83 protein-coding genes and 3 pseudogenes are annotated in these 81,736 nt (G+C 62.9%); 38 read left to right on the top strand and 48 right to left on the bottom strand.

Annotation, left to right across the window (positions count from 1 at the left end; translation table 11 throughout):
* Both NKJ08_RS15695 and NKJ08_RS15690 read right to left on the bottom strand, forming a co-directional pair.
* Positions 1-528 (bottom strand): hypothetical protein (locus NKJ08_RS15695; protein ID WP_352782273.1); only part of this gene is annotated, 528 nt, incomplete at its 3' end.
* A 4-nt stretch (positions 529-532) separates the two neighbouring features.
* A complete protein-coding gene (locus tag NKJ08_RS15690; protein ID WP_352527804.1) occupies positions 533-1,204 on the bottom strand; it encodes a TetR/AcrR family transcriptional regulator in 672 nt (223 codons plus the stop codon).
* A gap of 85 nt (positions 1,205-1,289) precedes the next feature.
* Here NKJ08_RS15690 and NKJ08_RS15685 point away from each other — a divergent pair, with 85 nt between their 5' ends.
* Complete coding sequence (locus tag NKJ08_RS15685; RefSeq protein ID WP_352527806.1) at positions 1,290-1,763, top strand: carboxymuconolactone decarboxylase family protein; 474 nt, start codon at positions 1,290-1,292, stop codon at positions 1,761-1,763.
* A 123-nt stretch (positions 1,764-1,886) separates the two neighbouring features.
* Here the strand turns inward: NKJ08_RS15685 and NKJ08_RS15680 are convergent, their stop codons facing one another.
* The 5 genes from NKJ08_RS15680 to NKJ08_RS15660 form a co-directional block, all read right to left on the bottom strand.
* A complete protein-coding gene (locus NKJ08_RS15680; protein WP_352527808.1) occupies positions 1,887-2,798 on the bottom strand; it encodes an aminoglycoside phosphotransferase family protein in 912 nt (303 codons plus the stop codon).
* Positions 2,799-2,889: 91 nt separating this feature from the next.
* Positions 2,890-3,339 (bottom strand): DNA polymerase III subunit chi, encoded by a 450-nt coding sequence (locus tag NKJ08_RS15675; protein WP_352527810.1) that lies wholly within the window; start codon positions 3,337-3,339, stop codon positions 2,890-2,892.
* Positions 3,340-3,369: 30 nt separating this feature from the next.
* Complete coding sequence (locus tag NKJ08_RS15670) at positions 3,370-4,866, bottom strand: leucyl aminopeptidase (RefSeq protein WP_352527941.1); 1,497 nt, start codon at positions 4,864-4,866, stop codon at positions 3,370-3,372.
* 86 nt (positions 4,867-4,952) lie between these two features.
* A complete protein-coding gene (locus tag NKJ08_RS15665) occupies positions 4,953-5,336 on the bottom strand; it encodes a VOC family protein (protein ID WP_352778215.1) in 384 nt (127 codons plus the stop codon).
* Positions 5,337-5,409: 73 nt separating this feature from the next.
* Positions 5,410-6,576 (bottom strand): flavin-containing monooxygenase, encoded by a 1,167-nt coding sequence (locus tag NKJ08_RS15660; protein WP_352527943.1) that lies wholly within the window; start codon positions 6,574-6,576, stop codon positions 5,410-5,412.
* Between the two features lie 354 nt (positions 6,577-6,930).
* Here NKJ08_RS15660 and lptF point away from each other — a divergent pair, with 354 nt between their 5' ends.
* The 7 genes from lptF (at position 6,931) to NKJ08_RS15625 (ending at position 14,987) form a co-directional block, all read left to right on the top strand.
* Positions 6,931-8,133: an LPS export ABC transporter permease LptF gene (gene lptF / locus NKJ08_RS15655; RefSeq protein WP_352527814.1), complete on the top strand. Its 1,203-nt coding sequence runs from the start codon at positions 6,931-6,933 to the stop codon at positions 8,131-8,133.
* Entirely contained in the window at positions 8,130-9,215 is a 1,086-nt protein-coding gene (gene lptG, locus NKJ08_RS15650; protein ID WP_352527945.1) for an LPS export ABC transporter permease LptG, read from the top strand. The genes lptF and lptG overlap by 4 nt, the downstream gene beginning before the upstream one ends.
* Positions 9,215-11,632: an LPS-assembly protein LptD gene (locus tag NKJ08_RS15645; RefSeq protein ID WP_352527816.1), complete on the top strand. Its 2,418-nt coding sequence runs from the start codon at positions 9,215-9,217 to the stop codon at positions 11,630-11,632. Before lptG ends, NKJ08_RS15645 begins: the two co-directional genes overlap by 1 nt.
* 118 nt (positions 11,633-11,750) lie before the next feature.
* Positions 11,751-12,677, top strand: coding sequence for a SurA N-terminal domain-containing protein (locus tag NKJ08_RS15640; protein WP_352527818.1), 927 nt, complete (start codon positions 11,751-11,753; stop codon positions 12,675-12,677).
* A gap of 13 nt (positions 12,678-12,690) precedes the next feature.
* Entirely contained in the window at positions 12,691-13,719 is a 1,029-nt protein-coding gene (pdxA, locus tag NKJ08_RS15635) for a 4-hydroxythreonine-4-phosphate dehydrogenase PdxA (RefSeq protein ID WP_352527820.1), read from the top strand.
* Positions 13,720-13,785: 66 nt separating this feature from the next.
* Positions 13,786-14,619 carry a 16S rRNA (adenine(1518)-N(6)/adenine(1519)-N(6))-dimethyltransferase RsmA gene (gene rsmA, locus NKJ08_RS15630; protein WP_352527822.1) on the top strand — a complete coding sequence of 278 codons (834 nt, stop codon included), beginning with the start codon at positions 13,786-13,788 and terminating at the stop codon, positions 14,617-14,619.
* 74 nt (positions 14,620-14,693) lie between these two features.
* Positions 14,694-14,987 (top strand): DUF1330 domain-containing protein, encoded by a 294-nt coding sequence (locus tag NKJ08_RS15625; protein ID WP_352782268.1) that lies wholly within the window; start codon positions 14,694-14,696, stop codon positions 14,985-14,987.
* On the opposite strand, the gene gmk is transcribed toward NKJ08_RS15625, so the two are convergent.
* From gmk to fabD, 7 genes are all read right to left on the bottom strand, one after another.
* Positions 14,988-15,644: a guanylate kinase gene (gmk, locus tag NKJ08_RS15620; RefSeq protein WP_254820312.1), complete on the bottom strand. Its 657-nt coding sequence runs from the start codon at positions 15,642-15,644 to the stop codon at positions 14,988-14,990. It abuts the gene before it with no gap.
* Positions 15,645-15,693: 49 nt separating this feature from the next.
* Positions 15,694-16,584: a YicC/YloC family endoribonuclease gene (locus NKJ08_RS15615; protein WP_352778209.1), complete on the bottom strand. Its 891-nt coding sequence runs from the start codon at positions 16,582-16,584 to the stop codon at positions 15,694-15,696.
* A 137-nt stretch (positions 16,585-16,721) separates the two neighbouring features.
* The gene (gene mltG / locus NKJ08_RS15610) at positions 16,722-17,942 is read right to left on the bottom strand and encodes an endolytic transglycosylase MltG (protein ID WP_352527827.1); all 1,221 of its coding nucleotides are present in this window, start codon (positions 17,940-17,942) and stop codon (positions 16,722-16,724) included.
* Between the two features lie 93 nt (positions 17,943-18,035).
* Positions 18,036-19,298 (bottom strand): beta-ketoacyl-ACP synthase II, encoded by a 1,263-nt coding sequence (fabF, locus tag NKJ08_RS15605; protein ID WP_352494871.1) that lies wholly within the window; start codon positions 19,296-19,298, stop codon positions 18,036-18,038.
* Positions 19,299-19,332: 34 nt separating this feature from the next.
* Positions 19,333-19,569, bottom strand: coding sequence for an acyl carrier protein (locus NKJ08_RS15600; RefSeq protein WP_352527829.1), 237 nt, complete (start codon positions 19,567-19,569; stop codon positions 19,333-19,335).
* Between the two features lie 187 nt (positions 19,570-19,756).
* A complete protein-coding gene (gene fabG, locus NKJ08_RS15595) occupies positions 19,757-20,494 on the bottom strand; it encodes a 3-oxoacyl-[acyl-carrier-protein] reductase (protein WP_352527832.1) in 738 nt (245 codons plus the stop codon).
* Positions 20,495-20,554: 60 nt separating this feature from the next.
* The gene (gene fabD / locus NKJ08_RS15590; RefSeq protein ID WP_352782265.1) at positions 20,555-21,520 is read right to left on the bottom strand and encodes an ACP S-malonyltransferase; all 966 of its coding nucleotides are present in this window, start codon (positions 21,518-21,520) and stop codon (positions 20,555-20,557) included.
* A gap of 246 nt (positions 21,521-21,766) precedes the next feature.
* Between fabD and NKJ08_RS15585 the strand changes: the two genes are divergently transcribed.
* Positions 21,767-23,692, top strand: a complete 1,926-nt coding sequence (locus NKJ08_RS15585; protein WP_352527836.1) for an LTA synthase family protein — start codon at positions 21,767-21,769, stop codon at positions 23,690-23,692.
* 39 nt (positions 23,693-23,731) lie between these two features.
* Here the strand turns inward: NKJ08_RS15585 and NKJ08_RS15580 are convergent, their stop codons facing one another.
* Positions 23,732-25,276, bottom strand: coding sequence for a pilus assembly protein TadG-related protein (locus NKJ08_RS15580; protein WP_352527838.1), 1,545 nt, complete (start codon positions 25,274-25,276; stop codon positions 23,732-23,734).
* Between the two features lie 454 nt (positions 25,277-25,730).
* On the opposite strand from NKJ08_RS15580, the gene rpsF reads away from it, so the two are divergent.
* The 14 genes from rpsF (at position 25,731) to NKJ08_RS15510 (ending at position 37,546) form a co-directional block, all read left to right on the top strand.
* The gene (gene rpsF / locus NKJ08_RS15575; RefSeq protein WP_352527840.1) at positions 25,731-26,225 is read left to right on the top strand and encodes a 30S ribosomal protein S6; all 495 of its coding nucleotides are present in this window, start codon (positions 25,731-25,733) and stop codon (positions 26,223-26,225) included.
* A complete protein-coding gene (rpsR, locus tag NKJ08_RS15570) occupies positions 26,225-26,473 on the top strand; it encodes a 30S ribosomal protein S18 (protein ID WP_006203718.1) in 249 nt (82 codons plus the stop codon). Before rpsF ends, rpsR begins: the two co-directional genes overlap by 1 nt.
* A gap of 217 nt (positions 26,474-26,690) precedes the next feature.
* Positions 26,691-27,275, top strand: a complete 585-nt coding sequence (gene rplI / locus NKJ08_RS15565; protein ID WP_352527842.1) for a 50S ribosomal protein L9 — start codon at positions 26,691-26,693, stop codon at positions 27,273-27,275.
* Positions 27,276-27,427: 152 nt separating this feature from the next.
* Positions 27,428-28,717, top strand: coding sequence for a cyclopropane fatty acid synthase (locus NKJ08_RS15560; protein ID WP_352527844.1), 1,290 nt, complete (start codon positions 27,428-27,430; stop codon positions 28,715-28,717).
* A gap of 81 nt (positions 28,718-28,798) precedes the next feature.
* A complete protein-coding gene (locus NKJ08_RS15555) occupies positions 28,799-29,122 on the top strand; it encodes a YnfA family protein (RefSeq protein ID WP_352527846.1) in 324 nt (107 codons plus the stop codon).
* 3 nt (positions 29,123-29,125) lie between these two features.
* Complete coding sequence (locus NKJ08_RS15550; RefSeq protein WP_352527848.1) at positions 29,126-30,094, top strand: small ribosomal subunit Rsm22 family protein; 969 nt, start codon at positions 29,126-29,128, stop codon at positions 30,092-30,094.
* 206 nt (positions 30,095-30,300) lie between these two features.
* The gene (locus NKJ08_RS15545) at positions 30,301-31,791 is read left to right on the top strand and encodes a replicative DNA helicase (RefSeq protein ID WP_352527850.1); all 1,491 of its coding nucleotides are present in this window, start codon (positions 30,301-30,303) and stop codon (positions 31,789-31,791) included.
* Between the two features lie 21 nt (positions 31,792-31,812).
* Positions 31,813-32,418 carry a hypothetical protein gene (locus NKJ08_RS15540; protein ID WP_352527852.1) on the top strand — a complete coding sequence of 202 codons (606 nt, stop codon included), beginning with the start codon at positions 31,813-31,815 and terminating at the stop codon, positions 32,416-32,418.
* The gene (gene radA / locus NKJ08_RS15535; protein ID WP_352782261.1) at positions 32,418-33,836 is read left to right on the top strand and encodes a DNA repair protein RadA; all 1,419 of its coding nucleotides are present in this window, start codon (positions 32,418-32,420) and stop codon (positions 33,834-33,836) included. The genes NKJ08_RS15540 and radA overlap by 1 nt, the downstream gene beginning before the upstream one ends.
* 47 nt (positions 33,837-33,883) lie before the next feature.
* On the top strand, positions 33,884-34,552 hold the full coding sequence (locus NKJ08_RS15530) for a CvpA family protein (RefSeq protein WP_352527856.1): 669 nt from the start codon (positions 33,884-33,886) through the stop codon (positions 34,550-34,552).
* 125 nt (positions 34,553-34,677) lie between these two features.
* The gene (gene purF, locus NKJ08_RS15525) at positions 34,678-36,147 is read left to right on the top strand and encodes an amidophosphoribosyltransferase (protein ID WP_352527858.1); all 1,470 of its coding nucleotides are present in this window, start codon (positions 34,678-34,680) and stop codon (positions 36,145-36,147) included.
* A gap of 14 nt (positions 36,148-36,161) precedes the next feature.
* Positions 36,162-36,431, top strand: a complete 270-nt coding sequence (locus NKJ08_RS15520) for a hypothetical protein (RefSeq protein ID WP_352527860.1) — start codon at positions 36,162-36,164, stop codon at positions 36,429-36,431.
* Between the two features lie 23 nt (positions 36,432-36,454).
* On the top strand, positions 36,455-37,201 hold the full coding sequence (locus NKJ08_RS15515; RefSeq protein ID WP_352527862.1) for an SDR family NAD(P)-dependent oxidoreductase: 747 nt from the start codon (positions 36,455-36,457) through the stop codon (positions 37,199-37,201).
* A 123-nt stretch (positions 37,202-37,324) separates the two neighbouring features.
* Entirely contained in the window at positions 37,325-37,546 is a 222-nt protein-coding gene (locus NKJ08_RS15510; RefSeq protein WP_352527864.1) for a hypothetical protein, read from the top strand.
* A gap of 164 nt (positions 37,547-37,710) precedes the next feature.
* Here NKJ08_RS15510 and NKJ08_RS15505 read toward each other — a convergent pair whose 3' ends face one another.
* The gene (locus tag NKJ08_RS15505; RefSeq protein WP_352527866.1) at positions 37,711-38,217 is read right to left on the bottom strand and encodes an OsmC family protein; all 507 of its coding nucleotides are present in this window, start codon (positions 38,215-38,217) and stop codon (positions 37,711-37,713) included.
* A 184-nt stretch (positions 38,218-38,401) separates the two neighbouring features.
* Here NKJ08_RS15505 and NKJ08_RS15500 point away from each other — a divergent pair, with 184 nt between their 5' ends.
* Positions 38,402-39,289, top strand: coding sequence for a DMT family transporter (locus tag NKJ08_RS15500; RefSeq protein ID WP_352782258.1), 888 nt, complete (start codon positions 38,402-38,404; stop codon positions 39,287-39,289).
* Between the two features lie 58 nt (positions 39,290-39,347).
* Positions 39,348-40,256, top strand: a complete 909-nt coding sequence (locus NKJ08_RS15495; protein ID WP_502896118.1) for a DMT family transporter — start codon at positions 39,348-39,350, stop codon at positions 40,254-40,256.
* Between the two features lie 197 nt (positions 40,257-40,453).
* On the opposite strand, the gene NKJ08_RS15490 is transcribed toward NKJ08_RS15495, so the two are convergent.
* Entirely contained in the window at positions 40,454-41,308 is an 855-nt protein-coding gene (locus tag NKJ08_RS15490) for a LysR substrate-binding domain-containing protein (protein WP_352527870.1), read from the bottom strand.
* Between the two features lie 113 nt (positions 41,309-41,421).
* On the opposite strand from NKJ08_RS15490, the gene NKJ08_RS15485 reads away from it, so the two are divergent.
* Together NKJ08_RS15485 and NKJ08_RS15480 are read left to right on the top strand one after the other, a co-directional pair.
* On the top strand, positions 41,422-41,829 hold the full coding sequence (locus NKJ08_RS15485; protein ID WP_352527872.1) for a tautomerase family protein: 408 nt from the start codon (positions 41,422-41,424) through the stop codon (positions 41,827-41,829).
* Positions 41,830-41,987: 158 nt separating this feature from the next.
* Entirely contained in the window at positions 41,988-44,210 is a 2,223-nt protein-coding gene (locus NKJ08_RS15480) for an AMP-binding protein (protein ID WP_352782256.1), read from the top strand.
* A gap of 25 nt (positions 44,211-44,235) precedes the next feature.
* Here NKJ08_RS15480 and NKJ08_RS15475 read toward each other — a convergent pair whose 3' ends face one another.
* The 3 genes from NKJ08_RS15475 to NKJ08_RS15465 form a co-directional block, all read right to left on the bottom strand.
* Positions 44,236-44,499 (bottom strand): hypothetical protein, encoded by a 264-nt coding sequence (locus NKJ08_RS15475; protein WP_352527876.1) that lies wholly within the window; start codon positions 44,497-44,499, stop codon positions 44,236-44,238.
* Positions 44,500-44,728: 229 nt separating this feature from the next.
* A complete protein-coding gene (locus tag NKJ08_RS15470) occupies positions 44,729-45,478 on the bottom strand; it encodes a CDP-alcohol phosphatidyltransferase family protein (protein WP_352782254.1) in 750 nt (249 codons plus the stop codon).
* 69 nt (positions 45,479-45,547) lie between these two features.
* Positions 45,548-46,246, bottom strand: a complete 699-nt coding sequence (locus NKJ08_RS15465) for a phosphatidylserine decarboxylase (protein WP_352782252.1) — start codon at positions 46,244-46,246, stop codon at positions 45,548-45,550.
* Between the two features lie 260 nt (positions 46,247-46,506).
* On the opposite strand from NKJ08_RS15465, the gene NKJ08_RS15460 reads away from it, so the two are divergent.
* Positions 46,507-47,373, top strand: a complete 867-nt coding sequence (locus tag NKJ08_RS15460) for an SMP-30/gluconolactonase/LRE family protein (protein WP_352782250.1) — start codon at positions 46,507-46,509, stop codon at positions 47,371-47,373.
* A 5-nt stretch (positions 47,374-47,378) separates the two neighbouring features.
* On the opposite strand, the gene NKJ08_RS15455 is transcribed toward NKJ08_RS15460, so the two are convergent.
* The 4 genes from NKJ08_RS15455 to NKJ08_RS15440 all read right to left on the bottom strand — a co-directional run bounded on the left by NKJ08_RS15455 (position 47,379) and on the right by NKJ08_RS15440 (position 51,644).
* Positions 47,379-47,726: an antibiotic biosynthesis monooxygenase gene (locus NKJ08_RS15455; RefSeq protein ID WP_352778181.1), complete on the bottom strand. Its 348-nt coding sequence runs from the start codon at positions 47,724-47,726 to the stop codon at positions 47,379-47,381.
* Positions 47,727-47,815: 89 nt separating this feature from the next.
* Positions 47,816-49,702, bottom strand: a complete 1,887-nt coding sequence (locus tag NKJ08_RS15450; protein ID WP_352778178.1) for an ABCB family ABC transporter ATP-binding protein/permease — start codon at positions 49,700-49,702, stop codon at positions 47,816-47,818.
* Between the two features lie 22 nt (positions 49,703-49,724).
* Positions 49,725-50,084, bottom strand: coding sequence for an ArsR/SmtB family transcription factor (locus tag NKJ08_RS15445; protein ID WP_352527887.1), 360 nt, complete (start codon positions 50,082-50,084; stop codon positions 49,725-49,727).
* 60 nt (positions 50,085-50,144) lie between these two features.
* Positions 50,145-51,644, bottom strand: coding sequence for a LysM peptidoglycan-binding domain-containing protein (locus tag NKJ08_RS15440; protein ID WP_352782247.1), 1,500 nt, complete (start codon positions 51,642-51,644; stop codon positions 50,145-50,147).
* A gap of 114 nt (positions 51,645-51,758) precedes the next feature.
* On the opposite strand from NKJ08_RS15440, the gene NKJ08_RS15435 reads away from it, so the two are divergent.
* On the top strand, positions 51,759-52,370 hold the full coding sequence (locus NKJ08_RS15435) for an LOG family protein (protein WP_352527890.1): 612 nt from the start codon (positions 51,759-51,761) through the stop codon (positions 52,368-52,370).
* A 144-nt stretch (positions 52,371-52,514) separates the two neighbouring features.
* On the opposite strand, the gene NKJ08_RS15430 is transcribed toward NKJ08_RS15435, so the two are convergent.
* Entirely contained in the window at positions 52,515-53,402 is an 888-nt protein-coding gene (locus NKJ08_RS15430; protein ID WP_352527892.1) for a LysR family transcriptional regulator, read from the bottom strand.
* A gap of 119 nt (positions 53,403-53,521) precedes the next feature.
* On the opposite strand from NKJ08_RS15430, the gene NKJ08_RS15425 reads away from it, so the two are divergent.
* Positions 53,522-53,812 carry a muconolactone Delta-isomerase family protein gene (locus NKJ08_RS15425; protein WP_352527894.1) on the top strand — a complete coding sequence of 97 codons (291 nt, stop codon included), beginning with the start codon at positions 53,522-53,524 and terminating at the stop codon, positions 53,810-53,812.
* 47 nt (positions 53,813-53,859) lie between these two features.
* Here NKJ08_RS15425 and NKJ08_RS15420 read toward each other — a convergent pair whose 3' ends face one another.
* From NKJ08_RS15420 to cysS, 9 genes are all read right to left on the bottom strand, one after another.
* Complete coding sequence (locus NKJ08_RS15420; protein WP_352782244.1) at positions 53,860-55,191, bottom strand: PQQ-dependent sugar dehydrogenase; 1,332 nt, start codon at positions 55,189-55,191, stop codon at positions 53,860-53,862.
* A 310-nt stretch (positions 55,192-55,501) separates the two neighbouring features.
* Positions 55,502-56,434: an EamA family transporter RarD gene (gene rarD, locus NKJ08_RS15415; RefSeq protein WP_352527898.1), complete on the bottom strand. Its 933-nt coding sequence runs from the start codon at positions 56,432-56,434 to the stop codon at positions 55,502-55,504.
* A gap of 157 nt (positions 56,435-56,591) precedes the next feature.
* Positions 56,592-57,131, bottom strand: coding sequence for a hypothetical protein (locus tag NKJ08_RS15410; RefSeq protein WP_352782242.1), 540 nt, complete (start codon positions 57,129-57,131; stop codon positions 56,592-56,594).
* Positions 57,132-57,135: 4 nt separating this feature from the next.
* Positions 57,136-58,758 carry a citramalate synthase gene (cimA, locus tag NKJ08_RS15405; RefSeq protein ID WP_352527902.1) on the bottom strand — a complete coding sequence of 541 codons (1,623 nt, stop codon included), beginning with the start codon at positions 58,756-58,758 and terminating at the stop codon, positions 57,136-57,138.
* Entirely contained in the window at positions 58,755-59,711 is a 957-nt protein-coding gene (gene pip, locus NKJ08_RS15400) for a prolyl aminopeptidase (protein ID WP_352778166.1), read from the bottom strand. The genes cimA and pip overlap by 4 nt, the downstream gene beginning before the upstream one ends.
* A complete protein-coding gene (locus NKJ08_RS15395; protein WP_352527906.1) occupies positions 59,708-60,184 on the bottom strand; it encodes a GFA family protein in 477 nt (158 codons plus the stop codon). Before NKJ08_RS15395 ends, pip begins: the two co-directional genes overlap by 4 nt.
* Complete coding sequence (locus NKJ08_RS15390) at positions 60,181-60,672, bottom strand: GFA family protein (RefSeq protein ID WP_352527908.1); 492 nt, start codon at positions 60,670-60,672, stop codon at positions 60,181-60,183. The genes NKJ08_RS15395 and NKJ08_RS15390 overlap by 4 nt, the downstream gene beginning before the upstream one ends.
* Before the next feature lie 6 nt (positions 60,673-60,678).
* Positions 60,679-61,065, bottom strand: a complete 387-nt coding sequence (locus tag NKJ08_RS15385) for a VOC family protein (RefSeq protein WP_352527910.1) — start codon at positions 61,063-61,065, stop codon at positions 60,679-60,681.
* Complete coding sequence (gene cysS, locus NKJ08_RS15380; RefSeq protein ID WP_352782239.1) at positions 61,062-62,531, bottom strand: cysteine--tRNA ligase; 1,470 nt, start codon at positions 62,529-62,531, stop codon at positions 61,062-61,064. The genes NKJ08_RS15385 and cysS overlap by 4 nt, the downstream gene beginning before the upstream one ends.
* A 418-nt stretch (positions 62,532-62,949) precedes the next feature.
* On the opposite strand from cysS, the gene NKJ08_RS15375 reads away from it, so the two are divergent.
* Positions 62,950-63,099 (top strand): hypothetical protein, encoded by a 150-nt coding sequence (locus NKJ08_RS15375; protein WP_254820210.1) that lies wholly within the window; start codon positions 62,950-62,952, stop codon positions 63,097-63,099.
* Positions 63,100-63,155: 56 nt separating this feature from the next.
* On the opposite strand, the pseudogene NKJ08_RS15370 reads toward NKJ08_RS15375, so the two are convergent.
* A pseudogene (locus NKJ08_RS15370) lies at positions 63,156-63,915 on the bottom strand (SOS response-associated peptidase).
* Between the two features lie 123 nt (positions 63,916-64,038).
* Here NKJ08_RS15370 and NKJ08_RS15365 point away from each other — a divergent pair.
* From NKJ08_RS15365 to NKJ08_RS15350, 4 genes are all read left to right on the top strand, one after another.
* Complete coding sequence (locus NKJ08_RS15365; protein WP_352527914.1) at positions 64,039-64,464, top strand: NUDIX hydrolase; 426 nt, start codon at positions 64,039-64,041, stop codon at positions 64,462-64,464.
* Between the two features lie 48 nt (positions 64,465-64,512).
* Positions 64,513-64,890 (top strand): TIGR02301 family protein, encoded by a 378-nt coding sequence (locus tag NKJ08_RS15360; RefSeq protein ID WP_352527916.1) that lies wholly within the window; start codon positions 64,513-64,515, stop codon positions 64,888-64,890.
* Between the two features lie 374 nt (positions 64,891-65,264).
* Entirely contained in the window at positions 65,265-65,522 is a 258-nt protein-coding gene (locus NKJ08_RS15355) for a hypothetical protein (protein ID WP_023677749.1), read from the top strand.
* Between the two features lie 80 nt (positions 65,523-65,602).
* Complete coding sequence (locus tag NKJ08_RS15350; RefSeq protein WP_352782237.1) at positions 65,603-66,406, top strand: hypothetical protein; 804 nt, start codon at positions 65,603-65,605, stop codon at positions 66,404-66,406.
* 33 nt (positions 66,407-66,439) lie between these two features.
* Here NKJ08_RS15350 and NKJ08_RS15345 read toward each other — a convergent pair whose 3' ends face one another.
* Entirely contained in the window at positions 66,440-67,771 is a 1,332-nt protein-coding gene (locus NKJ08_RS15345; RefSeq protein WP_352782235.1) for a dihydroorotase, read from the bottom strand.
* 83 nt (positions 67,772-67,854) lie between these two features.
* On the opposite strand from NKJ08_RS15345, the gene ygfZ reads away from it, so the two are divergent.
* The 3 genes from ygfZ (at position 67,855) to NKJ08_RS15330 (ending at position 71,550) form a co-directional block, all read left to right on the top strand.
* On the top strand, positions 67,855-68,715 hold the full coding sequence (ygfZ, locus tag NKJ08_RS15340) for a CAF17-like 4Fe-4S cluster assembly/insertion protein YgfZ (protein WP_352778157.1): 861 nt from the start codon (positions 67,855-67,857) through the stop codon (positions 68,713-68,715).
* Entirely contained in the window at positions 68,715-69,347 is a 633-nt protein-coding gene (locus NKJ08_RS15335) for an HD domain-containing protein (protein WP_352782233.1), read from the top strand. Before ygfZ ends, NKJ08_RS15335 begins: the two co-directional genes overlap by 1 nt.
* A gap of 64 nt (positions 69,348-69,411) precedes the next feature.
* A complete protein-coding gene (locus NKJ08_RS15330) occupies positions 69,412-71,550 on the top strand; it encodes a putative bifunctional diguanylate cyclase/phosphodiesterase (RefSeq protein ID WP_352782231.1) in 2,139 nt (712 codons plus the stop codon).
* Positions 71,551-71,612: 62 nt separating this feature from the next.
* Here NKJ08_RS15330 and NKJ08_RS15325 read toward each other — a convergent pair whose 3' ends face one another.
* The 12 genes and pseudogenes from NKJ08_RS15325 to NKJ08_RS15270 all read right to left on the bottom strand — a co-directional run.
* Entirely contained in the window at positions 71,613-71,885 is a 273-nt protein-coding gene (locus NKJ08_RS15325; RefSeq protein WP_352527928.1) for a DUF3303 domain-containing protein, read from the bottom strand.
* A 21-nt stretch (positions 71,886-71,906) separates the two neighbouring features.
* Complete coding sequence (locus tag NKJ08_RS15320) at positions 71,907-73,370, bottom strand: RimK family ATP-grasp domain-containing protein (protein ID WP_352527930.1); 1,464 nt, start codon at positions 73,368-73,370, stop codon at positions 71,907-71,909.
* Complete coding sequence (locus tag NKJ08_RS15315) at positions 73,367-74,473, bottom strand: peptidase C39 family protein (protein ID WP_352782229.1); 1,107 nt, start codon at positions 74,471-74,473, stop codon at positions 73,367-73,369. Before NKJ08_RS15315 ends, NKJ08_RS15320 begins: the two co-directional genes overlap by 4 nt.
* Positions 74,474-74,681: 208 nt before the next feature.
* Positions 74,682-75,476: an anti-sigma factor family protein gene (locus NKJ08_RS15310; RefSeq protein WP_352527932.1), complete on the bottom strand. Its 795-nt coding sequence runs from the start codon at positions 75,474-75,476 to the stop codon at positions 74,682-74,684.
* The gene (locus NKJ08_RS15305; RefSeq protein ID WP_352527934.1) at positions 75,473-75,991 is read right to left on the bottom strand and encodes a sigma-70 family RNA polymerase sigma factor; all 519 of its coding nucleotides are present in this window, start codon (positions 75,989-75,991) and stop codon (positions 75,473-75,475) included. The genes NKJ08_RS15310 and NKJ08_RS15305 overlap by 4 nt, the downstream gene beginning before the upstream one ends.
* A 128-nt stretch (positions 75,992-76,119) precedes the next feature.
* Positions 76,120-76,578 (bottom strand): type II toxin-antitoxin system VapC family toxin, encoded by a 459-nt coding sequence (locus NKJ08_RS15300; RefSeq protein WP_352782275.1) that lies wholly within the window; start codon positions 76,576-76,578, stop codon positions 76,120-76,122.
* Positions 76,575-76,817: a type II toxin-antitoxin system VapB family antitoxin gene (locus tag NKJ08_RS15295; RefSeq protein WP_352527951.1), complete on the bottom strand. Its 243-nt coding sequence runs from the start codon at positions 76,815-76,817 to the stop codon at positions 76,575-76,577. Before NKJ08_RS15295 ends, NKJ08_RS15300 begins: the two co-directional genes overlap by 4 nt.
* Positions 76,818-76,874: 57 nt before the next feature.
* Entirely contained in the window at positions 76,875-79,604 is a 2,730-nt protein-coding gene (locus NKJ08_RS15290) for a DUF2339 domain-containing protein (protein WP_352782226.1), read from the bottom strand.
* 84 nt (positions 79,605-79,688) lie between these two features.
* The gene (locus tag NKJ08_RS15285; protein WP_352527937.1) at positions 79,689-80,207 is read right to left on the bottom strand and encodes a PaaI family thioesterase; all 519 of its coding nucleotides are present in this window, start codon (positions 80,205-80,207) and stop codon (positions 79,689-79,691) included.
* Positions 80,204-80,977, bottom strand: a complete 774-nt coding sequence (recO, locus tag NKJ08_RS15280) for a DNA repair protein RecO (RefSeq protein WP_352527939.1) — start codon at positions 80,975-80,977, stop codon at positions 80,204-80,206. Before recO ends, NKJ08_RS15285 begins: the two co-directional genes overlap by 4 nt.
* A gap of 112 nt (positions 80,978-81,089) precedes the next feature.
* A pseudogene (locus NKJ08_RS15275) lies at positions 81,090-81,533 on the bottom strand (porin); the annotation flags it as partial.
* 20 nt (positions 81,534-81,553) lie between these two features.
* Positions 81,554-81,736: pseudogene (locus NKJ08_RS15270) on the bottom strand (IS630 family transposase); the annotation flags it as partial.

The following is an 81,736-nucleotide window of genomic DNA, read 5'->3' as shown; positions in this document are numbered from 1 at the left end:
CCCCCCCCCGCCGGGCCGGGCCGATTGTCGATAAACCCGGTGGGGCCGGTCCGGGGCGCGGCCGCGGCGCCGCCCGCCGCGGTTGTCTGGGTCGACGGCCCGCATCGGGATGCCCTCGGCATCGCCCGGACCGACGATGAAGGTGTAGGGGCCGGGGGCAACGGTCGGGATCAGGCCGGCCTCGTCGCGAAAGATTTTGTCCGGCAGCTGCGGGCTGACCTGGCGCGGATTGTCGGAATGGTTGAACTGCAGCGTCGAGGCGAGCACCGTCCTGCCGCCGGTGGCGGCAGTCAGGGTCAACACGGTGCGCTGCTGCGAGACGATGCGCTCGGCTCTTGCCGTAAGATCGACCAGCACCCGCACCGGCGCATCGCGTGCGCTCAGGGGCACCGTCACCGGCTTGAATCGGCCCTGGTCGTAAACCCGCCAGGTACCGATCTCATGGCCGGAGAAATTGGTCATCGCCCAGGGGTAGACGACGCCGATGCCGGTACCGATGAGCAGGATCAGGGCGAACAGAGAGCGCATGAGGTCAAGACCCGGTATTCGGCGCGTTGGCGCAGTCGCGGGCGCGCTCCATTTCGTCCAGGAGCATGTCAAGGCCGAGATCAAACGTCCGGTCAAATTCGGCGCTGCCGAAATAACGCCCGGCCGCAGCTACTTTTGGAAAATCCTGTGCCAGTTGCTCGTCACTGACGGTGGTCACAGCCGAAGGCCCCTTCGCATAGCCGGCAGTCTCGTCGAGGATGGCACCCATCAGATAATAGCCGGTGGTGCGGAACAGCCGTGCACCAAGTTCCGGTCCGAAGCCGCCGGCCTCGAACAGGCCAAGGATGCCGTTCAGCCAGGCAAGGCAGGTCGGCGAATTCATCCGGTAGGTGACGAAGAAGCTGGCGAAAGCCGGGTGCTCACGCGCGACGCGGCGGAAATCCTGCACAACGATGCGCAACCTTTGTCGCCAAGCTAGATCCTCGTCAGGCATTTCGAGCGAGCCGATCAGCCGGTCCACCAAGGCTTCGAAGAGATGCGCCGCCGAAGGAAAGTGGTGGTAGATACTCATAGCCTCGCAGCCGAGTGCAGCCGCCAGCTTGCGCATCGAAAAGCCGGCGAGGCCCTCGCTCTCGATCACCTTCAATGCGGCATCCTCGATTATTTCGCGCGACAGCCGGCCGCGTGTTCGCTTTTTCTTGATCGACGAGTCCATGGTTCCGCTCGACAACTTACACTGTAAGGTTCATTTTCTGAATTACCTTACATCGTAAGGTTTAAAAAAACCAGAGGAGAACGCCATGAACAGCTTCCGTATCGTTTCATCCACGACCCCTTCGCTTCATCGTGCATCCCTGCTCGCCTCCATGGTCTGCGCCCTGACCTTGACGCTGGCCTCCGCACCGGCCCATGCTGACGATGACGCCACCATCAAGGACATCCAGTCGACCATGGGCGGGGTGCCCGGTTTCGTGAAGCAATTCCCGAAAGCCGGTCTGCCCGGTGCATGGGCCGAGGTCAAGGCCATCCAGCTCAGCGACAAGACGGCGCTGCCGCCGAAGGTCAAGTCGCTGATCTCGCTGGCGGTGGCGGCGCAGATCCCGTGCAGCTACTGCGTCTGGTCGGACACGCAGGACGCCAAGCGTGCCGGCGCCACCGACGAGGAGATCCAGGAGGCGGTCGCCGTTTCGGCGCTGACCCGCCATTGGAGCACCATCTTCAACGGCATGCAGGTCGATTTCGATACGTTCAGGAAAGAGATGGGCGGGCAGTGACATTGAAGCCCACGAAATGACTACGGCCCGTAGCCGTGGGCCGTTGTCTTGTGTCCCCACCGACGGCGTCCGTAACCTTGCTGTGGGTCCGGGCGAAATGACGGCATCCCAAGCAAAGCCGGCCTATAGGCGACGGGCCCAGCGGTGGTCCGCCAGCACATCCTCGATAACCCGCCACGATTTTTCCGCCTCGCGCTGGTTGCCGTCATGTCCAGAGGCGACGATCAGCGCCTTCCACAGCGCCCAGCCCCGAGCGCGCGCCCAGCTGTGCTTGTCAAGGGCAATGGCGTCGCGGAACGCCCGGCGGCTCTCGCCGTAAAATTCCGTCCATGCGATCACCAGGTCACAGGCAGGATCGCCGATAGCCGAACTGCCGAAATCGACGACCGCGCAGAGTTTGCCATCTTCGACGAGCAGATTTCCCGAGGCGACGTCGCCGTGGACCCACACCGGTGGCCCTTGCCATCGCGAGCCAAGCGCGGTCGCCCACGCCGCCTCGGCGGCGGCCTTGTCGATGCGGCCGCCGAGCGCCGAAAGCGCGGCTCGGGTCTCGGCGTCGTAGACTGAAAGCCGGCCGCCGCGATGGAAATTATGCTGCCCTGCCGGTGGCCCGCCAGCGGCGTCGATGCGCTGGAGCGCAACCAGAAAGCCGGCCAGCGAACGGGCGAACTCCGTGAGATCGGCAATCAGTTCGGCAGCCGCCGGCCTGCCGCCTAGCCAGCGATAGACGGACCAAGGCCATGGATAGCCGTCCGCGGGCGCGCCTTTGGCCAGCGGCACGGGTATCGGCAGAGGCAGGTGAGGCGCGAGGCGAGGCAGCCAGCGATGCTCCTTCTCGACCTGGGCAACATAGGCGGCAGCACTGGGCAGCCGCACCGACATGCTATCGCCCAGCCGGAAGGTGCGGTTGTCCCAGCCGCCAGGCTCGACCGGCTCGACCGGCAGGTCCGCCCATTCGGGAAACTGCGCGGCGATCAGCCGGCGAACCAGTCCGGCATCTATCGAAATGCCTGGCGTTTGTTCATTGGGCTGCATCGGGCTTGCTCAGATCTTCTGGACAGCCGGTGGTCCATCTTTTTGTTTGTCGCTTTTTGCGGCGCCAGTGATTCCCTTGGCTGCAAATGCTCTAAGCCTTGCGTTCCCAGCGCCGGTCGGGTGTTTGCTGCCAGTAGGTCACGGTGTGGCCGGCCTCCTTCATTGTCTTCCAGTGCGTGCGTGCCGCCTCTACCTGGGCCGCATCATGGCCGTCGAACAGGAACACGGCGCGCTCGTAGCCGCCAAGCACCGGCGGCACCGCGCCGTCGACCAGGAACCGTATCTGCGCCTGGTTCGGATTGTCAGGGCCGACGGTCAAAAGCACCGGCTGCTCGGCGGGATGGGCTTCGCGGTCCGTTGCATGGGCCAGGAACGAATCATCCCGGAAAGTCCACAGATGCTGGTCCAGCGCGTCGCGCCTCTCCTCGGTGCCGGTCTGCACCACGGCGCGCCAGCCGCGATCGATGCTGCGTTCCAGGAGGCCGGGCAACGCGTCCTCCAGCGTCGATTCGGTCAGGTGATAGAACAGGATTTCGGCCATGGCTTCAGTCTAAATCATTTGGTGCGCCGCTCATTGCTCGTAATGATCGCGCACCAGTCGGTCGAGCAGCCTGACGCCGAAGCCGGAAGCCCATGACTGGTTGATCTCGTTGGAGGGCGCGCCCATCGCGGTGCCGGCAATGTCGAGATGCGCCCAGGGCGTGTCCTTGACGAAGCGCTTCAGGAACTGCGCGGCGATGATGGCGCCGCCATAGCGACCGCCGATATTCTTCATGTCAGCATTCTTGGACTCGATCAGCTTGTCGTATTCGGCGCCGAGCGGCATGCGCCACAACCGCTCCTGCGTCGCCTGCCCGGCCGCCGTCAGCCGGTCCGCCAGCTCGTCATTGTTGGAGAACAAGCCGGCATAATGCTGGCCGAGCGCGACCATGATGGCGCCGGTCAGCGTCGCCAGATTGACCATGAATTTCGGCTGGAAGCGGTCGTTGCAGTACCACAGCGCATCGGCTAGCACGAGGCGGCCCTCGGCGTCGGTGTTGAGCACTTCGATGGTCTGGCCCGACATCGAGGTGACGATGTCGCCCGGTCTCTGGGCGTGGCCGTCGACGGCGTTTTCGACCAGCCCGACAATGCCGACGACATTGGCCTTCGCCTTGCGCGCGGCGAGCGCGTGCATCAGCCCGGTGACGGCAGCAGCGCCCCCCATGTCGCCCTTCATGTCCTCCATGCCGGAGGCCGGCTTGATCGAATTGCCGCCGGTATCGAAGGTGACGCCCTTGCCGACGAAGGCGACCGGCCTTTCCTTGGCCTTGCCGCCGTCCCACCGCATGACCGCCATGCGGGCGCCACGCGGCGAGCCCTGGGCGACGCCGAGCAGCGAACCCATGCCGAGCTTCTTCATCTCCTTCTCGGCCAGGATCTCGACCGTGACGCCGAGCGCCTCCAGTTCGCTGATGCGGGCGGCGAATTCCACCGGTCCCAACACATTGGCCGGTTCATTGACCAGATCGCGCGCCAGCAAGACGCCGTCGATCACCGCCGCTTCATCGGCGAAGGCCTTCTTTGCAGCCGCCGGATCAGCGGTGTGAATGGTCACCTTGACGGGCTTTTTTGGCTCGCGCTTGTCGTCACCATTGTCCTTTTTGGTCTTGTACTTATCGAAGGCATAACTGCGCAGCAGGATGCCCGCGGCAAGCTGAACCGCTTGCCTGCCGCCGATGGCGGCACCGGGAAGATCGAGCACGACGGCCACTTCGGTTGCCTTGCGAAAGGATGCTGCAATCGTGCCGCCGAGCTTCAGCCAGGCGTAGTCATCAAGATTGGAGATCTTGCCGGCGCCGAGCGCCACCAGCCGCTCAAGCGATGTCCCTTCCGGCGCCAGCACTTCGACCAGGCTGGCGAATTTGCCGGTGAAGTCGGCGACGGGAAAAGCCCGCTCGAGGGTCTTTGCCGGATCGCAGGCCCTGGCGGCGTCGCCGAGGCCGCCCTCGTCGGCTGCCAGAATGAAGACGCTGCCCTTTTTGGGGGCGGCGAACTTGGCGAAGGCGATCAAGGGTCTCGAATTCATCATGTCCTGCTTTCGGGGAAGTGCTTTGGATTATCGGGAGAAGCGTTCGATTGGGCAGATCGGACCTAAGGTGCCGCGTTGTTGCGTCAGTGAGCGGCGGGTTGAAACAGCTCGATGACGTTGCCCGATGGGTCTTCGAGCAGGGTTTGGGAACCGCCAACGCCCGTTATGATATCGTTGCGAAAGACAAGTCCAGCACTCTTGAGGCGCGCAACCTCTTCTTTCAGGTCCGGCACCACCAGGAGGACGCGGTTCCAGCCTCCCGGCAGCGGCTGCCGGCCATCCGGCATCGCCCGTGCACCCGAACTGCCGGGTCCGCTTAGAAGGAGCCGTAACGCGCCGCGCGTGACGGAGGCAAAAGCCGGCCGCGCATCCTGTTCGACGGCGAAGCCCAGATGTCCACAATAGAAGTCGATCGAGGTGGCGACATCATCGACCATGTAGCGAATGCTGACTGGCGTCATGATCATTGACCTTTCGGTTCGAGCACGTTCCAACAAGGCGTGTCCATTGCAGGCGGAACACTCGGCATAGTCCTGCTCATTATCGCTGCTTGACAATCCGCGCCGCTATCGCCTTAGCCTGAATGCGGGCATTGGCGAAACAACCGCGAATGCTCGGCCGCATGCCGGTAAACCACAGGCCGGGCAATTTCGGGTCAGTCTCCCCGCCGTTGAAAAGCGGAACGCCCTTGCCGTCGAGAACGCCGAGCTTGCCGACCATCTGCTCCAGCCCGGTGCGGTAGCCGGTCGCCGCGATGACGATATCGGGCGTGATCAACCTGCCGTCATTCAATATGATGCCGTCACGGGTAAATTCCCGCAATGGCGGCACCACCACGATCGTGCCTGCCTTGATGGCGCGAACCGCGCCGTCATCGGCTGCGATCGCCGTGTAGTCGGCGCTCAGACGGCTCGCACCTCCCATGGAGGCCGGCGGAAGCCCGAATTTCGTCAGGTCGCCGAAAACCAGGCGCTGCGTCGCCGCCATCACCGCATCGGCAATCCGCACCGGCAAGCGCGCCATGAAAGGCGAAAGCCTGTGGACGGCGATCTTGCCGATGCGTTTCGGCAGCAGCGACGGGCCATTGCGAGCCGACAGCCAGATGCTTTCAGCGTCTGCATCCGCAAGATGATTGAGTATGTCGAAACCCGAATTGCCGGCACCGACCACCAACACCTTTTTGCCGGCATAGTCCCTCGCCTCGCCGAAATCGGCCGAATGGATGATCCGGCCGGCAAAATCGTTCATGCCTTTCCATACCGGAATGAACGGCTGCCGATCACGGCCGGTGGCGACGACGACATGGCGTGCCGGACGGGGTCCGGCATTGGTCTGTACGGTCCAGTGATCGCCATCGAATGCCATCTCTTCGACGGCAACGCCGAATGTGACAGGCAGCCTGTGCACTTGGCTGAAATCGTTCAGATGGCGAATGACGGCGGTTCTGTGCGGGAAGGCCGGGGTGCCTGCAGGATAGTCGACGCCGGGCAGTGACGAGAGGTCGCGATGCGTGTTGAGACGCAACCGCTGGTGACGCCGGTGCCAGGGTTCGGCAAGCCGGCTCTCCTTTTCCAGGACGAGCGTCGGTACGCCGGCCTTCATCAAGGCGTGGGCGGCGGCAAGGCCGGCCGCGCCGGCGCCGATCACGATTGCGCCGTCAAAGACCGCTTCCCGACCGATTTGACCGCGCAATTTTTCCGCTTCCATACTGGTACTCAACAGAGCCTGACCCGTCTTATCACGCGGCGGCGGTCGCGACCGGCGCGACATTTGGTCGTTTTGCCGCATTTGACAAGACTTTGGCCGAAATCGCTCCCATATGCGATATCGAACCATCTACGATTCGTCGCGGCACGGCCCCGCTTCCCGCCGCAACCTGTTGTTAACCAACAATGTTCGCCCTTTCTTATCCATTGCCGCCGACACTCCGGCCCAGCGGAATTTGCGATACGGAACGGAACCCAGATCGAACCGCCAAACTGAGCCAGTTGTGCAGCCGGCGCCGGACGACTACCTTATTCCAAGGCATGATGCCGTTCGAAACCGCCGAGAAAAGCCTTCATGAAGGTCGTTGAACGTTACATCATGCGCCGTGCTTTCGCGGTATTCGCGCTGGCGCTCGTTTGGACGCTGGCGATCGTCTGGACGACGCAGGTGCTCGCCCGCATCGATCTCGTCACCGACAGCGGTCAGTCGGCCCTCACCTTCTTCGAAGTCGCAGCGCTGATCATCCCGTCGATCGTTCCGATCGTCGTGCCGTTCGCACTGGTGGTCGCGGTCGCCCAGATACTCAGCGTGATGAATTCGGATTCGGAGCTGGCCGTCATCAATGCCGCCGGCGCTTCACGCTGGACCATCGTCAGGCCGATCATGCTTCTGGCACTCGCAGCCAGCGTTTTTTCGTTCGCCGTCGACAATGGCGTCGACCCTTACGCACGCCAGAAGAACCGCGAGTTGATAGCGTCGTCGCGTGCCGATCTGTTGTCGTTGATCATCCAGGAAGGCACCTTCCGCAAGATCGATGATGGCCTGTTCCTGCAGGTTGGCGAACGGCTTCCCGACAATCGCCTCGGCGGCATCTTCGTCGCCGATTCGCGCGAAGAAGGCGTCAATCTCATCTATTACGCCAAGACCGGCAGCATCATCGAACGCGGCGACGAGAAGGTGCTGATGATGAATGACGGCGTCATCCATCGCAAAACCATGACCGGCGACCTCTCGGTGATCCGGTTCACCTCCTATGCCTTCGACTTGTCCGCTTTCATGTCGGCCTCATCTGACATCCTGCTTTTGCCGAAGGACCGGACGACGCAGTATCTGCTCAATCCGAGTCCGAACGACAAGATGTACCAGCAAAAGCCGAACAGGTACCTAGCCGAGCTCAACCAGCGTTTTTCCGAGTGGTCCTATTCGCTCGTCTTCGCGCTGATCGCGCTTGCCGTCGCCGGAGATGCGCGCTCGCATCGCGAGGCGCGCGTGCATCCGCTGATCACGGCAATCGCGATCGCGCTGTTCGTGCGCTGGCTCGGGTTCTTTGCCGCCGGCAAGGCCGACAAGGTGCCGCAATATGCCTATATGGTCTACGGCGTCCCGATCCTGGCGTCGGCGATCGCCATCTGGTTCATCGTTTCCAACCGGACCATGGAACTGCCGGTTGCCTGGGCCGATTGGATAACCAATCTTGCCGGCCGCTTCAATGACGGCTGGAGCGCCATCAAGCTCCGCTTTGCCGGGCGCGGCGCATCCGGACAGGGAGCCGGCTGATGGGCTGGACTCTGGGTCGGTACTTCTTCTTTCGCTATGTGACGATCACCATCTGGTTCTTCATCGGCCTTTTGGCGCTGGTGTTCCTGATCGATTTCACCGAGCTTTCCGGCCGCACGACCGGCGTGCCGGGCTTCACCTACACAACTGCGTTCGCCATTTCGGGGCTCAGGATGCCGATGATCATGCTGCAGACGGTGCCGTTCGTCGGCCTGTTCTCGGCGATGGCGACCCTGGTGTCGCTCAACCGCAAATATGAATTGGTCATCGCCCGTTCCGCCGGGGTTTCCGCATGGCAGTTCCTGCTGCCGTGCTGCATCGGGGCGCTGCTGTTTGGGGCCTTGTCGGTTGGCGTCATCAATCCGATAGCCGCGCACGCCTATTCCTGGTCCGAGCAGATCGAGACCCAGCTCCGTTCGGGCAAGTCGAACACCGTCTCGGCCGACGCCGCGCCCTGGATCAGGCAGAAAACCAGCTCCGGCGATACCATCATCGGCGCGCGCGCCATTCTCAATCAAGGCCTGGAGATGGCCGACGCGGTCTTCTTCAGTTTCAGCCCGCAAGGCGACATCATCGAGCGCAAGGATGCCGCCCACGCCTTTTTGCGGGACGGCTACTGGGAATTGCAGGACGTCAAGGTGTTCCGGGACGGCACCATCCAGTCGTTACCCAGCGATCGGCTGCCGACCGATCTCAAGCCGGAATTCGTGCAAGAGCGGTTGGCGCGCCCTGAGACCATCCCGTTCTACGATCTGCCCGGCAAGATCGAGGTGGCCCGCTCCTTCGGCCTCAAGGCAAATGCCTTCGCCATGCAGTTCGATTCCCTGATTGCGCTGCCCTTCCTGCTCGTCGCGATGACGCTGATTGCGGCAACGGTATCAATGCGATTTGCGAGGATGGGGCAGTCGGCGACGATGATTCTGGGTGGCATCGTGGCCGGCTTTCTGCTTTATGTCGTTTCGGTGCTGGTCAAGGCATTCGGCGTAGCGGGATTCGTACCCACTGCCGTAGCGGCTTGGGTCCCGGTTGTCGTGGCTATGTTCTTCGGGGTGACATTCCTGCTATACAAGGAAGACGGCTAGTGAGGGAGGCGGTTTTGCGCAGCCATAGGCACGCCGGTTTGGCACGCCTCTCTGCGGCGAGCGCCTTGGCATGCCTGCTTGCCGGCGCCGCCCCGGTTGCTCCGGCTTTCGCCCAGGACGTCAGTGAACTGGCAACGAAGGTTCCGAGTGGCACGCAGATGCTGCTTGCAGCCGATACGCTGGTCTACGACAACGACAAGCAGACCGTGACGGCCGTCGGCGGCGTCCAGATCGACTATGGCGGCAACCGTCTCGTCGCCCAGCGGGTCGAATACAACCGCAACACCAAACGCCTCGTCGCCAGCGGCAATGTCGAAGTCGTCAATAGCGACGGTACCAAGATCTATTCGCAGCATGCCGACATCACCGACGATTTCGCGGACGGCTTCGTCAACGCGCTGCGTGTTGAGACCATCGACAAGGCGTATTTCGCCGCCGAAAGCGCGGAGCGCATGGGCGGCGTGCTGACGACGTTCCACAATGGCGTCTACACTGCCTGCGAGCCGTGCGAGGACAAGCCCGACAAAGCGCCGACCTGGCGCATCAAGGCCAGGAAGATCATCTGGAACGGCGAGAAGAAGACGGTTCGCTTCGAGAATTCGAATTTCGAGTTCTTCGGCTTTCCACTGGCCTATCTGCCGGCTTTCGAGATCGCCGACCCGACGGTCAAGCGCAAGAGCGGCTTCCTGATCCCCGGCGTCGCCTACAAGAGCGATCTCGGCGTCGGTGTTAAAGTCCCCTATTATTTCGCGCTCTCGCCGACCTACGATCTAACTGTCACCGGCAGCGGCTATACCAAGCAGGGTTTCCTCGGTGAGGCCGAGTGGAGGCAGCGCTTCAACAACGGTCAGTACAGCCTGAAGATTGCGGGCATCCGGCAAGAGAATCCCGACGCCTTCGTCGACGACAATGGCCACAACGTCAGTTCGGGTACCGGGGGCGACCCGAACAGGTTCCGCGGCATGATGGGCACTCAAGGCCAGTTCGCCATCAACCCGCGCTGGGACTTCGGCTGGGACATCCTGCTGCAGAGCGACAAGAATTTCTCGCGCACCTACGACATCGACGGCTTCAACGATAGCGTACACCGCTCCGAGGTGTACCTGACGGGGCTTAACGATCGCAATTATTTCGATGTGCGCGCCATGCACTTCGACGTTCAAGAAGACACGCTCGCCAGCGATCCGACCGCCCGCGCCGCCAAGCAGCCCTGGGTGCTGCCCTCGCTCGACTACGCCTATATCCCCGACACGCCGGTGGCCGGCGGGCAGCTGTCGTTCGACGTCAACGCGCGGGTCATAGACCGCGACAGGCTCGATACTGCTCTTGCAAATTCGAGCATCCCTTCGTCCGTCAACAACGTCCGCGGCATCGACGGTCAATCCGGCCGCCTTACCGCGGAGGCCGAATGGAAGCGCACCTTCACCACCGATGGCGGGCTGCTGCTGACGCCGCTCCTGGCGCTGCGCGGCGACGCCGGCTATGTCAACGCCTCCTCGGCCTCGCTCGACGCCATCAACCAGATGGCGACCAATCTCGGCGTTGAGGACGATATGCGTTCATCGCTTGCCCGCTACATGGCGACCGCCGGCCTTGAGATGCGCTGGCCGGTGCTGTTCTCGATGACCAGTTCCAGCCATATCTTCGAACCGATGGCGCAAGTGTTCATGCGTCCGAACGAGCAATATGTCGGCGGGCTGGCGGTCCCCAACGAGGACGCCCAGAGCTTCGTCTTCGACGCCACGACGCTGTTCGAGCGCGACAAATTCTCGGGCTATGACCGCATGGAAGGCGGCACACGCGCCAATGTCGGGCTGCGCTATTCCGGCGCATACGACAATGGCTGGAGCACCAATGCGGTGTTCGGCCAATCCTACCAACTCGGCGGCCAGAACTCGTTCGGCACGCCGGACCTGGTCAATGTCGGCGCCTATTCGGGTCTTGAGACTGCAACCTCCGACTATGTCGGCCTTGTCGGCTTCAACAGCCCCAGCGGGTTTTCCGGCTCGGTCAGCGGCCGTTTCGACGAGCAAAGTTTCGAGATCCGCCGCGCTGAGGTAAAGGCCGCCTTTTCAGGCCTGCCGGTATCGCTGAGCGCCAAGTACGCCTTCATCCAGGCGCAGCCGCTCTATGGCTTCTCGACAGATCGCCATGAGGTTACGCTCGGCGCCTCGACACATCTTGCTGAGAATTGGCGCGTCTTTGGCACCGGCACATATGATCTGGAGCAGAGCATTCTGGTCAAGGACGGGGTCGGCTTTGCCTATAGTGATTCGTGCTTTACCTATTTGATGACGTTTTCGGAAAGACGTGACCTGAACACCAAGGAAGTATCGCAGAACGTCGGCTTCAACCTGTCGTTCCGCACGCTCGGCGATTTCGGCTCGTCGCAACGCTCCATCGACACCATCCAATAACGGGGCAGCAGTCGGCAACGGGGCGGCTGGCGGACGACATTGTTTCGCCGCATAGAGCAGGCACGAATTTCGGCGGCCTGAACTGGGATAGGTTGGGCCGAATCGGGATGGAATTGGGATGCTTTCGATGAGGAAATACCTCTTTTCGGCAGGGTTCGCGCTGCTGGTGGCGGTCTCGATCACCGCAGTGACGCGGCCGGTTTTCGCCACCGAGATCAAATACGTCGTCAACAATATACCGATCACCACCGGCGACATCCAGCATCGGGCCGCTTTCCTGCGCCTGCAGCACAGAAAGGGCGATGCCGGCCAGGAAATGATCGACCAGACGCTGCGCATAGCCGAAGCCCGGCGGCTCGGCATCCGCATCAGCGACGCGCAGGTCGATGCCGCTTATCAGCGTTTCGCCACGAGCAACAAGATGCAGCTCAAGCAGCTTGACGGCGCCATGGCGCAATCCGGCGTCTCCAAGGAGCATTTCAAGGAGTTTATCCGGGCGCAGATGGCCTGGAACCAGGCGCTGACCGCGCGTTACCGTTCCGGCGACGGCGGCGGCGCCATGAGCGAGCAGGACCTCGTCAAGCGCATGCTCGAGCATGGCGGTAGCAAACCGAGCGCCACCGAGTACATGCTGCAGCAGGTCATCTTTGTGGTGCCGGCCGCCGAGCGAAGCGCGACGCTGTCCAAGCGCAAACGCGAAGCCGATGCCATGCGAGCCCGCTTCAACGGCTGCAACACCACGCGCGAATTCGCCAAGGGCCTGATGGATGTCACCGTTCGCGATCTCGGCCGGGTGCTGGCGCCGCAATTGCCGGCGGACTGGGCCGAGCAGATAAAGGCTACAAAGGTCGGCGGCGCCACCACCACGCGCGAAACCGACCGCGGCGTCGAATTCATCGGCATCTGCTCGTCGCGCGAAGTGTCAGACGACAAAGCCGCGCAGATGGTGTTCCAGAGTGAAGGTTCGAGCGACAAGAACGCCGACGAGATCTCGAAGAAATATGTCGAGGAGTTGCGGAAGAAAGCCCGCATCATCGAGCGCTGAAGTCGCGATAGCCGTGCCTGACGCAGAGCTTCCGCTGGCGTTGAGCGTCGGCGATCCGTCCGGTGTGGGGCCGGACATCGCCATCGCCGCTTGGCAGGCGCGCGATAGCGCTGGCGTTCCGTCTTTTTATCTTCTTGCCGACCCGGCACTGATCGCCGCGCGGGCGCACAGGCTCGGCGCCGATATTGCGATGGCCGAGACAACGCCGGCGCAAGCGCCGGGGATGTTTTCGCGCGCGCTGCCGGTGGTGGCGCTTGCTGCCCGTTTCATCGACAGTCCCGGCCGCCCGGATCCCGCCAACGCCGCCGGCATCGTCGAGGCGATCGACCGCGCCGTTGCCGACTGCCTGGCCGGCCGCGCTGCCGCGGTTGTCACCTGCCCTATTGCCAAGAAGCCGCTCTACGATGCCGGCTTTCGCTTTCCCGGCCACACCGAATATCTGGCGCATCTGGCATCGCTTCATACCGGCACCGAGGTGATGCCGGTGATGCTGCTTGCCGGACCGGACCTGCGCACCGTGCCGGTCACCATCCACATCGCGCTGGCCGCAGTGCCGAAGGCGCTGACGACGGACCTTATCGTCGCCACCGGCCGCATCACCGCCGCCGACCTTGCCAGCCGCTTCGGAATTACCAAGCCGCGGCTTGCCGTTGCCGGCCTCAACCCGCATGCCGGCGAAGGCGGCGCCATGGGCACCGAAGACGAGCGCATCGTACGCCCGGCGATCGACAGGCTGAGGCAGGAAGGGATCGACGCCTTCGGGCCATTGCCGGCCGACACGCTGTTTCATGCTCGCGCCCGCGCCGGCTACGACGTGGCGCTCTGCATGTATCACGACCAGGCGCTGATCCCGGCCAAGGCGCTGGCGTTTGACGAGGCGGTCAACGTCACGCTCGGCCTGCCCTTCATCCGCACCTCGCCCGACCACGGCACCGCCTTCGACATCGCTGGCAAGGGCATCGCCCGCGCCGACAGCCTGATTGCGGCGCTGAAGCTCGCTCGCCTGCTTGCCGATACCGGGACAAGGGCCGTAGGCCCCTGAGCCCAATCCAATGAGCCCAATCCGATGGCCCTAACCCGATGAGCCCAGCCCAATGAGCCCAGCCCAATGAGCATAGACGGGCTGCCGCCGCTACGCGAGGTGATCGAGCGCCATGGGCTGCAGGCGAAAAAAGCGCTCGGCCAGAATTTTCTGCTCGACCTTAACCTCACAAGCAAGATTGCGCGAACCGCCGGCGACCTGAGCAATGTTACGGTCATCGAGGTCGGTCCCGGCCCTGGCGGGCTGACCCGGGCACTGCTCCTCAACGGCGCCCGGCGGGTCGTCGCCATCGAACGCGACGAGCGCTGCCTGGCGGCCCTGGCCGAGATCTCGAACCACTATCCGGGCCGGCTCGAGATCGTGGCCGGCGATGCGCTGAAAACCGATTTTGCAGCGCTTGCTAAAGGGGAAAGCGGCGGGCCGGCGAAAATCGTCGCCAACCTGCCTTACAATATCGGCACCGAATTGCTGATCCGCTGGCTGACTGTTGCCGAGTGGCCGCCCTTCTACACATCGATGACGCTGATGCTCCAGCGCGAGGTCGCCGAACGCATTGCAGCCAGCCCCGGCAGCGATGCCTATGGCCGACTCGGCGTGCTGGCAGGCTGGCGGACGGAGGCGAGGATTGCCTTCGACGTGCCGCCGCAGGCGTTCACGCCGCCACCCAAGGTGACGTCCTCGGTGGTGCATCTGGTGCCGCGTGCCAGCCCCTTGCCGGCAGAGGTGAAACGGCTCAGCCGCGTCACCGAAGCGGCGTTTGGCCAGCGCCGGAAAATGCTGCGGCAGAGCGTGAAAAGCCTCGGCGGTGAGGCGCTGCTTGCCCGTGCCGGCATCGATCCGACCAGGCGCGCCGAGACGCTGAGCGTCGAAGAGTTCGTGCGGCTGACCAACGCGGTGTGATGCCGGGACGCGTCTGCGTGGAATTTCCGCTCTCACGGCATAGATAGCCGGACAAACCTGCCCGGAGACAAACAATGGCCGCCTATGTCATTTCCGACGTCACGATCCGCGACGCAGAGGCGATCGAAGCCTATCGCACCCGCGCGGCTGCCTCCATCGCCCTGCATGGCGGGCGCTATCTGGTACGCGGTGGCAAGGTGGAAATGTTGGAAGGCGACTGGTCTCCCGGGCCGCTGATCATCGTCGAATTCCCCGACATGGACACGGCGCGGCGCTGGTATCGCTCGGCCGAATACGTCGCTGCATTGGAACTGCGCGATGCCGCGCTCAGCCGCAATCTGATCCTGGTCGAGGGGATAGCGCCTTGATCAATCCGTCTTCTCGTCGAGCAGCCCGGAGACGAAATCGAACAGGCCGGGCCGGCGATCTCGTCTGAGCCGTTCGGCGGTGACGATGCCGCGCACCTCGGCGAAAGCCCGGTCGAGATCGTCGTTGACGATGACGAAATCATATTCCTTCCAGTGCTCGATCTCGTTGCGGGCGTTCTTGAGCCGCGTCTCGATCACCGCTTCCTGGTCCTCGGCGCGACGCTTCAGCCGCGCCTTCAATTCCTTCATCGACGGCGGCAGGATAAAGATCGAGACGATGTCGGCGCGCATCTTCTCCTTGAGCTGCTGAGCGCCCTGCCAGTCGATGTCGAACAGCATGTCGCGGCCTTCGGCCAGCGCCTGTTCGGCCGGCTCGCGCGGCGTCGCGTAGCAATTGCCGTGCACCTCCGCCCATTCGAGCAGCGCATCGGAATCGCGCAGCCGCTCGAACTCGCGCATGGTGCGGAAGTGGTAATGGACGCCCTCGATCTCGCTGCCGCGGCGTGGCCGCGTGGTGACCGAGACCGAGAGTTCCAGGCTGGAATCGCTCTCCAGCAGGTTGCGCGCGATCGTCGACTTGCCGGCGCCTGACGGCGACGACAAGACCAGCATCAGCCCGCGGCGCCGAATGCGGGAACCCAAATCCCTAGCAGTCATGGGGCTTGGCAGTCATGGGGCTTGGCAGTCATGTGGCTTGGCATCGGGATCATTCCAGATTCTGGACCTGTTCGCGAAACTGGTCGACGACCGCCTTCAGTTCCAACCCGATGGCGGTGACCGCGGCAGCATTCGACTTGGAACACAGCGTATTCGATTCGCGGTTGAATTCCTGCGCCAGGAAATCGAGCTTGCGGCCGATGGCGCCGCCGCCGGCGAGCAGCGCCCGGCCTGACGCCACATGTGTCTTCAGCCGGTCGATCTCCTCGCGTATGTCGGCCTTGGTGGCCAGGAACGCCGCTTCCATATGCAGCCGGCCGGCGTCCAGATTGGCGGACGCGTCCATCAACAGCCGGATCTGCTCGGCGAGCCTTTCGCGAATCGTGGCTGGCTCGCGTGATGGATCGGCCTCGGCCCGCAGCGTCAGCGCCTCGATAGCATCGATATGGCCGGACAGCAGGGAACGAAGTGCGGCACCTTCGCCCTGGCGCGCCTGCTGCAGCCCGTCCAATGCTGCTTCCAGCGCCGACAGTATCGCGGTGTCGAGCGCACTGCGCGCCTCTTCGGTTTCGATGGTTTCGGGAATGTCGAGCACGCCGCGCAGCGCAAGCAGCCCGTCGGCCGCCGCAGGTGCTACTCCGAACTGCTCCTGCAGCCGTTTGGCCAACCCCGCCAGATCCTTCAGGAAAGCCTCGTTGACCACGGGTTGCGCTTGCGCGCCGGCGGCGCGACCAATGGTCAGCGTCATCTGGAAATTGCCGCGCGCAAAACGCTTTTGCACCGTCTGCCTGACGGGCGGCTCCAGCCGGTCGAAACCTTGCGGCAGCCGCAGCCTGACCTCGACGCTCTTGCCGTTGACGGACTTGGCTTCCCAGGCAATCGAAGTGCCGTCGTGTTCGGCGACACTACGCGCAAAACCGGTCATGCTCTGCAAGTTCATGCTGCCGTGCTTCCCCTTGGCGAATGCCCCTCAAGCCGGAACGATTTCTCCGGAAAGGATCATGTGAATTTCAATGCCATAGCAGCCCTTGCACATCCACTCGGACATGCACAGGGCCGACCTGATGCCGTCCGCCCCTACTGGGCGGCGGTGGCGCCCGCATCGTCAACGATGGCTCCCGCCGGCGCGTCGGCTCCGGTCTTGCTTGCCCCGGCCTTGGCGGCGTCCTGCGCCTGCTTTTTCAGCAGAGCCCGGTAGCGAGCGACATTCTCGTTATGCTCATCGAGCGTCGCGGCAAAGACATGGCCGCCGCTGCCGTCGGCAACGAAGTAAAGATCGCTGGTCTTCGACGGATTGGCGACTGCCTCCAGCGCCGCACGACCTGGATTAGCGATCGGCGTCGGCGGCAAGCCGTTGATCAGATAGGTGTTGTAGGGCGTCGGCTTCTGGATGTCCGACTGATAGATCGGGCGGTCGATGGGTTTGCCCTTGCCGCCGAACAGGCCGTAGATGATGGTCGGGTCCGACTGCAGCCGCATGCCCTTGGCCAGCCGGTTGAGGAAGACGGCGGCCACCCGCGAGCGTTCATCGCCCTTGCCTGTCTCCTTCTCGACGATCGAGGCCAGGGTGACGAAATCCTCAATGTTGGCGATCGGCAGATCCGGCGCTCGGCGCTGCCAGACGTCGTCGACCAGCTTCTTCTGGTCGGCCAGAAGCTTGTCGACCATCTGCTGGCGTGTTGCGCCGCGGGTGAAGCGCAGCGTGTCGGTGGCGAGGCTGCCCTCAGGTGGAGTGGTCGACGGCATATCCCCGGTCAGCGCGTCCTGCTCGGCGATCCGTTGCAGTGCCTGCTCGACCGTCAGCCCCTCGGGGATAGTCAGCGAATACATCACCGACTTGCCGCTCTTCAGGAGTTCCATGATATCGTGCATCGAGGCCTGCGGCTTGATCTCGTATTCGCCGGCCTTCAGGGCGGAATCATTACCGAAGGCGCGTACGCCAAGGCGGAAAATGCGGGCGTCGCTGATCAGCCCTCGCCGCTCAAGCTGGTCGGCGATCTCCTGGACGCCGCTATTCGGCTTGACCAGGAAAGTGTCGCCATTGGCCGACGGGCCGGGCTCGTTGAATTCCTGCTTGCCGAAATACAGCGCCACGCCTGCCGCCAGAACCATCAGAATCACCGAAGAGATGACGAAGTTCATGAACACGACGAACTGGCTGCGCGAGGCACGCGAGCGTTTCGGCGGCGGCGTGCCGGCCTCGGGCCGCAACGCCTCGCTGGCCGTCTTCGGCACGATCGGGCCGGGCGTTGCTGCCCGTTGCCCGAATTCCCCGTTATCGGCCGGATTTGTATTCATAGCGCCCTACCATTTGATCTTGCGACGAATCCCCTCGGGCAGAGTAGGGGCGAATATGGCAAAATTGACGGCAGACGGAAACCGGCGGAGCGGTCAGCCATTGTAGCGCTGGAAGACGAGCGAGGCGTTGGTGCCACCGAAGCCGAAGGAGTTGGACAGCGCCACGTCGATCTGCCGGGCTCGCGGCTTGTGCGGCACCAGGTCAATCGCCGTTTCGCGCTCCGGATTGTCGAGATTGATGGTCGGCGGCGCGATGTTGTCGCGAATGGCGAGGATCGAAAAGATCGCCTCGGCAGCACCCGCCGCGCCCAGCAGGTGGCCAATCGACGATTTGGTCGACGACATCGATATCTTCGAGGCGGCGTTGCCGACCAGCCGCTCGACGGCGCCGAGTTCGATCGTATCGGCCATGGTCGAGGTGCCGTGCGCATTGATGTAGTCGACATCGGCAGGCGTCAGCTTCGCCCGGTTCAGCGCCGCCGTCATGCAACGGAAAGCGCCGTCGCCGTCCTCGGCAGGCGCGGTGATGTGATAGGCGTCACCGGTCAGGCCGTAGCCGGTGACCTCGGCATAGATCTTGGCGCCGCGGGCCTTGGCGTGTTCGAGCTCCTCGAGCACGACCACGCCGGCGCCCTCGCCCATGACGAAGCCGTCGCGATCGCGATCATAGGGGCGCGAGGCGGTTTGCGGCGCATCGTTGCGGTCGGTGGAGAGCGCGCGGCAAGCGGCGAAACCGGCGATCGAGAGTCTCGTCACCGGCGCTTCGGCGCCGCCCGCGACCATCACGTCGGCATCGCCCCAGATGATCAGCCGGGCGGCATCGCCGATGGCGTGCGCACCGGTCGAGCAAGCGGTGACGACGGCATGGTTGGGGCCTTTCAGCCCATGCCGGATCGAGACCTGACCGGAGACGAGATTGATGATCTGGCCGGGGATGAAGAACGGGCTGATGCGGCGCGGACCGCGTTCCTTGAGGATCATCGCATTCTCGGCGATGCCTTCGATGCCGCCGATGCCCGAACCGATCAGCACGCCGGTGGCGCACTGTTCCTCATGCGTCTTTGGCTGCCAGCCGGAATCCTTGAGTGCCTCGTCGGCGGCCGCGATCCCATACAGGATGAAGTCGCCGATCTTGCGCAGTTCCTTCGGCTCGAGAACGGCTTCAGGATTGAAAGTGGCATTGGAGCCGTCACCGCGCGGAATGACGTGGGCGACCTTGCAGGCAAGGTCTTCCACCTCGAATTCGGTGATGCGCTTGGCTGCGCTGCGGCCGGTCAGAAGCTCCTTCCAGCTGTGCTCGAAGCCCATGCCGAACGGTGAAAGCAGCCCAAGGCCCGTGACGACGACACGCCTCATCGCAGGTCCTCCCCGGTGATGACTGCAAATAGCGTCAGGCCGAGGCCTTGTCGATGTATTTCACCGCATCGCCAACAGTTAGGATGGTCTCGGCAGCGTCGTCCGGGATTTCGACGCCGAACTCTTCTTCGAACGCCATGACAAGTTCGACCGTGTCGAGGCTGTCCGCGCCCAGATCATCGATGAAGCTCGCCTGCTCCGTCACCTTGTCGGCATCGACGCCAAGGTGCTCGATGACGATCTTCTTGACGCGCTCTCCGGTGTCACTCATTTGGGCATCCTCGTCTTTTGGTTGTCTGTCTTCGTTAGCGGGCAGAATGCCGCTAATCAAGCTGAAAGATGGTCCTGCCGGAAACGCAGCGGAACAGGACCGGTTTTTGCCCGAACCGCCGGGTTGCGGGCGGCATTACACGAAAAATGCCGTGCATCCAAGACGGAATGAAGCGTTTTCCCAAGTGTTAGATCATCGCCATGCCGCCATTGACATGAATGGTCTGGCCGGTGACGTAGGCTGCCTCATTGGAAGCGAGGTAGGCGACGGCAGAGGCGACTTCAGCGCCCGTGCCCATGCGCCGGGTCGGGATCACCGCCATGATCGCCTCTTTCTGCTTGTCGTTGAGCTTGTCGGTCATCGCCGATTCGATGAAGCCCGGGGCGACGCAGTTGACGGTGATATTGCGGGTGGCGATCTCCTGCGCCAGCGATTTGGAAAAGCCGATCATACCGGCTTTGGAGGCGCAGTAATTGGTCTGGCCGGGATTGCCGGTGACGCCGACCACTGAAGTGATGTTGATGATGCGGCCATGTCGGCGCCGCATCATCGGATGGGTAAGCTCGCGGGTCAGCCGGAACACGGCGGTCAGGTTGACCTCGAGCACGCTATCCCAGTCGGCATCAGCCATGCGTACGAACAACCCGTCCTTGGTGATGCCGGCATTGTTGACGAGGATGTCGACGCCTTCGAGGTCGGCCTCCGCCTTCTGGCCGAGCGCCTTGACCTCGTCGCGATTGGAAAGATTGGCCGGGAACAGCTTGACCCGGTCGCCCAGTTCGGCGGCCAGCGCCTCCAGTTTCTCGATGCGTGTGCCGTGCAGGCCGACGATGGCGCCCTGGCCATGCAGCACGCGGGCGATCGCCTCGCCGATGCCTCCCGATGCGCCGGTGACGAGCGCCTTGCGGCCGGTCAATTCGAACATTCTTGTCTCCTGATCTGAGCGAACACCCTTCGCATGGAGCGGGGTCAAATCGCCAGTTGATTATGCAAGTGCCGCCAGCGCCGCCTCGACATCCGCCGCGGATCCGATGGCACTGGTGGCAATATCGCGGTTGATGCGCCGCGCCAGCCCCGACAGAACCTTGCCGGCGCCCACTTCATATAGTGTCGCAACGCCATTCGCGCCGAACCACTCCACCGTTTCGCGCCAGCGCACGCGCCCGACCACCTGTTCGACGAGGCGGCGGGCGATCTCGTCCGGATCGCTCGTCGGGATCACCGTAACATTGGAGACCAGCGGCACGACCGGCGCATTCTTCTGCACTCCCGCCAGCGCCTCCCGCATGATCTCGGCCGCCGGCTTCATCAGTGCCGAATGGAAGGGCGCCGAGACCTGCAGCATCAGCGCCCGCTTTGCGCCCTTCTCCGTGCATAGCTTCGCCGCCAGTTCGACCGCCGGCCTGGCGCCTGAGATCACCAGCTGGCCGCCGCCATTGTCATTGGCGATCTGGCAAACCAAGGCGTGCGCCGGATCTTTGGCCGCGCCGTGGGCGGCCTCGGCGCAAGCCGCCTCGACGTCAGCCTGTTCCAGCCCGATAATCGCCGCCATGGCGCCCTCTCCGGCCGGTACCGCCGCCTGCATGGCATTGCCGCGGATGCGCAACAGCCGGGCGGCGTCGGCGACCGAAACGAAACCGGCGGCTGCAAGTGCCGAATATTCGCCAAGCGAATGGCCGGCGACATAGGTGACCTTATCTTCCAGTGAGAAGCCGCGCGCCTCCAGCGCCCGAACTGCGGCAAGCGACACCGCCATCAGCGCCGGCTGGGCGTTGGCGGTCAGCGTCAGCGTCTCTTCCGGACCTTCCCAGATCAGCTTCGATAGATTTTCGCCGAGCGCATCGTCGACTTCCTCGAAGATCCGCAGCGATTCCACAAAGGCGTCGGCGAGGTCCTTGCCCATGCCGACAGCCTGGCTGCCCTGCCCCGGAAAGGTGAATGCGATGGCCATCGGCGGCTCCCAGCTGCTGGTTCTGGTTGCCTGTGACGCAAGGCGTGCGGCCAAGTCAAGTCCAACCTCGACCGCGCAACGTCGGCCGAGTGCCTGTTTCGGCAGGCTTTTTGGCGATCACTCATGATGAAAACCGCTCACGATTTGTTTGCTGGCTCTTCTTATTTCCGCCACAGGCGCTAGCTTTGCGTGACAGTTCGATGACAGTCGAGTGACGCTTTTGTTGCGGGCCGGGGAACTATTGAAGTGGCAAAGACCAAGAACAGCGCAGCCGAGGCCGCGCCACAGTTTCTCGAAGGCGATCCATCCACCGGCTATCTGCCGGCGCGCAAATGGCCTGTCATCCGCTATGGCCTTATCAGCTTGCTGGCCGCGGCCATCCTGGTGTTCGCCATCGAACTGATCGTGCGCGGCAACTTTGCCGGCACCATCGACTTCTTTCTGCAGCCCTTCAAACCCGGCTGGACCACAATCATTATTTTTGCGCTGATCCTCATCGGCCTCGACGCCGTGCTTGGCCGCAGCCATCAGAGCCTGATGATCGTCGCGCCGCTGACGTTGTCGCTGGCGTTCGTCGGCCACCAGAAGTCGCTCTATCTCGGCGATCCGCTCTATCCGACCGATTTCCTCTATTCCCGGCAGATCGTGGCACTGATGCCGCTCCTGGTGCGCGATCGCCCGGGAACCGCCATTGCCCTGGCGATCGGCATCGTCGGCGGGCTGTCGCTGCTCGTCTATTGCTGGCGGCTATGGCGCCGCCGCGTTCCGTCGCTCAGCCACAAGGGCCGCCTTGCCCGGCTGACGCTGACGGTGCCGCTGATCGCCTTCTTCGTCTCCATCATGGACTATGCCACTTTCTCGTGGACGCGCGACCGGCTGCAGATCATCCCGATCATGTGGGACCAGAAGGAAAACTATGCCTCGAACGGTTTTGCGCTCGCCTTCGCGCTGAACGTCCCGATGGCCCATGTCTCGGCGCCGCCCGGCTATTCCGGCAAGGCGATCGCGGCGATCGGCAAACCGCAGGTGACGGCCTCGATACCTGCCGAGAAGCCCGACATCATCGTCGTCATGAGCGAATCGTTCTGGGATCCGACCAAGCTGCCCGGCGTCACCATCACGCCCGATCCGATCCCCAATGTGCGGGCACTGCGCTCGGGCTATATGTTCTCGCCCGAATTCGGCGGCATGACGGCCAACATCGAGTTCGAGGCCCTGACCGGCTTTTCCAACGCCTTCCTGCCGGCGGGCAGCATTCCCTACCAGCAATATGTGCGGACACCGACCCCCTCGCTCGCCACCTTCCTGAAAAGCCAGGGCTACCGGACACGCGCCATCCATCCCGGCACCAACTGGTTCTGGAACCGGGGAGCCGTCTATGCCGATTTCGGCTTCAACGACTTCAAGTCCGAGGAGACGCTGCCGCCCATGCAAAAACGCGGACCGCTCGCGTCGGACGCCGCGATGACCGACGAGATCATCCACGAGGCCGATACCAGTGCCGAGCCGGTCTTCTTTTTCGCCGTCAGCCTGCAGAACCACGGACCGTATGAGCCGTATCGCTATAACAATCCGACCCACAAGGTGCAGGCGCCGATCAGCCAATGGGCGCGTGAATCGCTGTTGAGCTACGCCGAAGGCTCTTCCGATGCGGACCGCGGCCTTGAGCGGCTGATCGAATGGGCGAAGACACGCGAGCGGCCGACGGTCATCGCCTTCTTCGGCGACCATCTGCCGCCGCTTGGGCCGGTCTACGTCGAGACCGGTTTCCTGAAGGACAATGTCGCGCCGCGCAAGGAGGCGGCCGACCAGATGCTGCTGCACCACCAGACGCCGCTGATCGTCTGGTCGAACCGCAGCGGGCCGGCCGAGGATCTGGGCGCCGTCAGCCCGGCCTTCCTGCCCTACCATATCCTGAAGACGGCCGGCATCAGCCATCCCTATTACACTGGCTTCCTCGGCCAGTTGCGGGAGCGCTACCGCGTCATCGACCGCAATTTGCTGTTGGCACCGGGGGGCGACGCCACCCCCGATTGGTCGCGTCAGAAAGAGATCGACCCGGCAATCCGCGACTTCCGTCTGCTGCAATACGACATGATGTTCGGCAAGCGCCATGCGGCGCCCGATTTCTTCCCCGAGACCACGGGCAAAGTGGCTGCGCATACGAGTTGAGCAGCGGCGGCGGAACGGCCGTAGAGCGGCTGACGTCGTTCAGTTCGTCAAGTGCAGTTGCGAAATCGAGCTTCCGATCTTCAGGAAGACGCTTTCAAGCTGACTGACGTCGTTGGTCGGGTAATAATTCGACGGCGACGATGCGCAGGCCTCGTAGAGCTTGCGGTTGGCTGCGGTGTCGGCCTGCAGCAGCACTGTGAAGATCTGCACGTCCTGCTTCTCTAACGTGTTGCACACATTAGTTGTCCAGTCGTCGACATTGCGCGCGGCCGCGGTCTGGTCGCTGGATCCGAACCGACCCGAGGCCAGGAACCCGTAGGAACCATAGTCCGACTTCTGTGGCGTATCCTTCGCGCCATAGACAACATTTTCGCCGTCGGTCAGCAGCAGCACAGTTTTGGTCGTGCCCGACGTCCTGAAAGGCGCGCCGTCACTGTAAGGCGGTTCCGGCGAGAGTACCCGCATCCCCCAGGACAGCCCTTCGGAAACATTGGTGCCCGAACCGTTCCATTCGATCATCTCGCCGACGGCGCTGCGCAATTTGTCGAAATCGTCGGTCAACGGCACTATCGGCGTCGGACAGGCTCGGTTTGGGCCGATCGTCAGTGGGCCTTTCTTGTCGTTGATCAGCTTCATCGTTGAAACACTGTACTTCGCCATGTCGCTTGTGAGACCGGGAAGCAGGGTGGCGACGGTGTCGTCGAGATAGGAATTGTTGTAGCCGGTCGCCGAATTGCCGTAGGAACTGTTCGGGCTTTTGGCGTTCCCTGGATCGTCCGGCGCGAAATACGGTACGAACAGGGTGTCCGGTTTGTTTTGGTCGGGCGAAATGTCGGAACCATTATTGGCTCCGGGCCGCGCTTCGACGCAACCCCGCCATTCGACAGCCAATTGCTTGAACAAGTCCATGTGGTTGACGCGCTTGCCGCCGACCAATGGGAAATTGGCGCCGTTGTTCGGCGATTTGCCGGCCATGTCGATCCAGGCCGGATCGTAGTCCTCGCCCTTGACGTTGACCGCGGTGACGAACGGCACCACCGCGACACGCACACTGCGCGTCGGCGACTTCGCCGCTTCGAGCATATCGATCAAGGCCGTCGCCGCCGTTCGCAATGCGCCGATGCGATCGTTGCTGGCCATCGACCCGGTATTGTCGAGCACCAGCACCACTTCGAGCTGATTGGTCGATTCGACCGCGCCGGCATCGACGGTGATGCGCTTGTCGTTGCCGAACAGGAACGCGAAGTTCAAATTGGCATCCGCGGTGGCGACAGCCCTTGTCTGGATGAAGTTAAGGCCCCTTTCGACAGTGAGGGTTGCTTCGGCGTTCCTCAACTCGCTGTGGCCGGCGACATTGGTCTGGAAATAGCGATCGAAGACGTCCTTGCGCGTGGCGTCGATGTCGCCGAGATGCGAAGATGCAAGGTTCGCGGCGTCGAGCGCGTTCTGCAAGCTGACCTTGGCCCTCATCAAGGTGGACACATCCACGGCAAAGGCGACGGCCGTCAGAACCGCAGGCAGCCCGAACGCAAGCATCAGGGCAAAGTTGCCGCTCTTCGAACGGCAGAAATTGTCGAAAAGCATTTTACCCCCAAAAACCGCCTTGCTGCCGGCCTCGCGCGAACCGGCTCGTTTTGCATTCGCATGATGAACGACGGGTTGACACCACGCCCGCCGGCACGGGAACTTCGCACGGTGGTTAAGGTCCGGTTTCAGAAAATCCGCAAAACCTTGCCATCGAGGCCCATTGCGCGCGGGGAAGTAGGGCGCTAGTCGAGCCGTTTGTCCTTGCCTTGCGGCCAAATTCCTGTATAGACGCCCGCAATCTGCCGGTCCTTGCTGGGGGCTGAACGGAGGGCCGGAGGTTTTTCGAAACCTTCGCGTGAAGCCGGAAGCGCTTCCGCCTCCCGTGTCTCCGCTCTCGACCGTCTCGTCATGCTCCTTTCTTCCCCGCCTTCGCAAGAATTGCGGGTCAGAGAAGTTGCAGAGGCTTTTGCCGCCGGGAACCGGGAGAGAAACGAAGAAAGGCACGAACACTATGGCTCTATACGAACATGTGTTTCTTGCCCGGCAGGACCTCTCGCAGCAGCAGGTCGATGCGCTTGTCGAACAGTACAAGGGCGTCATCACCGCGAATGGCGGGTCCGTCGGCCGGGTCGAGAACTGGGGACTGAAGTCCCTCACCTACCGGGTCAACAAGAACCGGAAGGCATACTACACACTCATGGACATTACCTGCCCGCCGGCCGCGCTCAACGAGATGGAGCGCCAGATGGGCTTGTCCGAGGACGTGCTGCGTTTCCTGACCATCAAGGTCGAAGCGCATGAGGAAGGTCCGTCGGCAATGATGCAGAAGCGCGAAGAGCGCTCGGAACGCGGCGGCTTCGGCGACCGTGGCGATCGCGGTCCGCGCTCATTCGGCGACCGCGATCGCGGTGACCGTGGTGATCGTCCGCCGCGCAGCTTCGGCGATGGCGGTGCCGATCGTGGCCCGCGCCGTCCGCGCGAAGGCTTTGAAGGAGCCGCAGAATAATGGTCGACATCAATCAGATCCCCACCCGGCGCCCCTTCCACCGCCGCCGCAAGACCTGCCCGTTCTCCGGCGCCAATGCGCCGAAGATCGACTACAAGGACGTACGGCTTCTGCAGCGCTACATTTCCGAGCGCGGCAAGATCGTGCCTTCGCGCATCACCGCCGTCAGCCAGAAGAAGCAGCGCGAACTCGCCAAGGCGATCAAGCGCGCCCGCTTCCTCGGCCTGCTGCCCTACGTGGTCCGCTAAAATCCACGCGGGCGGTTCGCCGCCCGCTCTTTTTTCACCGGCCACGACGGGCGTAGCCGGATCGAACACCAAATCCCGGGTTGGATTTCGTCAAGAGATCCTAACTGCCGCGACAGGCAGGACAGCGACACAGGCGGCGACGCCCCAGCTTCCTGACCTGTTCCAGACAATTCGGCGCCGATCCTGAGGATAGGCGCCCAAGCGAAGGAACAAAACCATGGAAGTCATTCTTCTCGAACGCGTTTCCCGGCTCGGCCAGATGGGCGACACCGTCAAGGTCAAGGACGGGTTCGCCCGCAATTTCCTGCTGCCGCAGGGCAAGGCGCTACGCGCCAACGAAGGTAACAAGAAGAAGTTCGAGGGACAGCGGGCTCAGCTCGAAGCCCGCAACCTGGAGCGCAAGTCCGAGGCCGCGCAGATTGCTGAAAAGCTCGACGGCAAGAGCTTCATCGCCGTGCGCTCGGCCGGCGAAACCGGTCAGCTCTATGGTTCGGTGTCGACGCGCGACATCGCCGAGCTGTTGACGGCGGAAGGTTTTTCGGTGAACCGCAACCAGATCCTTCTCAACCAGCCGATCAAGACCATCGGCGTCACCAATGTGGCGATCGCGCTGCACCCGGAAGTCGAGGTCACCATCACCCTCAACATTGCCCGCACGGCCGACGAAGCCGAGCGCCAAGCCAAGGGCGAAACACTGACCACCGCCGAAGCCATCTACGGCGAGGACATCAACGACAATGCGCGGCCGGAAAATTTCTTCGACCCGAATGCGGAGTTCGAAGGCGGCGAAGACAACAGCTGATCGTCGTTCGCCGGCATTTGCCGGCTAATACCTATCTGGACCAATGCCCGGGCCTCGCACCCGGGCATTTTTATGCCAAATGGAACTTTTCGAACCCCTATATCTTGATGCAGAATAAGACAGCGTGTCTGGCCGAGAGGGGACAATTGGTCATGAATATTCTGCTGAAGCGCGTTCTCGACCGCCTGGTCCGCACAGGCAATCTCAAGGTGACAGGGCCGCAAGGCTCGATGGTAACTTTCGGTGACGGCAGCGGCGAGCCGGTGCACATGCATATCAAGACAAGGCATGCCGAGCGCGCCATCACTTTCGACCCGATGCTGGCGGTGCCGGAAGCCTACATGGACGGTGAACTCGACATTATCGAGGGCGGCGTGCTGGGGGTGATGCGCATTGCGTTCCAGAATATGGGCAGCGGCGGTATCGATGCCACCTGGTCGAAGGCGATCGAGGGTCTGCGCCACGCCTTCCGGCGCTTGCAGCAGATCAATACGGCGTCGCGGGCGCGCCGCAACGTGCAGCGCCACTACGATCTGTCGGGCGACCTCTACCGCCTCTTCCTCGATGAGGACATGCAATATTCCTGCGCCTATTTCGAGCAGCCGGATATGACGCTGGACGAGGCACAAGCAGCCAAGAAGCGCCATATCGCCGCTAAGCTCAGGCTGAAGGCGGGCCAGACGGTGCTCGACATCGGCTCTGGCTGGGGCGGGCTTGGCCTCTATCTCGCCAAGGCGTTCGACGTCGACGTGCAGGGCGTAACGCTGTCGACCGAGCAGCATGGCGTCGCCACCGACCGCGCCCATGCGCAAGGCCTGCAAAACCGGGTGCATTTCGACCTCAAGGACTATCGCGAGCTCAATGAGCGTTTCGACCGCATCGTCTCGGTCGGCATGTTCGAGCATGTCGGCGTCAATCATTTCCGCACCTTCTTCGACAAGTCGGCGACGCTGCTGAAGCCGGACGGCGTCATGCTGCTGCACACGATCGGCCGCTCCGGCGTGCCGTGGGCAACCAGCGCCTTCATCCGCAAGTACATCTTCCCCGGCGGCTACATCCCGTCGCTCTCCGAAGTGATGCCGGCCATCGAGAAATCGGGGCTCGTCGTCACCGATATCGAGGTCCTGCGGCTGCATTATGCGGAGACGCTAAAGCATTGGGGCGAGCGCTTCGCCGCCAACCGCGACAAGGCCAAGGCGATTTATGACGAGCGCTTCTGCCGCATGTGGGAGTTCTATCTTGCCGCCTCGGAAGCCGCTTTCCGCTGGCAGGATCTGGTGATCTTCCAGATTCAGATCGCCAAGAAGAACGACACGCTGCCGATGACGCGCGACTACATGGCCAGTTGCGAGAAGGCGCTGGAGATGCGCGATCTTGGACGTCGTGAAAAGGCTCCTACGCCCAAGCCCACGCGCCGCCGCAAGGTGGCGGATCCGGAGTAGACTGCCGGCGATTGCACCATTGCCGCTTGCCATTGCCGGCTGGCACGCTGAAAAGGTCTCGTCAACGCGGGACCTTTTTTCATGACCTGCCTCCTCTACGGCGCCGCCGCACTTGCCGAGATCGCCGGCTGCTTTTCGTTCTGGGCGTGGTGGCGGCTGGACAAGTCGCCGCTGTGGTTGGCGCCCGGTCTCGTCTCGCTGGTGCTATTTGCGTGGCTGCTGGCGCTGGTCGACGCCAGTGCGGCCGGCCGTGCCTATGCCGCCTATGGCGGCATCTACATTGCCGCCTCGCTGGTCTGGCTGTGGCTGGCGGAGGGCGTGCGCCCAGACCGCTGGGACCTTGCCGGTGCCGCGATCTGCATCATTGGCGCCTCGGTCATCGTGCTCGCACCTCGGGCTGCGTAAGCGATGGAACTGCCCGTCCCACTTAGACAAGGCGTCGACCGCCTTCTCGAAAGAGTGCCGTTGCCGATACTTAAGCAAGCGGCCAGGACGCTGTCGGACCGCTACCGCGCCGAGTTGCGCGACGGCCGCCTGCACATGGCCGAGGAGATAGCCGTGAAGGCCTATCTGGCAACGCGGCTGCCGGCGACCTATGCCGCCATCCGCGCCAGCCTCGATGCGGTCAGCGAGGCACGTCCGGATTTTTTCCCCAAAACCCTGCTCGATGTCGGCGCCGGCCCTGGTACGGTGCTTTGGGCCACAATCGATCTCTGGCCCGATCTCGAACAGGCGGTGCTGCTCGAGGCCGGTGCCGCGGTGCGACGCGTCGGCGAGGCGCTTGCCGCCGAGGCGGTCACTGCCAGGACCGCCTGGCGGACCGGCGACGTCACCATCGACCTGGCCGACCTGGAGCCGGCCGATCTGGTGACCTCAGCCTATGTGCTGGACGAGATCGCGCCGGCATCGCTGGCAAAACTTGTCGACAAGCTCTGGCAGCTGACCGCCGACACGCTGCTGGTCGTAGAGCCAGGCACGCCGGCCGGCTGGCAGCGCATCCTTGCCGTACGCCGGCAGCTGATCGAGGCGGGTGCGCACGTGCTGGCGCCCTGCCCGCATGAGGCGCCCTGCCCACTTGTCGCTCCCGACTGGTGCCATTTCGCCCGTCGCGTCGCCCGCTCGCGCCTGCACCGGCTGGCCAAGGATGCCGAGGTGCCGTGGGAGGACGAGAAATTCATCTTTGTCGCCGCCTCCCGCCATCCGGCCGCTCCGTCCCGGGCGCGGGTGATCGCACTGCCGAAATCGGGCTCCGGCAAGGTCTTGCTGAAGCTTTGCCAACAGGATGGTCATGCTGCCGAAAGACTGTTCACCAAGCGCGACGGCGACACGTTCAAGGTCGCGCGACGACTGAACTGGGGTGATGCATTGCCGGAATGACTGGCATCTATTTTCCTGTTTTGTTCTCACTCAAGAACGGCTAGGCTCGCTATCTTGATTCGAGTCAATCGAGATTCTTTCCACCGAAAGATCTTGGCTGTGAATCGCGGGCATCAAAGCTGGTTGGTTGGAGACTGATGCAGATAAGTCATCACCGACTTGTCTCGTTCTGATATCGAGAGACCGGGATCAGGACCGGGGACATCATGGCAGAGGCAGCACGAAAATTCGGCGTCGCGGAAACACCGCTCTATCGCGAGGCGCCAAACAACATCGAGGCCGAGCAGGCGCTGCTCGGCGCCATACTGGTCAACAACGATGCCTTCTACCGCGTCTCCGACTTCCTGAAGTCCGGCCATTTCTACGAGCCGCTGCACAGAAAAATCTTCGAGGTCGCGGCCGAGCTCATCCGCATGGGCAAGATCGCGACGCCGATCACGTTGAAGACCTTCCTGCCGGCAGACGAGAAGGTCGGCGACATGACCGTGGCGCAATATGTGGTGCGGCTGGCGGTCGAAGCCGTCACCGTCGTCAACGCCACCGATTATGGCCGCGCCATCTACGATCTCGCCACGCGGCGCGCCCTGATCACCGTCGGCGAGGATATGGTCAACATCGCCTATGACGCGCCGGTCGACATGTCGCCCTCCGACCAGATCGAGGATGCCGAGCGGCGCCTGTTCGAGCTTGCCGAGACCGGCCGCTACGACGGCGGCTTCGAGAGCTTCACCGACGCTGTCAAGACCGCCGTCGACATGGCCAACGCCGCCTATATGCGCGACGGGCATTTGTCGGGCGTCGCCACCGGCTTGCGCGACCTCGATCGCCGCATGGGCGGCCTGCAGTCGTCCGACCTGATCATCATCGCGGGGCGCCCCGGCATGGGCAAAACCTCGCTCGCCACCAACATCGCCTTCAATATCGCGGAGGCCTATGTCCCGGCGCAGCAGGCCGACGGCTCATTCAAGGCGGCCAATGGCGGCGTCGTCGGCTTCTTTTCGCTCGAAATGTCATCCGAACAGCTTGCCACCCGCATCATTTCCGAACAGACCGAAATCCCGTCGTCGAAAATCCGGCGCGGCGAGATCAGCGAGATGGATTTCGAAAAGCTCGTCGCCTGCTCGCAGACCATGCAGAAAATCCCGCTGTTCATCGACCAGACCGGCGGCATTTCCATCGCTCAGCTGTCCGCCCGCGCGCGTCGCCTGAAGCGCCAGCGTGGCCTCGACGTCATCGTCATCGACTATATCCAGCTGATGCAGGGATCGAGCGCGAAATCATCGCAAAATCGCGTTCAGGAAATCACCGAGATCACCACCGGGCTCAAGGCCTTGGCCAAGGAGCTGGCGGTGCCGATCATCGCGCTGTCGCAGCTGTCGCGCCAGGTCGAAAGCCGCGACGACAAGCGCCCGCAGCTTTCGGATCTGCGCGAATCGGGCTCCATCGAGCAGGACGCCGACGTGGTGCTGTTCGTCTACCGCGAGGAATACTATCTGAAGAACCGCGAGCCGAAGCCAGGCACTGACGAATACATCAAGTGGGAACACGAGATGAACGAGATGCGCGGCAAGGCCGAAGTCATCGTCGCCAAGCAGCGCCATGGACCGACCGGTTCGGTCAGCCTCGCCTTCCAGGGCGAGTTCACCCGCTTCTCCGACCTCGCCGAGGAGCATCATATACCGGACAGGTTTGAGTAGGTTTGGTCGCGGAGCATCCGATTGGATTTTAGCGATATCTATCAGAGGATAAAATTTGAAGCGTACGAAATCTCCGAGGAAGAACGCTCTCAACTCACCGACTATTTGAAGTCCGCAGGGTCGGCTTATCGCCTGGAAACCAACGCAGCGATATTGGTGTTTTGCTACTCGAGCGAACCGACGTCTGAGAATGTTGCATTGGTGAGGAAATTCCTTGCCAAGGATGTTGTCGACTATTCTCGAAGCGCGGCAGTGACTGGTCTTTATCGAGTTTGGAAATTGGGAGCGACCGCTGACATCAACGATCTGCTGGGCTTTTTGGCTCTTTCGTTGGACAAATCTCGGCACGACACCTCTCTGGCAGCGATCGGGTGCGCATTCCTTTTGATGCATCGTCTCAATGATCGTCGCCTCTCGACTGCCCTTATGAGATTGCTGGCGACGTTGCACGATGAAGTCAGGCGAGAGAACGACTTCGTGGTCAATTTATTCATCTATGCGTGTTGGTCGGCATATGACAATTGGGCTCAGAGAAACGGACAGCGCCGCATTCATTTCGATACAATCGAAGAGGCCCTGCCGGTCTACTGGGATCGTCCCAAATATCTCTTGGAATCGATAAACTGATGGCCAAATCCCGCGTCCAGTTCATCTGCCAGAATTGCGGCTCCGTGCATCAGCGCTGGGCCGGCAAATGCGATGCCTGCGGCGAGTGGAACACGCTGGTCGAAGAAGGCACGGCAGGCGGCATCGGCTCGGGCCCGGCCAACATGCGCAACGCCCGCAAGGGCCGCGCGGTGGTGCTGACCAGCCTGTCCGGCGATATCGAGGACGCGCCGCGCATCGTCTCCGGCATCGGCGAGTTCGACCGCGCCACCGGCGGCGGCTTCGTGCGCGGCTCGGCGCTGCTGGTCGGTGGCGATCCCGGCATCGGCAAGTCAACGCTGCTCACCCAGGCCGCAGCCGCACTAGCAGCAAAGGGCCACCGCATCGTCTATGTCTCGGGTGAAGAAGCCGTCGCTCAGATCAGGCTGCGCGCCCAGCGGCTCGGCGTCGCCGACACCCCGGTCGAGCTCGCCGCCGAGACCAATGTCGAGGACATCCTCGCCACCATCGCCGATGGCAAGCGGCCGGATTTGGTCATTCTCGATTCGATCCAGACGCTGTGGACCGACATGGCCGATTCGGCGCCCGGCACGGTGACCCAGGTGCGCGCCGCCGCACAAGCGATGATCCGCTACGCAAAGTCCACAGGGGCGGCGATCGTTCTGGTCGGCCACGTCACCAAGGAGGGCCAGATCGCCGGCCCACGCGTTGTCGAGCACATGGTCGACGCGGTGCTCTATTTCGAAGGCGAAGGCGGCCACCACTACCGCATCCTGCGCACGGTCAAGAATCGATTCGGGCCAACCGACGAGATCGGCGTCTTCGAAATGTCGGACAAGGGCTTGAGAGAAGTCGCCAACCCCTCCGAGCTTTTCCTCGGTGAACGCCACGCGAAGTCGCCGGGTGCGGCGGTTTTCGCCGGCATGGAAGGCACACGGCCGGTGCTGGTCGAGATCCAGGCGCTCGTAGCGCCATCGTCGCTCGGCACACCGCGCCGCGCCGTCGTCGGCTGGGACGGTGCCCGGCTGTCGATGATCCTGGCGGTTCTGGAAGCCCATTGCGGCGTCCGCTTCGGCACGCACGACGTCTATCTCAACGTTGCCGGCGGCTACCGCATTTCGGAGCCGGCGGCCGACCTGGCGGTGGCGGCGGCACTGGTTTCCTCGCTCACCGGTCTTGCCCTTCCCGCCGATTGCGTCTATTTCGGCGAAATCAGCCTTTCGGGTGCGGTGAGGCCGGTTGCGCATGCGCAGCAGCGCCTCAAGGAAGCCGAAAAGCTGGGTTTCGGAAGCGCGGTTCTGCCCTTGGGCAGCGAGGACGTTGTTGGTGGTATCGGGGTCGGGGGAATAGGAGCCGGTGCTTTCCAGCCCACCGAGCTTGCCGATCTCGTGGCGCGCATAGCCGGCTCACAGCGCAGCCGCGCCGACGAGCAAGAGTGATGCGGCTCGTCGAGTCGTGAAAAAGAGATCGGAGTGGGGCGAAAAACATGCCGATTACGCTGCTTGACGGAATTCTCGTCGGCTTCACCCTGGTCTCGGCGATGCTGGCCATGGTTCGCGGCTTTTCACGCGAAATCCTGTCGATCATCTCCTGGGCAGCTGCGGCGGCGGCGGCCTTCTTCTTCTACAAGCCGGTGCTGCCTTACATTCAGCCCTATGTCGACAACGAAAAGGCCGCCATGGCGGCGGCCGCCGGTATCGTCTTCATTGTCGCGCTGATCGTCGTTTCCGTCATCACCATGAAGCTCGCCGACTGGATCATCGATTCCAGAATCGGTGCGCTCGATCGCACACTTGGCTTCCTCTATGGCGCGGCGCGCGGCATCCTGGTCGTCGCTGTCGCGCTGCTGTTTTTCAATTGGTTGGCCGGCGCCAAGGCTCCAGGCTGGATTGCCAACGCCAAATCGCGGCCGCTGCTCGAATCGATCGGCGCCAAGGTGGAAAGCCTGCTGCCCGAGGATCCGGAAAACGCCATCCTCAACAAGCTCAACCCGAATCAGCCGGCTGTCGAGACGCCTCTGGCCCCCGACGCGCCTGCAGCGGAAGCACCTGCCGCCGGCGACGACGCCACCGCTCCGGCACCCGATGACAGCGACGCGCCACCTGCCGACAATGCGCCCGCAACCCCGCCGGCCAATCCGGCGCCGGCAAACTGATTTCGGCAAACCGACGGGCATCAAGACTGTCGATTATGTGAACGCCGCACGACGTGCGTTGCTTTCGATGCGCTATGACCTTATATGGCGACTTTAGCGGAGCTTGAGCCCCAATGGCAGCCTCAGTGGCAGACGCAGACGACGTGCTTTCCGCCGAAGCCGACGACCATTTCCATGATGAATGCGGAGTGTTCGGCATTTTCGGCCGGCAGGACGCCGCAGCCATCGTGACACTCGGCCTGCACGCACTGCAGCATCGCGGCCAGGAAGCGGCCGGCATCGTTTCCTATGACGGCACTCAATTCCATGTCGAACGCCATGTCGGCCTGATCGGCGACACCTTTACCAAGCAGCGTGTCATCGACAGCTTGCAAGGCAACCGTGCCATCGGCCACACACGCTATGCCACCACCGGCGGCTCAGGCATGCGCAACATCCAGCCGTTCTTCGCCGAACTTGCCGACGGCGGCTTCGCCGTCGCCCATAACGGCAATCTCACCAACGCCATGACCGTGCAGCGCGCGCTGCAGAAGCAGGGCGCCATCTTCTCTTCCACCTCCGACACCGAGACGCTCCTGCATCTGGTTGCCACCAGCAAGGAGCGCGACCTCAACTCACGCTTCATCGATGCGGTGCGCCAGGTCGAAGGCGCCTTCTCGCTGGTGGCGATGACGGCCAAGAAGATGATCGGCTGCCGCGATCCGCTCGGCATCCGCCCGTTGGTGCTCGGCGATCTCGACGGAGCCTGGATCCTCGCCTCGGAGACCTGCGCACTCGACATTATCGGGGCGCGTTTCGTGCGCGACCTGAAGCCAGGCGAAATGGTCGTCGTCACCAGCAAGGGCATCGAGAGCCTGTTTCCATTCGAGCCGCAAAAGACCCGCTTCTGCATTTTCGAATATGTTTATTTCGCGCGGCCGGATTCGTCGGTCGAAGGCCGCAATGTCTATGAAGTGCGCAAGCGCATCGGCGCCGAGCTGGCGCTGGAAAGCCCCGTCGAGGCCGACATCGTCGTGCCGGTGCCGGATTCGGGCACCCCGGCGGCAATCGGCTTTTCGCAGGCCGCGGGCATTCCGTTCGAGCTCGGCATCATCCGCAACCATTATGTCGGCCGTACCTTTATTCAGCCCGGCGATTCGATCCGCCACATGGGCGTCAAGCTCAAGCACAACGCCAATCACCGCATGATCGAAGGCAAGCGTGTGGTGCTGGTCGACGATTCCATCGTGCGCGGCACCACCAGCCAGAAGATCGTGCAGATGGTGCGCGATGCCGGCGCCAAGGAAGTGCATATGCGCATTGCCTCGCCGCCGACGCGCGCCTCCTGCTTTTACGGCGTCGACACGCCGGAGAAATCGAAGCTGCTGGCATCGCGCATGTCGGTGGAGGAGATGGCCGAGTTCATCCGCGTCGATTCGCTTGGCTTCCTCTCGATCGACGGGCTCTACCGCGCCGTCGGCGAAGCCAGCCGCGACAACGAGCAGCCGCAATTCTGCGATGCCTGCTTCACCGGCCAGTATCCGACCCGGCTTGCCGATTTCGAAGGCTCCGACAATGTGCGCACGCTGTCGCTGTTGGCGGCGGGCGGGTCTTAGCAGACGCTGCTTCAATGCTGAAGCTGTTCTGGCTGGATTTTGAAGAAGGACGCCGCCACGGTTTTCCGATGGGCGTCGGCATCACCGCAGAAGACGAAACGGATGCGGTAGATCTCGCCAAAACACGGTTGTTTGCCAGCGGAAAATTTCCAACCGCCTACAGGATCGAGATCATCCCCGATCTGGACACCCTGGACCAGAACCATGTCAGGCCGAATATCGGCCATTACCTGCGTCGGGGAATCTGGTTTCCGACCGGTTATGATAGTAGCTGGTCTCCGTAACCTTTGATCTTCAGAGTGACCTCATGATTTCTGCCCTTGACCTCTCCGGCCGCGTCGCGGTCGTCACCGGTGCCTCGCGCGGCATCGGCTACTTCATCGCCCTGGAACTTGCCGCCGCTGGTGCGCATGTGATTGCGGTTGCCCGCACCGTCGGCGGATTGGAGGAGCTCGACGACCAGATCAAGGCGGGTGGCGGACAGGCGACGCTGGTCCCGCTCGATCTTGCCGACATGACGGGGATAGACCGGCTGGGCGGCGCCATCCACGAGCGCTGGGGCAAGCTCGACATACTGGTCGCCAACGCCGCGGTGCTCGGCGTCATTTCGCCGATCGGCCATGTCGAGGCCAAGACCTTCGAAAAGGTGATGACCATCAACGTCACTTCGACATGGCGGCTGATCCGCTCGGTCGACCCGCTGCTCAGGCTCTCCGACGCCGGCCGCGCCATCGTGCTGTCCTCCAACGCCGCCCATACGGCACGCGCCTTCTGGGCCCCCTACGCAGCGTCGAAAGCGGCGGTCGAGACCATGATGCGTTCGTGGGCGCATGAGACGGAAAACCTGCCGCTCAGGGTCAACGCCGCCGACCCAGGTGCGACGCGCACTGCGATGCGGGCGCAGGCCGTACCCGGCGAGGATCCGGAAACGCTGCCGCATCCCTCGGAGATCGCGAAGCGCATCGTGCCGCTGGCTGATCCTGAGCTCAAGGAGACGGGACTAATCTTCCAAGCCAAGCATAACCGCTTTGTCACCTACCGGCAGCCGGAGTAGATGGGCGATATCACGCGGCTGTGATGCCGTGGCTTTACGCCGCGCTCCGGCCCAGCTTTCGCCGCTTGTCCGGAGTTGATAGGATCGCGTCGACTCCCACAACAAACAAATTGAGGAAATCCTATGGCGGCTCCGAGCGTAGCGTTGGTTTGGTATCTGGTCATTGCTGGTCCGCAAGGCGGCATGGTCGTGCTGCCCAGCACCTTCGACACCCGCGAACAATGCACCTCCGCCGTCACCGAATACCAGAAGCAGCCGACGCCGGCCGGCTGGTCGGTGCAGTGCGTGCCGAGCGCCTCGCCATTCACCGACGAGGGCGATGCCGAGGAGCCGTCGGCGCAGTAGAGCTTAATCTCCCCCCTCGAGGGGGAGATGTCGCCGAAGGCGGCAGAGGGGTCGGCACGTCCTGACGCGGCTCTCCATCGCGGACAAAGGAACGCTGGCGCTCCACGCGTGGCGACCCCTCTGGCCGCCGGCCATCTCCCCCTCAAGGGGGGACATCAGCAACCTCAGCGCCGTGCGTTCACGGTCAGTTCTGGCTTCTGGTTGATGGTCTGGAACACCACGCAGTAGCGCTCGGTCAGCTTGATCAGCGCATCGATGCGCTCCTGCGGCTCGTCGGTGTCGAGACCGAATGTCAGCCGAATGGCGCGGAAGCCAACCGGCGCATCCCTTGCCACGCCAAGCGTGCCGCGAAAGTCGAGATCGCCTTCGGCTTCCACCGTAGCGGCCCCAAGCTTGAATTCCAGCGCCGTGGCCACCGCCTTCAGCGTGACGCCGGCGCAAGCCACCAGCGCCTCCAACAACATGTCGCCGGAGCAGAGTTCGAGGCCGGAACCGCCGGTTGCCGGATGCAGCCCGGCAACGGCGAGCGCCCGGCCCGTCTCGACCTTGCAGGCGATCGATTGGTCGTCGATCGAGCCCTTGGCCCGTAGAGTAATCAGCGCGCGCGAGGCGTCGTCGCGATAGGCCTCCTTCAGCGGCGCCTGCATGGCCTTCAATGCGATCGCGTCCATTTTCGTTTCTCTCCCATAGTTGCCCGGCATCGCTGCGCAACGGCGATGCCGCCTGCCCCAAACGCAAGTCCCCGCTGGCGTAGCGCTTGGCAAGATTTCGCCCGTATAGCCTGACGATACGGGCGCCCGACATCCAACGCCTTCACACCGTCTCTCGCAACACATTCGTAAGGCCGCCGGACATATGGCCGATATCGCCATTCTGGACACCCGCGAAAGGGTTCTTGCCGGCATCCTGTTCACCGGGGCTGCCTACCTGCTGTTTTCGATGCAGGACGCCTCGATCAAGCTGCTGGTCGTCGGCATAAGTGTCTGGCAGATCATGTTCATCCGGAGCGCCATCGTTCTCATCGCATGTGCGGCATTTGGCGGGCGCCAGCTGTTCGACGACACTGCACGCTCGCGGATCGTCAGGCCGATGTTCGTGCGCAGCGCCTTCACACTCGCCGCCTGGCTCTGCTACTACAACGCCGCCAGATATCTCCAGTTGGCAGAACTAACGACCATCTATTATGCCGCGCCGATCATCGTCACCGTGCTTTCGGTGCTGATGCTCGGTGAAAAAGTGCCGATGTTGCGCTGGCTGGCGGTTCTGATCGGTTTTGCCGGAGTCTTCGTGGCCTGTGACCCCGCCCATCTCGGTCTGTCGATGCCGATGCTGCTGGTGCTCGCCGCCGCCCTGCTCTGGGGCATCGCCATCGTGCTTTTGCGCAAGACGGCGATGGCAGAGCGCACGACAATCCAGCTCATCCTCAATAATTTTTACTTCCTGGTGTTTTCGGCGGTGCCGGCCCTGCTTTTGTGGCAGAGACCCGATTGGAACCAGATGCTGCTGCTGCTCAGCGTCGGCGCGTTGGGCGGCGTCGCGCAATACCTCTTGTTCGAAGGTATGAAGCGGGCGCCGGTGTCGATCGTGGCGCCGTTCGAATACACGTCCCTGGTCTGGGCCTTCGCGCTCGGCTTTGCGATCTGGGGCGACGTGCCGCGCCGCGAGGTACTTCTCGGAGCCGCGCTGATCTTTACGGCCGGCCTGCTGATCATCGGCAACGAACACTTCCGCAAGCGGCTTTAGAATGAGGCAACCGTTGCTGACACTATGGTGTCAGGACTGGGCAGCGTAGGCTGGTGAGATGACGGAATCGCTGGACATGCCAGGCACGGTGGAAAGCGCCCGCGAACGTACCCTTGGCATCATCCTGGTCTCGGCGTCGGCGGCCGTCTTCGGCCTCACCGGCGTGCTGACCAAATCGATCCATGCCGACCCGCTGACCATTACCTGCTGGCGCGGCTTCGTTGGCTCGATCCTGATCAGCCTTTATGTGCTATGGCGCCGCCACCGCTCCGGCGGTCGCGACAGCCTGCGGCTCGGCTGGCGCGGCTGGCTGCTGGCGATCGAGGGCGCGCTCGCCAGCATCGCCTTCATCTCGGCGTTCAAGTTCACCTTTGTCGCCAATGTCGCGATCATCTATGCCACCGCCCCTTTCGTCACCGCGCTGCTGGCCTTGCTGCTGGTGCGCGAACCGTTCCGGCTGCAGACGCTTGCCGCCGCCGCCGTGTCACTGTGCGGGGTGGCAATCATGGTCTGGTCGGGCTTCGGCACCGGCCATCTGTTCGGCGACGGGTTGGCGCTGCTGATGACGATCGGCAGCGCTCTCTACATGATCATGGTGCGCGCCTTTCGCGATACGCCTGTGGTGTGGGCGGGTGCGGTGTCGGCATTCCTTCTGTTCGTGCTCGGCTGGTTCGTCACCGATCCGCTGGCCGTCTCGGCCACGGACGCAGTGCTTCTAGCCACCTTCGGCTCCTCGTTCGCGCTGGCCTCGATCCTGTGGACGGAGGGCGCCCGGCTCATTCCGGCAGCCGAGTCCGGATTGCTGGGTTCGGCCGAAGTGCCATTCGCGATCCTGTTCGCCTTCCTGTTCCTCGCAGAGATCCCGCCGCCCGCCAGCATGGTCGGCGGCGCCATCGTACTTTGCGCGGTGTTCGCTCACGCCGGCCGCGACTGGCTGATGGCCAGGCAGCGCGCTGCGGATGCCTGACCAAATCCTCGCCGCGCCCGAGGGCGAGTTGGTGGTCCGATCACGGGAAATCCGTTCCTGAAAATAAATTTGAAAAGTCATGGAACCATCATCGGGCTCAGGCATTATGGCTGCGACGGGCCACCCCAAGTCCCCCCAAACCCCTCGGCCCGTCCTACTCAGAAGCCGACCGCAAGGTCGGCTTTTTCTTTGCTGGCTCAATTGGCCAAGGCCAGGTTGCCGCTGAACAACGCGGCCAGATCCTGCGCCGGCCGGTCGGCGTCCTCACGCAAGCGGATGGCGAATTCCGCGATCGGCACCGGCGGCAGATCAAGATCGCGCGGCGCCTCGACGATGCCGGAATGAGCGAAGCGCGCCGTCCTCAACGTTAAGGCGATGCCGGCGTGCACCGCCGTACGCAGGCCGGCCAGGCTGGCACTCCCGGCAGCAATGCGGTAGCGACGGCCGGCCGCATCCAGTGCACTGGTCGCCGCTTCGCGAAACCCGCAATGGGGATCGAGCAGCGCCAAGGGCAATTCCTTCTGGCGGGTGGCCAGCCCGTTCTGAGAGCAAAGCCAGATCATTGGCTCCCTGAGCACGCCGACTTCGTCCCGCGTCGGCACCTGTCGCATGGCAATGGCCAGATCAAGGGTGCCGGCTTGCAGAGCCTGCGCCAGTTCGGCGGAGCGGCCGACGCGCAATTCGATCCTGACGCGCGGATGGCTGACAGCGAAGGCCCTGAGAAGTTGTGGCAAGCCGCTGTCGGCGAAATCCTGCGTCGTGCCGATGGCGACGCGCCCATTGGCACGCGCCCCCTTCAGCGCCAGCCATGCATCGCGGTGCGCAGCAAGAATGCGCCGCGCATGGCCGACCAGATCCTCGCCCGCCGGCGTCAGGCTACGGCCTCGCCCCTGCGGCACCAGCAGCGGTTCGCCGACAACATCCTCCAGCCGCTGCATCTGCGCGGTCACTGCGGACGGCGAGCGGCCGACGATCGACGCAGCCTGCGCCAACGAGCCGCCATCGACGAACGCGAGGAAAGTCTTGAGGAGGTCGGGATCGAGCGCCTGCATAATTCGATAATATCAAAGTATTTATCAAAAACAATTCGATTTTCATGACGCAAGAATGATGGCATGATTTGTCGACGGCGAAGAGACGCCACTTGAAACCGAGGAGAAGAAACATGCCGATCATCAATGTCAGCGTTACCGGCAAGCCCGATGCCGCTTTGTCCGCCGCTATTGCCAAGGAGTTGACCGAACTGACGGCCACGCATCTGCGCAAGGACCCGACGATCACAGCTGTTGCCATTTCCTATCACGACCCCGAGCACTGGTTCGCCGGCGGCAAGTCGCTGGCCCAGCACGGCGCCAACACGGCTTGGCTCGACATCAAGGTTGTCGACGGCACCAACACCAAGCTCGAACTGGAAGCATATCTGCAGGCAATCTTCGCCGCATTCGGCCGGTTGCTGGGCAAGGTGCATGAGGAAAGCTACGCCCTCGTGCACGAAGTGCCGGCGGCCGCCTATGGCTTTGGCGGCAAGACGCAGGAATTCCGCTTCATCAGCGGAAGGATGAAGGCGGCGTAGCTGCCTTTTATGGAGAAGGCGGCCGAGCCCACTGGTGACAAGGGTGACAAGAGAGAAGGAAGAATGAAGCCGCATTGACGTTGATCCAACTTCGGCTAGGTTCTCACCCGAAGCGGCCACCGAAGAGCCGCGACGTGAGATTGTTGGGAGATGCGGCGATGATCCTGACACTGGCGCTGCTTGCGGGTCTTGTCGCGGCCTGGCTGCTGATCGGCGTGGTGGAGAAGTTCCGCCTCGGCCTGCGCTTGAGCCAGGCGCTGCTCTACGTGCCGTTCAAGCTCGCCTACCGGCTCAGTGACGAGCGCGTCAAGATTGCCCGCAAGTCGGCGGCCCCGGTCATCTACGTCATTTGGCATCAGTCGCGCATCGAGCCGGCGCTGATGTTGTCGCTGCTGCCGGAGGACACGCTGCACATCCTCGACCAGGCTTCGGCCAGATCGCCGTGGCTGGAGCCGTGGCGCGAGCTTGGCCGCACCATCGGCTTCAACGCCGAGCATGTCTTCGTCAGCCGCAGATTGGTGCGGGTGCTGAAGGGCAAGGGCCGGCTCGCCGTTTACCTGCCGGATGCGGTCGAGCCCGACGTCAAGTCGTTTCGGTTGTTTCGTGCCATCACCCGTATCGCCATGCAGGCCGACGCCCGCATCGTGCCGATCTTCGTTGCCGGGGCGCGCAGCCTGCCGGCGTCGCTGACGCCGGCGGACAAGGCGCCGCGCCATTGGTTTCCGCGGCTGTCGATCAGCGTGCTGGAGCCGATGACCATCGCCGAGCTGGTGGCGCGGAACCCCGATCAGGCCTCCAATACCAATGCGCTGTTCGATCGCTTCGCCGAGGCCAGGCTTTTCGGCAATGATCTCGACCGAGGGCTGTTCCTTGCCATGCGTGATGCCGCCGACCGCGTCGGCGCCTCGCATGCGATTATCGAGGACGTCGTCGGTGGTGCGCTGAGCTACCGGAAAATGTTTATCGGCGCCAGGGTTTTGGGCTGCCGCTTCGAGGCAATTACCGCGCCGGGCGAAGCGGTAGGGCTGCTCTTGCCCAACGCCAACGGCGTCGTGCTGTCGTTCGTCGGTGTTTTGTCGGCCGCGCGGGTGGCAGCGATGATCAACTATACCGCCGGCCCGGCGAGCGTCACCGCCGCCATCCGCACGGCGGTAATCCGCACCGTGGTCTCCTCACGCGCCTTTGTCGAAAAGGCCAACCTCGCCGACATCGTCGAGGCGGTGGAAAAAGGCGGGGCGAAACTGCTGTGGCTGGAGGATGTTCGCGCAAGCGTGACCGCGCTAGACAAGCTCGCAGCCGCCTTGCTGTGGCGCTGGCCGTTGCAACGCCAGGATGCGGCCAAGCCGGCGGTGATCCTGTTCACCTCCGGCTCGGAAGGCACACCCAAGGCAGTGGTGCTGTCGCACCGGAACCTTCTTGCCAATGCGATGCAGGCCGAAGCCCGCATCACCATCTCGCCGGCCGACATCCTACTCAACGTGCTGCCGGTGTTCCACTCGTTCGGCCTGACGGGCGGCACCATCCTGCCGCTGGTCACCGGAGTAAAGCTGTTCCTCTACCCCTCACCTCTCCACTACAAGCTTATTCCGGAGGTGGCGCGCAAGGTCCGCCCAACCGTGATGTTCGGCACCGACACGTTCCTCGCCAACTATGCCCGCACCGCCAAGGACGGCGATTTTTCCAGCCTGCGCTTCGTCGTCGCCGGTGCCGAGGCGGTGAAGCCGGAGACGCGCCGGGTTTATCGCGAACGCTTCCAGGCCGAGATCATCGAAGGTTTCGGATTGACCGAGGCCGCACCGGTGGTTGCCGTCAACACCGCCCTCCACGGTCGCGACGGCACCGTCGGGCGGCTGCTGCCGGCCATGCGCATGAAGCTGGAACCGGTCGAAGGCATCAGCGACGCCGGCCGGCTGTGGCTCGACGGGCCGAACCTGATGATGGGCTACATGACCGGCGATCGGCCGGGCGAACTGCAGCCGCTCGAAGGCTGGCACGACACCGGCGATATCGTGTCGGTCGATCGCGAAGGCTTTATCACCATTCGCGGCCGCGCCAAGCGCTTCGCCAAGATCGCCGGCGAGATGGTGTCGCTTGGTGCGGTCGAGCTGCTGGTGCAGTCGCTGTGGCCGGAAGAGCATCACGCCGTGGTGGCGGTGCCGGACAAGCGGCGCGGCGAGCGCATCGTTCTGGTCACCACCGCCGGCAATGCCGATCCCGACGAATTGCGCGAATTCGGCAAAAAAGCCGGGGCGGCCGAACTGATGGTGCCGAACGACATCGTCAAGGTCGAGGAGATCCCGGTGCTGGGCTCTGGCAAAACCGACTATGTCTCGACTAGAAAACTGGCACTCGAGAGGCTGGGACTGAGCGCTGCCGCCTGAAGTTTTCCAGACCTCGTCGAAAACTCTAGAGGACCGCTACCGATAACAGCAGAATGACGCCGACCGCCATCATCAGCAGGCCCGGCCAATTCTGTGAAAGGCCGAGAAAACGGAGCCCGCGCCGTCGCGGCTCCAGGGTTGGGCCTGGTGTTGCGAGATTTGGCGTCGGGCTGTGCCGAGCGGTGGAAAAGGGGGTCGGATCGCTGAGCCGCCCGCGCATGACGGCTGCGACCGCCATATATACAAGGCCGGCGACAGTCAGCAGCGCGCCGATGAGGATGACAGCCATTTCTCCTCGCTTTTTCCTCAGGTTCTACGCCTGTTAGGCGACCTTGGCGACGCAATCCCGAGCTGCCGCTTGGACGCATTTATCCACAAACGGTCAAGGCGCCCAGCAAGTTCCCAAAACGCACGTTCCACTGCGCCGCGTGCTCTGCGAGCGGCTCCCTAATCCAAACTGATGACCTTTTTCGGAATCTTGCACTGCCAGGCGCAGGGCGAATTTGGCAACAAATCTGTCAGCCGATGTCGGAAGACGGCACCTTCTCGCCTTCGCGCTTGGCGCGTCTGGAGTAGGCGCGCACGCTGAACGGCAAGAAGAGCAGATAGCCGGCGACCGACGCCGTCAGCGTATACCAGGGATAGGTCATCAAAAGCAGCACGTAGAGGACGACGGCGAGGATGATCGGCAGCACCCTGTCGCCCGGTATCCTGACGCTCTTGCCGGAATAGACGGGCAGTCGGCTGACCAGCAGGAACGCCACTAATATTGTAAAGCCGGTGGCAATGAAGGCCGCCAAGCGGCTGGGTTCAAGGCCAAGCCTGAGGAAGAACAGATAGAGCGGCAGCATCACCAGCACCGCACCCGCCGGCGCCGGCACGCCGACGAAATATTCGGTCTGCCACTGCGGACGGTTGATCTCTTCGTCAAGTACGTTGAAGCGAGCTAACCTCATCCCACAGGCGATCGTGAACAGGAGCGCCGCGATCCAGCCCGGCGAGCCAGCCCTGTCGAGCAGAAAGGCATAAAGCACCAGCGCCGGTGCCACGCCGAAATTGACGATATCGGCCAGCGAATCCATCTGGGCGCCGAATTTGGAGGTCGCCTTCAGCATTCGCGCCAGGCGGCCGTCGATACCGTCGAGGAAGGCGGCGAGCAGCACCATCACCACCGCCGGCTCGAAGCGGCCTTCGAAGCCGAAGCGGATGCCGGACAGGCCGGCGCAGATGGCGAGCACGGTGACCAGATTGGGCAGCACCATGCGCATCGGGATTTCGCGGATGCGCGGGCCGCCGCCGCCATGCGCCTCGAATTTCTTGAACGGCGGGGCCCCCGGTCAGGAGCTCCGCACGAGCGGCGTTGCGGCAACGCCGCCGAATTCCGCCAGCACCGTCTCACCGCCAACCGCCGTTTGGCCGACGGCGACGCGCGGCGTCGCGGTCGAGGGCAGGAATACGTCGACGCGCGAGCCAAAGCGGATGAGCCCGAAACGCTCGCCGGTGCCGATGGCGCCGCCGGTCTCGGCCCAGCAGACGATGCGCCGCGCCACCAGGCCGGCGATCTGCACCGCGGCCACCGTGCCGTTGGGGCTTTCGATGACCAGCCCGTTGCGTTCATTCTCGGTGCTTGCCTTGTCGAGTTCGGCGTTGAGGAATTTTCCTGGCCGATGCTCGATCCTGGAAATGCGGCCACGCACCGGGGAGCGGTTAACGTGGCAGGAAAAGACGTTCATGAATACCGAGATGCGGGTCATTTCACCACCGCCGAGGCCAAGCTCGCGCGGCGGCACGGCCGGGCCGACCGCCGAGACGATGCCGTCGGCCGGGCTCACCACCAGGCGGTCGTCGATCGGCGTGACACGCTCGGGATCGCGGAAGAAATAGGCGCACCAGGCGGTCAGGATGAGACCGATCCAGAACAGGGTCGAGGAGAAATAGCCAAGAAACAGCGTCGCTGCGCCGAACGCAGCGATAAAGGGATAACCCTCGCGATGGATCGGAACGAACGCATTCTTGATCGTGTCGACAAGGCTCATAGGATGAGGACAACCTTGGTTTCAGGTCCGGCCTCAATAGCGGAAACACCCCGCAGTCGCAACGCGGCAATCCGGCGGTCGGGTGACGGCGGCGTGCCGCCTCAGGAGTGCCAGCGGCATCCGGACTGCTGAAGTGGTCAACCGGAAATATGTTCATCGCGATTGTCGGCACGAGGCGCCCCCGCCCGTCCTTGGAAAGACAGCACCTCTCGTCAGCCTTTCGGCCACGACGATTTGCGCAACCCGGAGGTTCACGGCCCATGCAGAAATCAGCAGCCAGGCAAGCGCGACTAGTGATGAACGGCCTGGCGTTCGGCGAGTCGCCGCGCTGGCATGATGGCAGGCTTTGGTTCTGCAACTGGGGCACGGGCCAGATCATCGCCGTCGATAGCCAAGGCAACAGCGAGATCGTGCTTACCGTACCGGCCACCCTGCCTTATTCCATCGACTGGCTGCCGGACGGGCGGCTGCTTGTCGTGTCCGGCCGCGAAGGGCTGATCCTCAGACAGGAGACGGACGGGACGCTAGTCATCCATGCCGATCTGAGACCCCTGTCAAAGAGCCCGTGGAACGAGATCGTCGTCGACGGACGCGGCAACATCTATGTCAATGGCGGAGGGCCGGCGCCTGCTCCCGGCCAGCATTTCGGCCCCGGCACCATCGTGCTGGTCGCGCCTGATGGCTCGGTTCGGCAGGTGGCTGAGAACCTCGCCTTTGCCAATGGCATGGCGATGACGCCTGACAACAAGACGCTTGTCGTTGCCGAATCCCACGCCAACAGGCTGACTGCGTTCGACGTCGCTGCCGATGGCAGCCTCTCCAACCGGAGGGTCTGGGCCAATCTCGGCAACGGTTTTCCCGACGGCATCTGCCTCGATGCCGAAGGTGCGGCCTGGTATGCCGACGTTCCCAACAGGCATTGCGTGCGGGTACGCGAGGGCGGCGCAATGCTCGAAAGCGTCGATGTCGATCGCGGCTGCTTTGCCTGCATGCTCGGCGGCAGCGAGGGAAAAACGCTGTTCATCGTCGCCGCCGAATGGCGCGGCTTCGAACATATGATCAGCGATTCCCGTACCGGCCAAGTGCTCAGCATCGAGGCTCCCGCACCGGGCGCCGGCTGGCCGTAGAGAACTTACACGCCGGGAATCCGCTGATAGTTGGCGATATCGGCCTTGACCCCAAGTCGTGCCAGGGTCTCCTGAGGATTGAAGCCCATGCGCTCATGCGCAGTCTTGATGATCGGCACGACCTTGTCGACGGCGGCCTGCCCTTCCCATTCGACAATGGTCACGAGGTTGACCTCGCCTGGCCCCGAGAATTGCTCAAGCAGGAAATCCTGGACGAATCCTTGCTGCCGGCGCAGTAGTTCATGTGTTATCCGGACCTTGGCAAGGATCTCCTCGCGGGCGTTGGCCGGAACGACAAACTTGTCGACCCTGAACACGCTGCCGCCATTAGCTGCCTGGTTTATCCCACTCATATCGATTGTCTCCGTTTTGAACCACGCATTCTTGCTGCGATCCAAAACGACCTACGATCTCAACTTAAGTTGAGGTCAAGCACGAATTTTCAGCTCACCTCCGAGGTGCGGCGGCGGACGACGACGCCGAACTCGTCGCTTTCGCGGGCAATGCGCAGCCGCTCCTCGGCCTCCGTCGCCTCGCGCTGCCGGTCCCACATCGACGCATAGAGGCCGCGCTTGGTCATCAAGGCGGCATGGGTGCCGCGCTCGGCGATCTGGCCGTCCTGCAGGACGATGATCTCGTCGGCCGAAATCACCGTCGACAGCCGGTGGGCAATGACGATGGTGGTGCGACCCTGGCTGACCAGATCGAGTGCCGCCTGGATCTCCTGCTCGGTGTGGCTGTCCAGCGCCGAGGTCGCCTCGTCGAGCATCAGGATCGGCGGCGCCTTCAAGATGGTGCGGGCGATCGCCACCCGCTGCTTCTCGCCGCCAGACAGTTTCAGCCCGCGCTCGCCAACCATTGAACGGTAGCCGTCGGGTAACCGCTCGATGAACGGTCCGATCTGGGCCAGTTCTGCCGCCTTGCGCACATCGTCCTCGCTGGCGCCCATGCGGCCGTAGCGGATATTGTAGGCGATGGTGTCGTTGAACAGCACCGTGTCCTGCGGCACCATGCCGATCGCGGCACGCAAGCTCTCCTGCTTCACGTCGCGAATGTCCTGGCCGTCGATCAGAATCTTGCCGCGCTGGATGTCATAGAAGCGAAACAAAAGCCGCGAAATGGTCGACTTGCCGGCTCCGGAGGGGCCGACAATGGCCACCGTCTTGCCGGCCGGCACCTCGAAGCTGATGCCCTTCAGGATCTTGCGGTTGGGGTCGTAGGAAAAATGCACGTCACGGAACTCGACCTTGCCGGCATCGACGACCAGTGGCTTGGCGCCTGGCCGATCGACGATCTCCCGCTTGACGTCGAGCAGATCGAACATGTTCTCGATGTCGGTCAGGCCCTGGCGGATTTCGCGGTAGATCATGCCGATGAAATTGAGCGGCACCGAAAGCTGCATGAGCATGGCGTTGACGAAGACGAAATCGCCGACGCTCTGTGTGCCTGCCTTCACCTCGAGCGCCGACATCACCATGACGACGGTCATGCCGATGCCGAAGATCACGCCTTGGCCGAAGTTCAGCCAGCCGAGCGAGGTCCAGGTCTTGGTCGCAGCCAGCTCGTAACGCGCCGTGGAACGGTCGAAGCGCTCGGCCTCCATGGCTTCGTTGTTGAAATATTTGACTGTTTCGTAGTTGAGCAGTGAGTCGATCGCCTTCGTGCTGGCTTCGTTGTCGCTATCGTTCATCTCGCGGCGGATCGAAATACGCCAGTCGCTCGCCCTGACGGTGAACCAGACATAGAGCGAGACCGTGACCGCGATCACCAGCACGTAGAGCCAGCCATAGGTAACGGCGAAAATGCCGGCGGTGAGCGCGAATTCGACGATCGTTGGCGCCGTCGCCAGCATGGTGAAGCGGACGATCGTCTCGATGCCTTTGGTGCCGCGCTCGATGACCCGCGACAGGCCGCCGGTGCGCCGTTCGAGGTGGAAGCGCAGCGACAGTTCGTGCATATGCACGAAGGTGCGGAAGGCGAGCCGGCGCACGGCATGCTGGCCGACCCGTGCAAACAAGGCGTCGCGCAACTGGTTGAAGCCGAGCTGCACCAGCCGCACGGCATTGTAGGCGACGACCAGCATGACCGGCGCCAGCAGAAAGACCGGCAGCGGCGGCGCAGATTTGGAGTCGCCGGCCAGCGCATCGGTCGCCCATTTAAAGAAATAGGGTCCGGCCACCAGGGTCAGCTTGGCGACGACCAGCAGCACGGTTGCCCACACCACCCGCGCCCTTAGGTCGGCGCGGTCGGCCGGCCACATATAGGGCCAAAGATTGCGCAACGTTCCGAAGGTCGAGCCGGAATCGGCGGAGACGGTCTTTTCGGCCATTCTTATTGCCTTTTCGTATTTCTTAGCTGGCGCTGCAGCAGGAATTGACGAGTGCGGCTAGCGATGCGGAAACGTCGGCGAGCGCGGCACGGTCGAGTTCATAGCGCGAGCGCTGGCGGTCAGGCTCGAAGCGGATTAGCCCGGCTTCGACCAGGATCTTCAGGTGCTGGGAAACGGTGGACTGCGCCAGATCGAAATGCTCGACGACCTCGCGGCAGCAGCAGGAACGATTGGCGGAAAGGTGTTTGAGAATTTCGATCCGCGCCGGATGCGAAAGCGCCGCAAGCCGAACGGCGACGGCCCGGCTGTCCGGCGTGCAGCTAATGGGCGCGCATTTGTCTGCCGCGCGGCTTCCGTCCGTTTCGAGGGGGGATTTGGTCATCGTTTATCGGCGATAAACGATGATGGGTCCTGCCGCAAGCTGCCCTGATGGGCAGAATGGCTACTCGGTCTTGACTGGGGCCGTCGTCATCTGGTCGCCCATTGCCTTGAGATCGGCGGGCTCGCCTTCCTTCGATTTCTCCGGCACCTTGAACACCTGCCCCGGCCAGATGCGATCGGGATTACTGATCTGGTCCTGGTTGGCGAGATAGATGGTCGAGTAGCGCATGCCCTGGCCGTAGACCCGCCGCGAAATCCGCCACAGCGTGTCATGGCGGCGGATAATGACTGCGCCATCGGCATGTTCGAGCTGAGGCGCCACGGTCTCGGGAGTTTCGCCCGCAGGCGTTGCGACGGCCATTTCGGCCGGAGCCTCGGTGGCAGGAGGCGTTTCGGCGGCCGTTGCCGGTGTAGCCGGCGCGTCTTCGGTCGCCGGAGCATTCGGCTCGGCTGGTTTTATCTCGGCAGGCTTCGGCTCGGCCGGCGCGACGGCGGCAATCGCCTCGCCCGGCTCGCGCTCGAACGGCACGGCGGCACGGGCCACCACCTTCACGCCGTCGGCGTCGAGCGCATCGACATGGATGGTGTAGGTGCCGACCGGGATGTCGCGTGTCGCTTCAACCAGGAAGTGGCGGTCGGGCGAGGTCTTGCCATCTCCGAGCAGGATATCGTTGGCATAGGCGCGCACTTTGCGGCCGGGATCGGCGAGGCCGGCAACGAAAATCTTGTTGCCGTCGATTTCGACGGCTTCGACGACGATCTTGGGCTCCGCCGCGGGAGCAGCAGGCGCTGCCGGTATGGCGGGCGCTGCCGGAGCCGGCGCTGCTCCAACAGCGGCCGGCGCAGCAGGCGCAGGCGCTGCTGGAACATCAGCCGCCGGGGCGGCTGGCGCCGGCGCTGCCGCAGCCGGCAGTTCGGTGCCGGTGGCGGGTGGCTGAACGGCCGCCTGTTCGCCGGCAGGCGGCGATGCGTCAGATTTTGCCTCAGGGGCCGGAACGGTGAGCAGTTCGGACGGCTTGCCCGGCTCTTCGACCATCGCCAGCACCTGGCCGGTGGAATTCTGGGGGAGCGAAACGACGGCGGTCTGCGGCGACACGGTCAGGACATTGCCGGTCGTCGAGCGCAGCGTGATCGTATAGTCGCCGGGTTTCAGCGGATCGTCGAGAATAATCGCAAAGGCGCCATCGGGACCGGCGACCGTCGAGCCGAGCACAGTCGAACCGTTGAGGATCTCGACCTTGGCATTGGGCGCTGCATTGCCGGCGACGACGATCGAGCCGTTGCTTTCGACGCGCACGATGTCGAAGGTCGGCACGATCGCACCTGCGGCGGCCGGCGCGGCGGGCGTCGCCGCATCGGTGGACGCGGCGGGCGCTGCTGGCAGCCGGCTCTCGGTCGCCGGAGCGGCCGGTTTCGAAGCCGGCGGCGTCAGTGCCGCGACTTCCGCCGGCGGGATGGAATTGAGATACGGGTCGAGTGCGCCCGATACGTAGGCGGTTCCCGCCGCGGCGACAGAGCCTCCGGCCGCGAACAAAAACGCCTTCAATGGATTGATTTTCATGTTTCCCTGCCCCTTAGCCACCTAATTTCGGTCTAGCCTGTTTTGCCAAAGCCGACAAGAAAAAGCCCGCCCCAGGGCTTGACCACGCCAATAGTCCCTATCACCAATCATCACATGAACACGATTCGATCTGTCTGCGTCTATTGCGGCTCGTCTCCGGGCCGTGATGAAACCTATATCAAGGCCGGACACCTGCTTGGCCGCTCGATCGCCAAGTCCGGCCTGCGTCTGATCTATGGCGGCGGCACCAAAGGTATCATGGGTGCCGTCGCTGAGGGGGCATTAAAGGCCGGCGGCAAGGTAACGGGCATCATTCCGCGTTTTCTGATCAACAAGGAGGCGACCGAAACCGCGCTTCACCGGCTCGACGAGCTCGTGATCACCGACAATATGCACGAGCGCAAACACAGGATGTTCGAGAAATCCGACGCCTTTGTGGCGTTGCCCGGCGGCATCGGCACGGTCGAGGAGATCGTCGAAATCATGACCTGGGCGCAGCTTGGCCATCACCGCAAGCCGATCGTCTTCGGTAACGTCGGAGGGTTCTGGGATCCGATGCTGACGCTGCTCGACCACATGGCAACGGAAGGCTTCATCCACACCGCGCAGCGGGTCAAGCCCCTGGTAGTCGAGGACCCGGAAGCAATCGTCGCCGCAATCATGGTGGCGGGATCGTCCGTCGATGCGCCGACGGAGGGCGTGCAGTCGGTGATTGATAAGATGTAGAGTGAATAGTGAATAGTGAATAGTGAATAGTGAATAGTGAATAGTGAATAGTGAAGTACGAGACCTTCCGAACCGGCGCCTGTCTATCCCCCTACTGACTACTGACTACTGACTACTGACTACTGACTATTCACTATTCACCATTCACTCCTGCCCTACTGCCTTCCTTAAGTCTGCGATGACCGCGCGCTTGTCCTGACGCCGCCAGGCAAGATGGATTGAGACAGTGCGTTCGAACCACGGCAGATCGCGAAACACGATCTGAGGCGGCGCGGCACTGCGCAGACTGGCCTGCACCGTCGCCAGCCCAAGCCCGGCGCTGACCAGCCCCAGCGACGTCAACGGATCGGTCGTCTCATAGGCAATGTCGGGCAGGAAGCCGGCCTTCGCACAGGCGGCGACAAACTGGCTGCGATTGGTGTCGTCGGGCTGGCGCACCACCGTGATCCAGGCGCGTCCATCGAGTTGCTGCGGCCGTATGTTGGCGATATCGGCCAATGGATCACCTTCCGGCAATGCCAGCACTAGCGGCTCGCGCATGATGAGCATGGTGGCGATGTCGGGATCGTCGGCAGAAGGAGGCGTGTAAACGAGCCCCAGATCGAGCGATCGTTCACGCAGCGCTTCGATCTGCGCGGCGGAACGCTGGCCCTTCAGTTGAAGATGAAATTCGGGCCGATCGCGGCGAAACTGACGCAGCATCCGGGCGACAAGCCCGGCATGGACCGCGCCCTCGACATAGCCGATAGCGAGACGGCCGACGGTGCCGCTGGCGAGATTGCGGCCGAGCTCCTCCAGCCGCCTTGCATGGGCCAGCAACGCCCGCGCCTCGGCGAGAAAGGCGCGGCCCTCGGCATTAAGATGAACGCGCTGCCTCGCCCTTTCGAATAATGCGACGCCCAGTTGCTCCTCCAGCTGCATGATCTGACGACTGAGCGGCGACTGCGAGATATGCAGCAATTCGGCGGCACGCCCGACATTGCCGGTTTCAGCGACGGCAATGAAATAGCGGAGCTGGCGCAGGTCGAACATTGTTTGCTCCGATGCTCAAGTCTCGTGAGGTCTCAACTTTAGCCTAATCAGTCTTGGACTGTCTGGCCAGTCGAGGCGAATAGTTTCGCCATTCCAACTGCCAACGTCAGGAGATTCCGATGCAGTTCTTTGCCCTTCTTGCGCGCAACACCGAAAAGTTCGCCGACGCCGATTTTGCGCCGCTGCTGCCCGGCGAATCCGAGCAGCGCCGAACGCTCTACGCCGAGGGTGTCATGCGTCAGGTCTGGAACCGAGGCGACATTCCCGGCAGCGGCATGATGTTCGAAGCCGGCAGCGATGCCGACGTGCGCCGCCATCTCGCAACCTTGCCGCTGGTCAAGGCCGGCATGATGGACATTGCCGCCGTTGTGCCGCTGCAGCCCTATCCCGGCTTCGGGCCGAAGCGGTGAGCATCGGCGACATCGAACGGACGCGGATGGCGGCGACCAGCCTGCGCTCAACGGCGATTGGCTCGGCTGACCCGCCAGATGACATTGCCGACATCGTCGACGACGAGCAGTGCGCCGGCCTGATCGATAACAACGCCGACCGGACGGCCCATCGCCGTGCCATTCCGCCCGATGAAGCCAGTGAGCACGTCCTTCGGGAGACCGCTCGGTTTGCCAGCACGGAACGGCACAAAGATCACCTTGTAACCGCTGCGCACGCTTCTGTTCCACGAGCCGTGCTGGCCGATGAAGGCGCCGTTGCCGTAGGCCGGACCGAGCTGCGCGCCCTTGGAGAAGGTAAGTCCCAGCGAGTCCGTATGGGAACCCAGCGCATAATCGGGCTTGATCGCCCTCGCCACGAGATCGGGGCGCTGCGGCTTGACGCGTTTGTCGACGTTCTGTCCGTAGTAGCTGTAGGGCCAGCCGTAGAAAGCGCCGTCGCGAACCGAGGTCATGTAATCCGGCACGAGATCGTCGCCGATCTCGTCACGCTCGTTCACGGCGACCCAAAGCTCGCCAGTTTCAGGGTTCCAGGAGAGCCCGTTCGGGTTGCGCAGCCCCGACGCGAAGACCCGGGTGCGGCGGTTGGACAAATCCACTTCAAGGACGGCGGCGCGGTTCTTCTCCGCGGCCATGCCGTTTTCTCCAACGTTACTGTTCGAGCCGACGGTGACATAGAGCGTGCGTCCATCCGGACTTGCGATCACGTCCTTGGTCCAATGATGGTTGAGGTCTCCGGCCGGCAAGTCGATGATCTTTTCCGGCGGCGTGGTGACCTGGGTCTGGCCATTGGAGTAGGGGAAAGCGACGAGCGCGTCGGTATTGGCGACATAGAGCTTGCCTTTGGACAGCGTCATACCGAAGGGTGAATTGAGGCCTTCGGCGAATGTCCTGCGCACATCCGCAATGCCGTCGCCATTGGTGTCACGCAGGAGCGTGATGCGGTTGGCGCTTGGGGTCGCGGCGCCGGCCCGCTTCATAGCCAGTCCCATGAAGACCTTTTTCAGGCTGAAGCCTTCGTCATGCTTAGCAGGGGCATTGGTTTCGGCAACCAGCACGTCGCCGTTCGGAAGCACATGTAGCCAGCGCGGATGGTCGAGGCCGGTGGCGAAGGCGTTCACTCTCAGTCCCTTCGCCGGGGTCGGCATACCGCCGTTCTGCCAGCCTTTCGCCTCGGCGATGTTAACGGTCGGGATCAGCGTAGGCCTTGGTTTCGGTAAAGTGGGGTTGGGGCCATAGCCGGTTATTGTCCCCGTTTTCTGCGCCGGAACGCCAGCGCAGCTCACCATGAGCGCTGCCAATACGGCTATGACCAAGTTTCGCGGGAAGCCGGCATTCATCGGACGTCCTCCGCACGGATTTGCGTCGTGCTCTTTGCGTAAACGCAAGTCAACGGCTTATTATTCCAATTGCTTCGAAACAGCGGCGCTCGTGATCCGTTGCCTGCAATCTTAGCATAAGGACCAGGAATCGCGACCGATCTGCCCTCCGGCATGAATAATACGGCGCGAACGGCGTCTTATATCCGCACTTTCAATCCAAGGCGGAACTTGCGCGTGAAAGCGTGGCGGCTGCTCTGGAGGCTCGGTCGCATCAAGGAAGCGTTGTCTGCGGTGTCGCCGCTTATCGCGGCAGTCACCTAGCTCTTCGTCAGGCGGCTCGGACGGTTGTAGCGCCTGCCCTTCGCGCCGAAGAAAACATCGACCAGGAATACATCGCCAGCGCTGTCCAGATCAGGCCAAAGGCGATGGCCTGGGTGCCGCCGAACGGCTCGCCGAAGATCAGCACCGCGATCAGGAAGACGATCGTCGGTGCGATATATTGCATGATGCCGATGGTGGAGAGGCGCAGCAGCCTGGCGCCGAACGCGAACAACAGCAGCGGCACGGCGGTGACCGGTCCGCAACCGATCAGCAAGGCAGTGTCGTTCAACGAGCTGGAGACGAAATGATCCTGTCCTGTGGCGATCAGGAAGATGATGTAGCCGAGCGCCGGCACCGACAGCAGCAGCACTTCAAGCAGGAAGCCCTGGCTCGGGCCGATTGGCAGCGTTTTGCGGAAGAAGGCATAGGCGGCAAAGGAAAACGCCAGCACCAGCGACACCCAAGGCAGTTTGCCGGCGTCGATCGTCAGCACCGCGACCGCGATTGCCGCCAGCACCACCGCCGCGATCTGCAGGCGGTCGAGCCGCTCGCCGAGCAGGAGCGCGCCGACAACGACGCTAACAAGCGGGTTGATGTAGTAGCCAAGCGCGGTCTCGATGGTGCGGTCGACCGCGATCGCCCAGACATAGATGCCCCAGTTGATGGAAATCAGCGCCGCCGTCAGCACCGCCATCGAAATGATGCGCGGCGAACGGACTGCCGCTTTGAAATCGGCAGTGCGGCCTGCCCAGACCAGGACGGCGGCGGCGATCGGCACCGACCAGACGATGCGGTGGGCGATGACTTCGGCCAGCGGCAGATGCGCGACAGCCTTCATGTAGAAGGGCAGCAGCCCCCAAAGGAGGTAGGCGCCAAGCGCCAGCAGGAAGCCGCGACGAGCTTTGGTGTCGGCTTCGATTTGCAGTGCTTGGGCGGTCATGGCCCAACGCTATGCGCCAGCCGCCCTGTCAAAACCATCGCAAACTTCTGATGGATCAATGGAGTCTCGCTGATGGTTCAACACGACCACCAATGTCGAACAATTGCCGCTGCCTGCGAGAGTGAGTACCGCAGGTCTACCCCAGCACGAAACGATCTCAACGCTGAGCAGGCTTTTCCCTGAGTTCGAAAAAAACGCTATCGGGCGTGCCTTCATCGTGCCTGAAGCCCGTCAGCTCCGCCGCAAGATCGAGAGGGATTTCGAAAACGAAATCGACCTCGGGATTTTCGACATCTTCTTCGTCCTGTTTAGAAAAACACTGCTGCTTCAGCGCTTCGAATAACGCGGGGAGATCACCCGTGACATGCAAATCCCTAACGGTCTTGTCGCCGCCATGCCAGACTTTCCAGATGTTCCTTCCGTCGCGCCAGAGTTCGGCGCGTGCAAACATGACATGTTCTTCTATATGCGCGATAACGACTTCCCGATCTTGCGAGATCGCGGCCAGATATTGCTGAGGCGGGTTCGGAAAGCTGCAGGGATCAAGAATAATGATCGCCCAGTTCTTTTCGCTGGCATGGGCATTCACCGGTGCTTCGAAAATCTCCGATCGATCGCCAATCTCGCGCCCGAACAAGGCCGCAGTTTCCTTTATCCCGCAACCAAGAAAACCCAGCCAGCTTATCGAGAAGCCCATTTCCTCACTCCGCCGCGACCAGCCCGGCCATGTCTCGGTTCTTCATCAGCTTGTAGACGATCGAATCCATCAGCGCCTGGAACGAAGCGTCGATGATGTTTTCGGAGACGCCGACCGTCCACCAACGCGCGCCGGTGCCGTCATGCGATTCGATCAGCACGCGGGTGATCGCCTCGGTGCCGCCATTGAGGATACGCACCTTGAAGTCGGCCAGCTCGAGGTCGGCGATCTCGCTCTGGAATTTGCCGAGATCCTTGCGCAGCGCAATGTCGAGCGCATTGACCGGGCCATGGCCTTCGGCCACCGACATCTTCTCCTCCCCCTCGACCAGCACTTTCACGATCGCCTCTGAGACCGTCTTCAGCTGGCCATTGGCGTCGAAGCGGCGCTCGACCATGCAGCGGAACGAGGTGACCCGGAAGAATTCCGGCAGGCCGTGCAGCATCTTGCGCGCCAGAAGCTCGAAGCTGGCGTCGGCACCTTCGTAGGCGTAGCCCTCGGCCTCGCGCTCCTTGACGACGGCGATCAGCGCGTCCAGCCGGTGATAGTCCTTCGGCATGTCGATGCCGCGCCGTTTCAGCTCGGCTAGGAAATTGGCCTTGCCGCCCTGGTCCGAAACCATGACGCGGCGGCGGTTGCCGACTGTCTCGGGCGGCACATGCTCGTAGGTCGCCGGCTCCTTGGCCAGCGCCGAGGCATGGATGCCGGCCTTGGTGGCGAAAGCGGAGGCGCCAACATAGGGAGCCTGCGCTTCCGGCGCGCGGTTCAGCAACTCGTCGAAGGCGCGGGACAGGCGCGATATGCCGGTCAACGTCTCTGCCGAAATGCCTGTTGCAAAGCGGCCGGAAAAGGCCGGCTTCAATGCCAGTGTCGGCACGATCGAGATCAGGTTGGCGTTGCCGCAGCGCTCGCCTATGCCATTCAGCGTGCCCTGAATCTGGCGCACGCCGGCCTCGACGGCGACAAGCGAATTCGCCACCGCCTGGCCGGTGTCGTCATGGGCGTGGATGCCGAGATAGTCGCCCGGTATGCCGGCGGCGATCACCTTTTCGACGATGGCGCGCACCTCAGAGGGCTGCGTGCCGCCATTGGTATCGCACAGCACCACCCAGCGGGCGCCGGCATCGTAGGCCGTCCTGGCGCAGGCCAGGGCATAATCGGGGTTGGCCTTGAAGCCATCGAAGAAATGCTCGCAGTCGACCATCGCCTCCTTACCCGAACTGACGGCCGCCTCGACCGATGCCTTGATCGCCTCGAGGTTCTCCTCATTGGTGCAGCCGAGCGCGACGCGGACGTGGTAGTCCCAGCTCTTGGCGACGAAGCAGATGGCATCCGACTTCGACTGAACCAGCGCGGCGAGGCCGGGGTCATTCGAGGCCGACACTCCTGCCCGCTTGGTCATGCCGAAGGCGACGAACTTGGCATTGGCCGTGCGACGCTCGGCAAAGAACGCGGTGTCGGTTGGATTGGCGCCGGGGTAACCGCCCTCGACGTAGTCGATGCCGAACTCATCGAGCAGCTTGGCGATGGCGATCTTGTCCTCGACGGAAAAGTCGATGCCCGGCGTCTGCTGACCATCGCGCAGCGTGGTGTCGAAGAGGTAGAGGCGCTCGCGAGCCATGGTCATTTCCCGGCAAATATGTCCGTCGCGCGGATCAGCCTGTCGAGGATGCCCGGCTCCGAATAGGCATGGCCGGCGCCTTCGATCAGATGGAAATCCGCTTTCGGCCACGCCTTGTGCAGCGCCCAGGCACAGCGCGCCGGGCACGGCATGTCGTAGCGGCCGTGAATTATGGTACCTGGGATATCCTTAAGCTTCCATGCATCGCGCAGCAGCTGTCCCTCTTCCAGCCAGCCGGCATGGACGAAGTAGTGGTTCTCGATGCGGGCGAAAGCGACGGCATAGTCATCCTGGCCGAAGGGACCACTGGTTTCCGGTTCCGGCAGCAGCGTGATCGTCTCGCCCTCCCATAGGCTCCAGGCGCGAGCGGCCTCGACCCGCGCCTTAGGATCGCTGCCGACCAGCCGCTTGCGGTAGGCGGCCATCATGTCGCCGCGCTCGACCTCAGGAATCGGCGCCAGAAACCGCTCCCATTTGTCGGGGAACATCTCCGAGACGCCGAACTGGTAGTACCATTCGAGTTCGGCGCGGGTCAGTGTGTAGATGCCGCGCACGACCAGTTCGCTGACCCGCTCGGGGTGCGTCTCGGCATAGGCCAGCGCCAGCGTCGAACCCCACGAGCCGCCGAATACCAGCCATTTATCGAAGCCGCACATTTTTCGCAGGCGCTCGATGTCGGCGACCAGGTGCCAGGTGGTGTTGGCTTCGAGCGAGGCATTGGGCGTCGATTTTCCGCAGCCGCGCTGGTCGAACAGGATGACTTCATAGAGTTTCGGGTCGAACAGCCGCCGGTGGTTTGGCGAAATGGTGCCGCCCGGCCCGCCATGCAGGAATACCGCCGGCTTGGCACCCTTCGTGCCGGAGCGCTCCCAATAGACCTGATGGCCATCGCCAACGTCGAGCATGCCGGACTCGAAAGCCTCGATCTCGGGATAGAGGGTGCGGAATTCGCTGCTCATAGTTTCAGGCCTTGCTGCGGCCAGTTGGCCGTCTCGTGATCGGGATGCTGGAAGGAGATGATGGATTCCTGCCGGGCGTAGTAATCCGGATCGTCATGGATCGGTGCGTCGAAGATCGTCTCCACCCAAGGCAGCCTGGCGGCGTAGTTGACTTGGATCTGTGGCGCAAGGTCGGAGCGGTCGTCGAAGGCGCCGATGGCAATCTCAAGGGCGCCGGGCTGCCGGTAAGTCAGCGGCGTGCCGCAGCGGGCGCAAAAGCCGCGATCGATGTTGACCGACGACTGAAAGTAGCTCGGCTCCTCGCGCAGCCATTCGACGCCGTCGCTCGGCACCGTCACCAGCGCCCCGAAAAACGAGCCGAACTGCTTCTGGCACATGCGGCAATGGCAGATAGAGGGGCGGCCGAGCGCCCCGTGGATGCGGAAGCGCACGGCGCCGCATTGGCAGCCGCCGGTACGAACGGTTTCGGTCATGATCTTTCCTCCGGCGGCCATTGTTCGGTGTCGTGGTCGGGATGCTGATAGGAGATGAGATCGGCGAGATAAGGTGTCGACGAGATATCGGCCATCGTCTCCTCACCGGGCAATTCGTGGACATGATCCACATAGGGGAGCTTGGCTTCGACACCCCATTGGATCGTCGGCGCGATCTCCTCGGGATGGTCGAATGCGGCAATGGCGAGCGCCACGCCGTCGGCCGCTTCGAAGGTCAGCGGCGTGCCGCATTCGGCGCAGAAACCGCGCGAAGCCGCGTTCGACGAGCGGAAGCGTTTGGGCTCGCCCCGCGTCCAATCGAGTGTTGCGCCGCGCACCGAGACCAGCGGCAGGTAGAAATTGCCGCTCGCCTTCTGGCACATACGGCAATGGCAGACGGACGCATCGCCCAGCGCGCCTTCGACGCGGAAGCGCACCGCGCCGCACTGACAGCCGCCTGTGTAGACCGGCCTGTTGTCGAGGCTCATCGCGCACTACTCCGGAGCATGGCAGACCGCCTCGACATTGTTGCCGTCGGGATCGAAGGCGAAGGCGCCATAATAGTTCGGATGATAGTGCGGACGCAGGCCCGGCCCGCCATTGTCCTTGCCGCCGGCGGCGATCGCCGCGGCATGAAAAGCATCGACCTCGGCGCGGCTGCGCGCGGTGAAGGCGACATGCTGATGGTCCTTCGGCTTGTCCTTGCCGGCATGCAGCCAAAACACCGGCCGGTCGCGGCCGTAGCCGCCGACCTTGGCGCCGCCGGTATATTCCTGCGGCACCATGTAAAGCAGCGAGGCGCCGAGCGGCGCCATCGCCCTGTCGTAAAAAGCCTTCGACGCGTCGAAATCCGAAACGGTAATGCCGAGATGGTCGATCATCTTTTCACCTCCCAGGTGGTGATGCGTTCGCCGGTGACGGGGTCCTTGCCGTCCTTCAATTGTATGGCTTGCGCCAGCAACTCGTCGCGGATGCGGTCGGCCTCGGCCCAGTTCTTGGCGGCGATCAGCGCGAGGCGTTTGGCGATCGCCTTGGCAATGGCGTCTTCATCCACCTTGGCCGCCGCGACGTCGAAGCCGAGGAACAGCAGCGACGCCTTCAGTGAAGCGGCAGCATCATTGTCTTCGGCGGCAGCGTTGCCGCTACCAGCGTTGAAATCAACAGCATCGCCAGCCAACTGCGTCAGCAACTGGAATGCGGGATAGGTGGCGAGGTCGTCCGACAGCGCTTCGATCACATCCGCCGGCACCGGTTTTGCCGTCGGCGGCGCCAGATCGGCGGCCCGCTTCCATTTGCGCAGCGTATTCTCCGCCTCTTCCAGCTTGCGCACTGAAAAGTCAATCGGTTCGCGATAATGCGTCATCAGCATCGCCAGCCTCAGCACCTCGCCCGGCCATTTGCGGCCGCCAAAGGTCTCCGTCTCCAGCAATTCGCTGATCGAATAGAAATTGCCCAGGCTCTTGGACATCTTCTGCCCTTCGACCTGCAGGAAACCATTGTGCATCCAAACCTTGGCCATCGTTTCGGTGCCGTGGGCGCAACGCGACTGCGCGATCTCGTTCTCGTGGTGCGGAAAGATCAGGTCGAGACCACCGCCATGGATGTCGAACACCTCGCCGAGATAGGCGGCCGACATCGCCGAGCACTCGATGTGCCAGCCCGGCCGGCCCCTGCCCCACGGGCTGTCCCAGCCCGGCTCCTGGGGCGAAGACAATTTCCACAGCACGAAATCCTGCGGGTTCTTCTTGTGCGCATCGACGGCGACGCGGGCGCCGGCCTGCTGCTCGTCGAGATTGCGCTTCGACAATTGCCCGTAGTCCGGCATGGAAGCGGTGTCGAATAGGACTTCTCCAGCCGCGACATAGGCATGGCGGCGTTCGATCAAGCGTTGAATCAAGAAGATCATATCGACCTTGCCGTCGGGCCTAGGCTCGACGAACTCGGTGGCGCGCGGCTCGACCGTCGGCTCCAGGCAACCGAGTGCCGCCACGTCCTTGTGGAACTGGTCGGCGGTCTCTTCGGTGACCCGCCTGATCGCCTCGTTCAGCGATAGCTCCCCCGAGGAAATCTCGCTGCCGAAATCGCGCAGTGCGCGGGCGTTGATCTTGTCGTCGACGTCCGTGATGTTGCGCACATAGGTGACGTGCGCTTGCCCGTAGAGACGCCGCAGCAAACGGAACAGCACGTCGAAGACGATCCCCGGCCGCGCATTGCCGATATGGGCGAAGTCGTAGACCGTCGGGCCGCAGACATACATGCGCACATTGCGCGGATCGATCGGGAAGAAATCTTCCTTGCTCCGCGTTAGCGTGTTGTAGAGGCGCAGGCTCTTCGATGCGTCAGACATACGTGCCTTCCCGGTGCGTTACTTTGTTTGAGCATGACCTGTTGGGATCGTGCTCTGGATGGAGCCAGTTGCGCCGAGGCGCAAATCGGGCTCCAGCCTGCTGGCCGGGCGTTTGTCCAATCTGGGAGGAGATGAGGCGAAAACGTCCAGGACCAGCGCGAGGCTAGCCGATAATGCAAATGCCACAAATGGCGAAAGACGTTTTCATGGCCGGCTTTATCGCCTTGCCCGGTGTTGCCGTCAAGTCGCTACCCTCGCCAAAAATACCGTTGGATCACAGGAAATGCGGCACTGAAACATTTTATTAAACATGTCGGCACTGTCATGAAACATTCGCCGGCTAGATCAGCAAGCGTCACGATTTGGTCGGATTCGGCCAGCAAACGCAGACACCAAGACGTTACCAGGGAAGAGAAGAATGCCTAAGCAGGAACCCAGCCGCGCCAAGCAACCGGCGCTCGCCAGCTATTACCGGGCGATCGGCCCGGCAGCAATCGTCGCAGCTCTTCTGCACACCGCGAAGAAGAAGAAGCCGGCACAGAAGATCGTCTCGCCGCGCGCTGCCTGAGAATGCCGCCGGTGAAGATTGAGGCGCTCACGGCGTCTCAGAAATAGTAGCTTTTGCTAAAGTAAAGTCATCTGACTGTCGTTCGCGCCGAACTTCTGGCGTTTGACCTTCTCGGGCTCAGGCTCGATGACGCCCTTCTCCTGAATCTCCGGCCCGATGTTGGCGACCTTGTTGACGAGGTCGGAAACCGGGATCGCTTCGAAGAAATCGGGGTGGGCGGGTATCAGCAGATCGGCCACATCGCGCGGCTCGAGGGTGCGGCAATCCAGCCAGCGAGCGAAATCCTCGGGATGGATCACCACCGGCATGCGGCCGTGGATATGAGCAATGTCGGCATTGGCATGGACGGTCAGGATGGCGCCGGTCCATTTCCGATCCGCCCGGCTCGGCATAGGTCTCGATCAGCCCGGCGAAGGCGACGAGCCCGCCATGCCTTGGGCGCACCCAATAGGGCTGCCCTCTTCTGCCGCCGGTCTGGTGCCATTCGTAGAATCCCGAAGCCGGCACCAAGGCGCGGCGATGGCGCATGGCGGCGCGAAACGAGGCCTTTTCCGCCGCCCCTTCGGCACGCGCGTTGAACAGCAGCGCGAAGTCACGCGTATCCTCGACCCAGGCCGGGATCAGGCCCCAGCGCACCAACATCGAGCGCCGGTCGGGCAGGTTCGAGCCAGGCGCCCGCGGTAATCCGGCGAGCGCCATCAACACCGGCTGCGTCGGCGCGATGTTGTAGCGGGCCGGAAACTCCTCCAATTCCGCCAGGCCGAGAAAGGCGGCGGTCTGGTCCGGAGTGGCGGTCAAGGCAAAGCGTCCGCACATGAATTCAATTCTCGAATTGGTGACATGTGAAAGTGGCGATGGAACCTGCCTTGCGCAACCGTTAAAGCTGTTCGCCGACGGCCGGTCCACAACGGACTATGCCAATCGAGCGATCGGGAGCCCATGGAAGCACGCAAGATCATTCCGGCAGTCTCGGTCTGCGTCGTGCGCGAGAACACGGTGCTGCTGGTCAAGCGGGCCAGACCGCCATCGCAGGGCTTCTATGCCTTTCCCGGCGGGAAGGTCGAAGCCGGCGAGACGCTGGAACAGGCAGCACGGCGCGAATTGCTGGAAGAGACCGGATTGCAGGCGCGCAGCTACCGGCCGCTGCGGGAAATCCACATCGACGGCAGCGGCGACGGGCATCCGGTCGACTATCAGCTGACGGTGTTTGGGGCCAACTATGCCGGCGGCGAGGCGGTGGCCAGCGACGACGCCGAAACCGCGGCCTTCTATACGCTGGCCGAAATGACAGCGATGCCGCTCGCGGATGCAGTTTTTGAAATTGCCGACGATCTGCTCGGCCCCAACAAGGACGCCGAGAACTGAGCCCGAAAATCGCCTTGCAGGCGACAAATTGTTTCAGCACAAAGCCTGATGAGCCGCACATCTCCGTTTCTCGCCGCATGCCTCGCCGTCAGTGTGGTTGTCGGCGCGCGCCCGGCAATTGCCGCCGAAGCCCCGTTCGAGCCCGGGCTGATGCGGCTGGCGGAAGTGCTCGGTTCGCTGCATTTCCTGCGCAATCTGTGCGGCGAGAAGGGCGACCAGTGGCGGGCCGAGATGGAAAAACTGATCGCATCTGAAAATCCGAACCCTGAGCGGCGCGCCCGCTTCATCGCCAGCTTCAACCGCGGCTACCGATCCTTCGGCGGCACTTATACGCAATGCACCGCGTCGGCCACGGAAGCCATCAGCCGCTACATGAAGGAAGGCGAGACGCTGTCTCGCGACATTGCATCGCGCTACGGAAACTGAGGGCGGCAGCTGCTTTCCGGCAAAGCCGCATCAAGCGGCGGCGCTGTTCGCGGCGGACGCGTTCGACACTTCTCCGCTTGCCTCGGGTGACGTCTTGGTGCAATCGTTATGTTGCACTTTTGCAACTATATTAACGAAACGTTAGCGCGCGGATGTGGAATTAACTCAAACTGAAGGTTTTCATCCCGCTCGCTGGCCTAATCGGCTAAGTTTTGAATCAGATCGAACGCAGGTTTGCAAAACGCTACGGTCTTTGTCGAAAGCGACCAAAAAAATGTCGCATTTACAAGCACTTATTTAACCTGCGTGTAAACGGACAGCCCAAGCCTGATCCGCATCTATCGGATCGCCGCTTGAAAAGGGTGGACATCGCAATGGAACATGGCGTCAACGACATCGACGCGCTGGTCAGGGAAGAAAAGCGCCTGACTGCCGTGGAAAGCCACAGCGAAGCCTGGGCAGAAGGGCTGTCGGCTGGAATCGAGCCGGAAATCATCGCCGAGGCCGCCCTCGAGACGGCATTCGGCGAGATGCTGCGCACCAATGGCGAGACCTCGGCGCTTGCCCTCCTCGATCGCATGCGTGAAAAGGTGATTGCCGGGGCCTTCGAGCCCGAAAGGCTGCGGCACTGACCTCGGTTCTTTGACGACGGCGCGCCGCTGGACATCACGTCCGGGCACATGGATGGCCCGGAACCAGGGAGTAGCAGGCGGTGAATTTTTCGATGTCAGGCAAGCCGCGCGGCCTGGTCCTCAGCATCTGGCTCACCGCTTCCTGCGCGGCGATTCCCCTTGCACTGTTTCTTGCGAGCAGTCCCGCTCACGCTCTCAGCGAGATCAAGCGCGAAGACCTGCCCTCGCCGGTCACGCCGCCACCCGACGGCGACATGTCGCCGCCCGGAAGTGCCGTGCCGATGCCCGGCCCGCTCGGCACGACGCCACCTGCAGCCAGCCAGCCGACGCCGTCCGACGCACCGGAACAACCCGAGCCGAAAGGGCCGGCGGACGATGGCGGCATGGCCAATCCGCATGTCGATCCTGACGTACCTTTGCCCGAAGTCGTCTACGACCTTACCAAGTTGCCGGAACCGGTCAGGCGCATGCACGACCTGATCGTCGAGGCCTGCAAGAGCGGCGACATCGAAAAGCTCCGGCCGCTGATCGGCAAGGGCGACACGATGACCCAATTGTCGCTGGGCGACATGGAGGGCGACCCGATCGCCTTCCTGAAGGGCCTTTCGGGCGACACGGAAGGCCAGGAAATCCTCGCCATCATGGAAGAGGTGCTCAATGCCGGCTATGTCCATGTCGATGCCGGCACGCCGCAGGATCTTTACGTCTGGCCATATTTTTTCGCCCTGCCGCTGGATAAGCTCGACGCCAGGCAACGGGTCGAACTGTTCAAGATCGTCACCGCCAGCGATTATGATAACATGAAGCAGTTCGGTGCCTACATCTTCTACCGCGTCGGCATCACGCCGACCGGGCAATGGACGTTCTTCGTCGCAGGCGATTGAGTAGGTTAGGCTGGTCTTATGTGGCAGGAGCCTCTAAGCCACCAGCGCCTCGGAAAACTCCACCGCCCTACCCTGACCTGGCGTGACGATGTCGCCTTCCCACATCACGCGCCGGCCGCGAACGATAGTGCCGATCGGCCAGCCGGTCACCTGCCTGCCGTCATAAGGCGTCCAGCCGGCCTTGGAGCCTTGCTGGGCGTTGGCGATGGTCTCGCGACGCTTCAGATCGACGATGGTCAGATCGGCATCGTAGCCGGCGGCGATGCGGCCTTTCCTGGCGATCCCGAAAATGCGCTGCGGGCCGTGGCTGGTAAGGTCGACAAAGCGCTGCAAGGTCAGTCGGCCGGCGTTGACATGGTCCAGCATGATGGGCACCAAAGTCTGCACCCCGGTCATGCCGGACGGTGACGCCGGATAAGGCTTTGCCTTCTCGGCCAGCGTGTGCGGCGCATGGTCGGAGCCGAGCACGTCGACAATGCCTTGCGCAATGCCGTGCCAGATGCCGTCGCGATGGCGCGCGGCGCGCACCGGCGGGTTCATCTGGATCAGCGTGCCCAACTGCGCATAATCATCGGCGCTCAGCGTCAGATGATGCGGCGTTGCCTCGCAAGTCACGACGTCCTTGTGCTGTTCGAGGAAAATTATCTCCTCGGCGGTCGAGATGTGCAGCACATGGATCCGGGCGCGGACCTGGCGCGCGATGCGCACCAGGCGCTCGGTGCAGCGCAATGCAGCGATCTCGTCGCGCCACACCGGATGTGAGGACGGATCGCCCTCGATGCGCTCGCCGAGCCGCTCGCGCAGCCGGAACTCGTCCTCGGAGTGAAAGGCGGCGCGGCGACGTGTGTTCTTCAGGATCGAGGCGACGCCTTCGTCGTCCTCGACCAACAGGTCGCCGGTGGACGAGCCCATGAACACTTTTATGCCGGCCGCACCCGGCAGCCGCTCGAGATCGCCGGTGTCTTTCGCATTGTCGCGGGTGCCGCCGACCCAGAAAGCAAAGTCGCAATGCATGCGACCGGTGGCACGCTGTACCTTATCGGCAAGAGCCGCCTCGCTGGTGGTCAGCGGATTGGTGTTCGGCATCTCAAAGACGGCGGTGACGCCGCCAAGCACCGCTGCCCGCGAGCCCGTCTCCAGATCTTCCTTGTGCTCCAGTCCCGGCTCGCGGAAATGCACCTGGCTATCGACGACGCCCGGCAGGATATGCAGCCCGCGGCAGTCGATCGTCTCGCCGGCCGATGCCTGGCGGAGGTCGCCGATGGCAGCGATGCGCCCACCATTGATACCGACGTCGCGAAAACCCTCGCCGTCATGGTTGACCACGGCGCCGCCTGTCAGGATGAGATCGTAGATGGGGGCCATGCGGATCCGGTCTCTTGCGGGGGGAGTGCCAGCGGCTTACGTAATGGCCGACAGTTTTGCAAGATCAGGCTCGTTTTCCCACCATGCCCTTTGCCTCGCTCAGAGATCGCGCACTCGTTTCCGTGTCTGGGCCGGATGCCGAGCACTTTTTGCAGAACATCCTGACTACCGACCTCGACGTGCTTGGCAGCAGCGAAGCAAAGCCCGGCGCCCTGCTGACGCCGCAAGGCAAGATCCTTTTCGACTTCCTGATCTCGCGCGCCGGCGACAATGCTTTCCGTCTCGAATGCCGTACCGAGACGGCCGACGATTTCATGCGCCGGCTGGCGCTCTACAAATTGCGCGCCAAAGTCGAAATTGCCAAGACAGATCAGCCGGTTGTGACCGTCCTATGGGAAAGCGATTCAACTGCCTCGCAATTTGAATCAGCACCGTTTGCCGATGCGCGGTTTGTCGATGCTGCCGTCAAGCGCTTCTATGATGGCGCCGCAGATGGCGGCGACCTTGCCGCATGGCAAGCCTTTCGCATCGCCCATGGCATTGCCGAAAGCGGCAGCGACTATCAGCTCGGCGATGCGTTTCCGCATGACGTGCTGCTCGACGAGATCGGCGGCGTCGGCTTCAAGAAGGGCTGCTATGTCGGCCAGGAGGTCGTCTCGCGCATGCAGCATCGCGGCACTGCCAGGCGCCGGGTGTTGATCGTCTCGGCCGAACAGCCCCTGCCCGCTTCGCGCGCAGAGTTGACCGTTGAGGGGCGACCAGTCGGCACGCTCGGCTCGACCACAGGCTCGACAGGTCTTGCCATTGCCCGCATCGACCGGATCAAGGCGGCGCTCGACGCCGGCCTACCGATCCTGGCTGACGACGTACCCGTGTCGCTCGCCATCCCGTCCTGGGCGAAATTCAGCTTTCCGCAGGAAGCCGTCGGCGCGGAGGAGGCCTGATGGCGGCCGATCGCGTCGGGCCGCCGCCGCGCGCCTGGCAGCGCATGCTATCCGGCCGGCGGCTCGACCTGCTCGACCCCTCGCCGCTCGACATCGAGATCTCCGATATCGCTCACGGCCTTGCCCGCGTCGCTCGCTGGAACGGCCAGACCAGAGGCGACCATGCCTTTTCGGTCGCCCAGCACTCCCTGCTGGTCGAGGCGCTTGTCGGCGAGCTGATGCCGGACGCCGAGGCCGACGCGCGGTTAGCGGCGCTGCTGCACGACGCGCCGGAATATGTCATCGGCGACATGATCTCGCCGTTCAAATCCGTGATGGGCGGCAGCTACAAGGATTGCGAGCTCAGGCTGCAGCGCGCCATCCATCTGCGCTTTTCACTGCCGGCGGAACTCGACGCCGGACTGCGCAAAGAGATCAAGCGAGCGGATCAGATCGCCGCTTATTTCGAAGCGACGCTGCTTGCGGGTTTTTCGACGGCAGAGGCGACGGAGTTCTTCGGCCGGCCGCGCGGTTTCAACGCCGAGCGCTTCGATTTCACGCCGCGCTCGGTGACCTGGGTGCAAAATGCCTTTCTCAAACGGTTTGCGGCGATCGAAAAGTCGCGACGCCAGACTGCCGTTCCAGCCGGCTGAAAACGGTAAATTAACCGGCAGGGACAACAGTGCCGTGGTTAACCATGGTCCATAGGCGCGCCTCATGCCCGTTGCCGGTTTCAAGGCTGGTTCGTCCGTCCGCCGACGGGGGGCCAAAGGCGTCGGCCTGCCGCAACGGATTGAAGACGAGCTGCGCGAACAAAACGAACGTTTTTCGGCAGCGGTCGAGAACATGTCGCATGGCCTGTGCATGTTCGATGCCGATGAGCGGATGATCATCTGCAACAGGAACTACATCAGCATCTTTCGCCTCGACGCCGAAGTGGTGCGGCCCGGCATCCGGTTTTTCGATATCCTGCAACACAGCGTGGACATCGGCATCGCCTCGCAAAGCGCTGAGGAACTCTATGCCATTCGCAAGCCCTATATCGACCGGGCTAAACCTTCCACCTATGAGGAAACGCTTGCAGACGGGCGTATCGTCAACATTTCGCACCGGCCGCTGGCGTCAGGCGGTTGGGTATCGATCTACGAGGACATCACCGAGCAACGGCGCGGCGAGCAGGAGTTGAAGGAGCAGCACCGCCGTTTCGACGCGGCACTTGCCAACATGTCGCAAGGGCTTTTGATGTACGATGCTGACGGCAAGCTGATCGTGCGCAACGAACGTTTCCTGGAACTTTACCATGTCAGGCCGGTCGACTTCCCGCTTGGCATGAGCCACCGTGACGCCTTCAAGCGGCTGCTGGAACTGGGCATTTATACAAAGCTCGACCTCGACAGCGAAATCTTGCAAATCGAAGCCTGCCTGCGGGTGGGCAAAACACACGTAACGCATCGCCATCTCGCCGACGGCAGAACGCTGCTGGTTGCGCGCCGGCCGATGAGCGGCGGCGGCTGGGTCGCGACGTTCGACGACGTCACCGAGCGCAGGCGCGTGGAAGAGCGCATGACCCACCTTGCGCATCACGACACACTGACCAACCTGCCCAATCGCTCGATGCTTCGCGAACGGCTCGACCAAGCCCTGAGTGAGACGAGAGACGGATCGCTGGCGATATTCTCGCTCGACCTCGATCACTTCAAGGCGGTCAACGATACTTGGGGCCACCCCTCCGGCGACTGGCTGCTGAAATGCGTAGCCGAACGGCTGCAACGGTGCCTGCGCAATGAAACGGACGTTGTCGCCCGCTTCGGCGGCGACGAATTCGTCATCATCCAGTTCAACCTCAAAAGCCCGGGCGACGCGGAAAAACTGGCCAAACGCATCGTCGAGATCATCGGAAAGCCGTTTCGCGACAAGAGACACGACATGCGCGTCGGCATCAGTGTCGGAATCGCGCTTTTTCCGAATGACGGCAAGGATGCCGACACGCTGCTGAAAAATGCCGATATGGCGCTCTATCGGGCAAAGAGCGAAGGGCGCAACCTCTACCGCTTCTTCGAACCAGCCATGGATGCGATGGTGCGGGCACGCCGGGCACTCGAAATCGATCTCAGGGCAGCGCTGTCGCGTCGGGAATTCGAGCTGGATTTCCAGCCGATCATGAACATCGCCTCCGGCGAAATCGTCGGCGCCGAAGCCTTGATGCGGTGGCGTTCGCCGGTGCGCGGCCTGGTGCGGCCGGACGATTTCATTCCGGCCGCCGAGGAGACCGGGCTGATCGTGCCACTTGGAGAATGGGCGCTGCGAAAAGCCTGCACGAGCGCAGCGGGCTGGGCGCCTTTGCGTATTGCGGTCAATGTCTCGGCCGTGCAGATCAAAAGCGGCACCTTTGCCCGCAGCGTCATCTCGGCACTGGCGTTCTCGGGCGTGCCGGCCAACCGGCTTGAACTGGAAATCACCGAAACGGTGCTGATGGACGAGAGCGATCTGGTGCTTAAGACACTCAGGCAGCTGCGCGATCTGGGCGTCCGCATCGCGCTGGACGATTTCGGCACCGGCTATTCCTCGCTCGGCTATCTCAGGCGCTTTCCCGTCGACAAGATCAAGATCGATCGTTCCTTCATCCGCGATATCGACAGTCGCGATACCGCGGCAATCGTGCGCACCATCATCGGGCTTGGCGCACAGCTGGACATCACTGTCACCGCCGAAGGCGTCGAGACGGAAGCGCAGTTGGAGTTCCTGCGAAAGGAGGGCTGTGTCGAGGCTCAGGGCTATCTGATCGGCGTGCCATCGAAAGCGTCCGATATCGACCGGCTGCTGAGGTCGAGCGCAGCGCTTAGCAGCAGCGGCTGAGCGCAACACGGCCGGCCGAGCCAAAGCGCCTAAGGTCATCAGCGCTGAGGTTCCCTCCCGGGTCAGAGGTGCCCGCTCAATGCCTCAACCATGTCCTTGTTCGTCGCCACAGGAACAATCTCGAACGCCACCAGATCCGCCCATTCGATGACCCACCGCTGCAGAAGCGTGACGTCATCGGCCTCCACCAGCAGGAAGCAGCGGCTCATATCCGCCGCGATCCAGCTGTGGTGCACGAGAAGCGCGTCCGGCTTCAGGCGGCCCTGGTCGCGGAAGCGACGGTAGATCTCCTTGCGGTCACAGCCGCGAAAATCCTCGGTCACAAAAAACAGCATCTCTGTCCCCCACTCGGATGGTTATCGCCCCGGCCTGTCCAGCCGCTCCAGGAACCACTGGGTCAGCCGCACCCAGACCTCGTCCTTTTCGCCAGAGTCTTCCCAGCCGTGGTCGAGGTTGGGGTTATCGTTGACCTCGATGACGAAGACGCCGTCCCTGGTCTCCTTGAGGTCGACGCCGTAGAGGCCGTCGCCAATGCAACGCGCCGCGCTCACCGCCGTCTCGACGACATGGGCCGGCGCTTCCTTCAGGGTGAAGGTCTTGATGCCGCCCTGGTCGGGCTTGCCGTTGGCCTTGTGATTGACGATCTGCCAATGTTCCTTGGCCATCAGATAATGGACGGCAAACAAGGGCTGGCCGCCGAGGACGCCGACGCGCCAGTCATATTCCGTCGGAATGAATTTTTGAGCGATCAGGAGGTCGGAATCCTCCAGCCATTCGGTTGCGAGCGTCTTCAACTCGTCGAAGGTGCCGCATTTCTTGACGCCGCGCGAAAACGAGGAGTCCGGGATCTTCAGCACCAGCGGGAAGCCCAGCGTCTGCGCCGCAAGTTCCAGATCCGAAGGGCCGGCTATCATCACCGTCGGCGGCACCGGAACCTTGTTGTAGGTCATCAGCTCGTTGAGATAAACCTTGTTGGTGCAGCGGATCATCGACAGCGGATCGTCGATGACCGGCATGCCTTCCTGCTGGGCGCGGCGGGCAAAGCGGTAGGTATGATTGGAGATCGAGGTGGTCTCGCGGATGAACAGCGCGTCGTAGTTGGCGAGCTTGGCCAGATCCCGCTTGGTAATCGGCTCGATTTCGACGCCCATCTTTTCGGCGATCTTGGCCCAGTGGCGCAGCGACGAAATCTCCGACGGTGGCAGTTCCTCATGCGGATCGACCAGCGTGGCGAAAGTGTAGCGCGCCGGCGTGCGGCCCTTGGTGTCGCGCCACTCGCGGTTGGTGTAGGTCTCCAGGCACTGGAGAAAGTGCGTTTCCTCGTCCTCGGTCATCCTCGCCAAGGGATGGAAGCCGATCTTGCGGATCGAGGCCCATTCGGCGCTGTCCCTGATGTGGACCTCGAGCGCCGGGGCACGGAACCAGTCGAACAGGAGTTTGGCGAAGCGATCCCAGATCCTGGATGGTCCGATGCCGAAGAAGATGCAGACCTTCTGCGGGAAAGCGCCGCCCAGGTCCTTGCGGCACTTGTTGAGTGCGAGTTCGAGTTCCGGCAACGCGTGCTCATAGAGCTTGCGCTCCGACAGGTCGATCATCGTTTCGACAGTTGGGATGACCTTATGGCCGCGCGAACCGGCGAGCAGCGAGGCGTAATAGCCGCGGCTCTGGTAGCCGTAATTGTTCGACAGGTTGATGACCTTCGGCCGCTGACCGCGAAACAGTGCCGGATGGGCAAGGTAGTCGCGGTTGGTGATGATCTTGTGCGGCGTCGCCACTTGGTCGAGATCGTTCTGCCGGCCGGTAAGGATGACCCAGGTCATTGGCTGTCGCGCTTTCCGAGAGTGATGGCGGCGCGCAATCCGTCGCGGCCGAATTGCGCCATGTTCATGAAGATGCCGTAAGGCACGGGAATGTTGGCCGCATCGAGGATCGTCTCCTGCCGCTCGTCCTCGACCCAGGGGTCATGGATCAGGATATGATCGCCGTCGTCGCCGATGGCCAATACCCAGTGCGGGATTTTCTTGCCGAACATCAGGAAGCCGCTGATCAGGACCAGCACCAGTTTTCCCTCTGCAATCGCAGTGCGAATGTCGTCAAGCCCGAATGAGCGGTAATTCACCGGGATGCCGTAAAGTTCCGCGCGGCGGCGAAAGTCGACTTGCGCCAGCTCCATGACCCGGCGCTTATCTTCGCTGCGCACCGACTGCAGGAACAGCGCGCCGTAGAAGGAGACATAGATCTCAGCAGCAAGCCCGCTCTCATAGCCGGCGACGGCCAGCCCGAACGGCTCGCAGCCGCCAGGGCCGGACATCATGAAGACGGTCGTCGCCTCGCGCCACAGCCGGATTTCCATCACCGGATCCGGCACGAAGCCGGGGTCGAAGTTAGCCATCGCCATCATCAGGCAGCATGGTCCGCATGTGAATTCGCAAGTCTGCTGATAAAACGGCACTTCGGTGGCGACCGGAATGTCGCCGCGCAAGGTCTTTTCGTAGCGGAGCGCCGTGGCGCCATCCTCGTAGTAGTCCGGTTCGCGACCGATCTTGCGGTAGCCGCTCTGCTCATAGATCTGGATGGCGCGCGGATTGTCCTCGCGGACTTCCAAACGAAGCATCATGCGGCCGTGCTCGAAAGCAGCGGCTTCAGCCTCCTCCAGCAGCAGGCGGCCAACGCCACGGCCGCCGAAAAATGGACCGACGGCGATCGAATAGAGTCGTGCGACGCCGCTGCCCTTGCGAAACAGCACGACCGCATAGCCGGCGACGTGACCATCGTTCTCGCCAACCAGCAGTTCGGCGGTGTCGCGTTCGATCAGTTGGCGAAAGGAGCGGCGAGAAATGCGGTCGCTCGAGAAAACAGCTTTTTCGATGGCGGCGAGGTCATCGACGTCGGACGCGCGGGCCTTGCGAATCTCGGCAGGCATGCGGGCTCAGAAAACCTCGATTGGGTTGTGGAAACGGCCCTAGTCTAAACATCGGTCACACCAGCCGAAGCGCCAGCATCTAGCAAGCGCTATCGCACCTCGATTAGGGCCGAATTGTGACAGTTTTGATGGCAAGCAGGTCGCGAAAGGCTTTGAATGACCTCCCGTGTTTCGGCATCGGCGCGGCTCCAGAAAAATGAAGTCCTGTTCAGCTTTCCAAGCCTGCCACAAGCTGGCCATAGGCGCTCTTGGCCACTGCGGCCAACCGCTCGCGCGGCAGCGAGCCGACAACGGCGCAGCCATAACCCTTGTCCAGCCAGTAGACGGCCTCAGGACCGTCTTCCTCCGACCCATAGGTGCCCTTGGCCTTGGCCGCCGATTCGGCCGTGACGAAGAGCGATATGCGCTCGCCTTTATCGTCCTCGTAAAGCAGCATCGCGGCCTTGCCCTGGCCGGCAGGCAGCAGCCGGCCACCGACCAGCTGGAATCCTTGCGCCGCCAGATCCGGCGCGACGAGCTTCAAACCCACCTGGTTCGACAACCAGCTCTGCAAATGATCCCTGTCGCTTGCCGGCACTTCCACCGCGTGCCGTTTTTCGGCGGCATAGATGACGTGGGCGGCGATCGCCTCTTCGGCAAGCTGGTCCTCGGCCGTATTTTCCAGACCGACGCGGCCGATGCCGGCAAGGTAGCCGCCAGCACCGCCAATCACCAGGATGGCGGCAGCGGCGGCCGCAAGCCACCAACGCGAGCGCGACGCCGCCGCTCTGACCACCGGCGCCTCGCCGAGCATTACCCTGCTCAGCCGTACCGGCACGGGTTCGCTCAGCACGCCGTTGAAGGCTGCGCGCAACGCTGCCCGGTCGGCGGCGTAGCGTGCGCTCTTGGTCTTCATCTCGGCATTGGCCTCGAGCCATGCCTCATAGGCCGTCCGCTCATCGCCCGGCAACTCGCCATCGAGAGCCATGTGGATGTCGCGTTCGGAGAAATCGCGCCGGCTCATTTCTCGACGATCCTTATAGACCGGCGGCGCGCGGCATCATCCAGCAGCGTGCGCAGTTCCTCACGCCCACGCGCGATGCGCGACATCAAAGTGCCGGCGGGGACGCCAAGGATGTTGGCGGCTTCGGCATAGGAAAACCCTTCGATGGCGACCATCACAAGTGCCGCGCGGCGGTCCGGGCTGATCGCCTGCAGCGCGTCGACGATCTCGCGCGAGGCGATGCTCTCGACCTGCTCGGCGGGTGCTGCCTGCGCCTCACTCGCCTCGAGCGGCAGCATCGCTGCCTCACCGCGCCGGTTCACCTTGCGCATCTGGTCGATGAACAAATGATGCATGATCGTAAACAGCCACCTCCTGGGGCTTTCTCCTGTCTGCCAATTGTCGAGCCGCACAAGTGCCCGCTCGAGACAATCCTGGACGAGATCGTCGGCGGAATCGCGGTCGCGCAACAGCGAGCGTGCATAGCGGCGCAGACGCGGTATTTCACCAAGGATTGCTGCCTTCTTTTCGTCCATGACCGCTGGTTCTGGAGCCCTGTCCGCAGTGATTGAACGCGCCTTCGCGGCGCGGCGCAAGCGGCCAGCGCGAAGCGGTCGGCCGCCCCGGTCACCCAAGCAACTGAATAACGCTGCCGGTGACAGGTTTATTCCCGGCGGGCATCCGATTGTCGAAACGCCGGTTTAGGCGCCAGATCCGTCTGAAGAAAATCGTCGCCCTTGTAGAGCAACGGAAGATCGAGGGCCTTTGCACAGGCGTAGGCGAAGCAGTCGCCAAGATTGAGATCGGCCGGATGACCAACCGCCTTGCCGTAGCGGATGCTCGCGTCGATGGCGCGCGCGCCGATGTCCTCGTCGATAGGCACATTGCGGGCGCTGATTTCGACAATGAACGAATCGACCAGATCGCGCGCCGCGGCGAGCATTTCGGGCGTCGGCTTTTTGGAAACGGCGTTTATGCGCCCAAGGGCAAGTGTCGCCTCGAGCCGAACAAGTGCGGAAATATGCAGCGGACTGCCGGCACCCGAGATTCGCTTGAGCAATTCCGCCCACCCCGGTTCCTTGGTGAGAATGGCGACGATGACCGACGCATCGACGAACATCAGTCTTCCCACATCTCGTCGGTGAATGCCTTCATGTCGAAGGTGGGATCGGACGGCCCCAACGCAGCATACTTGGCCTGTAGCACCGCAATTCTGTCGCGCAGGGGCTTGCGGGCGCGGTTGCGCTCGAGCTCGTGCAAAAGCGCGGTCCGCACTGCTTCCGTCTTGCTCGGGGCGTTCGTCTCACGCTGCAGTTTTGTGGCTAGCGCATCCACCTCGTCGTCGCGAATATAGAGGGGCAAATTGAATATCTCCTCTGGAATATTCATATATTCCATCTTGAATATTCATGCAACCCTTTACGTCTCTTTCGCCGCACGTGTCAGCAGCCTCTGATAAAACAAGCCGATGCCGATGAGCACCGCGCCGAGGCCGATGAAGGACAGCGCCCGCAACACGCCTTCCAGCTCCGACATGTCAAAGATGAAGACTTTGAGCACGGCGACCGAGATCAGCGCCGCCGACGCTATGCGCAGCGCCTGCGACTTCAGCCAGACACCGGTGGTGAGCAGCACCACGCCGATGATCAGCCACAGTGCCGAATAAGTATAGGTCTCGAGCTGGCCGAGGCCGCTCCACAGCCCGATGAACTCACCCTTGAACAGGCGCCTGACTGAAAGCGTGGCATAGGCAAAGGCGAGCAGCGCCGCCACCACCGCCAGCATCGCCGCATACCATTGCGGCCGCTTGTCACGGGCATAGAGCGCCAGTGCGCCTGCCGCAACCGCCGGCAAGAGGTAGGCAAGGAACAGAAGGTTGAACGCCGGAATGCTGCCGGTCGATTCATCCGTCAGCAAGGGGTTCAGCGCCAGAAAATGCTGGACGACGATGAAGGCGACCGAGACCACGCCCGCTGCGATCGAGCCGTAGCGCAGCACCGAACTTGGCGAGCGCATGTCGATGGCGACCAGGATGGCACCGGCACCGATGGCGATCAGCGTGTAGATCGCCTGTTCGGCGAGCGTCGCGGCAGCCGTGTCGATGACGCCTCCATGCATGGCATGGCGCACCAGCATGGCGACGGTGAGCAGAGCAAACAGCGCGGCGCCGGCCTCCATGGCGAGGCGCGGCCGGCCATTGGTGGTGCGGGCTAGCTGCCAGGCGGCAAAGCCGAAGGCGAGCGCCGGCCCGCCATATCCAATCAGCAGCCAGTTGAACACCGGTGTTTTCGACAGGAACTCGGCGCCGACGATGGTCGGGTCGAAGGCGACACGGCCGAGCACTGCAATCACCGCACCGACCGAAATCCAGCCAAGCGCCGGATAGGTACGCCAGCGCGTTGCCAGCGCCGGCACGACGGCGGCTGCTCCGAGCAGGATAGTTGTCCAGCCGGAGCCAAAGGCCATGTGCAACATCAGCAGGCCGGCAATCGCCGCGCCGCCGAGCGCGAAGGAGCCGGCAGCGCCGCCGGTCAGCGGCGGCGCTTCGCCGCGCGCTATCCATTCGCCGCCGGCGACGAAGACTCCGACCAAAACGGCTGCGACCGCCGCATAGGCAAGGTCACGGTCGAGATTGCCGAAGGTCAGCCAGAGCGCCAGTAGGATGACCAGTGGCGCGACAGCGCTCCAGGCCGCCCATGTGGCGGCGCGCAGCCAGCCAGGGGCCGCAAAACGGCGCGCTGCCCAGAAGCCGGCGCCGATGAAGACCAGGCCGAGAGCGATACCGACCCTGAGCATCAAGGCATCGGACGCCACAACCGGCAAGCCGTCGACACCGAGAGCGCCGCCCGAAAAATCGGCAGCGATCGTGGTCGGCGGGATGATGCCGAGATAGACCAGCACCGTCGCCAGTCCGGCGGCGTGCAGCAATGCAAGCGCCCGCGGCCGGTAGAGCGCCACCGCCACCAGGGATGCGATAAGGGCAGCACCCGGCAATGCACCGCGGATGGCGACGAAGGCCGGATCGACGAACAGGGCCAGCGCCGAGAGGCCGACGAAGAAGCCCGGCGTGATCGACGGCCAGTCGAAGCCGCTGCCGGATTCCGCTTCGCTGCGACGGCCGAGCCAGACGAAGGCGAGCACGGCCAGTGTCACCACGTCGATGAAGAGAATGACGGAAAGCTTCGCCCCCGGCGCGTCGGTCATGTAGAAGATGGTCCAGATGCCCGTGGCGACGAAGGCAGCCGCCATCAAAAGCTTCCAGTCGCGGATGCGGGCGATGACGCCGGCGGCGGCAAGCACGATCGCCAGATAGCCGAACAGCGCCCATGGATTGGGCGCCTGCGAGGCGACCAGCATCGGCGTCACCATGGCGCCGAGCAGGCCGACGCCGGCCAGCGCCTGACCGTGGACCAGGCTTGCCGCGATCGTCGCCACCCCGATGGCGCCGAGCAGCGTGAAAGCGAGCGCCGGGCCGATGAAGCCGTAAATGCTGTACGCGGCGTAGACGGTGCCGAACAGGATGAAGGCGCCGGCCGCCGTCAGGATCGCCGGGATATAGGCACCGGCAGCACCTTGCACCGGCACCTTGAAGCCGGTGCGCCGGATGAACTCGCCGCCGGCGACCAGCACCAGCCCGAGTGCCGCCGCCATGGCAAGCCGCACGCGTGGCCCGAAAATGCCGGCCTCGATGGTGTAGCGGATCAGGAATAGGCCGCCCAGCGCCAACGCGATGCCGCCAACCCATACCGCCCAGCGAGTACCGAGAGCCGTTTCGACGTCGGACTGGCGGGCGGCTTTAGCCGCTGCCGCCGGTTGCGCCGAGTCCGGCGCGGACGACGCCGTGGTATCGGCGTTCCAGGGTCCGGATGTCCCCTCCCCGATACCGGCTTCGGCCTCTGTTGCCGATGCCGCGGCCGTCGGCGATGAGGCTATGTCGGCAGCAACCGTAACCGGGGCTGCGGCATCCGCCGGTTTGCTGTCGTTTGCAGCTGGTTCCTTGGCTTGCGGCGGCAGGACAGGCGCGCCCGAAAGCACAAGGCTGCGCAACGCGCCAAGCTCGCGCTCGATCAGGCCGATGCGGCTCTGTTGGCGTGAAATGATGACGAACAGCGCGATGACGGCGACGAGGCCAATCAGGCTTTCAAACATGGCGGTTCCCCCAAACCAGGCCAGTTGTCACTGACATTCAGCCTTCAGTGACATTCAAATGCGGCGGCCAAACGGCCGGTCCATTCAACGTGCCGCCAGATTGGCCGCCGGAAAGATCGAGCATGTTTCGGTGCCGAATGCCAGCAGCTTGCCATTGGCATCCTTCAGTGCCGCTTCCGAAACCGCCAGCGTGCGGCCCTTGTGCACCACTTTGCCTTCGCACACCACCTCGCCGGTCCTTGGCGTGATCGGCCGCGTCAAATTCACCTTGAACTCCGCCGTCGTATAGGCCTCGCCCCTGGCGAGCAGCGTCTGCACCGCGCAGCCCAAGGCCGAATCCAGCAGCGTCGCGGCCCAACCACCATGCACGCCGCCAAGCGGATTGAGGTGGCGCTCGTTCGGCACACCGCGAAACACCGCGCGTCCTTCCGACACTTCGACAAGGGCGAAATTGAGCTGGAAAGAGATCGGCGGCGCCGGATATTTGTTGTCGATGATACGCTGGAGCAATTCCAGACCGGTGTATTCGAGGATGTCGTCGTGCGGAATGGTGCCGAGGCCGAGCGGCGAAACCCGGCCGGGATAAAGTTCCACTTCGCTCATCTGGTGGTTTCCCCAGCGGCGGTTTCTCCGGCGTTCGCCTTGGGTGCATGATGCCTGCGCAAGGCGGCAAGAAACCCGGCGCGGGCGCCAGGCGGCTCGATGCCGCGGGGCTCATAGACATGGCGGGTAAAAAAGAAGCCGGTCAGCCGGAAGGCATCCTCGATCGCCGCCGGATCGGCGCGCAGGCCCGAACCACGCTGCAGGAAGGCAGGCAGCGCCAGCATCTTGTCGCGCCACGGCGCGCCCGCCGCCCGCGACACGGCGCGGCCGGATTTCGGCGAGACGTAGGCAAGGTCCTGCCTGGTGCCAGTCGCCGCACACTGGCTGAGATCAAGGCCGAAACCGAGTTCGTCGAGAACCAGCAGCTCGAAGCGGGCCACCAGCTCGCCGGCGGCATCGGCATCGTCGAGATGGGCGATCATCACCGCAAGCGTCTCATAGAGAGCGCCATGGGCGTCGCGCTCTGGCAGCAGGCGCAGATGCGCGGCCATCGTCTGCAGGCCGTAGATTGCAACGGCTGTGTCCATCAGCCGGGCGGCATTCATCTCGATGGCCTCAGCCTGGAAGGTGCCCAGATGCTCGTCGAGCCGCGCCCGCCATAGCAGCTCGACGCGGTTGCCTGGTTGCAAGACCGGCTGCTGCTTGCGCGAACGGCCGCCGCGCACAAGGCCGAGATGGCGGCCATGCGCACGTGTCATCACCTCGAGAATGGCGCTGGTTTCGCCATGCTTGCGGGTGCCGAGAATGATTCCCTCGTCGCGCCATTCCATGACGAGAGCTTGTCACCGGTTGGATGGCGAAATCAAGATCAGCGGCCTATCCACCGGAAACGAAACGGCCCGTAGCGATACACCACGGGCCGTTTGCAGATATTCAGCTCGATCAGAACGAACGCTGGAAGCGGAAGATACCACCGATTGCGTCGGCATCGTCGGCATCGAAATTGTCGAAATAATCGAGTTCGGCGGTGATCGTGTAGCCAGGAACGATCGTGTAGGCGACATTGGCCGCCACGGCGAAATCTTTTTCGTCGGTATAGGAGACCTGAGCATTCAAAGAGGTCTTCTTGTTGACGGCATAGCTGCCGCCGCCCCAGACGGCAAAGTTGCCGATCCATGGCTTATAGAAGTTGACGGCGCCGTGATCGTCGCTGCCGTAGCCCGCCATCACGAACAGGGTCAGGTCAGTAATCGGCTTGACGTCGAGGCGAACTTTGCCGGCCCATTCTTCCCACGCGCTGTTATAGGCGCCCACCGCGGTGATCGCACCCCAGTCGCCCTTGTATTTCACCCCGCCGACGACAAACGGAACGTAGCTGTCGATCGACTGGCTAGAGCGCGTCCTGTTTAATCCGGTTCATATCCTGCGGCTTTGAAGTAGTTGGCACATTCGGCTGGGGTGAAGAGGTCGACGACCGCGCCGACCGTGTCCCACAGAGCCTTGATGGTTCTCTCGGCCTTTGCTCGCAGCAGCGCCTTGAGTTTGGCGAAGGCGTTCTCAATCGGATTGAAGTCGGGACTGTAGGGCGG

Origin of the sequence: Mesorhizobium sp. M0244 (assembly GCF_040321795.1) — a bacterium.
GTDB lineage: Bacteria > Pseudomonadota > Alphaproteobacteria > Rhizobiales > Rhizobiaceae > Mesorhizobium.
Note: the sequence above shows the minus strand (reverse complement) of the source record. Positions and strands in the feature narration are given on the sequence as shown.

Bases quoted from the DNA above. Each gene is read 5' to 3' on its own strand.
- NKJ08_RS15690 (WP_352527804.1), bottom strand. From the start codon at position 1,204: ATGGACTCGTCGATCAAGAAAAAGCGAACACGCGGCCGGCTGTCGCGC.
- NKJ08_RS15685 (WP_352527806.1), top strand. From the start codon at position 1,290: ATGAACAGCTTCCGTATCGTTTCATCCACGACCCCTTCGCTTCATCGT.
- NKJ08_RS15680 (WP_352527808.1), bottom strand. From the start codon at position 2,798: ATGCAGCCCAATGAACAAACGCCAGGCATTTCGATAGATGCCGGACTG.
- NKJ08_RS15675 (WP_352527810.1), bottom strand. From the start codon at position 3,339: ATGGCCGAAATCCTGTTCTATCACCTGACCGAATCGACGCTGGAGGAC.
- NKJ08_RS15670 (WP_352527941.1), bottom strand. From the start codon at position 4,866: ATGAATTCGAGACCCTTGATCGCCTTCGCCAAGTTCGCCGCCCCCAAA.
- NKJ08_RS15665 (WP_352778215.1), bottom strand. From the start codon at position 5,336: ATGATCATGACGCCAGTCAGCATTCGCTACATGGTCGATGATGTCGCC.
- NKJ08_RS15660 (WP_352527943.1), bottom strand. From the start codon at position 6,576: ATGGAAGCGGAAAAATTGCGCGGTCAAATCGGTCGGGAAGCGGTCTTT.
- lptF (WP_352527814.1), top strand. From the start codon at position 6,931: ATGAAGGTCGTTGAACGTTACATCATGCGCCGTGCTTTCGCGGTATTC.
- NKJ08_RS15640 (WP_352527818.1), top strand. From the start codon at position 11,751: ATGCTTTCGATGAGGAAATACCTCTTTTCGGCAGGGTTCGCGCTGCTG.
- rsmA (WP_352527822.1), top strand. From the start codon at position 13,786: ATGAGCATAGACGGGCTGCCGCCGCTACGCGAGGTGATCGAGCGCCAT.
- NKJ08_RS15625 (WP_352782268.1), top strand. From the start codon at position 14,694: ATGGCCGCCTATGTCATTTCCGACGTCACGATCCGCGACGCAGAGGCG.
- gmk (WP_254820312.1), bottom strand. From the start codon at position 15,644: ATGACTGCTAGGGATTTGGGTTCCCGCATTCGGCGCCGCGGGCTGATG.
- NKJ08_RS15615 (WP_352778209.1), bottom strand. From the start codon at position 16,584: ATGAACTTGCAGAGCATGACCGGTTTTGCGCGTAGTGTCGCCGAACAC.
- mltG (WP_352527827.1), bottom strand. From the start codon at position 17,942: ATGAATACAAATCCGGCCGATAACGGGGAATTCGGGCAACGGGCAGCA.
- fabF (WP_352494871.1), bottom strand. From the start codon at position 19,298: ATGAGGCGTGTCGTCGTCACGGGCCTTGGGCTGCTTTCACCGTTCGGC.
- NKJ08_RS15600 (WP_352527829.1), bottom strand. From the start codon at position 19,569: ATGAGTGACACCGGAGAGCGCGTCAAGAAGATCGTCATCGAGCACCTT.
- fabG (WP_352527832.1), bottom strand. From the start codon at position 20,494: ATGTTCGAATTGACCGGCCGCAAGGCGCTCGTCACCGGCGCATCGGGA.
- fabD (WP_352782265.1), bottom strand. From the start codon at position 21,520: ATGGCCATCGCATTCACCTTTCCGGGGCAGGGCAGCCAGGCTGTCGGC.
- NKJ08_RS15580 (WP_352527838.1), bottom strand. From the start codon at position 25,276: ATGCTTTTCGACAATTTCTGCCGTTCGAAGAGCGGCAACTTTGCCCTG.
- rpsF (WP_352527840.1), top strand. From the start codon at position 25,731: ATGGCTCTATACGAACATGTGTTTCTTGCCCGGCAGGACCTCTCGCAG.
- rpsR (WP_006203718.1), top strand. From the start codon at position 26,225: ATGGTCGACATCAATCAGATCCCCACCCGGCGCCCCTTCCACCGCCGC.
- rplI (WP_352527842.1), top strand. From the start codon at position 26,691: ATGGAAGTCATTCTTCTCGAACGCGTTTCCCGGCTCGGCCAGATGGGC.
- NKJ08_RS15560 (WP_352527844.1), top strand. From the start codon at position 27,428: ATGAATATTCTGCTGAAGCGCGTTCTCGACCGCCTGGTCCGCACAGGC.
- NKJ08_RS15555 (WP_352527846.1), top strand. From the start codon at position 28,799: ATGACCTGCCTCCTCTACGGCGCCGCCGCACTTGCCGAGATCGCCGGC.
- NKJ08_RS15550 (WP_352527848.1), top strand. From the start codon at position 29,126: ATGGAACTGCCCGTCCCACTTAGACAAGGCGTCGACCGCCTTCTCGAA.
- NKJ08_RS15545 (WP_352527850.1), top strand. From the start codon at position 30,301: ATGGCAGAGGCAGCACGAAAATTCGGCGTCGCGGAAACACCGCTCTAT.
- radA (WP_352782261.1), top strand. From the start codon at position 32,418: ATGGCCAAATCCCGCGTCCAGTTCATCTGCCAGAATTGCGGCTCCGTG.
- NKJ08_RS15530 (WP_352527856.1), top strand. From the start codon at position 33,884: ATGCCGATTACGCTGCTTGACGGAATTCTCGTCGGCTTCACCCTGGTC.
- NKJ08_RS15520 (WP_352527860.1), top strand. From the start codon at position 36,162: ATGCTGAAGCTGTTCTGGCTGGATTTTGAAGAAGGACGCCGCCACGGT.
- NKJ08_RS15515 (WP_352527862.1), top strand. From the start codon at position 36,455: ATGATTTCTGCCCTTGACCTCTCCGGCCGCGTCGCGGTCGTCACCGGT.
- NKJ08_RS15510 (WP_352527864.1), top strand. From the start codon at position 37,325: ATGGCGGCTCCGAGCGTAGCGTTGGTTTGGTATCTGGTCATTGCTGGT.
- NKJ08_RS15505 (WP_352527866.1), bottom strand. From the start codon at position 38,217: ATGGACGCGATCGCATTGAAGGCCATGCAGGCGCCGCTGAAGGAGGCC.
- NKJ08_RS15500 (WP_352782258.1), top strand. From the start codon at position 38,402: ATGGCCGATATCGCCATTCTGGACACCCGCGAAAGGGTTCTTGCCGGC.
- NKJ08_RS15495 (WP_502896118.1), top strand. From the start codon at position 39,348: ATGACGGAATCGCTGGACATGCCAGGCACGGTGGAAAGCGCCCGCGAA.
- NKJ08_RS15490 (WP_352527870.1), bottom strand. From the start codon at position 41,308: ATGCAGGCGCTCGATCCCGACCTCCTCAAGACTTTCCTCGCGTTCGTC.
- NKJ08_RS15485 (WP_352527872.1), top strand. From the start codon at position 41,422: ATGCCGATCATCAATGTCAGCGTTACCGGCAAGCCCGATGCCGCTTTG.
- NKJ08_RS15480 (WP_352782256.1), top strand. From the start codon at position 41,988: ATGATCCTGACACTGGCGCTGCTTGCGGGTCTTGTCGCGGCCTGGCTG.
- NKJ08_RS15475 (WP_352527876.1), bottom strand. From the start codon at position 44,499: ATGGCTGTCATCCTCATCGGCGCGCTGCTGACTGTCGCCGGCCTTGTA.
- NKJ08_RS15470 (WP_352782254.1), bottom strand. From the start codon at position 45,478: ATGCGCATGGTGCTGCCCAATCTGGTCACCGTGCTCGCCATCTGCGCC.
- NKJ08_RS15465 (WP_352782252.1), bottom strand. From the start codon at position 46,246: ATGAGCCTTGTCGACACGATCAAGAATGCGTTCGTTCCGATCCATCGC.
- NKJ08_RS15460 (WP_352782250.1), top strand. From the start codon at position 46,507: ATGCAGAAATCAGCAGCCAGGCAAGCGCGACTAGTGATGAACGGCCTG.
- NKJ08_RS15455 (WP_352778181.1), bottom strand. From the start codon at position 47,726: ATGAGTGGGATAAACCAGGCAGCTAATGGCGGCAGCGTGTTCAGGGTC.
- NKJ08_RS15450 (WP_352778178.1), bottom strand. From the start codon at position 49,702: ATGGCCGAAAAGACCGTCTCCGCCGATTCCGGCTCGACCTTCGGAACG.
- NKJ08_RS15445 (WP_352527887.1), bottom strand. From the start codon at position 50,084: ATGACCAAATCCCCCCTCGAAACGGACGGAAGCCGCGCGGCAGACAAA.
- NKJ08_RS15440 (WP_352782247.1), bottom strand. From the start codon at position 51,644: ATGAAAATCAATCCATTGAAGGCGTTTTTGTTCGCGGCCGGAGGCTCT.
- NKJ08_RS15435 (WP_352527890.1), top strand. From the start codon at position 51,759: ATGAACACGATTCGATCTGTCTGCGTCTATTGCGGCTCGTCTCCGGGC.
- NKJ08_RS15430 (WP_352527892.1), bottom strand. From the start codon at position 53,402: ATGTTCGACCTGCGCCAGCTCCGCTATTTCATTGCCGTCGCTGAAACC.
- NKJ08_RS15425 (WP_352527894.1), top strand. From the start codon at position 53,522: ATGCAGTTCTTTGCCCTTCTTGCGCGCAACACCGAAAAGTTCGCCGAC.
- NKJ08_RS15420 (WP_352782244.1), bottom strand. From the start codon at position 55,191: ATGAATGCCGGCTTCCCGCGAAACTTGGTCATAGCCGTATTGGCAGCG.
- rarD (WP_352527898.1), bottom strand. From the start codon at position 56,434: ATGACCGCCCAAGCACTGCAAATCGAAGCCGACACCAAAGCTCGTCGC.
- NKJ08_RS15410 (WP_352782242.1), bottom strand. From the start codon at position 57,131: ATGGGCTTCTCGATAAGCTGGCTGGGTTTTCTTGGTTGCGGGATAAAG.
- cimA (WP_352527902.1), bottom strand. From the start codon at position 58,758: ATGACCATGGCTCGCGAGCGCCTCTACCTCTTCGACACCACGCTGCGC.
- pip (WP_352778166.1), bottom strand. From the start codon at position 59,711: ATGAGCAGCGAATTCCGCACCCTCTATCCCGAGATCGAGGCTTTCGAG.
- NKJ08_RS15395 (WP_352527906.1), bottom strand. From the start codon at position 60,184: ATGACCGAAACCGTTCGTACCGGCGGCTGCCAATGCGGCGCCGTGCGC.
- NKJ08_RS15390 (WP_352527908.1), bottom strand. From the start codon at position 60,672: ATGAGCCTCGACAACAGGCCGGTCTACACAGGCGGCTGTCAGTGCGGC.
- NKJ08_RS15385 (WP_352527910.1), bottom strand. From the start codon at position 61,065: ATGATCGACCATCTCGGCATTACCGTTTCGGATTTCGACGCGTCGAAG.
- cysS (WP_352782239.1), bottom strand. From the start codon at position 62,531: ATGTCTGACGCATCGAAGAGCCTGCGCCTCTACAACACGCTAACGCGG.
- NKJ08_RS15375 (WP_254820210.1), top strand. From the start codon at position 62,950: ATGCCTAAGCAGGAACCCAGCCGCGCCAAGCAACCGGCGCTCGCCAGC.
- NKJ08_RS15365 (WP_352527914.1), top strand. From the start codon at position 64,039: ATGGAAGCACGCAAGATCATTCCGGCAGTCTCGGTCTGCGTCGTGCGC.
- NKJ08_RS15360 (WP_352527916.1), top strand. From the start codon at position 64,513: ATGAGCCGCACATCTCCGTTTCTCGCCGCATGCCTCGCCGTCAGTGTG.
- NKJ08_RS15355 (WP_023677749.1), top strand. From the start codon at position 65,265: ATGGAACATGGCGTCAACGACATCGACGCGCTGGTCAGGGAAGAAAAG.
- NKJ08_RS15345 (WP_352782235.1), bottom strand. From the start codon at position 67,771: ATGGCCCCCATCTACGATCTCATCCTGACAGGCGGCGCCGTGGTCAAC.
- ygfZ (WP_352778157.1), top strand. From the start codon at position 67,855: ATGCCCTTTGCCTCGCTCAGAGATCGCGCACTCGTTTCCGTGTCTGGG.
- NKJ08_RS15335 (WP_352782233.1), top strand. From the start codon at position 68,715: ATGGCGGCCGATCGCGTCGGGCCGCCGCCGCGCGCCTGGCAGCGCATG.
- NKJ08_RS15330 (WP_352782231.1), top strand. From the start codon at position 69,412: ATGCCCGTTGCCGGTTTCAAGGCTGGTTCGTCCGTCCGCCGACGGGGG.
- NKJ08_RS15325 (WP_352527928.1), bottom strand. From the start codon at position 71,885: ATGCTGTTTTTTGTGACCGAGGATTTTCGCGGCTGTGACCGCAAGGAG.
- NKJ08_RS15320 (WP_352527930.1), bottom strand. From the start codon at position 73,370: ATGACCTGGGTCATCCTTACCGGCCGGCAGAACGATCTCGACCAAGTG.
- NKJ08_RS15315 (WP_352782229.1), bottom strand. From the start codon at position 74,473: ATGCCTGCCGAGATTCGCAAGGCCCGCGCGTCCGACGTCGATGACCTC.
- NKJ08_RS15310 (WP_352527932.1), bottom strand. From the start codon at position 75,476: ATGAGCCGGCGCGATTTCTCCGAACGCGACATCCACATGGCTCTCGAT.
- NKJ08_RS15305 (WP_352527934.1), bottom strand. From the start codon at position 75,991: ATGGACGAAAAGAAGGCAGCAATCCTTGGTGAAATACCGCGTCTGCGC.
- NKJ08_RS15290 (WP_352782226.1), bottom strand. From the start codon at position 79,604: ATGTTTGAAAGCCTGATTGGCCTCGTCGCCGTCATCGCGCTGTTCGTC.
- NKJ08_RS15285 (WP_352527937.1), bottom strand. From the start codon at position 80,207: ATGAGCGAAGTGGAACTTTATCCCGGCCGGGTTTCGCCGCTCGGCCTC.
- recO (WP_352527939.1), bottom strand. From the start codon at position 80,977: ATGGAATGGCGCGACGAGGGAATCATTCTCGGCACCCGCAAGCATGGC.